The sequence below is a fragment of the Streptomyces roseolilacinus genome, from assembly GCF_014649335.1.
Taxonomy (GTDB): Bacteria; Actinomycetota; Actinomycetes; order Streptomycetales; family Streptomycetaceae; genus Streptomyces; species Streptomyces roseolilacinus.
Genome location: NZ_BMSV01000010.1, coordinates 1 through 111533, shown reverse-complemented (window position 1 = coordinate 111533; position 111533 = coordinate 1). Strand labels below are relative to the sequence as shown.

At 75.1% G+C, this 111533-nt stretch carries 105 protein-coding genes, 1 rRNA gene and 2 pseudogenes (1 of these 108 running past the window's edge); 44 read left to right on the top strand and 64 right to left on the bottom strand.

The features are described 5' to 3' along the window. Positions 1-676: the 5' portion of a FadR/GntR family transcriptional regulator gene (locus IE106_RS23185; protein ID WP_229840719.1), read on the bottom strand. 89 nt of this gene lie to the left of the window's left edge; the window shows 676 of its 765 coding nt (coding positions 1-676); the start codon lies at positions 674-676; its stop codon lies beyond the left edge, outside the window. Between the two features lie 151 nt (positions 677-827). On the opposite strand from IE106_RS23185, the gene IE106_RS23180 reads away from it, so the two are divergent. The 4 genes and pseudogenes from IE106_RS23180 (at position 828) to IE106_RS30480 (ending at position 3691) form a co-directional block, all read left to right on the top strand. Further along, complete coding sequence (locus IE106_RS23180) at positions 828-1379, top strand: gluconokinase (protein WP_189537117.1); 552 nt, start codon at positions 828-830, stop codon at positions 1377-1379. Positions 1380-1408: 29 nt separating this feature from the next. Beyond that, the gene (locus IE106_RS23175) at positions 1409-2812 is read left to right on the top strand and encodes a GntP family permease (protein WP_189537116.1); all 1404 of its coding nucleotides are present in this window, start codon (positions 1409-1411) and stop codon (positions 2810-2812) included. A gap of 84 nt (positions 2813-2896) precedes the next feature. Further along, positions 2897-3316 (top strand): annotated as a pseudogene (locus IE106_RS30485) (ASCH domain-containing protein); the annotation flags it as partial. Beyond that, a complete protein-coding gene (locus IE106_RS30480) occupies positions 3302-3691 on the top strand; it encodes a nuclear transport factor 2 family protein (RefSeq protein WP_229840730.1) in 390 nt (129 codons plus the stop codon). The pseudogene IE106_RS30485 and the gene IE106_RS30480, both read left to right, overlap by 15 nt. A gap of 86 nt (positions 3692-3777) precedes the next feature. On the opposite strand, the gene IE106_RS23165 is transcribed toward IE106_RS30480, so the two are convergent. Further along, entirely contained in the window at positions 3778-5433 is a 1656-nt protein-coding gene (locus IE106_RS23165; protein ID WP_189537114.1) for an FAD-binding dehydrogenase, read from the bottom strand. Between the two features lie 111 nt (positions 5434-5544). Between IE106_RS23165 and IE106_RS23160 the strand changes: the two genes are divergently transcribed. From IE106_RS23160 to IE106_RS23150, 3 genes are read left to right on the top strand one after another with little or no spacing between them, the layout of a single operon-like run. After that, entirely contained in the window at positions 5545-6066 is a 522-nt protein-coding gene (locus IE106_RS23160; protein ID WP_189537113.1) for an NUDIX domain-containing protein, read from the top strand. Between the two features lie 9 nt (positions 6067-6075). Then, a complete protein-coding gene (locus IE106_RS23155; protein ID WP_189537112.1) occupies positions 6076-6468 on the top strand; it encodes a YidH family protein in 393 nt (130 codons plus the stop codon). Then, entirely contained in the window at positions 6465-6779 is a 315-nt protein-coding gene (locus IE106_RS23150; RefSeq protein ID WP_189537259.1) for a DUF202 domain-containing protein, read from the top strand. Before IE106_RS23155 ends, IE106_RS23150 begins: the two co-directional genes overlap by 4 nt. A 134-nt stretch (positions 6780-6913) precedes the next feature. Here IE106_RS23150 and IE106_RS23145 read toward each other — a convergent pair whose 3' ends face one another. Next, the gene (locus tag IE106_RS23145) at positions 6914-7846 is read right to left on the bottom strand and encodes an NADP-dependent oxidoreductase (protein ID WP_189537111.1); all 933 of its coding nucleotides are present in this window, start codon (positions 7844-7846) and stop codon (positions 6914-6916) included. An 84-nt stretch (positions 7847-7930) separates the two neighbouring features. On the opposite strand from IE106_RS23145, the gene IE106_RS23140 reads away from it, so the two are divergent. The 4 genes from IE106_RS23140 to IE106_RS23125 all read left to right on the top strand — a co-directional run bounded on the left by IE106_RS23140 (position 7931) and on the right by IE106_RS23125 (position 11629). Continuing rightward, positions 7931-8227 carry a hypothetical protein gene (locus IE106_RS23140; protein WP_189537110.1) on the top strand — a complete coding sequence of 99 codons (297 nt, stop codon included), beginning with the start codon at positions 7931-7933 and terminating at the stop codon, positions 8225-8227. Positions 8228-8325: 98 nt separating this feature from the next. Beyond that, a complete protein-coding gene (locus IE106_RS23135; RefSeq protein WP_189537109.1) occupies positions 8326-9237 on the top strand; it encodes an MBL fold metallo-hydrolase in 912 nt (303 codons plus the stop codon). Between the two features lie 151 nt (positions 9238-9388). Continuing rightward, a complete protein-coding gene (locus IE106_RS23130; protein WP_189537108.1) occupies positions 9389-10411 on the top strand; it encodes a phosphotransferase family protein in 1023 nt (340 codons plus the stop codon). 3 nt (positions 10412-10414) lie between these two features. After that, complete coding sequence (locus IE106_RS23125) at positions 10415-11629, top strand: acyl-CoA dehydrogenase family protein (RefSeq protein WP_189537107.1); 1215 nt, start codon at positions 10415-10417, stop codon at positions 11627-11629. A gap of 90 nt (positions 11630-11719) precedes the next feature. Here the strand turns inward: IE106_RS23125 and IE106_RS23120 are convergent, their stop codons facing one another. Next, a complete protein-coding gene (locus tag IE106_RS23120) occupies positions 11720-12316 on the bottom strand; it encodes a TetR/AcrR family transcriptional regulator (RefSeq protein WP_189537106.1) in 597 nt (198 codons plus the stop codon). A 74-nt stretch (positions 12317-12390) separates the two neighbouring features. Then, positions 12391-13155, bottom strand: coding sequence for an SDR family oxidoreductase (locus tag IE106_RS23115; protein WP_189537105.1), 765 nt, complete (start codon positions 13153-13155; stop codon positions 12391-12393). A 164-nt stretch (positions 13156-13319) separates the two neighbouring features. Between IE106_RS23115 and IE106_RS23110 the strand changes: the two genes are divergently transcribed. The 3 genes from IE106_RS23110 to IE106_RS23100 all read left to right on the top strand — a co-directional run bounded on the left by IE106_RS23110 (position 13320) and on the right by IE106_RS23100 (position 16699). Then, positions 13320-14639, top strand: a complete 1320-nt coding sequence (locus tag IE106_RS23110) for an exo-beta-N-acetylmuramidase NamZ family protein (RefSeq protein WP_189537104.1) — start codon at positions 13320-13322, stop codon at positions 14637-14639. Between the two features lie 203 nt (positions 14640-14842). Beyond that, positions 14843-15466 carry a hypothetical protein gene (locus IE106_RS23105; protein ID WP_189537103.1) on the top strand — a complete coding sequence of 208 codons (624 nt, stop codon included), beginning with the start codon at positions 14843-14845 and terminating at the stop codon, positions 15464-15466. 162 nt (positions 15467-15628) lie between these two features. Then, positions 15629-16699 (top strand): RNA ligase (ATP), encoded by a 1071-nt coding sequence (locus IE106_RS23100; RefSeq protein ID WP_189537102.1) that lies wholly within the window; start codon positions 15629-15631, stop codon positions 16697-16699. 273 nt (positions 16700-16972) lie between these two features. On the opposite strand, the gene soxR is transcribed toward IE106_RS23100, so the two are convergent. Further along, positions 16973-17491 carry a redox-sensitive transcriptional activator SoxR gene (soxR, locus tag IE106_RS23095; RefSeq protein WP_189537101.1) on the bottom strand — a complete coding sequence of 173 codons (519 nt, stop codon included), beginning with the start codon at positions 17489-17491 and terminating at the stop codon, positions 16973-16975. Between the two features lie 99 nt (positions 17492-17590). On the opposite strand from soxR, the gene IE106_RS23090 reads away from it, so the two are divergent. Then, entirely contained in the window at positions 17591-18052 is a 462-nt protein-coding gene (locus IE106_RS23090) for a MaoC family dehydratase (RefSeq protein ID WP_189537100.1), read from the top strand. A 1-nt stretch (position 18053) separates the two neighbouring features. Here the strand turns inward: IE106_RS23090 and IE106_RS23085 are convergent, their stop codons facing one another. From IE106_RS23085 to IE106_RS23075, 3 genes are all read right to left on the bottom strand, one after another. Continuing rightward, positions 18054-18701 (bottom strand): TetR/AcrR family transcriptional regulator, encoded by a 648-nt coding sequence (locus IE106_RS23085; protein ID WP_189537099.1) that lies wholly within the window; start codon positions 18699-18701, stop codon positions 18054-18056. A gap of 72 nt (positions 18702-18773) precedes the next feature. Beyond that, on the bottom strand, positions 18774-19061 hold the full coding sequence (locus IE106_RS23080; RefSeq protein ID WP_189537098.1) for a YiaA/YiaB family inner membrane protein: 288 nt from the start codon (positions 19059-19061) through the stop codon (positions 18774-18776). A 62-nt stretch (positions 19062-19123) separates the two neighbouring features. Then, positions 19124-20278, bottom strand: coding sequence for an acyl-CoA dehydrogenase family protein (locus IE106_RS23075; RefSeq protein WP_189537097.1), 1155 nt, complete (start codon positions 20276-20278; stop codon positions 19124-19126). Positions 20279-20337: 59 nt separating this feature from the next. Between IE106_RS23075 and IE106_RS23070 the strand changes: the two genes are divergently transcribed. The 3 genes from IE106_RS23070 to IE106_RS23060 all read left to right on the top strand — a co-directional run bounded on the left by IE106_RS23070 (position 20338) and on the right by IE106_RS23060 (position 22956). Then, positions 20338-21009 (top strand): TetR/AcrR family transcriptional regulator, encoded by a 672-nt coding sequence (locus IE106_RS23070; RefSeq protein ID WP_189537096.1) that lies wholly within the window; start codon positions 20338-20340, stop codon positions 21007-21009. Positions 21010-21027: 18 nt separating this feature from the next. Beyond that, positions 21028-21741, top strand: coding sequence for an ArsR/SmtB family transcription factor (locus IE106_RS23065; RefSeq protein ID WP_189537095.1), 714 nt, complete (start codon positions 21028-21030; stop codon positions 21739-21741). A gap of 201 nt (positions 21742-21942) precedes the next feature. After that, positions 21943-22956, top strand: coding sequence for a DMT family transporter (locus IE106_RS23060; protein WP_189537094.1), 1014 nt, complete (start codon positions 21943-21945; stop codon positions 22954-22956). Here IE106_RS23060 and IE106_RS23055 read toward each other — a convergent pair. From IE106_RS23055 to IE106_RS23025, 7 genes are all read right to left on the bottom strand, one after another. Continuing rightward, the gene (locus IE106_RS23055; protein ID WP_189537093.1) at positions 22913-24241 is read right to left on the bottom strand and encodes an MFS transporter; all 1329 of its coding nucleotides are present in this window, start codon (positions 24239-24241) and stop codon (positions 22913-22915) included. The genes IE106_RS23060 and IE106_RS23055 overlap by 44 nt on opposite strands. A 215-nt stretch (positions 24242-24456) precedes the next feature. Continuing rightward, a complete protein-coding gene (locus tag IE106_RS23050) occupies positions 24457-25539 on the bottom strand; it encodes a zinc-binding dehydrogenase (RefSeq protein WP_189537092.1) in 1083 nt (360 codons plus the stop codon). 62 nt (positions 25540-25601) lie between these two features. Then, positions 25602-26993 carry an aldehyde dehydrogenase family protein gene (locus tag IE106_RS23045; protein WP_189537091.1) on the bottom strand — a complete coding sequence of 464 codons (1392 nt, stop codon included), beginning with the start codon at positions 26991-26993 and terminating at the stop codon, positions 25602-25604. Between the two features lie 128 nt (positions 26994-27121). Further along, the gene (locus IE106_RS23040; protein ID WP_189537090.1) at positions 27122-27598 is read right to left on the bottom strand and encodes a DUF3574 domain-containing protein; all 477 of its coding nucleotides are present in this window, start codon (positions 27596-27598) and stop codon (positions 27122-27124) included. Between the two features lie 104 nt (positions 27599-27702). Beyond that, a complete protein-coding gene (locus IE106_RS23035) occupies positions 27703-28575 on the bottom strand; it encodes a class F sortase (RefSeq protein WP_189537089.1) in 873 nt (290 codons plus the stop codon). Continuing rightward, the gene (locus tag IE106_RS23030) at positions 28562-29236 is read right to left on the bottom strand and encodes a hypothetical protein (protein WP_189537088.1); all 675 of its coding nucleotides are present in this window, start codon (positions 29234-29236) and stop codon (positions 28562-28564) included. Before IE106_RS23030 ends, IE106_RS23035 begins: the two co-directional genes overlap by 14 nt. A gap of 110 nt (positions 29237-29346) precedes the next feature. Beyond that, entirely contained in the window at positions 29347-31551 is a 2205-nt protein-coding gene (locus tag IE106_RS23025) for a molybdopterin oxidoreductase family protein (RefSeq protein ID WP_189537087.1), read from the bottom strand. 382 nt (positions 31552-31933) lie between these two features. Here IE106_RS23025 and hmgA point away from each other — a divergent pair, with 382 nt between their 5' ends. The 7 genes from hmgA (at position 31934) to IE106_RS22990 (ending at position 43035) form a co-directional block, all read left to right on the top strand. Continuing rightward, positions 31934-33268, top strand: coding sequence for a homogentisate 1,2-dioxygenase (hmgA, locus tag IE106_RS23020; protein ID WP_189537086.1), 1335 nt, complete (start codon positions 31934-31936; stop codon positions 33266-33268). A 48-nt stretch (positions 33269-33316) separates the two neighbouring features. Continuing rightward, on the top strand, positions 33317-34066 hold the full coding sequence (locus tag IE106_RS23015) for a GntR family transcriptional regulator (protein ID WP_189537085.1): 750 nt from the start codon (positions 33317-33319) through the stop codon (positions 34064-34066). Positions 34067-34098: 32 nt separating this feature from the next. Beyond that, positions 34099-35328: a type ISP restriction/modification enzyme gene (locus IE106_RS23010; RefSeq protein WP_189537084.1), complete on the top strand. Its 1230-nt coding sequence runs from the start codon at positions 34099-34101 to the stop codon at positions 35326-35328. Positions 35329-35665: 337 nt separating this feature from the next. After that, complete coding sequence (locus IE106_RS23005) at positions 35666-37507, top strand: vWA domain-containing protein (protein WP_189537083.1); 1842 nt, start codon at positions 35666-35668, stop codon at positions 37505-37507. Positions 37508-37755: 248 nt separating this feature from the next. Beyond that, complete coding sequence (locus IE106_RS23000) at positions 37756-39651, top strand: CASTOR/POLLUX-related putative ion channel (protein WP_189537082.1); 1896 nt, start codon at positions 37756-37758, stop codon at positions 39649-39651. Positions 39652-39775: 124 nt separating this feature from the next. Beyond that, positions 39776-41725: an L-glutamate oxidase LgoX gene (gene lgoX, locus IE106_RS22995; RefSeq protein WP_373295975.1), complete on the top strand. Its 1950-nt coding sequence runs from the start codon at positions 39776-39778 to the stop codon at positions 41723-41725. 95 nt (positions 41726-41820) lie between these two features. Further along, entirely contained in the window at positions 41821-43035 is a 1215-nt protein-coding gene (locus IE106_RS22990; RefSeq protein WP_189537080.1) for a CaiB/BaiF CoA transferase family protein, read from the top strand. A gap of 146 nt (positions 43036-43181) precedes the next feature. Here the strand turns inward: IE106_RS22990 and IE106_RS22985 are convergent, their stop codons facing one another. Both IE106_RS22985 and IE106_RS22980 read right to left on the bottom strand, forming a co-directional pair. After that, on the bottom strand, positions 43182-43445 hold the full coding sequence (locus IE106_RS22985; RefSeq protein WP_189537079.1) for a hypothetical protein: 264 nt from the start codon (positions 43443-43445) through the stop codon (positions 43182-43184). Between the two features lie 432 nt (positions 43446-43877). After that, on the bottom strand, positions 43878-44687 hold the full coding sequence (locus tag IE106_RS22980) for an SGNH/GDSL hydrolase family protein (RefSeq protein ID WP_189537078.1): 810 nt from the start codon (positions 44685-44687) through the stop codon (positions 43878-43880). Between the two features lie 359 nt (positions 44688-45046). Between IE106_RS22980 and IE106_RS22975 the strand changes: the two genes are divergently transcribed. Continuing rightward, positions 45047-46147, top strand: coding sequence for a DUF5925 domain-containing protein (locus tag IE106_RS22975; RefSeq protein ID WP_229840718.1), 1101 nt, complete (start codon positions 45047-45049; stop codon positions 46145-46147). Positions 46148-46183: 36 nt separating this feature from the next. Here IE106_RS22975 and IE106_RS22970 read toward each other — a convergent pair whose 3' ends face one another. Then, on the bottom strand, positions 46184-46558 hold the full coding sequence (locus IE106_RS22970; protein WP_189537076.1) for a GntR family transcriptional regulator: 375 nt from the start codon (positions 46556-46558) through the stop codon (positions 46184-46186). 72 nt (positions 46559-46630) lie between these two features. On the opposite strand from IE106_RS22970, the gene IE106_RS22965 reads away from it, so the two are divergent. Continuing rightward, on the top strand, positions 46631-47554 hold the full coding sequence (locus IE106_RS22965) for a GNAT family N-acetyltransferase (protein ID WP_189537075.1): 924 nt from the start codon (positions 46631-46633) through the stop codon (positions 47552-47554). Next, positions 47535-48017: a ribonuclease FAU-1 family protein gene (locus tag IE106_RS22960; RefSeq protein ID WP_189537074.1), complete on the top strand. Its 483-nt coding sequence runs from the start codon at positions 47535-47537 to the stop codon at positions 48015-48017. The genes IE106_RS22965 and IE106_RS22960 overlap by 20 nt, the downstream gene beginning before the upstream one ends. Here IE106_RS22960 and IE106_RS22955 read toward each other — a convergent pair. The 4 genes from IE106_RS22955 to IE106_RS22940 are packed head-to-tail and all read right to left on the bottom strand — an operon-like array spanning position 47996 to position 51442. Beyond that, a complete protein-coding gene (locus tag IE106_RS22955; protein ID WP_189537073.1) occupies positions 47996-48451 on the bottom strand; it encodes a GNAT family N-acetyltransferase in 456 nt (151 codons plus the stop codon). The two genes, IE106_RS22960 and IE106_RS22955, sit on opposite strands and share 22 nt — an antisense overlap. Then, entirely contained in the window at positions 48448-49944 is a 1497-nt protein-coding gene (locus tag IE106_RS22950; RefSeq protein WP_189537072.1) for a tripartite tricarboxylate transporter permease, read from the bottom strand. The genes IE106_RS22955 and IE106_RS22950 overlap by 4 nt, the downstream gene beginning before the upstream one ends. After that, positions 49944-50462, bottom strand: a complete 519-nt coding sequence (locus IE106_RS22945; protein WP_189537071.1) for a tripartite tricarboxylate transporter TctB family protein — start codon at positions 50460-50462, stop codon at positions 49944-49946. Before IE106_RS22945 ends, IE106_RS22950 begins: the two co-directional genes overlap by 1 nt. Then, positions 50459-51442, bottom strand: coding sequence for a Bug family tripartite tricarboxylate transporter substrate binding protein (locus IE106_RS22940; RefSeq protein ID WP_189537070.1), 984 nt, complete (start codon positions 51440-51442; stop codon positions 50459-50461). The genes IE106_RS22945 and IE106_RS22940 overlap by 4 nt, the downstream gene beginning before the upstream one ends. Before the next feature lie 125 nt (positions 51443-51567). Between IE106_RS22940 and IE106_RS22935 the strand changes: the two genes are divergently transcribed. Then, the gene (locus tag IE106_RS22935; protein WP_189537069.1) at positions 51568-52257 is read left to right on the top strand and encodes a response regulator; all 690 of its coding nucleotides are present in this window, start codon (positions 51568-51570) and stop codon (positions 52255-52257) included. Positions 52258-52289: 32 nt separating this feature from the next. Here the strand turns inward: IE106_RS22935 and IE106_RS22930 are convergent, their stop codons facing one another. After that, positions 52290-53186: an esterase/lipase family protein gene (locus tag IE106_RS22930; RefSeq protein WP_189537068.1), complete on the bottom strand. Its 897-nt coding sequence runs from the start codon at positions 53184-53186 to the stop codon at positions 52290-52292. A 274-nt stretch (positions 53187-53460) separates the two neighbouring features. Between IE106_RS22930 and IE106_RS22925 the strand changes: the two genes are divergently transcribed. Then, positions 53461-54495, top strand: coding sequence for a YhgE/Pip domain-containing protein (locus tag IE106_RS22925; RefSeq protein WP_189537067.1), 1035 nt, complete (start codon positions 53461-53463; stop codon positions 54493-54495). Between the two features lie 58 nt (positions 54496-54553). Here IE106_RS22925 and IE106_RS22920 read toward each other — a convergent pair whose 3' ends face one another. Then, complete coding sequence (locus IE106_RS22920; protein WP_189537258.1) at positions 54554-55642, bottom strand: S1 family peptidase; 1089 nt, start codon at positions 55640-55642, stop codon at positions 54554-54556. Between the two features lie 405 nt (positions 55643-56047). Further along, on the bottom strand, positions 56048-57292 hold the full coding sequence (locus IE106_RS22915) for a DUF5685 family protein (protein WP_189537066.1): 1245 nt from the start codon (positions 57290-57292) through the stop codon (positions 56048-56050). Between the two features lie 273 nt (positions 57293-57565). On the opposite strand from IE106_RS22915, the gene IE106_RS22910 reads away from it, so the two are divergent. Then, positions 57566-58000, top strand: coding sequence for a cell division protein SepF (locus IE106_RS22910; protein WP_189537065.1), 435 nt, complete (start codon positions 57566-57568; stop codon positions 57998-58000). Positions 58001-58011: 11 nt separating this feature from the next. On the opposite strand, the gene IE106_RS22905 is transcribed toward IE106_RS22910, so the two are convergent. Together IE106_RS22905 and IE106_RS22900 are read right to left on the bottom strand one after the other, a co-directional pair. Continuing rightward, on the bottom strand, positions 58012-59202 hold the full coding sequence (locus IE106_RS22905; protein WP_189537064.1) for an acyl-CoA dehydrogenase family protein: 1191 nt from the start codon (positions 59200-59202) through the stop codon (positions 58012-58014). Between the two features lie 81 nt (positions 59203-59283). Next, complete coding sequence (locus IE106_RS22900) at positions 59284-60960, bottom strand: MFS transporter (RefSeq protein ID WP_189537063.1); 1677 nt, start codon at positions 60958-60960, stop codon at positions 59284-59286. Positions 60961-61430: 470 nt separating this feature from the next. Here IE106_RS22900 and IE106_RS22895 point away from each other — a divergent pair, with 470 nt between their 5' ends. After that, complete coding sequence (locus IE106_RS22895) at positions 61431-62450, top strand: phosphatase PAP2 family protein (protein ID WP_189537062.1); 1020 nt, start codon at positions 61431-61433, stop codon at positions 62448-62450. 139 nt (positions 62451-62589) lie between these two features. Here the strand turns inward: IE106_RS22895 and IE106_RS22890 are convergent, their stop codons facing one another. Continuing rightward, positions 62590-62805, bottom strand: a complete 216-nt coding sequence (locus IE106_RS22890; protein WP_189537061.1) for an I78 family peptidase inhibitor — start codon at positions 62803-62805, stop codon at positions 62590-62592. A gap of 347 nt (positions 62806-63152) precedes the next feature. Here IE106_RS22890 and ctaD point away from each other — a divergent pair, with 347 nt between their 5' ends. Beyond that, a complete protein-coding gene (gene ctaD, locus IE106_RS22885; protein ID WP_189537060.1) occupies positions 63153-64880 on the top strand; it encodes an aa3-type cytochrome oxidase subunit I in 1728 nt (575 codons plus the stop codon). A 154-nt stretch (positions 64881-65034) separates the two neighbouring features. Here the strand turns inward: ctaD and IE106_RS22880 are convergent, their stop codons facing one another. From IE106_RS22880 to IE106_RS22865, 4 genes are read right to left on the bottom strand one after another with little or no spacing between them, the layout of a single operon-like run. Then, entirely contained in the window at positions 65035-65847 is an 813-nt protein-coding gene (locus tag IE106_RS22880; protein ID WP_189537059.1) for a hypothetical protein, read from the bottom strand. Next, positions 65844-67127, bottom strand: coding sequence for a glycosyltransferase family 4 protein (locus tag IE106_RS22875; protein WP_189537257.1), 1284 nt, complete (start codon positions 67125-67127; stop codon positions 65844-65846). The genes IE106_RS22880 and IE106_RS22875 overlap by 4 nt, the downstream gene beginning before the upstream one ends. Positions 67128-67183: 56 nt before the next feature. Next, entirely contained in the window at positions 67184-68494 is a 1311-nt protein-coding gene (locus IE106_RS22870) for an ABC transporter substrate-binding protein (protein WP_189537058.1), read from the bottom strand. Continuing rightward, positions 68472-69050 (bottom strand): MTB12 C-terminal domain-containing protein, encoded by a 579-nt coding sequence (locus IE106_RS22865; protein WP_189537057.1) that lies wholly within the window; start codon positions 69048-69050, stop codon positions 68472-68474. Before IE106_RS22865 ends, IE106_RS22870 begins: the two co-directional genes overlap by 23 nt. 104 nt (positions 69051-69154) lie before the next feature. Here IE106_RS22865 and IE106_RS22860 point away from each other — a divergent pair, with 104 nt between their 5' ends. The 3 genes from IE106_RS22860 to IE106_RS22850 are packed head-to-tail and all read left to right on the top strand — an operon-like array spanning position 69155 to position 72902. Next, positions 69155-69604, top strand: coding sequence for a hypothetical protein (locus IE106_RS22860; protein WP_189537056.1), 450 nt, complete (start codon positions 69155-69157; stop codon positions 69602-69604). Then, positions 69592-72210, top strand: coding sequence for an ABC transporter permease subunit (locus IE106_RS22855; RefSeq protein WP_189537055.1), 2619 nt, complete (start codon positions 69592-69594; stop codon positions 72208-72210). The genes IE106_RS22860 and IE106_RS22855 overlap by 13 nt, the downstream gene beginning before the upstream one ends. After that, a complete protein-coding gene (locus IE106_RS22850; protein ID WP_189537054.1) occupies positions 72207-72902 on the top strand; it encodes an ATP-binding cassette domain-containing protein in 696 nt (231 codons plus the stop codon). Before IE106_RS22855 ends, IE106_RS22850 begins: the two co-directional genes overlap by 4 nt. Here the strand turns inward: IE106_RS22850 and IE106_RS22845 are convergent. Continuing rightward, positions 72871-73545: a LysM peptidoglycan-binding domain-containing protein gene (locus IE106_RS22845; RefSeq protein WP_373295974.1), complete on the bottom strand. Its 675-nt coding sequence runs from the start codon at positions 73543-73545 to the stop codon at positions 72871-72873. The genes IE106_RS22850 and IE106_RS22845 overlap by 32 nt on opposite strands. 242 nt (positions 73546-73787) lie before the next feature. Here IE106_RS22845 and IE106_RS22840 point away from each other — a divergent pair, with 242 nt between their 5' ends. Both IE106_RS22840 and IE106_RS22835 read left to right on the top strand, forming a co-directional pair. Then, positions 73788-74582, top strand: a complete 795-nt coding sequence (locus IE106_RS22840; protein WP_189537053.1) for a DUF8842 C-terminal domain-containing protein — start codon at positions 73788-73790, stop codon at positions 74580-74582. An 83-nt stretch (positions 74583-74665) separates the two neighbouring features. Continuing rightward, the gene (locus IE106_RS22835) at positions 74666-75043 is read left to right on the top strand and encodes a hypothetical protein (RefSeq protein ID WP_373295973.1); all 378 of its coding nucleotides are present in this window, start codon (positions 74666-74668) and stop codon (positions 75041-75043) included. Between the two features lie 69 nt (positions 75044-75112). Here IE106_RS22835 and der read toward each other — a convergent pair whose 3' ends face one another. From der to IE106_RS22810, 5 genes are all read right to left on the bottom strand, one after another. Further along, on the bottom strand, positions 75113-76561 hold the full coding sequence (gene der / locus IE106_RS22830) for a ribosome biogenesis GTPase Der (RefSeq protein WP_189537052.1): 1449 nt from the start codon (positions 76559-76561) through the stop codon (positions 75113-75115). A 73-nt stretch (positions 76562-76634) separates the two neighbouring features. After that, positions 76635-77222 (bottom strand): lysophospholipid acyltransferase family protein, encoded by a 588-nt coding sequence (locus tag IE106_RS22825; RefSeq protein ID WP_189537254.1) that lies wholly within the window; start codon positions 77220-77222, stop codon positions 76635-76637. Positions 77223-77272: 50 nt separating this feature from the next. Continuing rightward, on the bottom strand, positions 77273-77959 hold the full coding sequence (gene cmk, locus IE106_RS22820; protein WP_189537051.1) for a (d)CMP kinase: 687 nt from the start codon (positions 77957-77959) through the stop codon (positions 77273-77275). Positions 77960-78073: 114 nt separating this feature from the next. Then, positions 78074-79159: a prephenate dehydrogenase gene (locus IE106_RS22815; RefSeq protein ID WP_189537050.1), complete on the bottom strand. Its 1086-nt coding sequence runs from the start codon at positions 79157-79159 to the stop codon at positions 78074-78076. After that, on the bottom strand, positions 79156-79362 hold the full coding sequence (locus IE106_RS22810; protein ID WP_189537049.1) for a hypothetical protein: 207 nt from the start codon (positions 79360-79362) through the stop codon (positions 79156-79158). The genes IE106_RS22815 and IE106_RS22810 overlap by 4 nt, the downstream gene beginning before the upstream one ends. Before the next feature lie 106 nt (positions 79363-79468). Between IE106_RS22810 and IE106_RS22805 the strand changes: the two genes are divergently transcribed. The 3 genes from IE106_RS22805 to IE106_RS22795 are packed head-to-tail and all read left to right on the top strand — an operon-like array spanning position 79469 to position 81075. Further along, positions 79469-79810, top strand: coding sequence for a DUF952 domain-containing protein (locus IE106_RS22805; RefSeq protein WP_229840717.1), 342 nt, complete (start codon positions 79469-79471; stop codon positions 79808-79810). A 51-nt stretch (positions 79811-79861) separates the two neighbouring features. Beyond that, on the top strand, positions 79862-80284 hold the full coding sequence (locus IE106_RS22800) for a Rieske (2Fe-2S) protein (RefSeq protein WP_189537048.1): 423 nt from the start codon (positions 79862-79864) through the stop codon (positions 80282-80284). 23 nt (positions 80285-80307) lie between these two features. After that, positions 80308-81075: a nucleotidyltransferase domain-containing protein gene (locus tag IE106_RS22795; RefSeq protein ID WP_189537047.1), complete on the top strand. Its 768-nt coding sequence runs from the start codon at positions 80308-80310 to the stop codon at positions 81073-81075. Here IE106_RS22795 and IE106_RS22790 read toward each other — a convergent pair. The 12 genes from IE106_RS22790 to pyrG form a co-directional block, all read right to left on the bottom strand. Beyond that, positions 80992-81756, bottom strand: coding sequence for a nucleotidyltransferase domain-containing protein (locus tag IE106_RS22790; RefSeq protein WP_189537046.1), 765 nt, complete (start codon positions 81754-81756; stop codon positions 80992-80994). The genes IE106_RS22795 and IE106_RS22790 overlap by 84 nt on opposite strands. Positions 81757-81759: 3 nt before the next feature. Then, on the bottom strand, positions 81760-82812 hold the full coding sequence (locus IE106_RS22785; RefSeq protein ID WP_189537045.1) for an ADP-ribosylglycohydrolase family protein: 1053 nt from the start codon (positions 82810-82812) through the stop codon (positions 81760-81762). After that, on the bottom strand, positions 82809-83549 hold the full coding sequence (locus IE106_RS22780; RefSeq protein ID WP_189537044.1) for an NUDIX hydrolase: 741 nt from the start codon (positions 83547-83549) through the stop codon (positions 82809-82811). The genes IE106_RS22785 and IE106_RS22780 overlap by 4 nt, the downstream gene beginning before the upstream one ends. Before the next feature lie 125 nt (positions 83550-83674). Further along, the gene (locus IE106_RS22775; protein WP_189537043.1) at positions 83675-84790 is read right to left on the bottom strand and encodes a pseudouridine synthase; all 1116 of its coding nucleotides are present in this window, start codon (positions 84788-84790) and stop codon (positions 83675-83677) included. Beyond that, complete coding sequence (scpB, locus tag IE106_RS22770; RefSeq protein ID WP_229840727.1) at positions 84790-85359, bottom strand: SMC-Scp complex subunit ScpB; 570 nt, start codon at positions 85357-85359, stop codon at positions 84790-84792. Before scpB ends, IE106_RS22775 begins: the two co-directional genes overlap by 1 nt. 41 nt (positions 85360-85400) lie before the next feature. Further along, the gene (locus tag IE106_RS22765) at positions 85401-86519 is read right to left on the bottom strand and encodes a segregation and condensation protein A (protein ID WP_189537042.1); all 1119 of its coding nucleotides are present in this window, start codon (positions 86517-86519) and stop codon (positions 85401-85403) included. Positions 86520-86634: 115 nt separating this feature from the next. Beyond that, a complete protein-coding gene (locus IE106_RS22760; protein WP_189537251.1) occupies positions 86635-87156 on the bottom strand; it encodes a hypothetical protein in 522 nt (173 codons plus the stop codon). Continuing rightward, positions 87153-88196 carry a ParA family protein gene (locus IE106_RS22755; protein WP_229840716.1) on the bottom strand — a complete coding sequence of 348 codons (1044 nt, stop codon included), beginning with the start codon at positions 88194-88196 and terminating at the stop codon, positions 87153-87155. Before IE106_RS22755 ends, IE106_RS22760 begins: the two co-directional genes overlap by 4 nt. 511 nt (positions 88197-88707) lie before the next feature. Further along, positions 88708-89823 carry an alanine dehydrogenase gene (gene ald, locus IE106_RS22750; protein WP_189537041.1) on the bottom strand — a complete coding sequence of 372 codons (1116 nt, stop codon included), beginning with the start codon at positions 89821-89823 and terminating at the stop codon, positions 88708-88710. A 154-nt stretch (positions 89824-89977) separates the two neighbouring features. After that, complete coding sequence (locus tag IE106_RS22745; protein ID WP_189537250.1) at positions 89978-91981, bottom strand: tetratricopeptide repeat protein; 2004 nt, start codon at positions 91979-91981, stop codon at positions 89978-89980. Positions 91982-92600: 619 nt separating this feature from the next. Further along, the gene (locus IE106_RS22740) at positions 92601-93227 is read right to left on the bottom strand and encodes an NUDIX domain-containing protein (protein ID WP_189537040.1); all 627 of its coding nucleotides are present in this window, start codon (positions 93225-93227) and stop codon (positions 92601-92603) included. A gap of 88 nt (positions 93228-93315) precedes the next feature. After that, positions 93316-94995, bottom strand: a complete 1680-nt coding sequence (pyrG, locus tag IE106_RS22735; protein WP_189537039.1) for a CTP synthase — start codon at positions 94993-94995, stop codon at positions 93316-93318. A gap of 523 nt (positions 94996-95518) precedes the next feature. Here pyrG and IE106_RS22730 point away from each other — a divergent pair. Both IE106_RS22730 and IE106_RS31030 read left to right on the top strand, forming a co-directional pair. Beyond that, positions 95519-97321: a glycoside hydrolase family 15 protein gene (locus IE106_RS22730; RefSeq protein ID WP_189537038.1), complete on the top strand. Its 1803-nt coding sequence runs from the start codon at positions 95519-95521 to the stop codon at positions 97319-97321. A 163-nt stretch (positions 97322-97484) separates the two neighbouring features. After that, positions 97485-97741: pseudogene (locus IE106_RS31030) on the top strand (helix-turn-helix domain-containing protein); the annotation flags it as partial. Here IE106_RS31030 and IE106_RS22725 read toward each other — a convergent pair. The 10 genes from IE106_RS22725 to IE106_RS22680 all read right to left on the bottom strand — a co-directional run bounded on the left by IE106_RS22725 (position 97738) and on the right by IE106_RS22680 (position 107972). Further along, a complete protein-coding gene (locus IE106_RS22725) occupies positions 97738-98871 on the bottom strand; it encodes a glycosyltransferase family 4 protein (protein ID WP_189537037.1) in 1134 nt (377 codons plus the stop codon). The pseudogene IE106_RS31030 and the gene IE106_RS22725 sit on opposite strands and share 4 nt — an antisense overlap. Before the next feature lie 110 nt (positions 98872-98981). Continuing rightward, positions 98982-99734, bottom strand: coding sequence for a hypothetical protein (locus tag IE106_RS22720; protein WP_189537036.1), 753 nt, complete (start codon positions 99732-99734; stop codon positions 98982-98984). 55 nt (positions 99735-99789) lie between these two features. Beyond that, on the bottom strand, positions 99790-101532 hold the full coding sequence (recN, locus tag IE106_RS22715; protein WP_189537035.1) for a DNA repair protein RecN: 1743 nt from the start codon (positions 101530-101532) through the stop codon (positions 99790-99792). A gap of 184 nt (positions 101533-101716) precedes the next feature. Then, complete coding sequence (locus IE106_RS22710) at positions 101717-102643, bottom strand: NAD kinase (RefSeq protein ID WP_189537034.1); 927 nt, start codon at positions 102641-102643, stop codon at positions 101717-101719. Then, the gene (locus IE106_RS22705) at positions 102640-103455 is read right to left on the bottom strand and encodes a TlyA family RNA methyltransferase (RefSeq protein WP_189537033.1); all 816 of its coding nucleotides are present in this window, start codon (positions 103453-103455) and stop codon (positions 102640-102642) included. Before IE106_RS22705 ends, IE106_RS22710 begins: the two co-directional genes overlap by 4 nt. A gap of 7 nt (positions 103456-103462) precedes the next feature. Beyond that, the gene (locus tag IE106_RS22700; protein WP_189537032.1) at positions 103463-103819 is read right to left on the bottom strand and encodes a hypothetical protein; all 357 of its coding nucleotides are present in this window, start codon (positions 103817-103819) and stop codon (positions 103463-103465) included. Positions 103820-103887: 68 nt separating this feature from the next. Beyond that, the gene (locus tag IE106_RS22695; protein ID WP_229840715.1) at positions 103888-104712 is read right to left on the bottom strand and encodes an ABC transporter ATP-binding protein; all 825 of its coding nucleotides are present in this window, start codon (positions 104710-104712) and stop codon (positions 103888-103890) included. 35 nt (positions 104713-104747) lie between these two features. After that, a complete protein-coding gene (locus IE106_RS22690; RefSeq protein ID WP_189537030.1) occupies positions 104748-105848 on the bottom strand; it encodes a FecCD family ABC transporter permease in 1101 nt (366 codons plus the stop codon). Then, positions 105845-106804: an iron chelate uptake ABC transporter family permease subunit gene (locus IE106_RS22685; protein ID WP_229840722.1), complete on the bottom strand. Its 960-nt coding sequence runs from the start codon at positions 106802-106804 to the stop codon at positions 105845-105847. The genes IE106_RS22690 and IE106_RS22685 overlap by 4 nt, the downstream gene beginning before the upstream one ends. A 136-nt stretch (positions 106805-106940) precedes the next feature. Next, positions 106941-107972, bottom strand: a complete 1032-nt coding sequence (locus IE106_RS22680; RefSeq protein WP_189537029.1) for an HAD-IIA family hydrolase — start codon at positions 107970-107972, stop codon at positions 106941-106943. 77 nt (positions 107973-108049) lie between these two features. On the opposite strand from IE106_RS22680, the gene IE106_RS22675 reads away from it, so the two are divergent. Continuing rightward, positions 108050-109333, top strand: coding sequence for a DUF1015 domain-containing protein (locus IE106_RS22675; protein WP_189537027.1), 1284 nt, complete (start codon positions 108050-108052; stop codon positions 109331-109333). 63 nt (positions 109334-109396) lie between these two features. Here IE106_RS22675 and IE106_RS22670 read toward each other — a convergent pair whose 3' ends face one another. From IE106_RS22670 to rrf, 3 genes are all read right to left on the bottom strand, one after another. Continuing rightward, positions 109397-110161, bottom strand: a complete 765-nt coding sequence (locus IE106_RS22670) for a tetratricopeptide repeat protein (RefSeq protein WP_229840713.1) — start codon at positions 110159-110161, stop codon at positions 109397-109399. Then, a complete protein-coding gene (locus IE106_RS22665) occupies positions 110146-111246 on the bottom strand; it encodes a hypothetical protein (RefSeq protein WP_189537025.1) in 1101 nt (366 codons plus the stop codon). The genes IE106_RS22670 and IE106_RS22665 overlap by 16 nt, the downstream gene beginning before the upstream one ends. A 26-nt stretch (positions 111247-111272) precedes the next feature. Beyond that, positions 111273-111389, bottom strand: a 5S ribosomal RNA gene (gene rrf, locus IE106_RS22660). Positions 111390-111533: the final 144 nt, after the last annotated feature.

Genomic DNA, 111533 nt, shown 5'->3' with positions numbered 1-111533 from the left:
GGAGGGCGCCGAGGGCGATCTGCCGGGTCAGCTCCTCCGCGCGGACCGCGTCCCGCCCCCGTACGGCCTCGGCGACCTGGACGTGGAGGGTGACGGCGGCCGGGTCGGGGTCGTCGAACATGACGTGGTGGTGCGTGCGGCCGGTGAGGACCTCCGCGACGACGTCGCCGAGGCGGGCGAACATCTCGTTGCCGGACGCGTCGAGGACGATCCGGTGGAAGGCGATGTCGTGCACCAGGTACGCCTCCAACCGCCGGCCCCGGGAGGTGGCGACCATGCCGAGGGCCTCCTCGGTGAGGGCGCGGCACTGCTCGGGCGTGGCGTTCAGCGCGGCGAGGCCGGCGGCGACCGGTTCGACCGCGGAGCGCAGCACGGTGAGCGAGCGGAGCTGGCGGGGGCGGTCGGCGCCCGCGAGCCGCCAGCGGATGACCTGGGGGTCGTACACGTTCCACTGCTCGGTGGGGCGCACGGTCACGCCGACGCGCCGGCGCGAGGCGACCAGGTGCATGGACTCCAGGACGCGGACCACCTCGCGGACGACCGTGCGGGAGACCTCGAAGCGCTGGGCGAGGTCGTCGGTGCGCAGGACGCTGCCGGGCGGGTACTCCCCGGCGGTGATCGCCAGGCCCAGGGCTTCCAGCACACGCGTATGGAGCCCCCGGGCCTGAGTCGTCATGGGGCAAGCCTATGCGCCGGTGAAGACCACGAACAAAAAGTATGACTTTTACATCACAGGGACTTGAATACGTCGTACCCCATGGGTTTCAGTGTCCCGACGCCGCACGCGGCGTCATGGAGCGCAGACCTGGACAGCGAGGCACTCAGTCATGGAGAAACCCCTGGTCGTCGTGGTGATGGGGGTCGCCGGGACCGGCAAGACCACCCTCGGGCCGCTGGTCGCCGAACGGCTCGGCGCGCCCTACGCGGAGGGCGACGACTTCCACCCCGCGGCGAACATCGCCAAGATGTCGGCCGGCGTCCCGCTGGACGACGCGGACCGGTGGCCGTGGCTCGACGCGATCGGGCGGTGGGCCGGGGAGCACGCGGGGCGCGGCGGGGTGGTGAGCTGCTCGGCGCTGAAGCGGTCCTACCGGGACCGGCTGCGGGCGGCCGCGCCCGGCGCGGTGTTCCTGCACCTGGCCGGGGACCGGGCGCTGATCGAGGGGCGGATGGCCGCGCGCCGCGGCCACTTCATGCCCACGGCGCTGCTCGACTCGCAGTTCGCGACGCTCCAGCCGCTCGGCGACGACGAGGCGGGGGTCGCCGTCGACGTCTCCGGTACGCCGGAGGAGATCACCGACCGGGCCGTGGCCGCGCTGCGGCGGCTCGGCGGGGAGGCGACGGCTCCCCCGCCGCCTGCCCGCCCCCTCCTTCCCTGACCCCCGATCCCCCTCCCCAAGGAATCACCGTGACCAGACTCAGCGTCGAGATGCTGGCAGCGGACGCCGCCGAACCGATCACCTCGGCGGGCGACGCGCAGCTGGGCGTGGCCGTGCTCGCCGGCATCGCCCTCATCGTCGTCCTCATCACCCGGTTCAGACTGCACGCCTTCCTCGCCCTGACCATCGGGTCGCTGGCGCTGGGCGTCCTCGCGGGCGCGCCGCTGGACAAGACCCTCGCCTCGTTCACCGGCGGCCTCGGGTCGACGGTCGCCGGGGTGGGCGTGCTCGTCGCGCTGGGCGCGATCCTCGGCAAGCTCCTCGCGGACTCGGGCGGCGCCGACCGGATCGTCGACACGATCCTGGCGCGGGCCGGCGGGCGGTCCATGCCGTGGGCGATGGTGCTGATCGCCTCGGTGATCGGGCTGCCGCTGTTCTTCGAGGTCGGCATCGTGCTGCTGATCCCCGTCGTGCTGATGGTCGCCCGGCGCGGCGGCTACTCGCTGATGCGCATCGGCGTCCCGGCGCTGGCCGGCCTGTCCGTGATGCACGGGCTGATCCCGCCGCACCCCGGCCCGCTGGTCGCGATCGACGCGCTCGGCGCGGACCTGGGCATCACGCTCGCGCTGGGCCTGGTCGTCGCCATACCCACCGTGATCGTCGCCGGGCCGCTGTTCTCCCGGTACGCCGCCCGCTGGGTCGACATCCCCGCGCCCGACGGCATGCTGCCGCAGCGGGCCGCGGAGGACGGCGGGCCCGAGAAGCGGCCCGGCTTCGGGGTCACCGTCGCCACGGTGCTGCTGCCCGTGGTCCTGATGATGGTGAAGGCGCTGGTCGACATCGTCGTGGACGACCCCGCCGACGGCCTCCAGCGGGTCACGGACATCATCGGCTCGCCGCTGATCGCGCTGCTCGCGGCCGTGCTCGTGGGGCTGTTCACGCTGGGCCGGGCGGCCGGGTTCACCAAGGAGCGGATCTCCACGACCGTGGAGAGGTCGCTGGCGCCGATCGCGGGCGTGCTGCTGATCGTCGGCGCGGGCGGCGGCTTCAAGACGACGCTCATCGACATCGGCGTGGGCCGGATGATCCTCGACCTGTCGAAGGACTGGGCGATCCCGGGCCTGCTGCTCGGCTGGCTGATCGCGGTGGCGATCCGCCTCGCGACGGGCTCCGCGACCGTGGCGACGATCTCGGCGGCCGGCCTGGTCGCGCCGCTGGCCGCCGACATGTCGGCCTCCCACGCGGCGCTGCTGGTGCTGGCGATCGGCGCCGGGTCGCTGTTCTTCAGCCACGTCAACGACGCCGGGTTCTGGCTGGTGAAGGAGTACTTCGGCATGGACGTCGGCCAGACGGTCAAGACCTGGTCGGTGATGGAGACGATCATCTCGGTCGTCGGCATCGTGTGCGTGCTGCTGCTGTCCCTGGTGCTGTAGCCGGCCGGCGGCCGGTGGTGGTGCGGGCCGGGGCGCCCCCCAATTCGGGGGCGTCCCGGCCCGCCCGCGTGTGACGCTACGGGCATGAGCGACCACGACGCCCTCCCCCCGTACCTACTCGCCTTCCCCGGCCCGCTGCGCGACCGGCTCGTCGCCGCCGTCCTGACCGGGGCGAAGACGGCGACGACCGGGCTGCTCGCGGAGTACGAGGCGGAGGGGGAGCCCCTGCCCGCGCCCGGTGCCCGGTCGGCGCTGGTCGACTCGGCGGACCGGCCGGTCGCGGTGGTGGAGGTGGTGGAGGCGCGGGTGCTGCCGCTCGGCGAGGTCGACCTCCGGCACGCCGTCGACGAGGGCGAGGGCCACCGGTCGGTGGCGGAGTGGCGGGCCGCGCACGAGCGGTTCTGGCACGGCGACGCCCTGCGGTCCGCGCTCGGCGACCCGCACTTCACGGTGGACGACACGACCCGGGTGGTGGCGGAACGGTTCCGCGTGGTGGAGGTGCTCGACCCGGTCGCCGCGGCGGTCGCGGGCGAACTGCGGCTGCTGGACCCGGCCGTACGGGCGTCGCGGGCCGAGGCGTCGCGGCTGCTGGACCCGGAGTTCACCGAGGTCGGCGCGTCGGGGCGGCGCTGGACGCGGGAGGAGATGCTCGCCGAGCTGCCCGGGATGGAGGGGAGCGCGGCACGGGGGCCCCGCCACGAGGTCTCCCGCATGGCGGGCGTGGCGCTCGCGCCGGGCCTGGTGCACCTGACGTACGAGACGGTCGCCGGCGGCCGGCGGGTGCGCCGCTCCTCGCTCTGGCGGCACGCGGCGGACGGCACGGGGGCGCCGTGGCGGCTGTACCACCACCAGGGGACACCGGTCCCGGACGGGGCGTAGGCCCGGACGGGGTGCCGGGCAGGGCCCGGGCGTCGGCAGCGGAGCCGGGACCGGCGGCGGGAGCCGGGACCGGCGGCGGGAGGGCGTCAGGCCACGGCGCGCGCCGCCGCCCGGCCCGCCGCGCGGCCGGAGAAGAGGCAGCCGCCGAGGAACGTGCCCTCCAGGGCGCGGTAGCCGTGGACGCCGCCCCCGCCGAAGCCGGCCGCCTCGCCCGCCGCGTAGACGCCCGGCAGCGGCTCCCCCGCCGCGGTGAGGACCCGCGACGACAGGTCCGTCTCCAGGCCGCCCAGCGACTTGCGGGTGAGGATGTTCAGCCGCACCGCGATCAGCGGCCCGGCCTTCGGGTCGAGGATGCGGTGCGGGGCCGCCGTGCGGATCAGCCGGTCGCCGAGGTACCTGCGGGCACCGCGGATGGCGGTGACCTGGAGGTCCTTGGTGAAGGGATTGGCCATCTCCCGGTCGCGGGCGACGATCTCGCGGCGCAGCGCGGCCTCGTCGACCAGCGGCTCGCCGGTGAGCGCGTTCATGCCGCGGACCAGGGCGGACAGGTCGCGCTCCACGACGAAGTCGGCGCCCTTGTCCATGAACGCCCGGACCGGCGCGGGCACGTCGGCGCGGGCGCGGTTGACGACGTCGCGGACGGACCTGCCGGTGAGGTCGGGGTTCTGCTCGCTGCCGGAGAGCGCGAACTCCTTGCCGATGATCCGCTGGTCGAGGACGAACCACGTGTGCTCGTGGCCGGTCCCCATGATGTGCTCCAGCGTGCCGAGCGTGTCGAAGCCGGGGAAGAGGGGGACGGGCAGGCGGCGGCCGAGTGCGTCCAGCCACAGGGAGGACGGGCCGGGGAGGATGCGGATGCCGTGACGGGCCCAGATCGGGTCCCAGTTCTCGATGCCCTCGGTGTAGTGCCACATGCGGTCGCGGTTGACGTGGTGGGCGCCGGCCGCCTCCGCGATGCCGAGCATCAGCCCGTCGACGTGCGCGGGGACGCCGGACAGCATCCGCTTGGGCGGGGTGCCGAGCCGCTCGGGCCACTGGGCGCGGACCAGGTCGTGGTTGCCGCCGATGCCGCCGGAGGCGATGACGACCGCCTGGGCGCGGTACTCGAAGGCGCCGGCGACCTCGCGGCTGCTGGCCGTGCCCCGGGGGGCGTCGGACGGCTCCAGGACCTCACCGCTGACGGTGTCCACGGCGCCGCCGGTGCGGCCGAGGCCGGCGACGCGGTGGCGGAAGCCCGTCCGGACGAGGCCCCGGGCGATGCCCGCGCGGACGCGGCGCTCGAACGGGGCGACGAGGCCGGGCCCCGTGCCCCAGGTGATGTGGAAGCGCGGGACGGAGTTGCCGTGCCCGGTGGCGCCGTAGCCGCCGCGCTCGGCCCAGCCCACGACGGGGAAGAAACGGACCCCCTGGCGGTGCAGCCAGGCGCGCTTCTCGCCGGCCGCGAAGTCCACGTACGCCTCCGCCCAGCGGCGCGGCCAGCGGTCCTCGGCGCGGTCGAAGCCGGCCGTGCCGAGCCAGTCCTGGAGGGCCAGGTCGCGGCTGTCGCGGACGCGCATGCGGCGCTGCTCGGGCGAGTCGACGAGGAACAGCCCGCCGAAGGACCAGTGGGCCTGCCCGCCGAAGGACTGCTCCGGCTCCTGGTCGAGGAGGATGACGCTGCGCCCGGCGTCGACGAGCTCGGCGGTGGCCACCAGGCCGGCGAGGCCCGCGCCGATCACGATCACGTCAGCGTCGTAGGCCATGGGCTTCCGTCCTTCCGGGGATGATCGGGGCGTCCGATCTTCCGTACTCTGCGGTAACCGCGTCAACCCCCGTGGACCGCGGAGCATCCGAACGACCGATGAGGACGGAACGTGAACGCATCCCCCGCCGAGGAGCTCCTGGACGTCGTCGACGAACGGGACGAGGTGATCGGAACGCTCCCGCGCGGCGAGGTGTACGCCCGCGGGCTGCGCCACCGCTGCGCGTTCGTCCTGGTGCGGGACGCCTCCGACCGGGTGTTCGTGCACCGCCGCACCGCGTCGAAGCTGCTCTTCCCCTCCCTGTACGACATGTTCGTCGGCGGTGTCGTCGGCGCGGGCGAGTCGTACGACGCGGCGGCGCTCCGGGAGGCCGAGGAGGAGCTGGGCGTGCGCGGCCTGCCCCGGCCGGTGCCGGTCCTGTCGTTCCTGTACGACGACGGGCCGGGCGGGCGCGGCTCGTGGTGGTCGCGGGTGTACGAGGTGCGGTGCGACCTCCCGGTGTCGCCGCAGGTGGAGGAGGTCGCCTGGCACGCGTTCCTGACGGAGGAGGAGCTGGAGCGGCGGCTGGGCGAGTGGACGTGGGTGCCGGACGGCCTCGTGGCGTGGGAGCGGCTGCGCTCGGCGCGCGGTTAGGGTGCGGCGGTGGGTGATTTCGGACGAGATGTCCGGCTGTGGTTCTCGCCGCAGCGGGTGCGGGAGGAGGGCGAGACGCCGGACTACCGGTTCTCGCTCGCCAACGAGCGGACGTTCCTCGCGTGGCTGCGGACCGGTCTCGCCCTGGTGGGCGGGGGGTTCGCCGTGGACCAGTTCCTGCCCGACCTGCGGTGGGGGGTGCGGGTCGGGATGGCGCTGGTGCTGCTGGGCGCCGGGGCGCTGTGCGCGCTGCGGGCGGTCAACCACTGGGTGCGGTGCGAGCGGGCGATGCGGCGCGGGGAGGACCTGCCGGTCAGCCGGTTCCCGGCGCTGCTGAGCCTGGCGGTGGGGCTGGTGGCCCTCGCGATGGTGCTGGCGGTGGTGTCGGGGTGGACGGGGTGACGGGGGAGGTGCGCGATCCCGGTCTGCAGCCGGAGCGGACGCGGCTGGCGTGGCGGCGTACGACGCTGTCGTGCACCGTCGCCGCCGTGCTGGCCGCGCGGCAGGCCGTGCACGGCGGTGACGTGTCGGCGGCCGGCGTGCTGGGGGCGGGGCTGTCGCTGCTGGTGTGGGTGGCGTTCCTGGTGGTGGCGCACCGGCGGATCGCCGCGCTGGGGCGGGGGCGGCCGCGTGCGCTGAGGGGGCCCGCCGCCGTGGCGGCGGCGGGCTGCACGGTCGCGCTGGCCGGGTTCGCGGTGGCGGTGGTGCTCTGAGCGGGTGCCGGGGCTCTGGGCGGGTCCGGGGCTCTGAGGCGGGCACCGGGGCTCTGGGCGGGTCCGGGGCTCTGAGGCGGGCGCCGGGGCAGGGAGCGCCGGGGCGGAGGGCGGAGAGCGGGGGCGGGGGCCGGTCAGTCCTCGCCGACCGTGACGACGACCTTGCCGCCGAGGCCGCCCGCCATCGCCGCGCGCTGCGCCCGGGCCGCCTCCTCCAGCGGGTAGGTCCGGGCCACCCGCACCGTCAGCACGCCCCCCTCGGCCAGGTCGGCGAGCGCCGTCAGGTCGTCGGCGTCCGGACGCACCCAGAAGTACAGGCCGCCCAGGCCCACCACCTCGCCGTCCGCGACGGAGGCGAGGCGCCCCTCGGGGGTCAGCACCTCCGGGGAGGTCATCAGCGGCTCGCCGCCCACCGTGTCCAGGACCGCGTCCACGCCGTGCGGGGCGAGGTCGCGCACCCGGCGCGCGAACCCGTCGCCGTATAGGACCGGTTCGCCGCCCAGCTCCCGCACCCGGTCGGCGCCGGACTCCCGGACCGCGCCCAGCACGCGGGCGCCGAGGTGGCGGGCGATCTGCACCGCGAACGAGCCGACGCCGCCGGCCGCCGCGTGGACCAGCACGGTCTCCCCGTTCCGCACCCGCAGCGCCCGGTGGAGCGCCTGGTACGCGGTGAGGCCGGCCAGGGGCAGCGCGGCCGCCTCCGCGAAGCCCAGGGTGCGGGGCTTGCGGGCGAGGGTGCGGACGGGCGCGGCGACGTACTCGGCGAAGGTGCCGTGGCACAGGACGTCCTCCCGGACGTACCCCATCACCTCGTCGCCGACGCCGAACTCGGGGACGGAGACGCCGGGCTGGACGACCACGCCGGACACGTCCCAGCCGGGGACGACCGGGAAGAAGGCGTCCAGGATCGTGTCGAGGTAGCCGGCCTGGCACTTCCAGTCGACCGGGTTGACGGCCGCCGCCCGCACCTTGACCAGGACCTTGTCGGGGCCCACCTTCGGGGTGGGGCGGTCGCCGTACTCCAGGACCTCCGGTCCGCCGTAGCGGCGGTAGCTGATCGCCTTCATGGGACGACCCTCCACCAAGGTGATCAATCAGGCAAACAGGGATAACCTGGGAGTGTCAGCAACCCTCCGTACAGAGGCCCCGCCATGACGGTCCTGCATCAGGAACACCAGGCGCACTCCCACGTACACGGCCCCACCTGCGGCCACCAGTCCGTGGTCCACGGCGACCACGTCGACTACGCCCACGACGGGCACCTGCACCGCGAGCACTCCGGGCACTGGGACGAGTGCGAGCCGGGCGAGCACGTCGCCCACAGCGGCCACGCCCACGAGCACGGCGACACCTGCGGCCACCCGGCGGTCGCGCACGGGGACCACATGGACTACGTCCACGACGGGCACCGGCACGCCGCCCACGACGGGCACTGGGACGACCACTGACCGGGCCCCGGCCCCGCGGATGACCCCGCCCTGTCCCCCGCCGTCCCGGACTGGCAGGCTCTGCATGTCCAGTTCGGCCACGACCCGGGGGGACACCGGTGCCCGCAATCGACCCGTACACCGTCCAGCTCGCACCCGACGTGCACGCCTACGTCCAGCCGGACGGCGGGTGGTGCCTGAACAACGCCGGGTGGATCGGTGACGGCGCCCGGACCGTCCTGGTCGACACCGCGGCGACCGAACGCCGGGCGCTGGCCCTGCGCGACGCGCTCCTCGCCCACGGCGCCGCCCCGCCGGACACGGTCGTCAACACCCACCACCACGGGGACCACACGTACGGCAACTGCGTCTTCCTGCCCGGGGCGACCGTCGTCGGGCACGAGGCGTGCCGCCGCGAGGTGCTGGCGGCGGGGCGGCAGCTGCACCTGATCTGGCCGCGGACCGACTTCGGCGACATCCGCGTCAGCCCGCCCTCGGTGACGTACGCCGACCGGATGACCCTGCACGCGGCGGGCACCGAGGTGCGGCTGATCCACCCGGGCGTGGCCCACACCGCGGGCGACACGATCGTGCACCTGCCGGAGCGGGGCGTCGTCTTCACCGGGGACCTGGTCTTCCACAGCGGGACGCCGTTCCTGGCGACCGGTTCGCTGCGCGGGTCGCTGCGGGCCCTGGAACTGCTGCGGTCGCTGGGGGCGGAGACGGTCGTGCCGGGGCACGGGCCGCTCGCGGACCCGTCCGTGTACGACGAGACGGAGGCGTACCTGCGGTTCGTGGCCGGGCTGGCGGAGGAGGGGCACGCCGAGGGGCTGACGCCGCTGGAGGTGGCGCGCCGGGCGGACCTGGGCGTGTTCGGGGAGCTGCGCGAGCCGGAGCGGCTGGTGGCCAACCTCCACCGCGCGTACGCGGAACTGGAGGGGCTGCCGGAGGGGTCGCCGCTGGACGTGGCGGCGGTGTTCGGGGACATGGCCGTGATGAACGGCGGCCGGGCGGTGGCCTGCCACGCCTGACGGCGCCCGCCCGCACGTCGGGCCCCGCCGGCCCCGGGCCGATGTGCGGGCGGGCGCGGCGGCCCGTGCGCGCCCGCGGGGGTGGACGACATACCGACTGGTCGGTCATGATGCCCGGGTGACCCGGCCCCGTCCCCGAAAGGTGCGCCCCATGAGCTCTGCCCCGCCGCCAGGCCTCGACCCCGAGCGGTTGCGCGGGCTGCTGGACCGCGAGCTGCCCGGGCTGGTGGCCGGGCCCCTCGACGCCCGGCTGATCGAGGGAGGCCGCTCCAACCTGACGTACGCCATCACGGACGGCACCCGCCGCTGGGTCGTCCGCCGCCCGCCGCTGGGCCACGTCCTGGCCACCGCGCACGACATGAGGCGCGAGCACCGCGTCCTGAGCGCCCTGCACCCGACCGCCGTGCCGGTGCCCCGGCCGCTGCTGCTGTGCGAGGACGAGTCGGTGCTCGGGGCGCCGTTCTACGTGATGGACTTCGTGCCGGGCACCCCGTACCGGACCGCCGGGCAGCTGGCCCCGCTGGGCCCCGAGCGCACCCGGGCCGCCGTGCTGGGCCTGGTCGACACGCTGGTCGAGCTGCACGCGGTGGACCCGCAGGAGGTGGGCCTCGGGGACTTCGGGCGGCCGGAGGGCTTCCTGGACCGGCAGCTGCGCCGCTGGGGCAAGCAGCTCGCCGCCTCGCGCGGCCGCGAGCTGGCGGGGATCGACGAACTGCACGCCGCCCTCGGGCGCGACCTGCCCGCCTCCCCCGCCGCCACCGTCGTCCACGGCGACTTCCGCCTCGACAACGTCCTCATCGACGACGGGGACCGGATCGCCGCCGTCCTCGACTGGGAGATGTCGACCCTCGGCGACCCGCTCACCGACCTCGGGCTGCTCGTCATGTACAGCACCCCGCTGGACGTGCCGGGGGCCGTCATCAGCACCACCGCGACGGCCGCCGGGCACCCCGCCGCGCGCGAGCTGGTCGAGCGGTACGCCGCCCGGTCGGGGCGGGACGTGTCGCGGCTCGCCTGGTACACGGCGTTCGCCTGGTTCAAGCTCGCCGTCATCCTCGAGGGCATCCACTACCGGTACACGCTCGGCCAGACGGTGGGCGCGGGCTTCGACCGGATCGGGGAGCTGGTCCCCCTCTTCATCGAGCACGGCCTCACCACCCTTCAGGAGGGCTGACCCATGGACTTCGCGATGGACGCGCGCACCGAGGAACTCCGGGAGCGGCTGCTGGACTTCATGTCCGCGCACGTGTACCCGGCCGAGGCGGTCGCCGAGGAGCAGCGGGCGGAGCTGGCCTCGCCGTGGGACACCCCGCCCGTGGTGGAGGAGCTGAAGGCGGAGGCGCGGCGGCGGGGCCTGTGGAACCTGTTCCTGCCGGACGGGAAGTACGGCGCGGGGCTGACCAACCTCCAGTACGCGCCGCTCGCGGAGATCACCGGCCGCTCCCCGCACCTGGCGCCGACCGCGCTGAACTGCGCGGCGCCCGACACCGGGAACATGGAGGTCCTCGCCCAGTTCGGCACCCCCGAGCAGCGCGAGCGGTGGCTGGAGCCGCTGCTGGCCGGGGAGATCCGCTCCGCGTTCGCGATGACGGAGCCGGAGGTCGCCTCGTCGGACGCGACGAACATCGAGACGCGGATCGAGCGGGACGGCGACGCGTACGTCGTCACGGGCCGCAAGTGGTACATCTCCGGGGCGATGAACCCGGACTGCCGGATCTTCATCGTGATGGGCAAGACCGACCCGGACGGCGCCGACGTCCGCCGCCAGCAGTCCATGGTGCTGGTCCCCCGCGACACCCCGGGCGTCGAGGTGCGGCGCGCGATGCGGGTGTACGGGTACGAGGACCACTCCCACGGCGGGCACGCCGAGGTGGTGTTCGACCGCGTCCGCGTGCCGGTCTCGAACCTCGTCGGCGAGGAGGGCGGCGGGTTCGCCATCGCCCAGGCGCGGCTCGGCCCGGGGCGGATCCACCACTGCATGCGGCTGATCGGCATGGCGGAGCGGGCGATCGAGCTGATGTGCCGGCGGGCCGTGTCCCGGACGGCGTTCGGGAAGCCGCTGGCCGCGCAGGGGCAGGTGCACGCGTGGATCGCGGACGCCCGGGTCGCCGTGGAGCAGCTGCGGCTGCTGGTGCTGAAGACGGCGTGGCTGATGGACACGGTCGGCAACCGGGGCGCCCACACGGAGATCCAGGCCATCAAGATCGCCACCCCGCGCACGGTCGTGGACGTCATCGACCGGGCCGTGCAGCTGCACGGGGCGGGCGGCGTGAGCCAGGACTTCCCGCTGGCGGAGCTGTGGGCGGCGGCGCGGACGCTGCGGCTGGCGGACGGGCCCGACGAGGTGCACCAGCGGTCGCTCGCCCGGCGCGAGCTGAAGCGGTACGCCTGAGGCCCCGCGGACCCCGCGGTCCGCGGGCCCCGCGGCCCGCGGGCGCGAGGGCCGCGGGCGCGAGGGCCGCGGGCGCGAGGGCCGCGGGGCCTACGGGCGCAGGGCCCGCAGCAGGAGGTCGGCGAGGTGGTCGGCGACCTCCTGCGGGCCGAGCGGGCCGTTCGGGCGGTACCAGGTCGACAGGTGGTGCACCGAGCCGAAGTGGTAGTCGACGACCAGGTCGGCCGGGGTGGCGGTGGAGAACACGCCGGCGCGCTGGCCCTCCTCGACCAGGGCGCGGAAGCGCTCGTGGTAGCGGCGCCGCTCGGCGCGCACCTGCTTGTTCTTCTCCGGGCTCAGGTGGTGCATGGAGCGGAAGAAGATCGACGCGTCGTCGAGGTTCTCGATGGTGGTGACGACGACGTCGGCGGCGGCGTCCCGCAGCCGCCGCTCGACCGGGGCGTCGGCGTCCGCGAAGGCGTCCAGCCGTTCCTGCTGGAGGCGCAGCACGCGCGCGTACACCTCGTGCAGCAGGTCCTCCTTGGACCCGAAGTAGTGGTAGAGGGCGCCCTTGGTGACCCCGGCCGCCTCGACGATCTCCTGGACGGAGGTCCGGTCGTAGCCCCGCTCGGCGAAGAGGCGGGTGGCGGCGGCCAGCAGCCTGCGGGGGACGGGGGTGGCACCGTTCCCGTCCGTCGTCCTGGCCATGTGCCGACACCTCTCCCTCGTCGCCGTTCCGTCACCCGGTGGTCGACCGATCTTCCCACTAGTCGCGGCGGGGATCACCGCCCGGTCGCCTCCCAGGCGCGCTGGATGCGGTTCATGCCGCCCAGCCAGCGCTCCGGCCCGGCGGCGCGGGCCTGGTAGAAGTCCGCGACCTCGGGGTGCGGGAGGATCAGGAACCGGTCCTGCGCCATCCCCGCGAACAGCGCGTCCGCGACGTCCTCCGGTTCGATGGCGGTGGGGGCGAGGACCAGTTCGCCGGCCGACCCGGCGGCGGTGAGCATGTCCGTGCGGACGCCCTGCGGGCAGATGGCGTGGACCTTGATCCCGCGGTGCCGGTAGGTGAGGGACAGCCACTCCGCGAAGGCGTACGCGCCGTGCTTGGTCACGCTGTACGGGGCGGCGCCGACCATGGTGAGCAGGCCGGCCGCCGAGACGGTGGAGACGAACCGGCCGGCGCCGCGCTCCAGCCAGCCGGGCAGCAGGACGCGGGCGGCGCGGACGTGGGCCATGACGTTGACGTCCCAGGCGGCGGCCCACACCTCCTCGTCGGCGAAGGCGTCGCCGGGCGAGGCGAGGCCGGCGTTGGCGCAGTAGACGTCGACGGTGCCGTCGAGGGCGTCGCGGGCCTCCTCCACGACGGCGGAGGCGTCGCCGGGGACGGGGACGGCGCCGATCTCCTCGGCGACGGCCCTCGCGCGGACCGGGTCGAGGTCGTTGACGACGACGCGGGCGCCCTCGGCGGCGAACCTGCGCGCGAGGGCGGCGCCGATGCCGCCGCCCGCTCCCGTGACGACCACGTGCGCGCCCTGGACCGTGCTCATCGTGAAACCCCTCTCCGCCGCGCTTCCACCGGGACGGGCGGCACCGTGAAGACCGGCCGCCGCCCAGCAGACTAACCGGTCGGTATGTCCACCGGGAAGGGGCGTCGCGCTAGCCTGCGAGGTCTCATGCCGGAGCGTGACGGAACGATCACGGAGGTGGTCCCATGGGCGTGTCCAGACGGGGTCTGCTGGCGGTGGCGGGTGGTGCGGTGGGGGCGGCCGGTGCCACGGGGGCGACCGGGGCGGTGGGTCTCGCGGCGGCCCCGGCGGCTCCGGCGGCTCCGGCGGCTCCGCGGGAGGAGGCTCCGGCCGGGGCCGCGCAGGGCGCCCCGCGGCGGCGGGTGCGGACCGGCTTCGACCGGCTGGCCGCGGACGGGTACGCGGTGCTCGCCGGGCAGCGGGTCGGCGTGGTGACCAACCCGACGGGGGTCACCGCCGACGTGCGGCACGTGGTGGACGTGATGCACGCCGACGACCGGGTGCGGCTGGTGGCGGTGTTCGGGCCCGAGCACGGCTTCCGGGGCACCGCGCAGGCGGGCGGCTCGGAGGGGCGGTACGACGACCCGGCCACCGGGCTGCCGGTGTACGACACGTACGGCAGGAGCGGGCAGGCCCTCGCGGACGTGTTCACCGCGTCCGGGGTGGACACGGTGGTGTTCGACATCCAGGACGCGGGGGCGCGCTTCTACACGTACATCTGGACCATGTACGACTGCATGGTCGCCGCCGAGTTGGCGGGGAAACGATTCGTCGTCCTCGACCGGCCGAACCCGGTCGGCGGGCGGGCGGCGCTGGGCCCGGTGCTGGACCGGGCGTACGCCACCTTCGTGGGGCGCGAGCCGATCGCGCAGGTGCACGGGATGACCGTGGCGGAGCTGGCGGGCCTGTTCAACGGGGAGTTCCTGGCCCGCCCGGTGCGCCTGGGGACGGTGCGGATGTCGGGGTGGCGGCGGCGGGACCTCTTCGACGCGACGGGGCTGCCGTGGGTGCCGCCGAGCCCGAACATGCCGACCCCGGACACGGCCCTGGTGTACGGCGGGACCTGCCTGTTCGAGGGCACCAACCTGTCGGAGGGGCGCGGCACGACCCGGCCGTTCGAACTGCTGGGCGCCGAGGGCGTGGACCGGCGGTGGGCGCAGGCGGCGAACGCGCTGGGGCTGCCCGGGGTGGTGTTCCGGGAGGCGTACTTCGCGCCGGTGTTCTCCAAGTTCCAGGGGAAGACGGTCGGCGGGGTGCAGCTGCACGTCCACGACCGGGAGGCGTTCGACCCCGTGCGGACCGGGATCGGGCTGCTGGTGACGGCGAAGCGGACGTGGAGCGGGTTCGCCTGGCGCCCCGACCGCTGGATCGACAAGCTGACGGGCTCGGCGACCGTGCGGACCCTGATCGACGCGGGCGCCGGCCCGGACGAGGTGGCCGCCGCGTGGCAGCGCGACCTCGCGGCGTTCCGGGCGGTGCGCGCGAAGTACCTGCTGTACCGCTGAAACGGGGGCGCGGGCGCCCGGCCGGCGGGGTGAGGGGCCGTCACGTCCCGGCCGCCGCCGCGCCGGGCGCCGCCGCGCGCCCTTCCGTACGGATGGGGAGAGGTGGTGGTGATGGAGTCCATTCGATTTTCGATGGAGCCGGAACGGGCACCCGTACGTCTCTTCAACGACGCCGAAGTACCAGCGACGGAGGTGGCGGAGCGATGGCCGGTTTCCGAAGTCTCGCCAGACAGGTTCGTGATCCGGGGTGCGACGTGGCGCTGCGGCGCTACTCGCTGCGCAAGTGCCTGGAGCGGTTCGCCCCGTACGGGCACCGCGCGACCTGGGACCACCTGTGCCGGCGGCACGGGTTCGGGCACGAGGACAGGGACCTCGATCCGGCGCGGCTGGTGGCCGCGCTCGACGAGGTGGAGGAGGCGCGGGCCGTGTGGCTCGCCTACGAGCGGCGGTTCGCGGAGCGGCGCCGCAGGGAGAAGCGCCTGGGGCTGCGCACCCCGGGGCCGATCGACGACTGGCACCGGCTCACCTGGGGCGGCAACGGCGTGGCGCGCTGCGTCGACCCGGCGGTGCACCCCGACCTGCCCCTGGGCGAGGCGCTGCGCCGGCTGATCGCGGCCCTGGAGGCGGGGACGGGCGGCTGCTGCCCGGTGTGCGGCGGGGACCGGTTCGTGTGGCGGTGGGACGGCCTGGACGAGGCGTGCGGGCCGGTGTGCGGGAACTGCGGGGTGCTCGTGCCCGCGCCGGTGCTGTCGGACGAGACCCTGGCGTCGGCCCGCCGCCGGGCGGCGCGGGCCGACGCGGTGCGGGAGCTGGCCGCCGTGGGGTGACCCGGGGCGGGGCGCGGGGTCACGCGGGCGCGGACGGGCCGCCGGAGCGGCCCGGCGCACCCGCGGCGGAGCGAAGGTAGCAGCCGGAAATCCCGGTGAGCCACCGGATTCGGTGCGGCGACAGTGGCGGTGACCGACCCACCGACCGTGAGGAGCCGCGCCATGTCCACGCTGCGCGTCACCGCCGAAGTGCTGACCGTCCACGAGCATCCGAACGCCGACGCCCTCGAACTGGCCCAGGTGGGCCTCTACCGCGCGGTCGTCGCCAAGGGCGCCTACCGGACGGGCGACGCCGCCGTGTACATCCCCGAGCAGGCGGTCCTCCCGGCGCCCCTCATCGAGGAGCTGGGGCTGACCGGGCGGCTGGCCGGGGGTTCGGCGGACCGGGTGAAGGCGGTGCGGCTGCGCGGCGAGCTGTCGCAGGGCATCGTGTGCCGCCCGCGCGCGCTGGCCGGCGTCGACCTGGTGCGGGCGGCGCGGGACCGCACGGACTTCGCCGGGCTGCTGGGCGTCACCAAGTGGGTGCCGCCGGTCCCCGTGCACATGAGCGGCGACGTGGAGTCCGCGCCCGACCTGCTGCCGTGGGGCGACGTGGAGAACATCCGGCGCTACCCGGACCTCTTCGTCCCCGGCGAACCCGTCGTGCTGACCGAGAAGGTGCACGGCACGGCCTGCCTGATGACGTATCACGCCGCCGACGGGCGGGTGCAGGTCTCCTCCAAGGGCTTCGGCGCCCGGAACCTGGCGCTGCGCGAGGACCCGCGCAACGTGTACTGGCGCGCGGTGCGCGGCCACGGCGTGCCGGAGGCGGCCGCCCGGCTGGCCGAGCGCCTCGGCGCCACCCGGGTCGGCGTGTTCGGCGAGGTGTACGGGCCCGGGGTGCAGGACCTGACGTACGGCGCCGGCGGCGAACGCCCCGGGTACGCCGTGTTCGACCTCTCCGTCGAGGTCGCCGGGCGGGTGCGCCGGGTGGACGCGGCGGAGCTGCACGAGGTGCTGGACGGCGAACTGCCGCTCGTCCCGCGGCTGTACACCGGCCCGTACGACATCGCGGCGGTGCTGGAGCTGGCCACCGGCCGGGAGACCGTCTCGGGGCGGGGCCTGCACCTGCGGGAGGGCGTGGTGGTCCGCCCGGCCACCGAGCGGCACAGCCCGGTGGTGGGCGGACGGGCCATCGCCAAGGCGGTGAGCCCCGCGTACCTGACCCGCAAGGGCGGCACGGAGTACGAGTAGGACCGGGCCCCGGGTCCGGGCCGGGGGTGCCGGGCCGGGGGTGCTCCCCCTCCGCGCCCGCTCCTACGGAGTGTCTTCAAAGTGGCGTCGTTCGCCCGCAGGGCGGGCCGGGCGGCGTCTGGTGCGTGCGATCGCAAGGCGGAGGAGGGAGCCACTGCGGAGCATGGGCGACCGACGACAACGCGGCTGGGGCCCCCCTGCTCGAGCGCAGCCGAGAGCTCGGGGGAGTGCGTGCCAGGCGTCGGCAGGCAGACGGGACTTTGAAGACACGACCTAGTCCGCGCACCCCTGCCGGGGGCGCTCCTTCGGTGCGCGGGCGCCCTCCTCGCGCGTGCGGGGGCGTCCGGGCAGGAGCCGGGAGCCGGTCATGCGCTCGCCGAACGCGTCGTCCGGGTTGGACAGGACGCAGGTGTCGAGGGACAGGCACCCGCAGCCGATGCAGTCGGTGAGGTGGTCGCGGAGCCGGGCGAGCTGCTGGATGCGCACGTCCAGCTCCGCGCGCCAGGTCTGGGAGAGCCGCGCCCAGTCCTCGCGGGTGGGCGTGCGCTCCTCGGGCAGTTCGGCGAGGGCCTGCCGGATGGTGGCGAGGGGGATGCCGACGCGCTGGGCCGCGCGCACGAAGGCGACGCGGCGCAGCGCGTCCCTGCTGTAGCGGCGCTGGTTGCCGCTGGTGCGGCGGCTGCTGATCAGGCCCTTGGACTCGTAGAAGTGCAGAGCGGAGACGGCCGCGCCGCTGCGCGCGGAGAGCTGGCCGACGGTGAGTTCGTGGATCTTCTCTGGAATCTGCGGCACCCCCCGAACCCTACTGGTCCGTTGACAAGGGCAACCGCCCCCAGCATGCTAAGCAAGCGCTTGGACATGACCGTGATCCGCCTGGGACAGGGAGCAGGGATGGCAGAGCCGAGGATCTTCACCTCCGTCGACGGGTTGCGGGCGGCGGTGGGCGAGCAACTGGGCCACAGCGACTGGCTGGAGGTGGACCAGAAGCGGATCGACCTGTTCGCCGAGGCCACCGGGGACCACCAGTGGATCCACGTCGACCGGGAGCGGGCGGCGTCGGGCCCGTTCGGGACGACCATCGCGCACGGCTACCTCACGCTGTCCCTGCTGCCCGTCCTCGTCCCGCAGGTGATGCGGGTGGAGGGCGTCCGGATGGGCGTCAACTACGGCACCGGCAAGGTCCGTTTCCCCGCGCCGGTGCCGGCCGGGTCGCGGGTGCGGGCGACCGCGGCCGTGAAGGCGGTCGAGGACGTGACCGACGGGGTGCAGGTGACCGTCGTGGTGACGGTGGAGCGCGAGGGCGGCGACAAGCCGGTGTGCGTCGCCGAGTCGATCTCCCGCTTCTACTTCTGACCTACCCCCGGGCCCGGAGCGCCGGGTCCCCGGCGCCCACCATGCGCAGGACGAGGTCGGCGTAGAGGGCGCCGACCTCGTCGGGCGTGCGGCTGCCCTGGGTGTTGAACCAGCGCGCCACGTCGATGCAGAGGGAGAGCACCGCGAGGGTGGTGCCCGGCACGTCCGGCACGTCGAACTCGCCCGCCGCCACGCCCTCGCCGATGATGCGGCGCACCGCGGCGTCGGTCCTGCGGCGCAGGGCGACGATCTCCGCGCGGTGCTCGGGGCCGAGCGCGTCCAGCTCGTACTGGACGACGCGCGCGGTGGTGTGGCGCTCGGCGTGCCAGCGGACGAAGGAGCGCACGGCGTCGGCGAGCCGCTCGGCGGCCGTCCCGGGGCCGTCCGCCGCCTCCTCCAGGATCTCCAGGGCCTTGTCGTGGCCGATGCGGCTGATCCGGTGGAGGAGCTCCTCCTTGGTCTTGTAGTGGATGTAGAGCGCGGCCGGGCTCATCCCGGCGCGGCCCGCGATGTCGCGGGTGGTCGTGGCGTGGTAGCCGCGTTCGGCGAAGGCGTCGACGGCGGCCACCAGCAGCCGCCGGGCCGCGTCCGGGGTGACCTCGCCCCACGGCACGTTCTCGCCGCCGGCCGTCTCCTCCGCCGTACCCATCGTTCGCCCCTTTCCGACCGCACAAGGACGAACACCATACCGCGAGGGTGAGCAAGCGCTTAGGGGCCGGGGTCAGAGCTTCTGGAACGGGTCGTGCTCGGCGAGCAGCCTCTCCAGCCGCGCCTGGTCGACGCGGCTGGCGATCCGCCCCTCCTCCTGGCGGTCGCGGACGACCTTGGCGAGGGTGAAGGCGGAGGTCGTCAGGTAGAGGACGGCGACGCCGAGGAAGGCGCGCACCCAGACGTCCGCCTCCAGGTTGCCGATGCCGAGGGCGACGGCCGCGAGGGCGACGGCGAAGGAGGCGACCGCCTGGGCGTGGTAGGCCGCGGTGCCCTGCTGCTTGACCGGTGTCTCACTCATGCGGACGAGGATGGCGGCGCCGCGGCGCGCGGCACATCCGCGCCGCTACTCAGGCCCGGTACTCAGAACGCCGAGATCCCGGTGAGGGCGCGGCCGATGATCAGCTTCTGGATCTGGCTGGTGCCCTCGTACAGGGTCATCACGCGCGCGTCGCGCAGCAGCTTGCCGACCGGGTACTCGTCGATGTAGCCGTAGCCGCCGAAGACCTGCAGGGCGTTGCCGGCGCAGCGGACGGCGGCCTCCGAGGCGAACAGCTTCGCCTGGGAGGCGGCGGTGGCGAAGTCCCGGCCGCGGTCGACGAGGTCGGCGACGCGCCAGGTGAGCATCCGGGCGGCCGCCACGTCGACGGCGATGTCGCTGATCAGCTCCTGCACCAGCTGGTGCGAGGCGATGGGCTTGCCGAACTGCTCGCGCTCCCCCGCGTAGCCGACCGCCGCGTCGAGCGCCGCCTGGGCGATGCCCACGCAGCCGGCGGCGACGGACATGCGGCCCTTGGCGAGGGCCGACATGGCGACGGAGAAGCCCTTGCCCTCGGGGCCGAGCATCGCGTCGGCGGGGACGCGCACGTCCTGGAGGACCAGTTCGGCGGTGGGCTGGCCCCGCAGGCCGAGCTTGCCGTGGACGGGGCGGCGGGTGAGCCCCGGCGTGTCGGTCGGGACGAGGAAGGCGGAGACGCCGCGGTGGCCGGGGGCGTCGGAGGTGCGGGCGAAGAGGAGGACGACGTCGGCCCAGGTGCCGTTGGTGATGAACATCTTGGAGCCGTTGACCACCCAGTCGCCGCCGGGGCCGCGGACCGCGCGGGTGGCGAGGTTCGCGGCGTCGGAGCCGGTGCCGGGCTCGGTGAGGCCGAAGCAGCCGAGCAGCTCGCCCGAGGTGAGGCCGGGCAGCCAGGCGCGCTTGTGGTGCTCGTCGCCCCAGGCGGCGACGGTCTTGGCGACCAGGCCGAGGGAGACCGAGACGATGCCCCGCACGGAGGAGTCGCCGCGTCCGAGCTCCTCGGTGACCAGGCAGTACGCGAGGTGGTCGCCACCCGAGCCGCCGTACTCCTCGGGGACGGTCAGGCCGAGGAAGCCGAGCGCGCCGAGTTTCTTCACGACGCCCCGGTCCACGCCCTCCTGCCGGTCCCAGGCGGCGGCGTGCGGGGTGACCTCGCGCCGGACGAACTCCTCGGCGAGCCGGCGGACGGCCTCCTGCTCCTCGCTCAGCTCCAGGTTCACGCGGACTCCCCTTAAATTACCAGCGCTAGTTTTTTGTGGGCAGCCCTACTATGTGCCGCATGGCCAGACCGCGCAAGCCCCTCCTCAGCAGAGCCCGCATCGTCGCCGCGGCGGCCGCCCTGGTCGACGCGGAGGGGCTGGAAGCGGTCTCGACCCGCCGCCTCGCCGCCGGGCTCGGCGTGAGCGGGCCGTCCCTGTACAACCACTTCCGCACCAAGGACGAGATCCTGGAAGCGGTCGCGGACGCGGTCAGCGCGCAGGTCGACCTGTCGATGTTCGACGAGTCCGACGCCCGCGACTGGCGGACGGCGCTGCACGACTGGGCCCTCTCCTACCGGGCCGCCCTCACCGACCACCCCAACATCGTCCCGGTGCTCGCCCGCGGCCCGGGCCGCCGCCCGGCCGGACTGCGGGTCGCGGATGCGGTGTTCGGCGCGATGGTCCGGGCCGGCTGGCCGCCCGCGCAGGCCACGTACATCGGCGCGCTCATGCGGTACTTCATCACCGGCTCGGCGCTCGGCTCCTTCGCGCGCGGTTTCGTCGACGACGAGACCGCGTACGACCCGGCCGACTACCCGCACCTCGGCCAGGCGCACCTGCTGGCCGAGCGGCGGGAGAAGGTCGACGAGGGCGCCTTCGAGACGGGCCTGCGGGCGCTGCTCGACGGGCTCGCCCTGCAGTACGCGGCGGTGGTGCCGGACGCGCACGCTGCGGCCGGCACCGAACGGTAGCCGCGCCATCCTGGACGCATGACGACCCGCTCCCCCGTCGCACGGGACCTCGCCGCGTTCGCCGCGCTGCTGGCCGACGAGACGCGCGCCGCGTTCTGCCTCGCCCTGCTGGACGGGCGCGCCTGGACGGCCGGTGAACTCGCCCGCCACGCGCGCGTGGCGCCGTCCACGGCCAGCGAGCACCTGGGCCGGCTGGTCGCGGGCGGCCTGCTCGCCGAGGAACGGCAGGGGCGCCACCGGTACGTGCGGCTCGCCGGCGCGCGGGCGGCGCAGCTGGTGGAGGACCTCGTCGCGTACACCGTGCCGGGCGCCGGCGTCCCGCCGCCGCGCTCGCTGCGGGAGGCGGGCGCACGGGACGCCATGGCGCGGGGGCGCACCTGCTACGACCATCTGGCCGGACGGCTCGGGACGGCCGTCACGGACGCGATGACGGCGCGCGGGCTGCTCGGCCAGGACGCCGGGTTCGCGCTGAGCGACCGCGGCCTGCGCTGGTTTCGGGACCTGGGCGTCGGCCTGGAGGCGAAGGGGCGGCGGCCGCTGGCGCGTGGCTGCCTCGACTGGACCGAGCGCAGGCCGCACCTGGCCGGGGTGGCGGGCGCCGCGCTGTGCCGGCACGCGCTGGACGCCGGGTGGTGCGTACGCATCGGGACGGAGCGCGCGGTGAGGGTGACGGCCGACGGGGAGCGGGCGCTGGCCGACCTGCTCGGGATCGGCGCCGAGGCGCTGCGCTGACGCCCCGCCGGGGGGCGGGGCGGGCGGCTCGGCGGGGGATGCGGGGGGCTTCTCCGCGGATGACGGCGCGGCGGGCGGGCTTCTGTGCGGGTGACGGCGCGGCGGGCCGGCGGTCCACCCGGTGTCCCGGCGGGCGTTCGCACGGGCGGGGGCGGTGACACTTCGGTGAGCGGCGAACCGTTCCGGCCGTACGGTCGCCCCATGGAACCGGTCTCCTCCTCCCGCACGCGCCGGACCGCCCTCGCGGCCGCCGCCGTCAGCGTCGTCCTGTGGGCGTCGGCGTTCGTGTCGATCCGCAGCGCCGGCACGGCCTACTCCCCCGGCGCCCTGGCGCTCGGACGGCTGCTCGCCGGCTCGCTCGTGCTGGGCTGCCTGCTGCTGGCCCGGCGCGAGGGGCTGCCGCCGCGTGCCGCCTGGCCGGGGATCGCCGTGTCGGGGCTGCTGTGGTTCGGGGTGTACATGGTGGTGCTGAACCAGGGCGAGCGGGAGGTCGACGCGGGGACGGCCGCGATGGTCGTGAACACCGGGCCGGTCCTCATCGTGCTGCTGGGCGTCCGGTTCCTGGGGGAGACGGCACCGCCCCGGCTGCTGTCCGGCATGGCGCTGTCGCTCGCGGGGACCGTCGCCGTCGGGCTGTCCCTGTCGGGCGGGGGGCGGGCGCCGGTGCTCGGCGTGGGCCTGTGCCTCCTCGCGGCGGCCGGGTACGCGGGCGGGGTCGTCGCGCAGAAGCCGGCGCTGCGCCACGCCGGCGCCCTGCAGGTGACCACGTTCGGCTGCCTGGTCGGGACGGTGGCGTGCCTGCCGTTCGCCCCCGCGCTGGTCGAGGAGGCCTCCCGGGCGCCGCTGTCCGCGACGCTCGACATGGTGTACCTGGGGGTGTTCCCGACCGCGCTGGCGTTCACCACGTGGGCGTACGCGCTGGCCCGTACGCCGGCCGGGCGGATGGGGGCGACGACGTACGCGGTGCCCGCGCTGGTGGTGCCGATGTCGTGGCTGGCGCTGGGCGAGGTGCCCGGGGCGCTGACGCTGGCCGGCGGGGCGCTGTGCCTGGCGGGGGTGGCGGTCTCGCGCTCCCGGCCCCGGACCCGCGGGACCGCCCGGGGCGGGGCCGGGGCGCGGACCGGGGCCGGGGCCGGGAGCGCGGAGGGCGCGGAGGGCGCGGAGGGCGCGGTCAGCTCCCGCCGGCCGAGGTCGCCCGGGCGGCGAGGATCCTGATGGAGACGAGCGCGACCACGGCGAGGACCATGATGTAGCCGGCCACGGACATCGACGTGCCGGTCGCCTCCAGCAGCAGCACCATGACGAAGGGCGCGAGGCCGCCGCCGATGACGGCGGAGATCTGGTAGCCGAGCGAGGCGCCGGTGTACCTCATCTCCGCCGTGAACAGCTCCGCGAACAGCGCCGCCTGCGGCCCGTACATGATGCTGAGGAAGCAGCTGGCGACGAAGGTGCCGACGGCCAGCCACAGCAGCGACGCGGTGTCGATGAGCAGGAACATCGGCACCGCCCACACGAGCAGGCCGAGCGCGCCGAACGCGTAGACGCGCAGGCGTCCCACGCGGTCGGAGAGCGAGGCCGCCCAGGGGATCAGCACCAGCTGCGTGAGGCTGACGCAGAGGGAGACCGTCAGCACGGCGCTGCGCTCCATGGCCAGTTCGCGGGTCGCGTAGTCGAGGACGCCGGTGATGACGATGTAGAAGGTCGCGGTGTTGACGGCGAAGGAGCCGCCGGCCAGCAGCACCGTGCCGAGGTGGTGGCGCAGGATCGTGCCCAGCGGGGAGCCGGACTCGCCCTTCTCCCGCTCCGCGAGGGCCCGTTCGGCGGCCTTGAAGTCGGGGGTCTCCTCCACCCGCGCGTGGATGTACCAGGCGAGGCCGAGGACGAGGAAGCCGACGAGGAACGGCACCCGCCAGCCCCAGGAGGCGAACGTCGCGTCGCTGGTGACGGCACCGGCGACGAGGAAGACGGTGTTGGCCGTCACCACGCCGATGGGGACGCCGAGTTGGACGAGGCTGCCGTACAGGCCGCGTCTGCCCTCGGGGGCGTACTCGGTGGCCATGAGCATCGCGCCGCCCCACTGGGCGCCGACCGCGACGCCCTGCAGGACGCGCAGGAGGACCAGCAGCACGGGGGCGGCGACGCCGATCGTCTCGTACGTGGGGAGCAGGCCGATGCCGACGGTGGCGAGGCCCATCAGGGTGAGCGCGAGGACCAGCATCGGCTTGCGGCCGCGCTTGTCGCCGAGCTGGCCGGCGACGATGCCGCCGACGGGGCGGGCGAGGAAGCCCACGGCGAAGGTGGCGAAGGCGGCGAGGACCCCGGCCGACGGGCTGTCCGCCGGGAAGTAGAGGTCGCCGAGCACGAGGGCGGCGGCGATGCCGAAGACGAAGTAGTCGTACCACTCCACGGCCGAGGCGAGCGCGGCGGCGGTGGCCACCCTGCGCCGGCGGCGGTCGGCGGGGGCGGTCGCGGGGGGAGCGGAGGAGGGGGCCGTGTCCATGGGTGCACACTCCGAACGGGTGCGGGCGGGGACGGGGAAAGGGGGGCGGCGCCTGGTTGCCGGGAACGTACCGACCGGCTGGTATGGCGTCAACGGCCTGGACCGCAACGGTTTCGCCGCCCCGCGGCCCGGCCTCCCGGCCCCATCGGAAGGCGTCCGGGCAGGACGGGGACCCCGGCCGCCGGGTGCGCGGCCGGGGTCTCCCACCTGCGGTTCTAGAAGACGACCAGGGCGCGCCCGCCCTTGCCGGCGAGCATGTTGCCGAACGCCTCCGGGATGCCGTCCAGACCGATCCGGTGGGTCACCAGGCCGCTCAGGTCCAGGCGCCCCGCGCGGACGTGCTCGGCGAGCACGGGCAGGTCGCGGGCCGGGTCGGAGTTGCCGTAGACGCAGCCGGACAGGGTGCGGCCCCAGTGGAAGATCTCCAGGGCGTGGAACGTCACCCGCTGGTCCTTGCCGCCGATGCCGACGACCGTGGTGCGCCCGCCGCGCCGGGTGGAGTCCCAGGCGGCGCGGATGGTGGCGGCCCGGCCGACGCACTCCACGGCCGCGTCGGCGCCCCGCCCCCCGGTCAGCGCGCGGACCTCGCGCGCGGTCGTGTCGGAGGCGACGAGGAAGTCGGTGGCCCCGGCGGCCTTCGCCAGGGCCTCCTTCTCCGGCGTCACGTCGACGGCGACGATCGGTCCGGCGCCGGCGATCCGGGCGGCCTGGAGGGCGGCCAGGCCGACCCCGCCGACGCCGAACACGACGACCGACTCGCCCTCGCGCACGCGGGCGGAGTGGTGCACGGCGCCGTAGCCGGTGAGCACGGCGCAGCCGAGGAGGGCGGCGTCGGCGAGCGGCACGCCGTCCGGGACGGGCAGGACGCAGGAGACGGGGACCACCGTCTCCTCCGCGAACGCGGCGACGCTCAGCCCCGGGTGGAGGTCCCTGCCGTCCTCGGAGACGGCGTGCACGCGGTGCATGCCGGACAGGGCGTCGACGCACAGCCACACCTCGCCGATCCCGCAGTGGTGGCAGGACCCGCAGGCGGGCGCCCAGTTGAGGACGACGCCGTCGCCGGGGGCGAGGTCGGTGACGCCCTCCCCCACGGAGACCACGGTGCCGGCGCCCTCGTGGCCGAGGACGGCGGGGACGGGCACGCGCATGGTGCCGTCGGACAGGGACAGGTCGGAGTGGCAGACCCCGGCGGCGACGAGGCGGACCCGGACCTCGCCGGGGCCGGGCTCGGGCAGTTCGATGCCGGTGATCTCCAGCGGAGACCCGACGGCGGGCAGGACGGCGGCGCGGACGACCACGATCGGTTTCTCCCGACTGGTAAGGCTCGGAGCGTTCGGGGCGCCCGGGGTTCCCCGGGCTGTCAGAACTGGAGGGACTTGGTGTGCAGGTACTCGGTGAGGCCGTGGACGCCCAGCTCCCGGCCGATGCCGGACTGCTTGTACCCGCCGAACGGGGCCAGCGGGTTGAAGCGGCCGCCGTTGACGTCGACCTGCCCGGCCTCCATCCGGCGGGCGAAGGCGACGGCCGCGTCGGGCTCGCCCCACACGGCGCCCGCGAGACCGTACACCGTGCCGTTGGCGATGCGCAGGGCGTCCTCCTCGTCCTCGTACCGCAGGAACGCCACGACCGGGCCGAAGATCTCCTCCTGGGCGATCGTCATGTCCGGCGTCACGTCGGCGAAGACGGTCGGCGCGACGTAGTAGCCGCGCGCCAGCGGCGGCTGGGGGCCGCCCGCGACGAGCCGGGCGCCCTCGGCGACGCCCTTCTCGATGTAGGAGACCACGCGGTCGCGCTGGGCGGCGCTGACGAGCGGGCCGATCCGGTCGCCGGCCGGGTACTTCGCGGCGGCCTGGGCGGCGAGGGCCACGGCCTCCTCGTACTGGTCGGCGCGGACCAGGACGCGGGTGAGGGCGTTGCAGCGCTGGCCGGAGTTGAACATGACGCTCGCGACGCTGCCGGCGACCGCCTGGGCGAGGTCGGCGCCGGGCAGGACGACACCGGCCGACTTGCCGCCCAGCTCCAGGGCGACCCGCTTGACCGCGCCGCCGGCCGCCGCGCCGATGCGCCGGCCGACGGCGGTGGAGCCGGTGAAGGAGATCATGTCGACGCCCTCGTGGTCGACGAGGGCCTGGCCCGCGACGTGCCCGAGGCCGGTGACCACGTTGACGACGCCGGCGGGGAGGCCCGCCTCCTGGACGCACCGCGCGAACAGCCGCGCGGTGAGCGGGGTCTCCTCGGCGGGCTTGACCACGACCGTGCAGCCCGCCGCGAGGGCCGGGGCGACCTTGGCGACGACCTGGTGCAGCGGGTAGTTCCACGGCGTGATCGCGCCGACGACGCCCACCGGCTCCAGCAGCACGGTGGAGTTGCCGACCTTCTCCTCGAACGGGTACGTCGCGAGGAGGTCGGCGTACGAGCCGGCCACGGTGACCGGCAGCCCGGCGTGCACCGCGTGGGAGATCTTGGGCGGGGCGCCCAGCTCGGCGGTGACGGTGGCGGCGACCTCGTCCTGGTGGGCGGCGAGGGCGTCGCGCAGGGCGGCGAGGCGGGCGGCGCGCTCGGCGGGCGGGGTGGCGGACCAGCCGGGGAACGCGGCGCGGGCGGCGCGTACGGCGGCGTCGACGTCCTCCGCCCCGCCGGCCGGCACCGAGGCGAAGACCTCCTCGGTCGCCGGGTTCACCACGGCGATGGTGCCGGTGCCGGCGGCGGGCCGCCACGCACCGTCGATGTACATCCCGTCGTGGACCTTCATCGCTGTCTCCTTCGGCCTGGCTCGCTGGGGCTGTCGCGCGTGCGTCGCCCACCAAACTAGCGGCGGTAGTTTTCCACCGCCAGAGGCCGGCGCCCCCGGGTCGGCACGATCCTGCCACCACGGTCCGCTCAGAAGTCGGCCAGGACCCGCTCGTCGACCCGCCCCACGGACTCCTGCCCGAAGGCGCGCACGTATGCCGCGCGGATCCGCTCGACCTCCCGGCCGCCTGCCGCCGCGTCGGCGGCCGGGTAGAGCAGGACCAGTTCGTACGAGCGCTCCCGCACGATCCGGCCCGAGGCGTCCCGCCACTGGCCGCGCCCCTCCCGGACGGTCAGCCCGGCGGGGAAGCGGGGGGTGACCTCGCGGTCGACGAACGCCGTGAACTGGGCGTCCGTCACGTCCGGTCCGCCGTCGGGCCGTTGGGTGCCGAAGAGGAGGCGGGTCTCGACGTGGGACCGCGCCCCGGGCACGGCGGCGGTGGCGGCCGCGGGGGCCGGGGCGTCGCCGAACGCGGCGTACGCGGTGGGGGCGCCGGCCGCCAGGAGGCAGGCGGCGGCGAACACCGCGGTGCGGGCGCGGGGGCGGGGGCGCGCGGGGAGGGGCATGCGGGTCTCCTCTGCGGGGCGGGGCGGGCGCCCGGTCACCGGGGCGGGTCCGGCGGACGGGAACGCCGCGGCGGGCCCGCGCCGTGGGGCGCGGGCCCGCCGCGTCACGCCCCGCGGGGGGCGTCCGCCGGGACGGTGTCGGTGAGGTGGGCGAAGACGACGACGTTGGCCGCATACCCCTGACGGGGGTCGAAGGCACCCCCGCAGGTGAGCAGGCGCAGCTCGGGCCGTCCCGCCGGCCCGTACACCTCCCGGTCGGGGAAGTTCGCCTTGTCGTAGGTGCGCACGCGGTCGACCGTGAACACCGCGGTGATCCCGTCCTCGCGGGTGACCCGGACGGTGTTGCCGGGCTTGAGCGCGTTGAGGTTCAGGAAGATGGCCGGCCCGGTGCGGGTGTCGCGGTGGCCGACCACGATCGCGGTGCCCTTCTCGCCGGGCGTGGCGCCGCCCTCGTACCAGCCGACCAGCCGGGGCCGGTCGACGGGCGGGGAGAGCAGCTGCCCCGACCGGTCGAGGCCCAGGCGCATGACCGGCGCCTCGATGGTGATGGCCGGGACGGCGATCCGCTTGGCGGGCGAGGGCGGGAGGGGGGCGGGGGGCGGTTTCGCCGACGGCCGCGGCGCCGCGGGCCACGTCGGGCCCCCCGCCGGCCGTCCGGCGTCCCGCCGTGCCTGCGGGCCGGCCGGCTGCCGGGTCCGCGGGGCGGCCGGCCACCCCGTCCGCGGGTCGCCCTGCTGCCGCGCCCGCGGGGCGGCCGGCTGCCCGGCCTTCGCCTCGGCGGTGGGCGGCGGGGTGGTCACGGGCCCCGGCTGCGGCGCCGCCACCACTGCCGGGGCGGGCCCGGACGGCTCGCCGTCCTGGGCCCACCAGGCCCCGCCGGAGACCAGCACCACCGTCGCCGCCACCGTCCTGGTGAGGCGGAGGAGGCGCCGCTGCCGACGGGTGAACCGTGAGTACCGGGGCCTACGCGGCGCCATCGGCGCGACGGCGACGGCGGACGAGGATCAGCCCGGCGGTTCCCGCCAGGCCGGCCGCGAGCGCCGCTCCGACACCGAGCACCGGCGTGTCGCCGGCCGTGCCCGCCATGCCGCCGCCGCCCGCGCCCACACCGCCGCGCGGCTCCTTGTGGGCCTGGTCGCCGCCGCCGTCGCCGCCGTTGCCCTGGCCGGCGTCCTTGGTGTCCTTGGTGTCCTTGTGGTCCTTGCCGTGGTCGCCGTCCTTGTGCCGCTCGCCGTTGGGGCAGTCGACGCGGAAGGTCTTCAGCTTGATCCCGGTGGCGCCGGGGAAGGTCCAGGTGAGCCTGTACTGGCCGTCCGGCAGCGTCAGTTCGGTGGTCTGCCCGGTCCCGGTCGCGGTGAGCGTGATCGCCCCCTGGACGGTGGGGTCGCCGGCCTCCAGCGGCTCCGGGGTGAGGGTGTAGGTGAGCTGCTGCAGCCCCTCGAAGTTGAAGGCGGCGAGGTAGAAGCGACACACCTTGGACTCGCTGCGCTGGTCGAGCGGCGGCGTGTCGGTGTCGTGGATCTTGATGTCGCCGTTCTCACCGGGCTGGGCGACGGCGGCGGGCGCGCCGGCGAAGGCGAGGCCGCCGAGGACGAGTCCGGCGACGGCGGTGCGCAGGAGTGGTCGGGCTGCGGTCATGACGGGTTCCTCCGTGAGGATGTCGTACGGATCAACCGATAATCCGACTATCAGTCACATCCCGGATATGAGCCGCACGGTGCACGGCGCGCCGCCGCCGGTTCGCCCGGTCAGCCCACCGGCGTCACCTCCACCGGGAAGCCGTTGAGCACGGCCGTTCCGGAGAGGGGGTCCAGGCGGGTGCCGTCGAGGAGCTGGTTGACGTTGACCCCGGGGCGGGTCGCGGCGAACGAGAGGCGGGTGCCGGGCCGGTCGTGGCCCCAGCCGTGCGGGAGGCTCACCACTCCCCTGCGGACCGCGTCCGTCACCTCGACCGGGGCCTCCACCTCGCCGCCCTCGCCCTTCACCCGGGCCGGCGCGCCGTCGCGCAGGCCGAGGCGGGCCGCGTCGTCCGGGTGGACCTGCAGGGTGCAGGTGTTGGTACCGCCGTTGAGGGCGGGGACGTTGTGCAGCCAGCTGTTGTTGGAGCGCAGGTGGCGGCGGCCCACCAGGACGAGCGGCGGCGCGGGGTCGGCGAGGGCCGCGCGCAGCCGGGGCAGGTCGGCGGCGATCGGCTCGGGGAACAGCTCGACGCGGCCGCTGCGGGTCTTCAGCACCTGCGGGAGGCGCGGCCGGAGCGGGCCGAGGTCGATGCCGTGCGGGTGGGCGAGGAGGTCCTCCAGCGTCAGCCCGTACGGGCCGAGGCGCAGCATCAGGTCGAGCCGCCGCTCGGCGGGGGTGCGGCCGGTCAGCCGGGTGGCGAACGCGGCGGGGTCCATGCCGTGCGCGGGCGAGTGCGGCTGGGCCGCGGCCTTGGCGAGGGCGCGGTCGATCGCCAGGGCGTCCACGGCGTCCGGCGGCGTGCCCTGCGCGCCGGTGGCGGCGAGGACCAGCCGGGCGTGGATCTCGCACTCGTCCATCCGGCCCTCCTCCAGCGGGACGGCGGCCGGGGTGTAGCGGACCTGGTTGCGGACGGCGAAGTGGTTGAACGCGAAGTCGAAGTGGGCGGTCTGGGAGGGCGGCGGCGGGGGCAGGACCACGTCGGCGTGGCGCGTGGTCTCGTTGAGGTACGGGTCGACGGCGACCATGAAGTCCAGGTCGCGGTCGAGCGCGCGGTCGAGGCGGTCGCCGTCCGGGGCGGAGAGGACCGGGTTCGCGGCGATCGTCACGAGGGCGCGGACGCGGCCGTCGCCGGGGGTGTCGATCTCCTCGGCGAGCGCGGCGAGCGGGAGTTCGCTCTTGGCCTCCGGGTGGCCCGAGACGCGGCTGGACCAGCGGCCGAGGGCGAAGCCCCTGCCGGGTCCGGCGGGGCGGGGCGCGGGCGCGGTGGCGGCGAGCGGGAACATGGCGCCGCCGGGGCGGTCGAGGTTGCCCGTGAGGACGTTCAGGACGTCCACGAGCCAGTTGGTCAGGGTGCCGTACGCGACGGTGCTGCCGCCCACCCGCCCGTAGACCGCGGCACAGGGCGCCGCCGCCAGTTCGCGGGCCATGGCGCGGATCGTGCCGGGCTCCACGTCGCACGCCGCGGCGACCGCCTCGGGGGTGAAGTCCCGTACCGCCGCGGCGACCCGGTCGACGCCCTCTAGGTGGCCGGCGAGGGCGCCCGGGTCGGCGAGGTCCTCCGCGAACAGCACCTGGGCCAGCGCGGCGAGGAGCAGCGCGTCCGTGCCGGGGCGGATCGGCACGTACCGGTCGGCGAGGCGGGCCGTGCGGGTGCGGCGCGGGTCGACGACGGTGAGGGTGCCCCCGCGGGAGCGCAGGGCCTTGAGGCGGCCGGGGAAGTCGGGCGCGGTGCACAGGCTGCCGTTGGAGTCCAGCGGGTTGGCGCCGACGATCAGCAGGTGGGCGGTGCGGTCCAGGTCCGGGACGGGGATGGCCTGGGCGTCGCCGAACAGCAGGCCGCAGGAGACGTGCTTGGGCATCTGGTCGACGGTGGAGGCGCTGAAGACGTTGCGGGTGCGCAGCGCGCCCAGCAGCAGCGGCGGGTAGAGGGCGCCGGCCATGGTGTGGACGTTGGGGTTGCCCAGCACGACGGCGACGGCGTTCGGGCCGTGGGCGGCGACGAGCGGCGGGAGCCTGCGCGCGACCAGGTCGAACGCCTCGTCCCAGGTCGCCTCGCGCAGGGCGCCGTCCACCCGGACGAGCGGGGAGCGCAGCCGGTCCGGGTCGGCGTCCAGCTCTCCGAAGGAGGCGCCCTTGGGGCAGACGAACCCGCGGCTGAAGATGTCGTCGCGGTCCCCGCGGGCCCCGGTGACGCGGGTGCCGTCGAGGGTGAGGGTGAGCCCGCAGGTGGCCTCGCAGAGCGGGCAGATGCGCGGCGCGGTGGTGGTGGGCATGGGTCTCCCCCGGTTCTACGGCGGACACGGAAGCGGACCCGGCCGAGCATACCGACCGGTACGCACGCTGGCGACGGTCGGAGCGGGACCGGAGCGGACGGGACCGGAGCAGCGGGCGGGCCCGGAGCGGGCGGGCCCGGAGCGGGCGGGGCTTCGCGACCGGTCCCCGGCCGGCCCGGCACCGGGGCCCTGCACGGGGGCGGGCGAACCACCCGGCCCCGCCCCGGAACCCCCCGGGCGGCGGATCCGTCCCACTCCCGCTCCGGCACGCGGCGCACGGCCGGCGACCGGGGCCGCGGACTCCGGCGGCCCGCCCCGTTGACGTGGACCGCCTGGAATCCTACGGTCTCCCATAGGATTCCATGAGCAGCAGGAGCGTGCGATGAGCATGGGCGGCGCCGCAGAGGCGAACGAGCAGACGAGGAAGACCGCCGAGAGCCTGGAGTACCTCTCCGGCTTCGGCAACGAGCACCATTCGGAGGCCGTGCCCGGCGCCCTCCCGCTGGGGCGGAACTCCCCGCAGCGGGCACCGCTCGGGCTGTACGCGGAGCAGCTGAGCGGCAGCGCCTTCACCGAGCCGCGGGCCCACAACCGCCGGTCGTGGCTGTACCGCATCAGGCCCTCGGCCGCGCACCCGCCGTTCACCCGCGCCGACAACGGCGCGCTGCGCTCGGCGCCCTTCACCGAGACCGTCCCGGACCCCAACCGGCTGCGCTGGAACCCCCTCCCGGAGCCCGCGCCCGGTACGGACTGGCTGGCCGGCCTGTGGACGCTGGGCGGCAACGGCGACGTGGCGCAGCGCGCCGGCATGGCCGTGCACCTGTACCACGCGAACGCCCCCATGGAGCGGGTGTTCAGCGACGCGGACGGCGAGCTGCTGATCGTCCCGGAGCGCGGCGGGCTGCTGCTCCGCACCGAGCTGGGCCTGCTCGCCGTGCGCCCCGGCGAGGTGGCGCTGGTGCCGCGCGGCGTCCGCTTCCGCGTGGAGCTGGTGGACGGGACCGCCCGCGGGTACGTGTGCGAGAACTACGGGCAGCCGTTCCGGCTGCCCGACCTCGGCCCGATCGGCGCCAACGGCCTGGCGAACCCGCGCGACTTCCGGGCCCCGGTCGCCGCGTACGAGGACGTGGAGGGCCCGGTCGAGGTCGTCAACAAGTACTGCGGCAACCTCTGGCGGGCCACCTACGGCCACTCCCCGCTGGACGTCGTCGCCTGGCACGGCAACCACGTCCCGTACGTCTACGACCTGCGCTCCTTCAACGTCATCGGGACGATCAGCTACGACCACCCCGACCCGTCGATCTTCACGGTGCTCACCGCGCCGACCGACACGCCCGGCCTCGCGGGCGTCGACTTCGTGGTGTTCGCGCCGCGCTGGCTGGTCGGCGAGGACACCTTCCGCCCGCCGTACTTCCACCGCAACGTGATGAGCGAGTACATGGGCCTCATCGAGGGGGCGTACGACGCGAAGGCGGAGGGATTCGTCCCCGGCGGCGGGTCGCTGCACAACATGATGTCCGCGCACGGCCCCGACCGGGAGACCTTCGACAAGGCGAGCGCCGCCGAGCTGAGGCCGCAGAAGGTCGACGACGGCCTGGCCTTCATGTTCGAGACCCGCTGGCCCGTGACGGCCACCGCCCAGGCGGCCGGAGCGGACCACCTGCAGCGGGGCTACGACGACGTGTGGCAGGGTCTGGAGCGCCACTTCCGCTCGTAAGTACGCCGCCCCAGGGTCGTACGCCGCACGCAGCAGTACGGAGATGCCGTGTCCGCCTTCGCCCCCGACTCCCTGGTCCTGAACCGGAAGCTTCCGCTCTGGTACCAGGTGTCCCAGTCCCTGCGCGCCTCGATACTGGGGCGCTCCCCGGACGCGTCGCTGCGGCTGCCCACCGAGGAGCAGCTGGCGGCGCACTACGGGGTGAGCGTGCTGACCATGCGCCAGGCGCTCAAGGAGCTGGAGCAGGAGGGGCTGATCAGCAGGCACCGGCGGCGCGGCACCTTCATCGAGCCGGGCGCCCGGCGCAGCGCCCCGCGCCGGCTGCTCGGCTCGATCGACGCGATCGTGGCGCAGCAGTCCGGCGAGCGGACCACGGTGCTCGGGCACGGCGCGGCGAAGGTGCCCGGGGAGCTGGCGGAGTACTTCCCGGGGGTGGCGGAGGTCGTCACCTACCGGCGGCTGCGCCGGGACGTGGAGACGGGCGAGCCGACCAACTGGGCGGAGAACGCCGTCCTGCCGGAGCTGGCCGACCGGATCGACGTGGCGGACCTGGAGCGCTGGCCGATGACGAAGGTGCTGCGGGACGGGGTCGGGGTGCGCATCAGCCGGATCACCGACACGGTCGAGGCCCGGCTCGCCGACCCGGTGACGGCGGACCTGCTGGAGGTGCCGCTGCTGTCGCCGATCCTCCACTACACGGGCGTGGCGTACGACGAGGACGGCCGCGTGGTGGACGTGGCCCGCATCCGCTACCGCGGCGACCGGTTCTCCTTCACGGTCACCGTCGAGGCCGACTGAGGCCGCCACGGCCCGGTCGGGGCGGCGCTAGCATGCAGCGCGTGAACGCGGACGTGCCTCCCGACGACGTGCCTCTGCTCGACGACCTCATGCCGTGGTCCGTGCCGGCGCTGCGGCTGGGCCGGGAGTGGGTGACCGCCCCGGACACCGGGACGCTGCGGGCCCGTTGGGACGCGCTGGTCGCGGCCGGCGGCACGGAGCGCGAGGCGCTGTTCCGGCCGAGCCGGGCGCGCACCCCGCGCAGCGCGGTGGCCGCGCTGCCGGGGCAGCGGACCGGGACCGCGCGCTTCGCCCGTGAGGACGGGCCGTGCCCGCGGCCGGTGCGGATCGCGTACGGGCCGTTCGACGAGCGGTGGCTGCTGCCGGACCACCGACTGATCGACGCGGCGCGGCCGGAGCTGTGGCGGGTCGCGGACGAGCACCAGGTCTTCGCGGTGGAGCAGGGGTACGTGCCGGGGGCGGCGGGCCCCGCGCTGCTGGTGACGGCCCCGCTCCCGGACGGCCGCTCCCCCACCGGGCGCCCCGGCCGCGTCCGCCCCCTGTACCGGCGCCCCGGCGGCCGCGAGCCGAACGTCGCGCCGGGCCTGCCGGCGCTGCTGCGGGAGCGGTACGGGCGGGAGCCGGCCGCCCCCGACCTGCTCGCGTGGGCGGTCGCGGCGGCGGTGCCGTCGCCCGCCGGGTGCCGGGTGCCGCTGCCCGGCGACCCGGACGTCTGGGCGGCGGGCGTCGCCCTGGGCCACCGGATGGCGTCGGTCCAACTGCGCGGCGCCCGGGGCGGGGAGCGGCCGCGCCTGCCGGGCGGGCGGCGGCCCTACGTGCGGGCCGCGCCGCCGCCGCACCCCGGGACGCTGGAGTACGACGCCGACGAGGAGGTCCTGCACGTGGGGACCGGGCGCGTCGCGCCGGTGCCGGCGGAGGCGTGGGAGTACCACGTGGGCGGGGTGCGGGTGCTGCCGCTCTGGTTCGAACGGCGGACCGCGGCCGCGGAGCCGGGCACCCTGGAGGCGATCCGCCCGCCGGCCTGGCCGCGCGAGTGGACGTCCGAACTGCTGGAGCTGATCACCGTCCTGGCGCTGCTGGGCGCCCTGGACGCGGAGCGCGCGGCCCTCGCGGACCGGCTCCGGTCCTCCGGCGCGCCGCCCCTCACCCGCGCCGGCCTGCGGGCCGCCGGGGTGCTCCCCCACCCGGCGGCCGTCCGGCGCCCGGCCTCCGTGCTGGACCACCCCGAGGAGGGCCCGGAGGGGCAGTTCGCGCTGCTCTAGCGGCGCCGGCACTCCGGGCCGGCCGAGCCGGTTCCGTATGGATTATCGATTTCACCAGGTGATTGACGGGCTACCCACGGTGAGCGATATTCCGTTCCGGTACGCGGGGACCGGTCGCGTCAGGCGCCGGTACCGCGACGATTCCGAGGGGGGAATCATGCGACCATCCACTGCGCGTGGGCGCGGATCCATGCCTTTCCGCCGTCTCCTGGCCACCACCGCGGCACTGGCGGCAGCGGTTGCCGGTGCGCTGACCTGGGCGCCTGAGGCGTCCGCGGCGCCATTGCCCGGAGCGTCCGCCAGTCCGACGACCGTTCCGCGGTACGGCACCTCCACGGTGACTCTGACGCTCGACGGCGAGAGCAGCACCCAGTCGACGCCGACCGACCTGGTGCTGGTGCTGGACGAGTCCGGCAGTGTCAACGACACGGAGTTCGACCAGTTGACGGACTTCGCCGACGGCGTGGTCGCGGCGGTCGCCGACGACGGCCTGTTCGCGAACGGCGGAAGGGTCGGTGTCGTCGGGTTCTCCCACGTCGCGGAGGACGTCATCCCGCTCAGCGGCGACGAAGGGGCCGTCCGCAGCGCCATCGCGAACAACCCCCAGCTGCGCAACAACACCTGCATCTCCTGCGGTCTCGACCGGGCGGGCGTCCAGTTGGGACCCGACGACCCGCAGCGGAACCAGGCGGTCATCGTCATCACCGACGGCAACGCCAACCCCGGCGACCCGACGGCCTCGGCCGCCGCCGCGCTCCAGGGCAAGGCCACCGTCTTCGCGGTCGGTGTCGGCGACGGGGTCAGCCAGGCCACTCTGGAGACGGTCGCGAGCGGTCCCGGGGCCGACAACACCTTCACCGCGGGCAGCTTCGACGACCTCGCCGCCCTGCTCGAAAAGCTCGTCGCGGCCGTGTCGGTCCCCGGCGCGACCCACCCCTCCATCGCCGTCACGCTGACACCGCCGTGGCGGCTGGTGCCGGGCTCGGTGAGCGCCGACCTGGCCGGGTCGTCGATCGGCGGGGTGACCCCGGACGGGTTCACATGGTCGCGGGCCGACCTCGGCGACGAGGACCTGGTGATCACCTACCGGGTCGAGCACGTCGGCGCCCCCTGCGGCCCGCTGGACGTCAACTCGTCGGTGACGTACCACGACGACGAGAACGCCGCGGTGGTGTTCCCGCCCGTCGTCGTCACCGTCACCTGTGTGCCTCCGGTCGCCGACGCCGGACCGGACAAGACCGTCGCCGAAGGATCGTCCGTCGCCCTCGACGGTTCCGGCAGCCACGACACGGACGGGGTCCTCACCTCGTACGCGTGGAACGGCGCCGACGCCGGGGTCGGGGCGCTGTCGGGCACGAGCGACCCGGTGGCCTCCTACAACGGCCTCGACGACGGGGCCGACGCCGTGACCCTCACCGTGACGGACGACAACGGGCTCGTCGACGACGACAGCACCACCGTGACGGTGCAGAACGTGGCGCCGAGCCTGACCCTCACGTCCTGCCCGGTGGACCCGAGCGCCGTCGGTGATGACGTGTCGTTCACCGGCACCTTCACCGACCCGGGCACACTCGACACCCACGAGATGACCGTCGACTGGGGAGACGGGACCACGACCGCGCCGGTCACCTCCCCGGTGGGTGCCACCCACCAGTACGCCGCGGCGGGCATCCACGACATCACCGTCACCATCACCGACGACGACGGCGGGTCCGACACGAAGACCTGCGGTTTCGTCGTCGTGTACGACCCCGATGGCGGGTTCGTCACCGGCGGCGGCTGGATCGAGTCACCCGCCGGTGCCTATCCGGCGGATCCGGGAGCGACCGGCCGGGCCAACTTCGGGTTCGTGTCCAAGTACAAGAACGGTGCGACCGTCCCCAGCGGCAACACGGAGTTCCAGTTCAAGGCCGGCGCCGTGAACTTCCACTCCGGCGAGCACCAGTGGCTGGTCGTGGCGGGCGACAAGGCGATCTTCAAAGGCACCGGTACGGTCAACGGCTCGGACGGCTACAGCTTCATGCTCACCGCCACCGACGCGAACCCCGACCGGCTCCGGATGAGGATCTGGAAGACGGCGGACTCGACCCTCGTCTACGACAACCAGATGGGGGCCGACGACACCGCCGCCCCGACGACCGCCCTCTCCGGTGGTTCCATCGTGATCCACAAGAACTGAGCGGGCAGTACGCGGCGCTCCGGTCGGCCCGGGATTCCTCCGGCCGGCCGGGGCCCGGCTCCCCTGGGGACCGGACGGCGCGGGCCGCCGTCGCCGCGCACGGATTGCGAGATGTGGACGAGCGCTCATACCTCGGAGTGGAGAAGGGGATCTCCGGGACGTCGGCCCCCCACGGCTCGCTAGCGTGGGACCCCCCGCGACCTCCCGTCGCGGTCCTGCTACGTCGCCTCCCGCACGAGGGGCCCTGCATGACACAGCACACGCCCCACCTGTGGTCGCGTCTCCGCTACCGGTTCGACATCCTGATGGCCCACGGCACCCCCGTGCTCATCGGCTGGCTCACGGCCGTCTGCCTCGCGATCGTGGTCCCGGCCAGTGTGGTGCTGGTGGGGGCCTCCCGCGACGTCCCGACCACCGCCGCGGGGTGGGGTGCGGCCGTCTGGAGGAGCGTCGGGCAGACCCTCAGGCTGGGCGGCGAGGTCGGGTCACCCGTGTACGTGATGATGTCCGTCCTCCTGGCGCTCGTGGCCCTGCTGTTCGTGTCGGCGCTCGTCAGCCTGATCACCACCGGGCTCCACCACCGGTTGCTGGCCCTGCGCTCGGGCAGGTCCCCGGTCCTGGAGGAACGGCACACGGTGCTCCTCGGGTGGACCGACCAGGTCTTCCCCGTCATCACGGAACTGGTGGCGGCCAACGCCGACCGGCGCAGGGCGACCGTCGCCGTCTTCGCCGACAGGGACAAGGTCGGGATGGAGACCGAGATCACCAGCCGCGTCGGCGGCACCGGTGCCACGCGGGTCGTCTGCCGGAGCGGCTCCACCACCGACCCCACGCTCCTCTCCGTGGTGAGCCCCCACACCGCCAAGGCCGTGCTGGTGCTCCCGCCGGAGGATCCGGGAGGCGACGCCCACGTGGTGAAGACGCTCCTCGCCCTCCGCGCGACCGGCCCCGAGACCCGCGACTGCGTGGTGGTCGCGGCGGTGCGGGACGCCCGGAACCATCCGGCCGCCGCCCTGGCCGCCGGTCCCCACGGGCACGTCCTGAGCGTCGACGACGTCGTGGCCCGGCTCCTCGTCCAGACGTCGCGCCAGCCGGGCCTCTCGCTCGTCCACCAGGAGCTGCTGGACTTCGCGGGGGACGAGTTCTACGTCGTCCCCGTGCCCGCGCTGACCGGCCGCACCTTCGGCGAGGCGCTCGGGGCCTTCGCCACCTCCTCGGTGGTCGGCCTCCGGCGGGACGGCGGCGGCATGGTCCTCAACCCGCCGTCCGACACCCGCGTCGGCCCGGCCGACCGGTTCGTCGTCATCACCGAGGACGACGGCACGGCGGTGCTCGCCGACACGCCGCCGGCCGTCGACGAGGACGCGATCGTCACCGCCCGCCCCCGCACGCAGGCCGCCGAGCGCCTGCTGCTCCTCGGCTGGAACCGACGCGCCCCGTTGATCGTCGAGCAGCTCGCCTCGTACGTGCCGTCCGGCTCCACGCTCGACGTCGTCACACTCGCCGACGCCGCGGCCGTCCGCGGTGCGTGCCGCCCCGGCCGCCTGGACGTCAGGTTCCTCCGCGGCGACACCACCGACCGGGGGCGGCTCGCCGAGCTCGACGTGCCGTCGTACGACAGGGTGCTGGTCATCGGGGACCGGGGGCACGCCGTGGGACCGGACGCGGAGCCGGAGAGGGCGGCGGACGACCGCACGCTGGTGACGCTGCTCCACCTGCGGGACATCGAGCAGTCGGCCGGCCGGGAACTGTTCGTCATCACGGAGATGACCGACGACCGCAACCGGCTGCTCGCCCCGGTGCGGGAGGGCGCCGACTTCATCGTCAGCGACCGGCTGGTCAGCCTGCTGATGACGCAGATCTCGGAGAACCGGCACCTGGCGGCCCTCTACGACGAGCTGTTCGCCGCGGAGGGGAGCGAGGTCCACCTCAAGCCGGCCGCGGACTACGTCGTGACGGACCGCCCGGTCTCCTTCGCCACCGTCGTCGAGTCGGCGCGCCGCCGGCACGAGTGCGCCATCGGCTACCGGCTGCACGCCGGGGCCGCGACCGGCCCCGCCCACGGCGTACGGATCAATCCGGACAAGCGCGAACCGGTGCGGTTCGGGGACCGGGACACGGTGATCGTGATCGCGGAGGACTGACGCCTCCGCGCGGATCCCGCGAAGGGTAGCGGACGGAGGCGGGCGGGCGGTGAGGGAGCCGCACTTTCGGGTGAACGACCAGGTGGACCGGTGACAGGACGGCCGGTTCCCCGTTCTTATGATCATGAAGAACTTAGAGCTGACGCGCCGCCAGGTCGCGGCGCTGTCAGGGTCCGCAGCCGCCGCCACCGCCCTGTCGGGTCCGGCCGCCGCCGTCGCGTCGCCGGCCACCGCGGCGCCCCCCTCCGCGGCACCGCGTTCCACCGCCGACTGGGAGACCTGCCTCGCCGTCGCCCGGGCGCTGCTCGTCCTCGACGAGGACGGCCGGCCGCTGGTCCCCCGGTACGAGAAGATCCTCCTGGGCGGCGGGCTGCCCCGGGGCCGCGGCGCCGCCAAGGACGTGCTGGTCCTCGGCGCCGGCCCGGCGGGCATGGTCGCCGCCTGGCTGCTCAAACGGGCCGGTCACCGCGTCACCGTCATCGAGGCCAACGGCAACCGGGCGGGCGGCCGCATCAAGACCTTCCGCACCGGCGGCCACGAGAACGCGCGCCGGGCGTTCGCCGACCCCAAGCAGTACGCCGAGGCGGGCGCCATGCGCATCCCCGGCAGCCACCCCCTGGTCATCGGGCTGATCGACGCCCTGGGCATCGAACGGCGCCCCTTCCACTACGTCGACGTCGGCCCGGACGGCAGGCCCGCCCACCGCACGTGGATCCGCGTCAACGGCATCAGCGTCCGCCGCGCCGACTACGCGAAGGACCCCCGCGCCGTCAACCGCTCCTTCGGTGTCCCGGCGGCGTACGAGGACGTCCCGGCGGGGGAGATCGTCCGGCGGGCCCTGGACCCGGTCCGCGACGAGTTCAGCGTCCGCCGCCCCGACGGGACACGGGTCGACAAGCCCATGCCGGAGCGCCTCGAAGGCTGGGCGCGCGTGGTGCAGCGCTTCGGCGACTGGTCGATGTACCGCTTCCTCACGGAGCACGCCCGGCTGGACACCCGCACGATCGACCTGATCGGCACCCTGGAGAACATGACCTCCCGGCTGCCGCTGTCCTTCATGCACAGCTTCATGGGCGCCTCCCTCATCAACCCCGGCACCGCCTTCTACGAGCTGGTCGGCGGCACCGCCGTGCTCGCGGACGCGCTCCTGGAGCAGGTGCGCGGCGAGGTCCGCTTCGACCGGCGCGTGACCCGCATCGAGACCGGCGGCGGCCGGCGCCCCGGCGTCAGCGTCGACACCGTCTCCGAGGGCCGGGACGGCAAGGTCGTCCGGGAGCGGTTCACCGGCGACACGGCCGTCGTCACCATCCCGTTCTCCGGCCTGCGGCACGTCCAGATCACCCCCTCCCTCTCGTACGGGAAGCGCAGGGCGGTCACCGAGGTCCACTACGACAGCGCCACCAAGGTGCTCCTGGAGTTCAGCCGCCGCTGGTGGGAGTACGGCGAGGACGACTGGCGGCGCGAGCTGGACGCCGTCAGGCCGGGCCTGTACGACGCCTACCGCAGGGGCAGGGTGCCGGACGACGGCCGGCTGCTCGGAGCGCACCCCTCGGTGCCGCGCGGGTACCTGTCCGAGAGCCAGCGCGCCCACTACGCGGCACACGTCTGGGTCTCCCGCGACCAGCCGGAGGCGGCGCGGGTCGTGGGCGGCGGGTCGGTGACCGACAACCCGAACCGCTTCATGTTCAACCCCTCCCACCCCGTGCCGGGCAGCGACGGCGGCGTCGTCCTCGCCTCGTACAGCTGGGCGGACGACGCCCGGCGCTGGGACTCCTTCGACGACGAGGCGCGGTACGCCCTCGCCCTGCGCGGCATGCAGGAGGTCTACGGGCAGCGGCTCGAGGTGTTCTTCACCGGGGTGGGCCGCACCCAGAGCTGGCAGCGCGACCCGTACGCGTACGGCGAGGCGTCCGTCCTCCTGCCGGGACAGCACACCGAGCTCTTCCCCGGCATGGGGACGCCCGAGGGCCCGCTGCACTTCGCCGGCTGCCACACGTCCCTCAAGCCGGCCTGGATCGAGGGAGCGCTGGAGTCGGCGGTCCGCGCCGCCTGGGAGGTCCACGGCGGCGCCTGACCCGGCCGCCCCCGCGCCCCCGCGCCGCCGCACGGCCGGCGGCGCGGGGGCGGAGGGGTGACAAGGACGGCCGGTCCGCGGTAGGTACGGCTGTCATGAGCACCCATCCGCGGCCCCGGCCGCTTCCCCTGCCGCTCGACGGGGTCACCGTCGTCGCCGTCGAGCAGGCCGTCTCGGCTCCGTTCGCCACCCGTCAGCTCGCCGACCTGGGGGCGCGGGTGATCAAGGTGGAACGGCCGGACGGAGGGGACTTCGCGCGCGGCTACGACACGGCCGCGCGCGGGCTCGCCTCCCACTTCGTGTGGTGCAACCGGGGCAAGGAGTCCCTGGCCGTGGACCTGAAGGACCCGCGCGGCATCGCGCTGGTGCGCCGGCTCGTCGCGCGCGCGGACGTGTTCGTGCAGAACCTGGCCCAGGGCGCGGCCGCCCGGCTGGGGCTGGACGCGGCGACGCTGTGCGCGGCGCACCCCCGCCTGGTGGCGGTGGACGTCTCCGGGTACGGGGCGGGCGGCCCGTACGCGCACAAGCGGGCGTACGACATGCTCGTCCAGTGCGAGGCGGGGCTCGTGTCGGTGACGGGCACGCCGGAGCAGCCGGTGAAGGCGGGCGTTCCCGCGGCGGACATCGCGGCGGCGATGTACGCGTTCTCCGGAGTGCTGGCGGCGCTGCTGCGGCGGGCGACGACGGGGGTCGGCGGGCCGGTGGAGGTGTCGATGCTGGAGTCGCTGGCCGAGTGGATGGGCCATCCGCTGCACCACGGGATGCACGGGGGCGAGGCCCCGGCGCGTACGGGGGTCGCCCACGCGGTGATCGCCCCGTACGACGCCTACCCGACGGCGGACGGCGGGCAGGTGCTGCTGTCGGTGCAGAACGACCGGGAGTGGCGGCGGCTGGCGGAGCAGGTCCTGAAGCGGCCGGAGCTGGGCGAGGACCCGGCGTTCGCGACCAACGCGGCGCGGGTGGCGAACCGGGAGCGGACCGACGCCGCGGTCGGTGGGGCGCTGGGCGTGCTGGGCACGGCGGAGGCGGTCGAGCGGCTGGAGGCGGCGGGCATCGCGTGCGCGCGGCTGAACACGGTCGCGGACCTGGCCGCGCACCCGCAGCTGGCGGCGCGGGACCGGTGGCGCGAGGTCGGCTCGCCGGTGGGGCCCCTGCGGGCGCTGCTCCCGCCGATCACCCTGCCGGGCGGGCCGGAAGCGCTGATGGGAGCCGTTCCGGGGCTGGGTGAGCACACGGACGCGGTGCTGCGGGAACTCGGCGTGGACGCGCGGGAGTGCGCGCTTCTGCGCCGGGACGGTGTGGTCGGGTGAGGCGGGTGGTGGCCGGCGGGCGGCCGGGAGGGGTCAGGACCGGTGGGCGGGGTGCGGTCCTGCCGAGGAACGGCCGGGTGGGAGCCGTCTCGCGCGGGCGCTGACGGGTGAACGGCCGGCCGGACCTCGTCGGCTGCGGGGCCGCCTCAGCCGTGGTTGCCGAAGAGCGAGCGGCGCAGTCGGCGCAGCGGCGCGAAGAGCGAGACGCGCGCGCTCTTGCTGCGGTGCCGGTGCGCGACGTCGCGTGACGTCAGCTCCAGCATCAGGGACGTCGCCTCGGCGGTCTCGCGCTGCGGGACGGCGGGGCCGCCGAGCACCGCGAGGTGGCGGTCGAGACGTGAACTGGTCGCGCTGCTCCCGCAGGTGATGGCGGGCACACGTGCCCTGCTGCGCATCGTTATCTGTTCCATGACACTCCCCACCCGTACAAGGGCACCCGGCCCGGGCCAACGTTAACCCTATCGTCCCCGCCTCGCAGCCGTGTATCCCGGTATCGGGATTCACCTCCCGGATACGCGGGTTGACGGTGACTCTTCGAATATGTCTGGTTCCAGGGCGAGTTGGCCGGGCTCCCGCGGGCCGTCGCCGAGGCGGGGAAGGGGCCGTCACGCGTCAAGGGGCGGGCGGGAAAAGGCTGGTGGCGAGGTGTTACCGGTTGGTCGGTGCGCCGGGCGCGGGACGCGCGGGCACGGTGTGGCGGGCCCGGGACGGGGTACGGGGGCGGGAGGTCGCGGCGCGGGCGGTGGTGCCGGCGCCGGTGGCGGGCGCGGTGGTGCACGCGGTCGTGCCCTGGCGGCGGGGCGGGGTGGCCCCGCCGCCGGGGCCGGGCGGCGCGTCCGCGCCTACGCGGCGTTCCTGAGGACCGGGAGGTAGCCGCCCGACTGGCCCGCGGCCGTGGGGTGGTACGACTCGCCGATGTTGAGCCAGTTGACGCTGTGCAGCCATGCCGAGCCGGAGCAGATCTCGTGGCCGGCGAAGGTCGGGGTGACGTCGCCGAAGGTGAAGCCGTGGTCGGCGGCGCGCTTGGCGGTGGCGGCGTTGAGGTGGTCGGCGGCGCCGTTGATGGCGCTCCGCTCGTTCTCCGTGAGGCCGGCGACGCAGGAGCCGCTCAGCTTGTAGAACCGGGGGTAGCCGAGGACGACGACCCGGGCGGACGGGGCCTTGCCGCGGACGGCGCGGTACACGGTGTCGAGGCGGCCGGGCAGCGTCGTGTCGACGAAACTCCTGGCCTCGTTGATGCGCTGGAGGCAGGTGGCCTCGGACTGCAGGACGCAGGTCGTCATGACGTCGGCGAAGCCCGCGTCGTTGCCGCCGACGGTCAGGGAGACGAGGTCCGTCCCGCTGTTGAGCGGTCCGAGCTGGTTGGCCGTCACGTCGCCCGTGCGCGCGCCCGAGCAGGCGGTGAACGCGAACGACGAGGGAGCGTTGGCGGCCGCCCAGAGGGCGGGGTAGGCGCGGGGCGTGCGCTTGCAGGAGCCGCTGGCGGTGTCGTACGCGCCGGCTCCGACGCCGGAGGAGTAGGAGTCGCCGAGGGCCACGTAGTCGACGGCGGCGGTCGAGGAGTCGGCCTGGGCGGCCCCCGCACCGGTGAGGGTGAGGGCGGCGCCGAGAAGGAGCGAGGACGCGAGCGCGCCGACGCGGGACGTTTTCATGGAACCCCCTGTCGCAGGATCACTGCCTGCCCCTTGGTAGCAGTGGGGACGTGTCCATGCCAATAGTGGTGACGGCGTTCGTCCGCGCTTTCCCCCGTTCGGAGGGGGCGCGTCACGCGGCACCCGCGTGCGCCGCCCAACTCCCCCGCGCGCCCGCGGAGTCGGCCTGACCAGCGCACCCCCCGCCCGCGCCGGTCCGCCCTCCCCCGGTACGGGGCGCCGCGGCGCCCGCCCCGCGCCCCTGCGGCGCACCGGCCGTTCACCCGGGCGCCGGGCAACCTTCCCGGCCCGTACGGCGGCGGGCGGCGGGCGGCGCGGCGGGGCGAAAAGCGGTGCGGGGGCGGCGGGTGTGCCGGATCATGGGGCGCATGTCAGCCAACCCGCAGGACGCACTGCCGATCCGCCTCACCGTCGACGACAGCGACTCCCCCTCCGACGTGATCGACGCGCTGTTCCTCGGCCGTTTCGCGACCGGTGAGCAACCGCACTCGCGCAGCCGCAGCCTCGACCGGGTCAGGCCGGGTGCGACGCTGCTCCCGCCGGGTGCGACGGTGCTGCGGTCCGCCCGCGCGGACGACCGCGGCGCCGTCCTCGCGGAGGGCGAGGGGTGGACGCTGCTCGTGTCCCGCTGGAACCGGGGCGCGGACGTCACGGTCACCGCCGTCGACGACGACCTGGCCGAAAGGGTCCTGGCCGAGGCGACGGACGGCGCCCAGGACGAGGCCGAACCGCGCCCCGACGACGTCACCATGGGCTTTTGGTACCTGTCCCCGCGGCGCGGCGCGCACCGCACGACCCGCCAGATCTCCGCCGGCTCCTGGGACGAGGTGCGGCCCAACTACACGGCGCCCGTCGCGGACGCGCTGGACCGGCTGATGAAGGTCACGCCCGACGACGTCGCGGGCCGGCTGCTGCTCCTGCACGGCCCGCCCGGCACGGGCAAGACCTCCGCGCTGCGCACCCTCGCCCGCTCGTGGCGGGACTGGTGCCAGGTGGACTGCGTCCTCGACCCGGAGCGGCTGTTCGGGGACGTCGGCTACCTGATGGACATCGCGATCGGCGAGGACGACGGCACGGCGAAGGGCCGCTGGCGGCTGCTGCTCCTGGAGGACTGCGACGAGCTGATCCGCGGCGAGGCCAAGCACACGGCGGGACAGGCCCTGTCACGGCTGCTGAACCTGACGGACGGGCTGCTGGGGCAGGGCCGCAACGTCCTCGTCGGCGTCACCACCAACGAGGACCTGGAGCGGCTGCACCCGGCGGTCGTCCGGCCCGGCCGGTGCCTGGCCCGCGTCGAGGTCGGGCCGCTGACCCGCGCCGAGGCGGTCACCTGGCTGGGCGGCGAGGAGGGCGTCGGCCGGGACGGCGCCACCCTCGCGGAGCTGTACGCCCTGCGGCGCGGCACCAGCCCCACGTCCCTGCCGGAGCCGCGGAGCGCGGGCGCGGGACTGTACCTGTAGGGCTCCCCCCGGGACACGCGGGGCTCCCCGGAGGGCTCACGCCCCGTACACCGCGCGCAGGGCGTCGGCCACCGCCGCCTGGGCCTCGGCCCGGGTCAGCCCCAGGCGGTGGGCCTCCCGGGCGTAGGCGGCGGCCGCCGCGGCCGCGTGGCGTTCGGCGGCGTCGCCGGCCGCCGCGACGAACGTGCCGGCGCGGCCCCGGGTCTCGATCACGCCGTCCGCCTCCAGCGCCCGGTACGCCTTGGCGACCGTGTTGGCGGCGAGGCCCAGCTCCTCCGCGAGGCCCCGCACGGTCGGCAGCTTGCGGCCGACGGGCAGCCGGCCGGAGCGGGCCTGGTCCGCGATCTGGGAGCGGAGTTGCTCGTACGGGGGGACGTTCGCGTCCGGGTCGAGGGCGATCTGCAGCGTCACGGGGCCGATTCTCCCCCACCGGGCGGAAATCGGGAGGCGGCGGGGAGGGGTGCGCGCATAGCGTCGGCGTCCATGACTGTCATCGTCCGTGAGTTCCTGTCCGAGGACGCGGCGGCCGTCGTCCGGGTGCGGCGCGCCGCGGCGCCGTACCTCGTGACGACGCCCGCGTCCCTGGTGAACGAGTACCGCGCCGCGCCGCCCGCCCGCCGCTACCTGATGCTGGTCGCCGAGCTGGACGGTGAGGTCGCCGGCTACGCCAACGCGGGCGTGGTGTACGAGTCCCCGGAACCGGGCCAGGCGTTCACCACCCCCGTCGTGCACCCGGCCCACCGGGGCCGCGGGGTGGGCGGGGCGCTGCTGCGCACCGCCGAGGAGTACCTGGCGGGCCTCGGCGCGCGCGAGGTGTACACCTGGGCCCTGGACGCGCCGGAGTGCCGGGCGTTCGCCGAGGCGCGCGGCTACCGGCCCGCGCGCACCCTCCGCTACCAGCGGCTGGACCTGGCGTCGGCGAGGCTGCCGGAGCGGCCCGCCGTGCTGCCGCCCGGTGTGGAGCTGCGCACGGCGGCGGACTTCGCCGCCGACCCGCGGCCGATGTACGCGGCGGACACGGAGGTCACGGCGGACGAGCCGACCGACATCCCCTTCGGCCTGGGCGACTACGAGGAGTGGCTCGCCGACACCTGGAACGACCCGCTGCTCGACCGGGAGTTGACGGCGGTGGTGCTGGTGGACGGGGCCGTCGCCGCGTTCAGCGCCGCACACACGGACGGCGAGGGGCGGTACGTGTCGGCGATGACGGGCACGCTGCGCGCCCACCGGGGGCGGGGGCTGGCCACGCTCGCCAAGGCCGAGTCGCTGCGCCGGGCCCGCGCGGCCGGCTGCGTGGAGGCGTACACGAGCAATGACTCCGAGAACGGGCCGATGCTCGCGATCAACCGGCGCTTCGGGTACGAGCCGTGCGCGACGGAGGTGCGCCATGTCGGCACGCTCGGGTGACGTCGTGGACGTCGTCCTCGTCAAGGCGGGCCGGGTGAAGATCCGCTACCCGGCGGAGGTGGTCACCGACGACGGCACGGTGCTCACCGTCCGCGCCGCGTGGGCGGGCGAGGGGGTGCGGGACTTCGGCTTCGTGCGGTTCGAGCCCGGGGACGTGTTCACCGAGCACTACCGGCGGGACCGGTGGTACTCGGTGAAGGAGGTGCGGGCCGCCGACGGGACGCTGAAGGGCTGGTACTGCGACGTCACCCGGCCCGCCGAGGTGCGGGCCGGGGAGGTGGTCGTGGAGGACCTGGACCTGGACCTGTGGGTGTCGGCGGACCGGCGGCTGGTGCTGCGGCTGGACGAGGACGAGTTCGCGGCGAGCGGCCTCGCGGAGCGGGACCCGGACGCGGCCGCCCGCGCGGTGGAGGCGCTGGACGCGCTGGAGGCCCTGGCCCGTCAGGGCAGCGGCTTGCGGTAGTGGACGCGGTCGTAGGGGCCGTCCTTGCGGCGCTCGACGACCTCGTAGCCGTAGCGCTCGTACATCCTCTGGTTCTCCCACATCATCGCGTTCGTCAGCAGCCGCACCTCGGGCAGGCCCAGGGCGCGGACGCGGTCCTCGACGAAGGCGAGGAGGCGGCGGCCGAGGCCGGTGCCCCGGGCGTCCGGGTGGACGGCGACGCTGTCGAGGTACAGGTGGCCCGGCTCGGTGCGGACCACGACCAGGCCCCGCACCGGGTCCCCCGCGACGAACACCCGCCCCGCCGCCACGTCGGCGGCGTGGTCCGCCTCCATCGGGGCCGGTACGAGGCCGATCCGCGCGATGTAGGGGTGGTAGGCCGCGTCGGTGACGGCCCGCACGGCGGGCACGTCGGCGGGGCCGGCGGGGCGGATGTCGTCGGGGGCGTGTGTCATGCCGTCAGGTTACGGCGGCGGGTGATCGCCTTCCGGATCAGCGGCCAGGCCAGCAGCAGCGCGACGACCGCGTACACGGTGACGGAGAACGGCGTGTTCACCAGGCCGGTGAGGCTGCCGTCGCTGATCTGGAGGGCGCGGCGCAGCTGCTGCTCGGCGGCCGGGCCGAGGATGACGCCGATCACGGCGGGCAGCACCGGCAGGCCGTAGCGCCGCATGCCGAATCCGAGGAGGCCGACGGCCAGCAGGACCACCAGGTCCAGCGCCTCGCCGCCGACCGCGTACGCGCCGACCGCGGCGAAGAACAGGATGCCCGCGTACAGGTAGGGGCGGGGCACCCGCAGCAGCTTCGCCCACACCGGGGCGAGCGGCAGGTTCAGCGCCAGCAGGAGCACCATCCCGACGAACAGGGAGGCGATCAGGCCCCACACGAGCTGCGGTTCGCGTTCGAACAGCAGGGGGCCCGGCTGGATGCCGTACTGCTGGAACGCGGCGAGCATGACGGCGGCGACGGCCGTCGTGGGCAGGCCCAGGGTGAGCATCGAGACGAGGGTGCCGGCGGCGGAGGCGGACGCGGCGGACTCCGGCCCGGCCACCCCCTCGATGGCGCCGTGCCCGAACTCGTCCTTGTGCCGGGAGAGCCGCTTCTCGGTGACGTACGACAGGAACGTCGGGATCTCCGCGCCACCGGCCGGGATCGCGCCGAACGGGAAGCCGATGAGCGGGCCGCGCAGCCACGGCTTCCAGGTGCGCCTCAGGTCGGACCGGGCCAGCCAGGGCCGGCCGACCGGGATGGCGGTGGCGCCGTGGCGGCGCAGGTGCGCGGCGACCCACAGGGCCTCGCCGATGGCGAAGAGGCCGACCGCGACGATGACCACGTCGATGCCGTCGGCGAGCTGGAGCGAGCCGAGGGTGAGCCGGGGCTGACCGGTCATCCGGTCGAGGCCGATGAGGCCGAGGGTGAGGCCGATCAGCAGGGACGCCAGGCCGCGGACGCGGGACGAGCCGAGGACGGAGGTGACGGCGATGAAGGCCAGCACCATGATCGCGAAGTAGTCGGGGGCGCCGATGTCGACGGCGAGCGCGGCGACGACGGGGGCGAGCGCGACCAGCAGGACCGTGCCGATCAGGCCGCCGGCGAAGTGGCCGCCGGCCGCGGCGGCGAGCGCCTGGGCGCCGCGGCCGGCCTTCGCCATGGGGTTGCCCTCGATCGCGGCGACGACGGCGGCGCTCTCGCCGGGCGTGTTCAGCAGGATCGAGGTGGTGGAGCCGCCGAACATGGCCCCGTAGTAGATGCCGGCGAACATGATGAACGCGCCGGTCGGCTCCAGCCCGTACGTGACCGGCAGGAGCAGCGCGACGGCCATGGCGGGGCCGATGCCGGGCAGGACGCCGATGGCGGTGCCGAGGAGGACGCCGATCGCCGCCCACAGCAGGTTGACGGGGGTGAGGGCGGTGCCGAAGCCCTCCATGAGGGAGTTCAGGGAATCCATCAGATCACTCCCATGAGCGGCCCGCCGGGCAGCGGGACGCCGAGCAGGTGGTGGAAGACGAGGTACGTGACGAAGGAGAGGACCGCCGCGATGAGCGGGTCGCGGTCGGTGCGGCGGCTGCCCAGGGCGTACGCGCAGCCCCAGAAGAGGAGCGCGCCGGAGACGGGGAAGCCGAGCGGTTCGATGAGGACGGCGTTGCCGAGGAACACCCCGACGAGGAGCAGCACGGTCCGCCAGTCGGCGGGCTCGGACAGGTCGACGTCCTCGCCCCCCTCGGCCTCGCCGCGCCCCCCGCGCAGCACGTCGACGGTGAGGAGGACGGCGACGAGGAGCAGCCCGGCCCCGACGACGAGGGGCACGGTGCGGGGGCCGACGGGGCCGCGCTGGGTGAGGTCGACGCTCATGGTGACGGCGTCGGTGAGGACGAGGACGCCGAGGAGGAAGAGGAGGGCGCCGACACCGAGTTCGGAGTGGTCGCGGAGCCAGGCGCGGCGGTCGCGGGGCGCGGGGGTGGTCACAGTCCCAGCTCCTTCAGGACGTCGGCGACGCGCTGGTCCTGCGCGTCGAGGAAGGCGCCGAACTCCTCGCCGGCGAGGAACGCGTCGGTCCAGCCGTTCTTCTCCAGGGACGCGCGCCACTGCGGGGAGGCGTGCAGCTCGGTGACGAGGGTGACGAGCTTGTCGCGCTCGGTGTCGGTCAGGCCGGGCGGGGCGACGATGCCGCGCCAGTTGGTGAACTCGGTGTCGAGGCCGGACTCGCGGAGCGTGGGGGCGTCGAGGCCGGGGACGCGCTCGGCGCCGGTGACGGCGAGGACCCGCAGCTCGCCCGCCTTGATCTGGTCGAGGTACTCGCCGACGCCGGAGACGCCGAAGGCGACCTTGTCACCGAGGATCGAGGCGAGGAGTTCGCCGCCGCCGTCGAAGGGGACGTAGTTGACCGACTTCGGCGGGATGCCGGCCGCCTGCGCCATCAGCATCGGCGCGAGGTGGTCGGGGCCGCCCGGGGAGGAGCCGCCGCCGACGGGCAGCTTGCCGGGGGCGGCCCTCCAGGCGGAGAGCAGCTGCGGCAGGGTCCGGTACGGGGAGTCCTCGGACACCACCACGATGTCCTGCTCCTCGGTGAGCCGGGCGATGGGCGTGGTGTCGGCGAGGGTCCTGGACGCCTTGTTGGTGTGGACGGCCCCGACGACCCCGAGGCCCATGGACATGGCGAGCCTGCCGTTGCCGTGTTCGCCGACGAGCGAGGTCAGGCCGACGGTGCCGCCCGCGCCGGGCAGGTTGAAGACCTCGATGTCACGCGTCAGGCCGGCGTCCTCGGCGTTCTTCGCCGCGGTGCGGGCGGTGATGTCGTACCCGCCCCCGGGCGTGTTGGGGACCATGAGGCGCAGGCCGGGGATGTGGGTGCCGGTGTCGGAGCCGCTGCCGGGCTGGAGCAGCGGCGGCCCCACGAGCACCAGCAGCGCCGCCCCGAGCAGGGCGAGGGGAGTGCGCAGTCGCACGGGTGCCGCCTTTCGGTTCTGGGTTCCGGGAGTGGCCCACATGTTGCCCGCGCGTTAAGAACATGTCTCCGTTCCGCAACCAACGGACGTTGTGGTCCTTGTGGTCGCGGCCTAGCGTTCGGGGCATGACGAGGGTGCTGGTGGTGGACGACGACTTCATGGTCGCCAAGCTGCACGGCCGCTGCGTGTCCGCGGTGGAGGGCTTCACGGTCGCCGGGGTCGCGCACAGCGGCGCCGACGCGCTGCGCGCCGCCCGTGAGCTGCGCCCCGACCTGCTGCTGCTCGACGTGTACCTGCCCGACATGGACGGCATCGAGGTGCTGCGGGCGGTCCGGGCCGAGGAGGAGCGCGCCGGGCGGGGCGGGGCGCACGCGGACGCCCTGTTCATCACGGCCGCGCGGGACGCGGCCACGGTCCGCTCGGCGCTGCGGGCGGGCGCGCTGCACTACCTGATCAAGCCGTTCAGCCAGGCGGCGCTGCGGGAGCAGCTGCTGCACGCGGCGTCCGTGCGTACGCGTCTCGCCGCGCTGGACGAGGCCCGCCAGGAGGACGTCGACCGGATCTTCGGCACCCGGCCCCGCGCTTCGCGGGAGCTGCCGAAGGGGCTGGCCGCGCACACGGCGGACCTGGTGGAGCGCATCCTGCGCGAGCACCCCGGGGGGCTGTCCGCGTCGGAGTGCGCGGAGGCGGGCTCCCTGTCCCGGGTGAGCGCCCGCCGGTACCTGGAGTACTTCACGGAGACGGGCCGCGCCGAGGTCACCCTGCGCTACGGCGGGACGGGCCGCCCGGAGCGCCGCTACCGGTACGTGGGCTAGGGCGCCCGCGGGCGCCCTAGCCCACGTATCGGTCAGTCGAGGACCGACGCGCAGGTGGTGGGGGTCGCGTGCGCCGGGTCGAGCGCGTTGGCGACCTCGTGGAAGGCGATCCGGTCGAACAGCCCTATGGCCAGGTGCTCGGAGAGGTCCAGGGGGCACAGGTCCTGGAGGAGCACGTTGCGGACCCCGGGGCCGTCGAGGAACTGGGAGCGGTAGGGGGTGACGACCTCGTCGTACCGGGTGGCGATGACGGTGTAGCGGACGCCGGGGACGGTGTCGCCGCCCTCGTCGAGCTTCCGGAGGAAGGGGGAGCCGGCCACCTGGTCGGCGAGGGCCGGGGTCCTCTCGTTCAGCAGGTCGGCGGCGCCGGGGAAGTACGGCAGGAGCCGGGTGAGGCCGAGCAGGGTGGTGCCGTGGTTGCTGGGGGCGATGCCGACGAGGGCGTTCACCTCGGCGGCGCCGCCGAGGAACCTCAGGTAGTGGCGGGGCATCAGGCCGCCCTGGGAGTGGCCGACGAGGTCGGCCTCGGGGGCCCCGGTGGCGTCGAGGACCCGGTCGACGAAGGCGTCGAGCTGCTCGGCGGACTCCGCGACGGGGCCGAGGCCGTGGAAGAACGGCACCCCGGGCAGCTGCCCGTAGTCGAGGGAGAAGACGCAGTAGCCGCGCCGCACCAGGTAGGGGGCGAGTCCCAGCCAGTTGTCGACGGAGTTGCCGAAGGTCCCGTGGACGAGGACGACGGGGCGCGGATGGGCGGCGGGCGGCTCGCAGGAGTAGTCGTTCCAGCCGCCCCGGTCCGTTCGGCTCCCCTCGGGACCGGGCGCGGCGGTGGCCGCGTGGACCGGGGTGAGGAGGGCGGCGGTCAGGACGAGGGCGGCGGTCAGGGCTCGCAGGGCGCGCCGCGGGGCGGCGGGCGGGCGCGGGGGCAGCATCGGGTGGTCTCCTCGCGGCTCAAGGAAAAGGGCGGCGGTACGCCCCGGCGGCCCGGACCACTGACGGGGAGGGCGCGGCGTGGGGCCGCGCCCGGGTCAAGTTACGTACGGGCAGCGCGAAGAGGGAAGTTACGCGTCAGTAAAAAAAGTCCGGGCGCCGGCCCGGAGGGGCCGGCCGGCGGGTGCCGCGGGCCCCGGGCGGCGGCGCCCGCCCCTCAGCCATTCGGCCCCGCCCCGCCTGCGGGGGCACCCGCCTGGCCGGAGCGTGGGGGGCATGACGCTCGCCTCCGAGGTGCGCAGCGCCGTCACCCCCAGGGCCGCCCTGCTGGTCGTCGGCGTGCTGGCGCTCCAACTGCTGTTCATCGCGTCCTACGTGGGCGCCCTGCACGACCCGAGGCCCACGGACGTGCCCTTCGGCGTGGTCGCGCCGGGCGCCGCCGCCGAGCGGACGGCCGACCGCCTCGCCGCGTTGCCCGGCGACCCGCTCGACCCCCGGGTGCTGTCCGACGAGGCCGAGGCGCGGCGGCGGATCGTGAACCGGGAGATCGACGGCGCCCTGGTCCTCGACCCGGCGGGCGGCACCGACACCCTGCTGGTCGCCTCCGGCGGCGGTACGGTCCTGGCGACCGCCCTGGAGCGGATCGCCACCGAGGTCGAACGGCCCCGGCAGCGCGCGGTCCGGACGGTGGACGTGGCCCCCGCCTCCGCCCGGGACTTCGACGGGCTGTCCGCCTTCTACCTGGTCGTCGGGTGGTGCGTGGGCGGCTACCTGCTCGCGTCGATCCTGGCGATCAGCGCGGGCTCCCGGCCCGCCAACACCCGGCGCGCGATCATCCGGCTCGCCGTCCTGGCGCTCTCCGCCCTCCTCGGCGGGCTGGGCGGCGCGATCATCGTCGGCCCGGTCCTGGGCGCGCTGCCGGGGAGCATCGCCGCCCTGTGGGGGCTGGGCGCGCTGGTGGTCTTCTCGGTCGGCGCGATCACCCTGGCCCTGCAGGCCCTCACCGGCGTGGTCGGCATCGGGCTGGCCGTGCTGCTGATCGTGATCGCCGGCAACCCGAGCGCGGGCGGCGCGTTCCCCGGCCCCATGCTGCCCGACTTCTGGCGGGCGATCGGCCCCGGCCTGCCGCCGGGCGCGGGCACCTGGGCGGCGCGTTCCCTCGCGTACTTCCGGGGCAACGCCGTCTCCGGTCCGCTCCAGGTGCTGTCCGTCTGGGCGGTCGCCGGGACGGTGGTCACCCTGGTCGTGTCGTCGCTGCGCCGCGACGGCGGCCCCGGGGGCGCGGCCGGCGCGGACACCGCCCGCGCGTGAGCCCCCCGGCCCCGGGGAGACCGGGACCGGGGGGCTCTCGTGCCTGTCGTGCCCGACGTCAGCCGATCTGCGCGCCGTACTCGGCGAGCGCCTCCGTGACGGGCTGGAAGAAGGTCACGCCGCCGGACGTGCAGTCGCCGCTGCCGCCGGAGGTCAGGCCGACGGCCGCGTCACCGGAGAAGAGGGAGCCGCCGCTGTCGCCGGGCTCGGCGCACACGGTGGTCTGGATGAGCCCCTCGACGACCTGGCCGTTGCCGTAGTTGACGGTCGCGTCGAGGCCGGTGACCTCGCCGTCGTGCACCTGCGTCGTGGAACCGCTGCGGGTCACCTTCATGCCCACGGTGGCGTCGGCGGCGCGGGTGATCTGCTGGGTGCCGCCGCCGTACAGGTTGACCGCGCTCGGGTGCTCGACCTCGCGGTCGTACTTGACCAGCGCGAAGTCGTTGCCGGGGAACTGCGAGTCGGCCATCGTGCCGACCGGTTCGCCGCCCTGCGTGTCGGACCACGTGGAGCCGGTGTCGCCGCAGTGGCCGGCGGTGAGGAAGTGCGGCCGGCCGTCCTTGACGACGTTGAAGCCGAGGGAGCAGCGGCCGCCGCCGGTGTGGATGGCGTCGCCGCCCGCGACGAACGGCGTGAACGTGCCGGCGGCCCGCTTCAGCTCCGCCTTGCCGCCGAGGCCCTTGACGACCTGGGTGAGCTTCTCCCAGGAGGCGCCCTTGACGGTGCGGTCGGCGGTGACGACGACCTTGTTGGTGACCGGGTCGACGGCCCACGAGGTGCCGGGGATGGTCGCCCGGTCCTTCAGCGTCTCCCGGGCGGACTTCAGCTCGACGAGGGAGTGCTCGACGATCCGCGCCTCGCCGCCGGCGCGGCGGACGGTGTCGGCCGCGGCCTCGTCGACGACGTTCACCACGAGCGTGCGGGACTCGGCGTCGTAGTACGCCCCGGCGGTGTCGCCGTCACCGAGCCGTGCGTCGAGCGAAGAGGCGAGGTTTCCGGCCGCGACGGCGGACAGGACCTTGGCCTCGGGCCGCGGTACGTCGTCGCTGGCGTTCGCAGTCTGGAAGGTGACCGCTGCTCCCAGCAGAGCCACCACGGCTCCGCCGGCGAGGGCCGCACGCCTCTTGGGTATGCGTCGGTGCTTCAACATCGACCTCCTGTGGGGGCCGTGCCCGGCGCGTGGGGTGCCTGGCACGGAGGATGGGCCGCCCACTATTCCGATACCAACGGGTAGCACACAAGGTCGACTTCAGGACGCGCACATGATCGTCACACCCTGCCCCCGGCCCTGCGGGCCACCGTGGATCATCACTGGTCGGTTCCGACTGCGAACACCCACTGCAACGGTCCGGTGGACGTGACGTGAGGACTAGTCCTGTCCTGTTCGCGCGGGTGTCAACCCGTCGCCGGGCGCCCGGACTTGCCGCGCCGGGCGCTCCCCGGATGCGCGGCGCCCCCGCCCGGCCGGACCGGGCGGGGGCGGGTGAGGGGGGCGGATCCGAGGTCGCCGGGGCGCCCGGTGCGCGTACGGGGGCGCCGGCCGCGTACCGCGTCAGCAGCCGTCGCAGGGGCAGCAGCAGTCGCAGCCGCAGTTGCCGTCGCAGTCGCGGCAGCAGCCCTCGCGCTTCTTGCGGGACCAGGGGCCCTCGTACTCCTTCGCGCAGCAGATCCGGCAGGTGCAGAAGAGGCCGACGAAGACGGCGCAGCCGGCGAGGAGCCCGCGCGGCGGCTTCCGCCCCGGCCCCTCGCCCCCGAAGCCGCGCCCGGACCCGCCGAAGCCGGACCCGCCGGACCCGCCGCCGTGCCCGCCGTGTCCCCCGTGGCCGCCCCCGTACGGGTTGACGGAGTCGTACGGGCCGGGGGCCCGGCCCCCGCCCTGGTGGGGGTGGCCGTGCGGGGGCCGGGGCGCGCCGGGGGCGCCGTACCCCTGGTGCGCGCAGGTCGTCGTGGCGAACGCGCGGTCCACCGAGCGCCGCAGCTCGTGCGCGAGGAGCTGGTGCAGCAGCCGGTCGTCGACGAACTCGGCGTCCCGCAGCGCGAGGCGTACGCCGTGCACGGCGTCGTCGGCGAGGCGCCGCGCCTCGGCCGGGGACGTGCCGGTCGCGGTGAGCGGGTTCCAGGCGCCCGAGGCCGTGTCGGCCTCCAGGTCCTCGACGGCGTCCAGCAGGTGGGCGAGGCGCCCGAACAGCCGGCCGGCCTCCGCGAGGGGCGCGGCGTTCCCGGGCCTGCCGGCGAGGACCGCGGTGTGCGCGAAGGCGGCGGCGGTGGCCGTCTCGGTCGGCTCGGTCACCGTCAGCAGGGGCGTGCCGGGCCGGGCCAGCGCCTCGACGCCGGCCTGCCGGTCGACCGCGTCGAGCAGGACCGCCGTGTCGAAGCCGAGTTCCCGCCCGGTCCGGGCGCCCGCGGCGTCCCAGCGGTGCGCGACCCGGCGGGCGGCCGCGGCGACCGGCCGGCGGGCCAGCAGCCCGTCGCGGTCGGTGACGTGGTCGCGCACCTTCGCCGAGGCGAGCACCAGGGAGACGGCGGCGGCCAGCCGCGCGCCCTCGCCGCGCGCGACGGGCGCGGTGCGCATCGCGCGCAGCGGGCAGGGTCCGGCGGTGCGCCGGGCGTCGGCGGTGCGCGGGACCTGCGCCTCCGTCAGGACCGAGACGATGAGGCCGTCGTAGTTGGTGGCGACGCGGGCGAACTGCCCGTGGTCGGCGCGCAGGGCGAGGCAGAGCCCGCACAGGTGCGCCATCCACTCCGTCCGGAGCCCTTCCGTGAGCCGGTGCGAACAGGGCCTGACGATTCCGAACATGCGCTCCCCCGTGACTGAATCCTTACGCGCTGGGCATCGTAGCCGGGAGCCCGTTCACCCGTACGCACGTGGACTCGCCCGTCCGGTGTGAATTTCGTATTTGGGGTACAAGAAGCCCGTTACGCAGCAAGAACCCTGACGTATCGCCATATCTTCTGCACCAGTACCGTCACGAAACGCTCGCTCGGCGGCTATCCACTTGGCGCGCGATCCGCATCATGGTCGACCATAGGGATGCGGAACCACACGTGACCACGTTGAAAGGAGGCGTCCATGGGATCGGTGCGCAAGGCGAGTGCCTGGCTGGGACTCGTCGAGGACAACGACGAGCGCTACTACGACGACGAGTACGCCGAGACGGCCGACAGCGGCGACGCCTGGGTGACCGACCCCCGGGTGCGGGTCGCCTCCGAGAGCGCCCGGGAGGAAGGCCGCCGGATCGCCACGGTGTCACCGGACGGCTTCCGCGACGCCCGGACGATCGGCGAGCTGTTCCGGGACGGCGTCCCGGTCATCATGAACCTCACCGCCATGGAGCCCGACGACGCCAAGCGCGTCGTGGACTTCGCGGCCGGCCTCACCTTCGGTCTGCGTGGTTCCATCGAGCGGGTCGCCACCCGGGTCTTCCTGCTGACCCCCGCGGACACGCAGATCGTGACCGGGGAGTCCGGCGGCCGCCACCAGGGCGGCTTCTTCAACCAGAGCTGAGGCGAGGCCGCTCACCGGAAGGCGTCGAGACCGGTGAGCGCCTTGCCCAGCACCAGCTGGTGCATCTCGACGGTGCCCTCGTAGGTGAGCACCGACTCCAGGTTCGTCGCGTGCCGCATGACCGGGTACTCCAGGGAGATCCCGTTGGCGCCCAGGATCGTCCGGGCCGTACGGCAGATCTCGATCGCCTCCCGCACGTTGTTCAGCTTGCCGAAGCTGATCTGCTCGGGCCGCAGCCGCCCCGCGTCCATCCGCCGCCCCAGATGGTGGGCGAGCAGGATCCCCTTGTGCAGTTCCACCGCCATGTCGGCGAGCTTGGCCTGGGTGAGCTGGAAGCCGCCGATGGGCCGCCCGAACTGCTCCCGCGTCCGCGCGTAGTCGAGCGCCGCCTCGAACGAGGCCCGCGCCGCGCCCATGGCGCCCCACACGATCCCGTACCGGGCGTGCGACAGGCAGCCGAGCGGGCCCTTCAGCCCCGTCACCCCGGGCAGGACCGCGTCGGCGGGCAGCCGCACGCCGTCCAGCACCAGCTCGCTGGTGACGCTGGCCCGCAGCGACCACTTGTGCCTGATCTCCGGCGCGGAGAAGCCGGGGGTGTCGGTCGGGACGGCGAAGCCGCGCATCCCCCCGTCGGTCTGCGCCCAGACGACGGCGACCCCGGCGACCGAGCCGTTGGTGATCCACATCTTGCGGCCGTCGAGGACCCAGTCCGTGCCGTCCCTCCTGGCGTACGTGCGCAGGGCGGCCGGGTCGGAGCCGTGGTCCGGTTCGGTGAGGCCGAAGCAGCCGATCGTCTCGCCCGCCGCCATGGACGGCAGCCAGCGCTGCTTCTGCTCCTCGGAGCCGTACTTCCAGATCGCGTACATGGCGAGGGAGCCCTGCACGGAGACCAGGGAGCGGATGCCGGAGTCCGCGGCCTCCAGCTCCAGGCAGGCCAGGCCGTACTGGACGGCGCTGGCACCGGCGCAGCCGTACCCCTCCAGGGACATGCCGAGCGCGCCGAGCGCGCCCAGTTCACGGGCGAGTTCGCGGATGACGGGCAGCTCGCCCCTCTCGTACCACTCGGCGACGTGCGGCAGCACCCGCTCGGCGGCCCAGGCGCGCACCGTGTCGCGGACGGCGAGGTCCTCCGGGTCGAGCAGGTCGTCGACGCCGAGCGGGTCGCCCGGGTCGAACGGCGGGAGCTTCGAGGGTGCGGGCATACGGACCTCCGGCGGCTGGCTCACCAGGGAGACGACGGGAAAACTACCGTGGGTAGTCGAGCTGGGCGCTGACCTTACGGCTCAGTGCGCCGCGCGTCCAGAGCGGGCCGGCTCCACCGGGGCGCGGCCGGCGGGCACCCGCGGCGCGTCGTGGCCCTCGGACCGCCCGGGGGCCCCGGGGGCGGCGCGGTCCGCCGGGCCGGTGCCGTCGTCGCCGTCGGCCTGGACGTCCATCACGCGCGGCAGGCGCAGCGCCATGACCGCCCCGGCGAGCAGCAGCCCGGCGCTGACCACCAGCGTGACGTGCAGTCCGTGGACGAAGGCGTGGCGCGCGGCGCTGTGCAGCGCCTCGCCGGCGGCGCCGCCGAGCCGGGCCGCCACCTGGTAGGCCTCGCCCAGCGAGTTGGCCGCGGCGGCGCCCGCGCCGGCGGGGACACCGGGCACGCCGGCGAGGCCGGGGGCGTACGCGGCGTTCATGACGCTGCCGAGCAGGGCGATGCCCATGCCCGCGCCGAGCTGGTAGGACGTCTCGCCGATGGCCGCCGCGCCGCCCGCGCTGTGGGCGGGCGCCTCGCTGAGCATCGACTCGTACGCCGCGAACAGCGTGGTCTGCAGGCCGAAGCCGAGCAGGACGAAGCCGACGGTCAGCAGCAGCGGCCGGTCGTGCTGCCCCATGAGGACCAGGAGCAGCACGGCCCCGGCGGTGAGCACGAAGCCGCCGGCGACCATCCGGCGCGGGCCGAGGCGGGCGAGGGTGTACGAGCCGGTGGCGCCGGCGGCCATCGCCGCGAACGTCAGCGGCAGCAGCCGCAGCCCGGTCTCCAGGGGGCTCAGGCCCAGGATCAGCTGGAGGTACTGGACGGCGATCAGCTCCAGGCCGACCAGCGCCAGCATGGCGAGCACGATGCAGCCGACGGAGGTGGTGAACGCGGCGCGGGAGAACATCCGCATGTCGACGAGCGGATGGGCGCGGCTCCGCTGCCGGCGGACGAACAGGACGAGCAGCGCGGCGCCGACGAGCAGCGGGCCGAGCGTGGCGGCGCTCAGGACGGGGTCGCCCGCGCCGGTCCGCTTGACGCCGAGGACGACGCCGAGGACACCGGCGGCGGCCATCAGCGCGCCCAGCACGTCCCACGGGCCGTTGCCGCTCCCCCGCGACTCGGGCAGCAGCCAGCGGCCGGCGGGGAGGATCAGGGCCATCAGGGGGATGTTGATCAGGAAGACCGAGCCCCACCAGAAGTGCTCGACCAGGAAGCCGCCGAGCACGGGGCCGGTGGCGGCGCCGATCGCGGCGACGGCCGTCCAGATGCCGATGGCCGTGGCCCGTTCGCGCCGGTCGGGGAAGACGGCGCGCAGGACGGAGAGCGTGGCCGGCATGATCATCGCGCCGCCGACGCCGAGCAGCACGCGGGCGGCGATGAGCACGGCCGGCGTGTCGGCCAGCGCCGCGACGGCGGACGCCACGCCGAAGAGGGCGTAGCCGCCGAGCAGGACGCGCCGCCGCCCGACCCGGTCGCCCAGCGTGCCGAAGAGGATCAGGAGTGAGGCGCAGACGAGGGGGTAGGCGTCGACGATCCAGAGCAGGGCGGTGGAGCTGGGCCGGAGGTCCTCGGTGACCGCGGGGACGGCGACGTGGAGGACGGTGGCGTCCAGCGCGACCAGCAGCAGGCTCACGCAGAGGACGAACAGGACGACCCAGCGGTTGGCACCGCCGCCGGCTGCGCGCAGACGCGCTGTGGCCGTGGCCGTTCCCGACATGTAGGTACCTCCCGCGTGGAACTCTCGCGCTCGGCGGGCGCCGGCCGGGGAAGGGGACGTCCCGCGGGGCGGCCCGGCATCTGGGGGTCCCCCTGGCCGGGCGTGTCCGGATCCTCGGGGGCGGGCGAGCGAGACGTCAGCCTACGTGACGTGGGGCGGGTGGCGCGTGGCCCAGCTCTCACCGGGACGCGCGCGGGAGTGTGGCGTGCGCCACGCGGAGACCCCCCGCGACACGCCGACGGCCACCCGAACGGCGTACCAATTACCCACGGGTTCGGGCGCGGCGCGTTTTCCCCCGACCCGCAAACACACTTACGGAAGAACCCTTGCGGGCATTAGGGCAGATCACCCCGCCGCTTTATGGATAAGTATCGGATAAACAGCCGCCGAGACCCACTCCACATCACATCGTCATCACAAAGAGACCGGATCGGCCTGGCCCGACGCTCACTCCCTGTAACGTCGATTGCGTGCGTACCGACATCTTTGCCCGACTGGACCGGGAGCCGGAACCGCCGAAGATAGAGATCCCGCGGATGAGCCGCACGCGTCTTGCCCTCTTCGGCGGGACGTCCGTGTTCTATCTGGCCATCGTCGTGGCCGTGCTCGCCTCGACGTGGCTGGTGCTCATCGACTGGAAGGTCATGCTGTTCCGGCCCTACCAGCAGTGGCCGGAGCTGCACGCGCCGCTCGACTACTTCGTGGTGCTCGGCCAGCGCGGCCCGACCGCGGTGATGGTGGCCGCCTGGCTCGGCTGGCGGTCGTGGCGGCAGCACACCCTGCGCCCGCTGCTCGTGCTGGGCACGGCGCTGCTGCTGCTGAACGTCACCGTGGGTGCCGTGAAGATCGGCCTGGGCCGGCTCGGCCCGCATTACGCGACGCAGATCGGCTCGGCCGAACTGTTCGCGGGCGGCGATATATTCCCTTCCGGACACACCGCCAACGCCGTGGTGACCTGGGGCATCCTCTCCTACCTGGCCACCACGCCGCGGGCGCGCCGCTACCTGTCGGCCCTTTCCGCGGTGGTCGCCCTGGGCGTCGGCCTGACCACGGTCTACCTCGGTACGCACTGGCTGAGCGACGTGCTGCTGGGCTGGGCCGCCGGCCTGCTGATCCTGCTGGGCCTGCCGTGGTGCGAGCCGCTGATCGGGCGCGCGGAGGCGCTGCTCCTCGGCGTCCGGGACCGGCTGCGCGACCGGCTGCGGGAGCACCGCCACGCGCCCGTTCCGGTCCTGCCCGTGGCGCCGGTGGCGGCCGTCGGGCCGCTGCCGGACGTACGGCCGCGGCGGCAGCCCGCCGTGGGCCTGGAGGAGCCGGTGTGCGAACCGGTGGCGGGGGCCGGGGCGGTGGGCGCCGGGGCCCACGCCGGGAGCATCCGTACGACGCTGTCCCAGCCCCGTACGCACGCGGTGCTGCGGTCCGAGCGGATGCCGGTCACGCCGGCGGGCAGCCGCAGACCGCCGCGCTCCCGCCCGGCGACGGGCGGCTGAACCGCCGGCGGCGGTCCGTATGCGAGAGGGGAGGGCCCCGGCCGACAGGCCGGGGCCCTCTTCGGTGCCGCTCGCCGGTCGGCGCCGCCGCGCCGGAGGGTGAGCGGGTGGGCGGATCAGGCCGGGGCCGGGTCGGGGCTCAGCCCGTCCAGCAGCGGGTGACCGTGTGGTCGCGCACCTCGAAGTTGATCCGCCCCTCCACGTACTCGAGCGTGACGATGGAACCGGGCGGCAGCGCCCGTACGGTCGTCCAGCCCCGGGAGCGGGCCCGGCGCTCGGCCTCGCGGTCGTCGAGGCCGACGTACGCGCCGGGTTCGTCGGGCCGGGCGGGGGGTGAGGTGGGTATCGGTGCCATGGCTTCACCGTAGGCGCCCCTACACGGGTGCCGCCATCCTCCTGTACGCGGTCTGTCACATGTATGTCACAAGGGTCCGGTCGACGGTTATCGGACGGTTTTCCGCGAGGAGGGGGCGGGCGGGAGGCGTTCCGCGGTAATTCCCCGCGGGTGGGACGGCCGGTATTCGACGGCTTCGGAATTCCCCCGGACGGCTCCCCCCGAACACGATCGGGCACGTCTGGTTCACGGGCTCTCCACAGAATTCCCGCATTCCCGGACGGCGTGAACGCAGGTGATCCGGGAAGGGGGCCGCGAGCATCGTGGGGCGAGACCGGGCCGACCAGGAGCCATGCGGAGGGGTGCTGATGGGGACCGATACCATCCGGGCGGCCGCCGGGCCGCCACCGGTCCGGCGGCGCGGCCGGGTGGTGGTGGACTGGTTGACGACCACCGACCACAAGAAGATCGGTCACCTTTATCTGATCACGTCGTTCGGCTTCTTCCTGATCGCCGGGGTGATGGCGCTGCTGATGCGCGCGGAACTGGCCCGCCCCGGTTTGCAGCTGATCAACAACGACCAGTTCAACCAGGCGTTCACGATGCACGGCACGATCATGCTGCTGCTGTTCGCGACGCCGACCTTCGCGGGGTTCGCCAACGAGATCGTGCCGCTGCAGATCGGCGCGCCCGACGTGGCCTTCCCGCGGCTGAACATGCTCGCCTACTGGCTGTTCCTCTTCGGCGGGCTGATCGTGCTCGGATCGCTGCTGGTGCCGACCGGGGCGGCGAGCTTCGGCTGGTTCGCGTACGCCCCGCTGAACTCCGAGGTCCACACCCCCGGTGTCGGCGCCGACCTGTGGATCATGGGCCTGGCGCTGTCCGGGTTCGGCACGATCCTCGGCTCGGTGAACTTCCTGACGACGATCATCGGGATGCGGGCGCCGGGGATGACGATGTTCCGGATGCCGCTCTTCACCTGGAACGTCCTGTTCACCTCGGTGCTGGTGCTGGTCGCCTTCCCCGTGCTCGCGGCGGCGCTGCTGGTGCTGGAGTCGGACCGGCAGCTGGGGTCCGTGGTGTTCGCGCCGCAGTGGGGCGGGGCGCTGCTGTGGCAGCACCTGTTCTGGTTCTTCGGCCATCCCGAGGTGTACATCATCGCGCTGCCGTTCTTCGGCATCATCACCGAGATCGTCCCGGTCTTCGCCCGGAAGCCGATCTTCGGCTACCTGACGCTGGTCGCCGCGACGACGGCCATCACCGGCCTGTCGGTGGTCGTGTGGGCGCACCACATGTTCGCCACCGGGGCGGTGCTGCTGCCGTTCTTCTCGTTCCTCTCCTTCCTCATCGCCGTGCCGACCGGGGTGAAGTTCTTCAACTGGACCGGGACCATGCTGAAGGGCTCGCTCAGCTTCGAGACGCCGATGCTGTGGGCGGTCGGCTTCCTCGTGTCGTTCCTCTTCGGCGGGCTGACGGGCGTCCTGCTGGCCTCTCCCCCGCTGGACTTCCACGTCACCGACACGTACTTCGTCGTCGGCCACTTCCACTACGTGGTCTTCGGCACGGTGGTCTTCGCGATGTTCGCCGGCTTCCACTTCTGGTGGCCGAAGTTCACCGGGCGGATGCTGGACGAACGGCTGGGGAAGATCCACTTCTGGACGCTGTTCACCGGCTTCCACCTGACCTTCCTGGTGCACCACTGGCTCGGCGCGCAGGGCATGCCCCGCCGGTACGCCGACTACCTCGCCGCCGACGGCTTCACCGCGCTCAACACGGCCTCCACCATCGGCGCGTTCCTGCTGGGCGCCTCCACACTGCCGTTCCTGTACAACGTCTGGCGGACCGCCAGGTACGGCGCGAAGGTCGAGGTCGACGACCCGTGGGGGTTCGGGCGGTCGCTGGAGTGGGCGACGTCCTGCCCGCCGCCGCGGCACAACTTCAGGTCCGTGCCGCTCATCCGGTCGGAGTCCCCGGCGTTCGACCTGCACCACCCGGACCACGCGACGTACCAGCGTCCGGAGCGGGACGCGCCGGCCGACCCGTCCGAGCGGCCGAGCGGCCCGGGGCGCGGGTCGGGCGGTGTCGAGCCGAACTGACGCGGCCGGCCGGCCCACCCGGCTCCACCGCCTCGGACTCCGGGCCGCCTCGGACTTCGGGCCCGTCGGCCCCGGGCGCCCCACGAGCACGCCGGGGCCGCCCGCGGCCGTGTGCGGCGGGCACCGGGCGGCCCGGCTCCCGCGGCCGGGGGGACTACGGGAGCGGGGTGACGCGGACGCAGAGCTCGTTGTCGGCGCTGTAGCAGGGCGCCGCGCGGAACCCCTCGCCCTCGGACTCCGGGTACACGAAGACGTTCCTGCGGTCCCACACGTCGTCGAGGATCCGGGCGACCCGCACCGGCTCGGCGCCGGCGGAGGGCCGCAGCCACAGCTGCCAGACCCGCTGCCGGTCCAGCGACGGCCGCGCGAGCCGGTCGTAGGGCAGCGTGAAGGCGAACGCGTGCCCCTCGCCGCTCGCCGGCACCTCCCGCACCTCGTCGCCCAGACGCGCCTCGGCCACCGCGCCGGCGCCGAGCGGGGCGCCGTACAGCCGGCCCTCGACCGTGCAGGCGCCCTCCCCGAACGTCAGGTCGCCGGCCTCGGCGTGCCGGGCGCGCAGCCAGCTGCGCACGGCGAGCCGCCCGTCCGCCGTGGGGTACGGGACGCGCGCGGCGACCGGCCCGGACGGCCCGGGGACGCGGTCGACGAGGGCGCGCACGTCGCGGATGCCCGGCTCCACCGGGCGGTCCCCGACGGACACGTCCCAGTGGCCCTCCGCCAGCTCGACCGTACTGGGCAGGACGGCGCGCGACCGGTCCCCGCCGGCCGGGGTGAGGGGCAGCCGCGTCTCCTCGGCGGGGGCGGCGCCCCGGCGGCGCAGCACCAGGGCCGGTTCCCCGCCCCGTTCGGGCAGGGGGGCCTCCCCGGCGCCGTGGCCCGCCATGTCGAACGTGATGCCGCCCGCCGAGTCCGCGACGCAGTCGGCGCGCGGGCCCTTGGGCCGGGAGGCGTCCGTGGTCCCGGTCATGCGCGCTTCCCCTTCCTGAGGACGTCGGCGGCCCGGTAGCGGGCGGTGTACGCGGCGTCGAGGACGGCGCCCCGCGCGCGGTGGAGCGCGTCGCGGCCGCGGCCGCGGGAGGCGGCGCCGGACCCGCGGGCGACCAGTTCCGCGAACAGCGCCTCGTGCCGCTCCGCGATCCGTACGGGGTCGAAGCGGCGGGACGCGGCGAGCGCGGCCTGCCCGGCGCGGCGGCGCAGCTCGTCGTCCTGGATGAGGCCGAGCAGCGCCTCGGCGACGGCGTCCGCGTCGCCGACCGGGACGAGCCGGCCGTCGACGCCGTCCTCGATGATCTCGCGGGGGCCGTGCGGGCAGTCGGTGGAGACGACCGGCAGGCCGCAGCGCATCGCCTCGACGATGGTCATGCCGAAGGACTCCAGGCGGGAGGTGACGGCGGCGACGGACCCCTTGACCCACTCCGGTTCGAGGGGGTTGGCCGGGCCCATCAGGTGGACGTGGTTGTGCAGTCCGCGCTGCTCGATCAGGGCGCGCAGGGCGTCCCTCTCGTTGCCGGTGGCGTCGCCGGAGCCGTAGATCCGCAGCCGCCAGTCGGGGCGGGCGGCGACGACCTTCGCGAACGCCTCGACCAGCAGGTCGTACCGCTTGACCTTGGTGAGCCGGCCGGCCGCCACGACCCACTTGGCGGTGGAGTCGGCGGGTGCGACGGTGGGCGCGGGGACGCTGTTGGGGACGGCGTCGATGCGGACGCCGGGCAGCTTGAGCCTGGTGCGGTACGAGCGGGCGTCGGCCTCGGTGACGGTGGTGACGGCGTCGAGCAGCGGGTAGCGGAAGCCGATCTCGCGGCGCAACCGGTAGCCGTGGCTGTCCAGGGTGAGGTGCTCCTGGCCGACGCGGACGGGGCCGCGGCGGGTCTGCCGGGCGATGTGCACGTTGAGTCCGGGCCGGGTGCCGACGACGACGTCCGCCTCCACCGTCCGCAGGTGCGCGGCGATCCTCGTGTCGGTGAGGCGGCTGTACTGCTTCCAGCGGCCGTCGCCGCGCGGGAAGACCCTGGCGGGCGCCTGGTAGTCGGGGTGGTCGCCGTCGTACCCGGGGCTGTGCCTGCGCAGGTCGACGAGGTGCTTCAGGGTCACGCCGGCGGGGGCGCCGAGGGTCGGCTCGTCGCGGTGGCGGAAGACGGAGACGATCTCCACGTCGTGGCGGGCGGCGAGCGCCTCGGCGAGGTTGAAGGTCGTGCGGATGGTGCCGCCGATCCCGTACGCGTTGTGGAGCAGGAAGGAGATGTGCATCGCGTGGCCGGGTCCCCCAGGTCGATAGGTCGTCAAGGGTGGACTGTACTTGGCCGTCACGGGCGGTATCCGAGCTGGGGGACGGTGGCGCAGTTCCGGTTCATGTCGCCCTGGGTGACCCAGCCGCGGCCGTCCCGCCAGCGGGCGACGGACAGGCAGGCGCGGCGGGTCCGCGGCGGCCGGTCGAGGTGTTCGAAGCGCACGGGCAGGAGCAGTCCGCGCGCGGTGTAGGGCTCGCGGCGGGTGAGGAACCGCTCGACGCAGGCGCGGGTGAGGCCGCCGGGGCCGGCGAGGCAGGAGCGGGCCGCGTCGGTGAACCACATGGCCGCGGCCCAGCCCTCCACCTGCCACTGGGAGCGGGTCGTCACGCCCCGGGCGTGGGTGTCCATGGCCGCGCGGAACGCGCGGACGGCCGGGTGGGAGGCGTCGTCGTGGTTGCGGCTGGAGCCGGTCGCCCAGAGGGCGTTGCGGCAGCGCGGGGACTTCCGGTACTGGTCGGGGACCGTCGAGTCCCAGTTCTGGACGTGGGTGACCTTGGCGGTGGGGACGGCGCCGACCGCGTCCATCGCCTCGCACAGCCGGGCGTTGCCGTGGCCGTCGAGGGCGTCGAGGACGAGGTCGGGGCGCTGGACGCGCAGGTCGGCGGCGACGGCCCGGAAGTTGGGCAGGGCGAAGTCGACCTGTTCGGTGACGACCCGGTACCCCTCCGCCCGCAGGCCCCGGGTGACGAGGCGGGCGTAGGCGGCGGAGGAGGGCTGGTTGTAGGAGACGACGGCGGCGGTGCGGGCGCCGTGGGTCCGCCTGAAGTAGCGGTAGACCTCGGTGCCGCCGTACAGGACGCCGTTCCAGCCGGGCCGGCCGCCGGTGCGGGGCGCGGAGCTGCCGTGGATCCCGTACAGGTGCGGGTGGGTGTCGTAGGCGGGGCCGATGGGCTGGCCGCCGACGTCGGGGACGCCGGCGCGGGAGACGCGCGGGGCGGCGGCGTAGTCGAGGGCGGTGGTGGCGACGAGGGCGAACACCCGGCGCTGCTCGACCAGCTCGGTGACGCAGGTGTGGTTGCCGGCGCCGCTGCCGCCGTCGTCGCAGGTGAGCGGTTCGACGCGGCGGCCGTCGAGGCCGCCGCTCGCGTTGAGGGCGGCGAAGTACGCCAGTGCGCCGTCGCGCGGCCCGGTGAACGCCTCGCCCCCGACGGGGCTGGTGGCGCTGGTGATGACGCCGACGCGGATCGGCGGCGCGCCGGGCGTGGCGGCGGGCGGGGGGGACGTGAAGTCGCCTTCCGGCAGCCGGCTGCCGCAGGCGGCGCTCAGCGCGACGAGGACCGCGAGCGCCGCCGGGAGGAGGGGCTCAGCACCCCGGAACGGCCGCATTGCCGCTGAGCTTCACCAGCGCGCAGAGGGTGTTGCGGGAGACCTTCCAGGTGTCCTGCTGGAGGACGGCGGTGCCCTTGGAGCCGGGCAGGGCGGGGCGGCCGCCGACGAGCACGTCGTAGGTGACGTCCGCCCCGGTGGCCGAGGTGAAGGAGACGGACTTCACCCGGGCGGAGGTCTTCGCGGCGTTCGGGTCGTTGCCGAAGGCCTCGATGACGGGGCGCAGCCGGTCGCCGTTCTCCAGCAGCCGGACCCTCTCGTCGGTGGAGGTCTTGGGGTCGAAGAACTCCGTCCAGTTCTCGCGGATCTCCTCCTCGGCGTCCTGCGGGTCGGCGGGCGCGCTGCCGGTGGCGGTGGGCGAGCCGGTGGCGGTGGCCGTGGGGGACGCGGGAGGGCTCGCGGCCTCGGAGGTCGTCTGGAGGTCGGGGGACTGCGGGCCGACGCTGGCGTCGTCCCCTTCGCCGCACGACGCGGTCAGCGGTACGAGGGCGAGGACGGCGGCCGTCGCCAGCGCTGCGGTGCGCGTGCGGGCCCTGCGGGGGGTCGCGTGGACCATCTGGGTCACCACCGGGGTCTCTCACTGCACGGAAAAAGGACATTCACCGGCATAGTGCAAGGAATCACCATGTGTCGCCAGTGGAGTAGCGCGAAGGGGTCCCGATGCCGCGACTGCTGTGGTGGGGCGGCCTGACCGCCCTCGCCGGGGGCGCCGTGCTGTGCGTGCTCGGCTGGTACGGCGTGTCCGGCGAGCGGTTCGCGGAGCGGCAGCTCCCCCACCTGGCGTCCGCCACGGTGCCGGGGGCCGCCCTGGTCGTGGCGGGCGCGGTGTGGGTGGCCGCGTCCGCCGCGGGCCGGGCGGCGCCGGGCGCGGACGGGGACGCGCGGCCCCCGGAGGAACCCGCCGGGGGCGCCTTCCGCCCCTCGTCGGACGAACCACCCGTACGGGTGCCGGGCGGCACCCTGGCGCACCGCCCCGACTGCCCGCTGGTGGCCGGCAGGCCGGGGGTGCTCCCGGCGGGCGGCGCCGCGCTCGACCCGTGCCCGGTCTGCGAGCCGGGGAAGGGGGGCGGTCCCGCGGCGGCCGCCGGGGCCGGGCCGTGGGCGCGCTGACGTACGAGCTGTTCCTCGCCGGGCTGGCGGTCGGCGGCGCGGCCGCGCTCACCGGGATCGGGCTGATCGTCACCTACCGGGCGACGGGCGTGCTGAACCTGGCGCACGGCGCGGTCGCCATGGTGTGCGCGTACGTGCTGCGCCACCTGGTGGTCGAGTGGGGCTGGCCGCTCGCGCCCGCGGCCTGCGCGACGCTGCTGCTGGTCGCGCCGGGGATCGGCCTGGTGCTGTACCGGGTGGTGTTCCGGCCGGCGGTGCTGCCGGGCGCCGACCCGGCGCTGACGCTGGTGGCGTCGATCGGCGTGTTCGTGCTGCTCGTGGGGGGCGCCGCGCTCGTGTGGGGCGGCGGGGCGCGGGCGGACGCGCCGGTGCTGCCGGGCGACGCCCCGTGGGCGCAGGTGGCCGTCGCCGTGGCGGTGGCGTGCGCGGTCGGCGCGGTGACCCGGTGGACGCGGCTGGGGCGGGAGCTGCGGGCCGTGGTGGACGACCGGGAGCTGGCGGTGCTGGGCGGGATCGCCGCCGACCGGGTGGCGGCGGCGGGGTGGGCGTTCGGGTCGTTCACGGCGGGGCTGACGGGTGTGCTGCTGGCGCCGCACGTGCGGCTGGACCCGTACGGGCTGCCGCTGCTCGTCGTGGAGGTCATCGCCGTGGCCGTGGCGGCGCGGATGCGGAGCCTGCCCGTCGCGGTGGGGGCGGCGCTGGCGATCGGCGTGGCCCAGGCGCAGCTGACCCGGTTCCACCCGGGCGGCTGGGCGGGGCCGCTGGTGCAGTCGGTCGGCGCGAACCTGTTCGCGGTGGCGCTGCTGGTGGCGGCCCTGGCGTGGCCCGCCGTGGGCGCCGGCGGGCGGGACGTGCTGCCGCGCGGGACGACGGCGGGCGCGCGGGTGCCGCCCGGGCTGTGGCTGTGCGTGGCGCTCCCGCTGGTCCTGCCGCTGGGGTTCGCGGGCGCGGACCTGCGCACCTCGGTGCAGGTGCCCGCCCTGGCGGTGGTCCTGCTGTCGCTGGTGGTGGTGACGGGCCGGGGCGGGCAGATCTCCCTGGGGCAGGCGGCGTACGCGGGCCTGGGCGCCCTGTTCACGGCGCTCCTGGCGGCCGGGCGGATGCCGGGCCTGCCGCGGCTGCCGGAGCTCGCGGCGCTGGGCGCGGCGGTGGTGCTGGTGGCGCCGCTCGGGCTGCTGACCGGCTGGCCCGCGATCCGGCGGCGCGGGCTGGCGCTGGCGCTGGTGACGCTGGCGGTGGGCGTCGCGGTGAGCCGGTTCGTCCTGGCGCAGCCGTACGCGACGGCGGGCCTGGTGGTGGAGCGCCCGGCGGGCTTCCTGACCGACCGCCGCTTCTACGTGCTGGAGCTGGTCGTCCTGGCGGGCGCGCTGGCCGGCGTCGCGGCGCTGCGCCGGGGCCGTACGGGCAGGGCCCTGGCCGCCCTGCGCGACCACGAGGCGGGCGCGGCGGCGGCGGGCGTGCCGGTGCCCGCGCTGAAGGTGCTGGTGTTCGTGGCGGGCGCGGCGCTGGCGGCGCTGGGCGGCGGGCTGCTGGGCATGGGCGTCCGCGCGTTCGACGCGGCGGCGTTCGACCCGGTACGGGCGCTGCTGTGGTTCGCGGCGGTCCTGGTCCTCGGCGCGGACAGCCTGCTGTCCCCGCTGCTGGCGGCGGCGCTCCTGGTCGGCCTGGACGCGGGCGCCCGGGGCGGCGCGGCGGCGGCGGCCGTCGGCCTCCTGGCCGCCCTGACCGCCCGGCTCCCCCCGCTGACGTCCCTGCTCCCGCAGCGCCGCCGCGCGCCGGGGCGCCCCGGCCCCGGGAGGGCCGCGCCGGACGCGGCGCGCGCCCCGGCGGCCCCGGCGACCCCGGCACCGGCACCGACACCGGACACGGGCGGCACGGCGGTCGCGGACGGCACGGCGGTCGCGGGCCGCACGGACGGCACGGCGGACGGCGCCACCGGTCCGGGCGGCCCGCCCGCGCCCCGGGTGCGGGCGCGGGGGCTCAGCGTGCGGTACGGCGGGGTCACCGCGCTCGACCGGGTCGACCTCTCGCTCGTACCCGGCCGGGTCACCGCGCTCGTGGGGGCCAACGGGGCGGGCAAGAGCACCCTGTTCCACTGCCTCGCCGGCACCGTGCGGCCCGCCGCCGGCCGGGTCACGCTCGACGGGGCCGACATCACGCGCCGGCCCGCGCACGCCCGTACCCGGCTGGGGATCGCGCGGACGTTCCAGGAGCCGGCCGTCTTCCCGTCCCTGACGGTCGAGGAGAACGTCCGTCTCGGCGCCGAGCGGGGCCGGGGCCGCGGCGAGGCGGACACCGCCACCGAGCAGGCGCTGCGGCTGACGGGCCTCGACGGGCCCGTGCGGCACCGGCCCGCCGCCGGGCTGCCGACGGGCGTCCTGCGCCGGACCGAGCTGGGCCGGGCCCTGGCGGGGCGGCCGCACACGCTGCTGCTCGACGAGCCCGCCGCCGGCCTGGACGCCGCCGAGACCGCCGCGCTCGCCCGGGTCCTCGCCGCCCTGGCCGCCGACGGCACGGCCGTCCTGGTCGTCGAGCACGACCCGGACCTGGTGGCCGGCGTCGCGCACACCGTCCACGTGATGGAGGCCGGGAGGATCGTGGCGTGAGCGTGGAGATGGAGCTGCGCGCCGTGCGCGTCCGGTACGGGCCGCTGGAGGCGCTGCACGGCGTGGACCTGCCCGTCCCGGCCGGCACGGCCACCGTGCTGCTCGGCCGCAACGGCTCCGGCCGCACGACCGTGCTGCGCGCCCTCGCGGGGACGGTGCGCCCGGCGGCGGGGCGGGTGCTGTGGCGCGGCGACGACGTGACGCGGCTGCCGGCGCACCTGCGGGCACGCCGGGGGCTGTGCTTCGTGCCCGACCTGCGCGCCGTGTACGCCACGCTCACGGTCGCGGAGAACCTGCGGCTCGCCGGGGACCCCTCGGCCGCCCTCGACGCGTACCCGGAGCTGCGCCCCCTGCTCCCCCGCCGGGCCGGCACGCTGTCGGGCGGCGAGCGGCGGATGCTGGCCGTGTCGCGGGCGCTGGCGGGGCCCGCGCGCGTCGTGCTCGTCGACGAGCCGACGCTCGGCATGTCGCCGGCGGTGGCGGCGCGTACGTACGCCCTGCTGGGCGGCGTGTGCGCGCGGGGGGCGGCGGTCGTCACCACCGGCCGGCGCCTCCCGGAGGGCCTGCCGCGCGGCGCCCTCGTCCACGAACTGCGCCGCGGGACGGTCGCGTTCAGCGGCGAGGCCGCGGAGGCCGCCGCGCGGCGGCGCTTCGGGGGGCCTACGGGAGGAGCAGCATCCAGCCGGGCCTGAGGACGTTCGGGTCGCCGCCCACGAGGTCCCGGTTCGCGGCGTACAGCGCCTGCCAGCCGCCGGCGACGCCGAAGCGCCGGGCCACCCCGCTCAGCGTGTCGCCCGGCTGGACCGTGTGGTACCGGCCGGACAGCCCGTACCGGCGGGAGCAGGTGGGCCACGCGTTCCACCCCTGCCAGCGCAGCACCTCCTGCGCGACGGTGATCTGCTGCGCGCGGGTCGCCAGGTCGGCGCGCCGCGCGTACGCCAGGCCGCCGAACTCCTCCCACGTGGACTGCTTGAACTGCAGCCCGCCGTAGAAGCCGTTGCCGGTGTCGGCGTCCCAGCGGCCGCCGCTCTCACAGAGGGCGACGCAGCCCCAGGGCCAGTCGCCGGGGCAGTCGGCGGACGTGTCCGCGCCGGGCGCCCGGCGGCCCGGCGGCGCGGGCACGGAGGCGGGCACGGAGGCGGATGCGGTGGTGGCGGGCACGGCGGCGGCGGGCGCGGAGGGCGGCGGGGAGGCCCAGGCGGCCGCGCCCCGCGGCAGGGCCGGTACCAGGGCGAAGGCGAGGGCCAGTACGGGCACGAACAGCGCGGCGGACGCCGGCGCCACGGCGCCGCCCCGCACGCGCGCGGTGCATGAAGGTTTCGGCTGCTTCGGCATCGGGCCACGCTAGGCACCGCCCCGTGCCCCGCCCCCGTACCGCACCGGCGTGCCGCCCCGCCGCGCCGCAAACCCACCCGGTCGGCAGACCCGGCCGCCCGGACGGCACCGGGCCGGATCCGGCCGCCGATTCGGTCGCCCCGCACGCGTGACCCCGGTCGGCACTCACCCGTTGAACCCTTCATGAGATGTGCCGGGACCCGCCCGGCACCGCACGCACCAACGAGTCCGAGGAGCCACCCGTGCCGCGCATGCTCGACGTCAGCGAGGACGTACGCGCCGAGATCGGCGACGACGAAGCCGACCGGCTGCTCGCCGGCGAGAACGCCCCGGGCAGCTACGACTGCACCTCCTGCCGCACCCCGGGCGACCCCGAGCAGGAGCGCACCAGCACCGTGCTGTTCGTCGGCGACGAGACCGCCGTCCTCGCCTTCGCCCACGCCACCTGCATCCCCTCCCAGGTCGTCAGGGTCTCGGAGGAGCAGCTGCAGGGCGCCGTCCGGTCGATCACCGGGCAGGAACCGCAGCGGCCCGCGCCCGCGCAGGTGCCGCAGGACACCCAGCAGGCCGTCCTGGGCGTGACGAGCGGGCTGGTCCTCATCGACGGGGACCTGCACCCGGCGCTCGTCGTCGAGCCGACCGCGCCGATCACCCGCCCCGGTTCGTACGGCACGGAGGACGAGTTCCTGCCGCTCCTCGTCGAGCAGGGCTTCCTCCCGGTCTCCAGCCTCACGCTGAAGCCGTCGGTGCTCACGGGCTGGTCCGTGCTGCTCGCCATGGGGCAGCTCCACGCGATCCTCCAGCCGAGCGCGGTCGGCACCCAGCCGGTCGCCTGGTGGCAGGCGCACCAACCGCTCCAGGTCACCGAGGGCTGGCGGACGGCGGCGAACAAGTCGCGAACGGTGCTGGTGTTCGCCGCGCCCGTCGGCTCCATCGGCCAGCAGCCCCGCGAGGACCTGCTGCGCGACGCGCTGGAGAAGGCCGCCGCGAACGGCCGCCTGGTCGCCGCCGCCATGCCGCTGGCCGGCACGTCCTGATGGGCACCCCGCTCCCCGCCCGGTGGAAGGCGATTTCCCGGGACGGCCCGCATCCCCCGGGCGGCGGGGTCGTTGGCACCTACGTGCAGCACTCATACGAGCCGTCCCGCCAGTCGTATCAGTACATCCCCGCCATGCGCCCGGCGGAGGACGGGCTGTCCTACTCGGCCACGCCGATCTACGACGCGCTGTACTCCGAGTACCGCCGGTCCTTCCGGGCGCTGCCCGGGGACCGCAGCGGCGAGGAGGACCTCAGGTTCCGGGCCTTCGGGGCCCTGCCGCCGGCCCACCACGCCGACGGCGGGCAGGGCCCCGTCGGTCACACCACGGGCCACACCACCGGCACGCACGGGTACGGGCAGGGGTGGCAGGCGCAGCAGTACGGCGGCTACGCGGCGGCCCGGCCGCACGGCGGGCCGGCGCAGGTGGCGCTGCCACCGGCGCCGCGCCGCGGCATGTGAACGGCGGCGGGGCCGGGGAGACGCGATCGTCTCCCCGGCCCCGCCGCCGTGCGCCGTGCCGGCGCGCGGTCACTTCTTCCGGCCCCGCTTCTCCCTCACCCGCACCGACAGGTGGATCGGGGTGCCCTCGAAGCCGAACTCCTCGCGCAGGCGCCGCTCCACGAACCGGCGGTAGCCGTGCTCCAGGAAGCCGGACGCGAACAGCACGAACCGGGGCGGCTTGGTGCCCGCCTGCGTACCGAACAGGATGCGGGGCTGCTTGCCGCCGCGGATCGGGTGCGGGTGGGCGGCGACGAGCTCGCCGAGGAAGGCGTTGAGGCGGCCGGTCGGGACGCGGGTCTCCCAGCCGGCGAGCGCGGTCTCGATCGCCGGGACGAGCTTTTCCATGTGGCGGCCGGTGCGGGCGGAGACGTTCACCCGGGGCGCCCACGAGACCTGCTGCATCTCGGTCTCGATCTCGCGCTCCAGGTAGTAGCGGCGCTCCTCGTCGAGCTCGTCCCACTTGTTGTACGCGATGACGAGCGCCCGGCCCGCCTCGACGGCCATCGTGATGATCCGCTGGTCCTGGACGGAGATGGACTCGGTGGTGTCGATCAGGACGACGGCCACCTCGGCCTTCTCGACGGCGGCGGCGGTGCGCAGGGAGGCGTAGTAGTCCGCGCCCTCCTGGAGGTGGACCTTCTTGCGGATGCCGGCGGTGTCGACGAACTTCCAGGTCGTGCCGCCCAGTTCGATGAGCTCGTCGACCGGGTCGCGGGTGGTGCCGGCGAGCTCGTTGACGACGACCCGCTCCTCGCCCGCGACCTTGTTGAGGAGGGACGACTTGCCGACGTTCGGGCGGCCGATGAGGGCGATGCGGCGCGGGCCGCCGACGGCGGCGCCGAACGTCTGCGCGGGCGCGTCGGGCAGGGCCTTGAGGACCTCGTCGAGGAGGTCGCCGGTGCCGCGGCCGTGCAGCGCGGAGACGGGGAACGGCTCGCCCAGGCCCAGGGACCACAGCATCGCGGCGTCGGCCTCGGCGGACGGGCCGTCGACCTTGTTCGCGGCGAGGACGACGGGCTTGCCGGCGCGGCGCAGCAGCTTGACGACGGCCTCGTCGGTGTCGGTGGCGCCCACGGTCGCGTCGACGACGAAGACGACGGCGTCGGCCGCCTCGATCGCGAACTCGGCCTGCGCGGCGACGGACGCGTCGATGCCGAACACGTCCTGCTCCCAGCCGCCCGTGTCGACGACCTTGAAGCGGCGGCCGGCCCACTCCGCCTCGTAGGTGACGCGGTCGCGGGTGACGCCGGGGCGGTCCTCGACGACGGCCTCGCGGCGGCCGATGATCCGGTTCACCAGGGTCGACTTGCCGACGTTCGGGCGGCCGACGACGGCGAGGACGGGCAGCGGGCCGTGCCCGGCCTCCTCGATCGCGCCTTCGACCTCGTCGACGTCGAAGCCCTCTTCGGCGGCGAGCTCCATGAACTCCGCGTACTCGGCGTCGCCAAGTGCCCCGTGGTCGTGCTGGTCGTTCATGAAGTCCGTTCCTCGTGCGTTCGTGGTGGTCGGTGGGTGCCGGCCGGGGCCGGGCCCACTACTCGAGTGTCGCTCAGCGCCCGGTGAGGCGCCTGGCGTTTTCCAGGTGGCCGGTGAGCCGCTCCTGGATGCGTACGGTGGCGTCGTCCAGCGCCTTGCGCGTGCGGCGCCCGCTGCCGTCGCCCGCGTCGAAGGCGTCGCCGAAGACGACGTCGACGCGGCTGCGCAGCGGGGGCAGCCCCTTCAGCAACCGCCCGCGGCGCTCGCTGCTTCCCAGGACGGCGACCGGGACGACGGGCGCCCCGGACCGCACGGCGAAGTAGGCGAGCCCCGCGCGCAGCGACGCGAAGTCGCCCTCGCCGCGGGTGCCCTCGGGGAAGATCCCGAGGACACCGCCGGCGGCCAGGACGTCCAGGGCGCCGGTGATCGCGGTGCGGTCGGCGGTCGCGCGGTCGACCTTGAGCTGCCCGATGCCCTCCAGGAACGGGCCGAGCGGCCCGACGAAGGCTTCCTTCTTGATCAGGAAGTGCACGGGCCGGGGCGCGGTGCCCATGAGCATGGGGCCGTCGAGGTTGTGGGCGTGGTTGACGGCGAGGATGACGGGGCCGGAGGCCGGTACGCGCCAGGCTCCCAGCACGCGCGGCTTCCACAGCCCGTACATCAGGCCGATGCCGATGCCCCGCCCGACGGCGGCGCCCTTGGCCGAGGGGGTCACTGGGCGGCCGCCCTCCGCTCCTCCACGAGGGTGACCACGCACTCGACGACCTGCTGGAGCGTCAGCTCCGTGGTGTCCACCTCGACGGCGTCGTCGGCCTTGGCGAGGGGGGAGGTCTTCCGGGTGGAGTCGGCGGCGTCCCGCCTGACCAGGGCCTCCCTGGTGGCGGAGACGTCGGCGCCCTTCAGCTCGCCGGCGCGGCGGGCGGCGCGGGCCTCCGGGGAGGCGGTGAGGAAGATCTTGAGGTCGGCGTCGGGGAGGACCGTGGTGCCGATGTCGCGGCCCTCGACGACGATGCCGTGCGGGGCGGCGGCGGCGATGGAGCGCTGGAGCCCGGTGATCCGGGTGCGCACCTCGGGGACGGCGCTGACGGCGCTGACCTTGGAGGTGACCTCCTGCGTGCGGATCGGGCCGGAGGCGTCCACCCCGTCGACGGTGATCGTCGGGTGGGACGGGTCGGTGCCGGAGACGATCACGGGCTTGCCGGAGGCGTCGGCCACGGCGGCGGCGTCGTCCACGTCGATCCCGTTGGTGATCATCCACCACGTGATCGCCCGGTACTGGGCGCCGGTGTCCAGGTAGCTGAGGCCGAGCTTGGCGGCGACGGCCTTGGAGGTGCTCGACTTGCCCGTACCGGAGGGGCCGTCGATGGCGACGATCACGGAATCCACGGTGTCGGACACCTTCCTGCCTACGTGGGAGAGGGGCCGGCCGGTTGCCGAGGGCCCGGCACAAGGTTACCGACTGTCCCCGCCACTCCTCGCACCCCTGTGGACCGGCCCCCGGCCGGCCCCGCGCTACTGGCGCAGGGCCCAGCCGCGCTCCCGCAGGGAGGCCGCGAGGAGCGGTGCGGCGGACGGGGCGACCATCAGCTGCACCACACCCGCCTGCTGCCCCGTCGCGTGCTCGATGCGGACGTCCTCGACGTTGACGCCCGCCCGGCCGGCGTCCGCGAAGATCCGCGCCAGCTCGCCGGGCTGGTCGCTGATGAGCACGGCGACCGTCTCGTACGCGGCCGGGGCCGTGCCGTGCTTGCCGGGGACGCGGGCGCGGCCGGTGTTGCCGCGGCGCAGGACGTCCTCGACGCCGGTCACGCCCTCGCGGCGCTTGCCGTCGTCGGCGGACTGCAGGGCGCGCAGCGAGCTGACCGTCTCGTCGAGGTCGGCGGCGAGCGCGGCGAGGACGTCGGCGACGGGTCCGGGGTTGGCGGAGAGGATGTCGACCCACATGCGGGGGTCGGACGCCGCGATGCGCGTGACGTCGCGGATTCCCTGCCCGCACAGGCGCACGGCGGTCTCCTCGGCCTCCTCCAGCCGCGCGGCGACCATGGAGGACACGAGCTGCGGGGTGTGCGACACGAGGGCGACGGCCCGGTCGTGGGCGTCGGCGTCCATGACGACCGGGACGGCGCGGCACAGGGCGACCAGTTCCAGGGCGAGGTTCAGCACCTCCGTGTGCGTGTCCCGCGTGGGCGTGAGGACCCAGGGGCGCCCCTCGAAGAGGTCGCCGCTGCCGGCGAGCGGGCCGGACTGCTCCTTGCCGGACATCGGGTGCGTGCCGATGTACGCGGACAGGTCGGCGCCCAGGGCCTGGAGCTCCCGCAGGGGGCCGCCCTTGACGCTGGCCACGTCGAGGTAGCCGCGGGCGGTGCCGGCGCGCATGGCGTCGGCGAGGGTGGCGGCGACGTGGGCGGGCGGCACGGCGACCACGCACAGGTCGACGGGGCCCTCCGGCGGGGCGTCCGTGCCGGCGCCGCGCGCGGCGGCGGTGCGGGCCCTGTCGGGGTCGTGGTCGGCGAGGTGGACGGTGACGCCCCGGTCGGTGAGGGCGAGGGCGACGGACGTGCCGATCAGCCCGGTTCCGATGACGACGGCGGTTCTCACTGGGCGGTGTCCTTGCGGAGGGCCGCCGCGGCGCCGGGGCGGACGCGGGCGGCGGCGGTCGTGGGCGGGCCGGGGTCCCGGGGGGCGACGTCCCGGACGGCGCGGGGCGGGGCGCCGGCGGACGGGGCGCCGGACCGCCCGCCGGCGGCCCCGGTGCGGGCGCGCCCCGGCTGGACGGCCCTGGGGACCGCTCGTACCGCCACGTCTGCTCCTCGCGCCCGGGACCCGGCTGTGTGGGCTGTGCTGTGCTGCGCGTTCAGCGTAGTCAACGCCGCGCGGTCGCGCGGCGGCCTCCTGACAGGTGAGACCGTGCGCGTGGTCCGCCCCGTCGTACCGCTGCGCGAGCGGGCCGCGCGGCCCGCTCTCCCGTACCGCCCGGCGTCGCCGGCCGAGGAGGGGTTCGTGCACTGCCCGGCGGACGCCGAGGTGGCGCCGGCCGTCGCGGACGCGCGCCGCCGGGCGGTGCCGGGGAGGCTGCCGGTGCCGGTGGCCGACGAGGAGCGGCGGTCGGCGGAGGTCCGCTGGGAGGAGTCGGCGGCGGGGGTGTTCCCGCACGTGTACGGCCCGGTGGAGCGGGACGCCGCCACGGTCGTCCCGGAGGTGCCCCGCGGCGGGGGCGGAAGGGCCCCGGCGCTCGTCCCCCGGGTGTGACACCGGCGGGTTTCCTTCCCCGCGGGGGGCCGCACGCCCCAGGATGAGGTCATGTCCTCCTCTCCCCACGGGCCGTCCGGGCCCGCGCCCCGCCGCCGCACCGTCCTCGCCGGCTCCCTGACCGCGGCCGCGGCGGCCGCCCTGGCCTCCGCGTGCGGCGGTGGCGCCGAGGAGTCCCCGCCCGGCGGGAAGGTGATCGCCTCGACGTCCGACATCCCGGTCGGCGAGGGCCGGGTCTTCGCCGAGGAGAAGGTCGTGGTGACCCAGCCGGTCGCGGGCGACTTCAAGGCGTTCTCGGCCGTCTGCACCCACCGGGGGTGCACCGTCGGCTCGGTGGCGGACGGGCTGATCGACTGCCCGTGCCACGCCAGCCGGTTCCGGATCGCCGACGCGTCGGTCGCCGCGGGCCCGGCGACGCGGCCGCTGCCGCCGCGGGAGATCACCGTGTCGGGCGGCGACATCCGGCTCTCCTGAACCGGGCCGCTAGGGTCGTGCCCATGTCTGGGAACGCCCTCACTCCGGAAGCCCTCGTACGCGACCACACGGTCTACTCCTGCGTCATGGGGTCCCGGGCCTTCGGGCTGGCGACGGACGGCAGCGACACCGACCGCCGCGGGGTGTTCCTCGCCCCGACGCCGTCGCAGTGGCGCTTCGCCAAGCCGCCGACGCACGTAGAGGGCCCGGCCCCCGAGCAGTTCAGCTGGGAGCTGGAGCGCTTCTGCGAGCTGGCCCTGCGGGGCAACCCGAACATCCTGGAGTGCCTGCACTCGCCGCTCGTCGACCACGTCGACGACACCGGCCGGGAACTGCTGGCGCTGCGCGGCGCGTTCCTGTCCCGGCGGGTGCACGAGACGTTCACCCGGTACGCGCTGTCGCAGCGCCGCAAGCTGGAGGCGGACGTGCGGCAGCACGGCGCGCCCCGCTGGAAGCACGCCATGCACCTGCTGCGGCTCCTCGGGAGCTGCCGCGACCTGGTGCGCACCGGCGAGCTCACCGTGGACGTGGGCGAGGACCGGGAGCGGCTGCTCGCGGTGAGGCGCGGCGAGGTCCCGTGGGCCGAGGTCGAGGCGTGGATGGTCCGCCTGGCGGACGGGACCGACGCGGCGCTCCCGTCCTCCCCGCTGCCGGCGGAGCCCGACCGGGACCGGGTGGAGGACTTCCTCTTCCGGACCCGGCTGCGCTCAGCCCTCGACGCGCTGCCCCAGCCGGGCGCGTACGACGAGGTCGTGCAGCGCGTCGTGCGCCCCCGTCACGGCATCGGGTAGCCGGGAGGCCGCCTGCGCCGCGTCGAGCGCCTCGTGCAGCGCCTCCACGTCGGCGTGCAGCCGCTCCGGCTCGGCGCCGTCCGCCGGTCCGTGCTCGGCCTCGGCCTTGGCCGCGATCAGCTCCCCGAGGTACGCCGGGGCCTGGGCCACCGTCTCGCACAGGGTCGGCAGGTGCGCGACGACCTCGCCGGACCGCATGAGGTGGATGCCGCTCAGCAGGGCGCGGAAGGTGTACAGCAGCGACTTCAGCTCGCCGTTCTTCTCGAACAGCCGCCACTGGGTGCAGGCGAAGCCCCGGTAGTGGTGGGCGTGGTGGGTGGTGAGCACGTCGGGCGCGAGGGCGATCAGCTCGGCGTGCAGGTCGCCGGTGTGGACGACGAGCGGCGACAGCAGCTGCTCCAGGACGTACCCGTTGCGCCGGAGCATCAGCCGGACGAACTTCCGCAGGTCGTGCGTGACCAGGTCCATCTCGACGCCGTCGCGCTCCCACGTCCGGGAGCGGGTCTCCTCCGCCTCCCGCAGACCGATCAGCGCGTCCACCGGCAGCAGGTGCACCCCGCGCAGGTCCACGTCCGAGTCGCGGGACGGGAACCCGTACAGGTGCGCGCCGGAGACGGTGGCGAACAGCAGACGGTCGGGCTGTTCGGCGACGACAGAGGAGAGGTCCAGGTGTTCGATCACCGGTCAAGCATCCCAGAGAGCGCCGAGCCTGAGGAGGTCTCCGCGGTATTCGACGCGTTCGGTCCACTCCTCGGGCCAGGCGTCCGCGCCGAGGTGGGCCCCGGCGAAGGCACCCGTGAGGCAGGCGATCGAGTCGGAGTCGCCGCTGGTGCAGGCGGCCCGGCGCAGGGCGGTGAGCGGCTCCTCGGGGAAGGTGAGGAAGCACAGCAGCGCGGTGGCGAGCGCCTCCTCCGCGATCCAGCCCTCGCCGGTGAGCAGGCACGGGTCGGTCTCCGGGTTGACGGTGCGCGCGACCGCGGCGACGCGCTCCAGCACGGCGAGGCACTCGTCCCAGCCGCGCTCGACGAAATGCCGGGGCGAGGGGTCCTGGGAGCGGGTCCACAGGTCGCCGAGCCACGCCTCGTGGTACCGGGAGCGGTGGTCGTACGCGTACGAGCGCAGCAGCCCGACCAGGCCGAGCGGCTCGACGCCCTGGGCCAGCAGGTACACGGCGCGGGCGGTCAGGTCGGACGCGGCGAGCGCGGTGGGGTGCCCGTGCGTCAGCGCGGCCTGCAACTGGGCGGCGCCGGCGCGCTGTTCCTCGTCGAGTCCGGGTACGAGGCCGAGCGGCGCGACCCGCATGTTGGCGCCGCAGCCCTTGGAGCCCGGCTGGCTGGCGTCCTGCCAGGGCCCGTCGGCCGCCAGCAGGCCGCAGGCCACCAGGCAGGTGCGGCCGGGGGCCCGGTCGTTCTCGGGCGACCCGGCCCAGTCGACGAACTCCTCGCGCAGCGGGCGGGCGAACCGCCCCGGCGCGAGGGCGCCCCGGCCCGTGGCGGTCCGCAGGGCCCGGCCGACGGCGAGGGTCATCTGGGTGTCGTCGGTGACGCGGGCGGGCTCGGGCAGCGGCAGCTCGCGCCAGGGCCCGTACCACTCGGTGATCTTCGATACGCCGATGAACTCGGTGGGCAGGCCCAGCGCGTCGCCGAGCGCGAGCCCGAACAGCGCGCCGGTGGCGGCCCGCTTGGTGGCGGCCCGCTTGGTGGCGGCCCGCTTGGTGGCGGCCTCGGTGGCGGTCATGTGGTCGTCTCCCGTCGTTCCGGTCGCAGCAGGGGCGGGTGCAGGGCGGTCGCGCCGCCCGCCCGGTAGAGGGCGGCCGGTTTCCCCCGGCCGCCGGTGAGGCGCGGCGGCCCCTGCGCGGGGCGGACGAAGCCCTGCGCGGAGAGGACCTTGCGCCGGAAGTTGGGGCGGTCGAGCGCGACGCCCCACACCGCCTCGTACACCCGCCGCAGCTCGCCGAGGGTGAACTCGGGCGGGCAGAAGGCGGTGGCCAGGCAGGTGTACTCGAGCTTGGCGCCGACGCGGTCGTGGGCGTCGGCGAGGATCGCGTCGTGGTCGAAGGCCAGGGCCCCCTGGGTGCCGTACGGGAGCCACCGGGCGTCCGCGGCGTCGCCGCCGCCGCGCGGCTCGGGCAGGTCGGGGCCCAGCGCGGCGTACGCGACGGACACGACGCGCATGCGCGGGTCGCGGTCGGGTTCGCTGTAGGTGCGCAGCTGCTCCAGGTGGAGGTGGGCGGCGGTGCCGGCGGACAGGCCGGTCTCCTCGGCGAGCTCGCGGCGGGCGGCGGTGTCGGCGGACTCGCGGGGCAGGACGAAGCCGCCGGGGAGGGCCCAGCGGCCGCGGTGGGGCTCCTCGCCGCGCCGGACGAGCAGCACGTGCAGCCGGTCGTCGCGGAGGGTGAAGACGGCGAGGTCGACGGTGACGGCGAACGGTTCGAAGGCGCGCGGGTCGTAGCCGTCGGGCACCTGGGCGTGCATCGCTGCTCCGGAGGACGTTCTTAAGAGTCACCCTGACTATAAACAGGGGGAGGAACGGACCGCAAGCACGCGGAAGCCCGCGGCCCTGGGGCCGCGGGCTTCCGCGTGACGGGGGCGGGGACGGCTCAGAGGCCGACCTCCTTCATCAGCATGCCCACCTCGGTGTTGGTCAGCCGGCGCAGCCAGCCCGACTTCTGGTCGCCCAGCTGGATCGGGCCGAAGGCGGTCCGGACGAGCTTGTCGACGGGGAAGCCCGCCTCGGCGAGCATGCGGCGCACGATGTGCTTGCGGCCCTCGTGGAGCTGCACCTCGACCAGGTAGTTCTTGCCCGTCTGCTCGACCACCCGGAAGTGGTCGGCGCGCGCGTAGCCGTCCTCCAGCTGGATGCCCTCCTTGAGCCGCTTGCCCACCTCGCGCGGGAGCGGGCCCGTGACGGCCGCCAGGTAGGTCTTCTTCACGCCGTACTTCGGGTGCGTGAGGCGGTGGGCCAGCTCACCGTGGTTGGTGAGCAGGATGATGCCCTCGGTCTCCGTGTCGAGCCGTCCGACGTGGAAGAGCCGGGTCTCGCGGTTGGTGACGTAGTCGCCCAGGCACTGGCGGCCGTCGGGGTCCTCCATGGTGGAGACGACGCCGGCGGGCTTGTTCAGCGCGAAGAAGAGGTACGACTGGGTGGCCACGGTCAGGCCGTCGACCTTGATCTCGTCCTTCTCCGGGTCGACCCGCGTCCCCTGCTCGAGGACGATCTCGCCGTTGACCTCGACGCGGCCCGCGTCGATCAGCTCCTCGCAGGCGCGCCGCGAGCCCACGCCGGCGCGGGCGAGCACCTTCTGGAGCCGCTCGCCCTCCTGGTCCCCGGACGGGCGGGCGGACCCGGTCTGCGGCCGGTTCGCGTACCGCTCGCGGTTGCGCTCCTCGATCCGGGCGTCCAGCTCGCGCGGACGCGCCGGGGTCGTGCGCCCGCCACCGCGCTGGGGGGACTGCCGGGGGCCGCCCTTGGCTCCCCCGCGGGCCGCCGCGCCGCGTCCGCGCCGGGGCCCCTCGGAGGGCCCGCCGCCCACGTCGTAGCTGCGCTCCTCGGGGCGGGGGCGGCGCGGGTTGCTCCCGCCCTGCCGGCGGTCGTCGCGGCCGCCACCGGCACCCCGGTGATCGCCGCGGCCGCCGCTGCTGCCGCGGCCGCCGCTGTTGCCACCACGGCTCCCGCCGTTGTTTCCGCTGCTGTTCCTGCCGCTGCTGCTTCGCATCAAAGTTCCGTCTTGTCGTCTGCGTCCTCGGAATCCGGTGCATCCGGATCGAACGACGGGGCCCCTTCCCCCGTCTCGGCCTCGATCGCGTCCGCCTCGGGGAGGAAGGGCGCGAGCTCGGGGAGTTCGTCCAGGCCGCGCAGGCCCATCCGCTCCAGGAAGTGGTTCGTCGTCCTGTACAGGATCGCACCTGTTTCGGGTTCCGTGCCCGCCTCCGCCACCAGACCGCGCTGCAGGAGGGTGCGCATGACCCCGTCGCAGTTCACTCCGCGGACCGCGGAGACCCGTGAGCGGCTGACCGGCTGCCGGTACGCGACGACCGCCAGGGTCTCCAGGGCGGCCTGGGTGAGGCGGGCCTGCCGGCCGTCGAGGACGAAGTCCTCCACGGCGGCGGCGTACGCGGGCCGCGTGTAGTACCGCCAGCCGCCCGCGACGGGGCGCAGCTCGAAGCCGCGGCCCTGGGCGTCGTACTCGCCGGCCAGCTCGCGCAGCGCGTCGGCGACCTCGCGGCGGGGGCGCCCGAGCACCCGGGCGAGGTGCTCCTCGGTCGCCGGCTCGTCGACGACCATGAGGACCGCCTCCAGGGCGGGCTTCAGTTCCAGGGCGTCCGTCACGTCTCCTCCTCCTGTTCCGGCTCCACGACCCGGTCGAACTCGTCGGTGACCGCCGCCTCGGCGTCGCCGCCGGTCCAGCGGACGGTGAGCTCGCCCAGCGGGTCGTCCTGGTCGAGGGCGACGGCCTTGTCCCGGTACAGCTCCAGGAGGGCGAGGAAGCGGGCGACGACGGTGAGGGTGTCGGCCGCGTCCTCGGCGAGTTCGCGAAACCGGAGCTCGCCGCGCTCCCGCAGCCGCGCCACGACGATCCCGGCCTGCTCGCGGACGCTGACCAGCGGGGCGTGGACGTGGTCCACGTACACCTGCGGCCTCGGCTTGGGCCGCATGGCCTTCACGGCCAGCCTGGCGAGGCCCTCGGGCCCGATGCCGAGGACCACCTCGGGCAGCAGCCGCGCGTGGTGCGGCTCCAGGCCGACGGTGCGGGGGTGGCGGCGGCCCTCGTGGTCGAGGCGGTCGCCGAGGACGGCGGCGACCCGCTTGTACGCGCGGTACTGGAGGAGCCGGGCGAACAGCAGGTCCCGGGCCTCCAGCAGCGCGAGGTCGGCCTCGTCCTCCACCTCGGCCGCGGGCAGCAGCCGGGCGGCCTTCAGGTCGAGCAGGGTGGCGGCGACGACGAGGAACTCGGTCGTCTGGTCGAGGTTCCCCTCGGGGCCCATGGCGCGCAGGTGCGCCATGAACTCGTCGGTGACCTTCGAGAGGGCGACCTCGGTGATGTCCAGCCGGTGCCTGGCGATCAGCTGGAGCAGGAGGTCGAAGGGCCCCTCGAAGTTGGCCAGCCGCACGGTGAAGCGGCCCTCCCCGCGGGAGCCGCCGGCGTCCCCGCCGGCGCCCTCCCCCGTCGCGGCGCCCGCGGCGCCGGCGGCGCGGCGGTCCGGCCCGCCGTCCGGTTCGCCGGCCGCCGTGTCCGGGCGGGGCGGCTCGTCGTGAGGAGGCTCGCCGGGGGGCGGCTCATCGTGAAGAGGATCGCCACGGGGTGGCTCCTCGCGGGGCGGTCCCCCGCCGGCGGGTGGGGCGGCGGGGCCGCCGGGGGCCTGCGCGGTGGGACGGGGCCCGGGGCCCGCGGGCACGGCCGGGCCCCGGCCGAGCGGGCGGCGGCGTGGGGCGGTGGGGGGCATCGTGGTCCAGGAGCGCGGAGGGGCGGCGGCCCGTAGGCTACCGGTCGCGTACGCCCTCCCGGCGGCGCGCCACGCGCGGGAGGGTCCGCTCGGCGGCCGCTCGGCCGCCGTGCGCTCAGCGGCCCCTCAGCCGCCGTACGAGGATGCTCGCGTCCCCCCGGGACTCCAGGTCGGCCAGGACCACCGCGACGGCCTCGCGGACGATGCGCCCGCGGTCCACGGCCAGCCCGTGCTCCCCGCGCAGGACCAGGCGCGCGTGCTCCAGGTCCATCAGCTCCTCGGCGGAGACGTAGACGGTGATCTTCTCGTCGTGGCGCTCCCGCCCGCTGGGCCGGCGGTTCGGGGACCTGCGCCCCCGCCGGGCGGCCGGCGCGCCCGCCGCCGCCCCGGAGGCCGCGGCCGCGGTCCTGGCGGCCGTACCGGACTCCGGCTCGTCGGCCGACGCCCGTGCCCGGGGCTGCCGCGCGGTCTCGGCGTCCCCCGCCGCCGCCGAGTGCTCCTCGGACGGCGGGTCCTGCTCGCCGCCCTGCCCGGGTACCCGGGCGGCCTCCTCCGCGGGCTGGCGTCGGGGCGTGGACGCCTGCAGCGCCATGCCCCCGGTGGTGCGGAACAGCTCGTCGGCTCCGGGCAGACTCACTCGGCGTGACACCGGGCGAGCACCTCCCTGGCGAGCTGGCGGTAGGCGGCCGCGCCGACCGAGTTCGAGGCGTACGTGGTGATGGGCTCGCCCGCGACCGTGGTCTCCGGGAAGCGGACGGTGCGGCCGATGACCGTGTGGTAGACGTGGTCGTCGAAGGCCTCGACCACGCGGGCGAGGACCTCGCGGCTGTGGACGGTCCGCGAGTCGTACATCGTGGCGAGGATGCCGTCGAGCTCGAGTTCGGGGTTGAGGCGCTCCTGGACCTTCTCGATGGTCTCCGTGAGCAGCGCGACCCCCCGGAGCGCGAAGAACTCGCACTCGAGCGGCACTATCACCTTGTGGGCGGCCGTCAGCGCGTTGACGGTCAGCAGGCCGAGGGACGGCTGGCAGTCGATCACGATGTAGTCGTAGTCCTGCAGCAGCGGCTTCAGGGCGCGCTGCAGCGTCGACTCGCGGGCGACCTCGCTGACGAGCTGCACCTCGGCGGCCGACAGGTCGATGTTGCTCGGCAGGAGGTCCATGTTGGGCACGGCGGTCTTCAGGAGGACCTCGTCGGCCGACATGCCCCGCTCCATGAGCAGGTTGTAGACGGTGAGGTCGAGCTCCATCGGGTTGACGCCGAGGCCGACCGAGAGGGCGCCCTGCGGGTCGAAGTCGACGAGCAGCACCCGCCGCCCGTACTCCGCGAGCGCGGCGCCCAGGTTGATGGTCGACGTGGTCTTGCCGACGCCGCCCTTCTGGTTGCACATCGCGATGATCTTCGCGGGGCCGTGCTCGGTGAGCGGACCCGGGATCGGGAAGTACGGCAGGGGCCGTCCGGTCGGGCCGATCCGCTCGCGGCGCTGCCGGGCGGCGTCGGGCGCGAGGGTGGCCGCGTACTCGGGGTCGGGCTCGTACTCGGCGTCGGGGTCGTAGAAGTGCCCCTCGGGCAGCTCGTCGTAGGCGGCGAAGTGGGTGGACTCTCGGCCACTCTCGTTGCCGGCCATGGCGTTCACGTGTGGGCCGTCCATCGTCTTCATCGTGTGGGGTGCCGTCATGTGCTGGTGCGTCGCGGACGTCCGGGCCGCGGCGGATCCGGCGGCCTCGGGTCCGGAGGACGGACCACCGCGGCCCGCCGCCGGCGTTCCTGGTCGGGCGACCTCGGGAGTAAATGTCGACTCATTCACAAGTCGTCTTACCTCCTTGGACGGGACCAGGAAACTTATCGATAGGTCAGCGTGGCACTATGCCGACGGTTGGCGACTCTATGGCGTGTCACCGCTCCGCAGCAACACAATCGGCCGGACGCGGCGGGATGTGTCGGGGCCCGAACGCCTTCCTGTCAAGGGTGTGGGGCCGTCCATCCTCGTGTTTCGCGGGTGTGCGAAACGGTTGAAGGGTTACGTTCGAGGCGACTTGAACCGACACCCGCGTACGAGCGGACACGCGTCCGGCCGGACCTCGTCCCACGAGGTCCGGCCGGGTGCATGAGGTTGACGGTGCGCGTTGACCCGGCGTCAACCGGCCGCCGCGGGCGGGCGGGTGGGCGACGGGGAGCGCGGACGGGCGTCAGCCGATGAGGGAGGCGATCCCCACGTGGTCGAGGCCGTGCGCCTCGGCGACCTCCTTGTACACGACCTTGCCGTCGTGGGTGTTGAGGCCCTTGGCCAGCGCCGGGTCGCGGCGCAGCGCCTCGGCCCAGCCGTTGTTGGCCAGCGACACGATGTAGGGGAGCGTGGCGTTGGTCAGGGCGTAGGTGGAGGTGTTCGGGACGGCGCCCGGCATGTTGGCCACGCAGTAGAAGATCGAGTCGTGGACCCGGAAGGTCGGCTCGGCGTGCGTGGTGGGGCGGGAGTCCTCGAAGCAGCCGCCCTGGTCGATCGCGATGTCGACAAGGACACTTCCGGGCTTCATGCGGGAGACGAGCTCGTTGGTGACCAGCTTCGGGGCCTTGGCGCCCGGGATGAGGACGGCGCCGATGACGAGGTCGGCCTCCAGGACGGCCTTCTCCAGCTCGAAGGAGTTGGACATGACGGCCTTGACCTTCGTGCCGAAGATCCTGTCGGCCTCGCGGAGCTTGTTGATGTCGCGGTCGAGCAGGGTGACCTCGAAGCCCATGCCGACGGCGATCTGCGTGGCGTTCCAGCCGGAGACGCCGCCGCCGATGACCACGGCCTTGGCCGGGATCACGCCCGGGACGCCGCCGGGCAGGACGCCGCGGCCGCCGGCCGCGCGCATCAGGTGGTACGCGCCGACCTGCGGGGCCAGCCGGCCCGCGACCTCGGACATCGGGGCGAGCAGCGGCAGCGCGCGGTTCGCGGTCTCGACGGTCTCGTAGGCGATGGCGGTGGTGCCGGACTCCAGCAGCGCGTCCGTGCACTCGCGGGAGGCGGCGAGGTGCAGGTACGTGAAGAGGGTCTGGTCCTTGCGGAGGCGGTGGTACTCCTCGGCGATGGGCTCCTTGACCTTCAGCAGCAGGTCGGCGGTGGCCCAGACCTCGTCGGCGGTGGGGAGGATCCGCGCACCGGCGGCCACGTACTCGTCGTCCGTGATCGAGGAGCCGACACCGGCGTTCCGCTCGACGAAGACCTCATGGCCGTTGCGGACGAGCTCGTGCACACCGGCCGGGGTGATGGCGACGCGGAACTCGTTGTTCTTGACCTCGCGGGGGATGCCGACCTTCATCGTCGATCACGGTCCTTGAATCAGGGGTAAGGGGGGCAAAGCGCTGTACAGCGATACATACCCGTGTGTTGCAGGACACACCGGGATACACCGCGGGTAAACGCGGCGGACCCAGTCTAATGAAGGACTTCCCCGTGTCTAGCCTTACAAAGCATTAATTTTTTTGAGAACCACTGCGGATTTCGTAGGCAGACGGGGCGGGATGGTCGAAGGGCCCCTGACCTGCGGGCCCGGGCTGCCCGGTGAGCCCGCCGGAGCCGAGGAGTCCCTCGGCGGCCGCACGGTGCATCCGGGCCGCGGCGGGGTCCCCGAGGCGGTCGAGGGTGTCCGCCAGACGGAGCCGCAACGCGGCGTGGAGCCGCGCGTCACCGGCGCGGCGCGCCCACTCCACGGCCTCCTCGCAGGTGCGCAACGAGTCCTCGGGACGGCCCGCGTACTCCTGCACCCGGGCCGCCTCGCTCAACGCCCGCGCGTGGCCCGGCAGATCCGCCAGGCGCCGGTAACCGGCCGCCGCCGCGCGCCAGTTGCGCAGCGCCTCGCCGTAGCGGCCGGCGTAGGTGTGGACGGCGCCGAGCCGGCCGTAGAGCCGCGCCTGGTCGGCCCGCTCGTCCCGCGCGAGCCGCTGCGCGAGGGCCCGGCCGTACCAGTCGGCGGCCCGCTGCCAGTCCCCCAGCTCCTGGTAGGCCCCTCCGACGGATTCCATCGCGCGCCCGGTCGCGTACGGGTCGTTCGCCAGCCGGCCGGCGTCCAGGGCGGCCCGGTAGCGGGCCAGGGCGTCGCGGGTGCGGCCGGTGCCGGCGTCCAGGTCGGCGAGGTTCAGCAGGGCGGCGGCACGCTCCCGGTGCAGGCCGCGGCGCTCGGCGACGCCGAGGACCAGCTGGTGGAGGCCGTACAGCTCGGGCGCGGCCGCCTCGGTGCCGCGGTGCGCGGCGAGGGCCCGGACGAGGGCGGCGATCAGGCGGCGGGCGAGCGTGTCCAGCTCCCCGTCCGCGACCGCGAGGCGCGCGCAGGCCAGCAGGGCGGGCTGCCGCTGCTCCAGCCACTCGGCGGCGGCCCGCCGGCTGGAGAAGCGCAGGGCGCGCGGCAGCCCGGCGAGGCGGCGGCGCGCGGGGGCGCCCTCGGACTCGGTGACCGCCTTGCAGGACTGCAGGAGCCGCACGGTCCGCTCCAGCATCCGCGCCCGCGCCAGCTGCGTCTCGGCGGGCCGGTCCTCGGCGGCGAGCCGCTCCCTCAGGAACGGCATCAGGCACCCGGGCACCTCGTACTGGCCGTGCGGGGCCTTCCGTACGAACCCGAGCGCGACGAAGCCGTCGAGCAGCGACGCGGCGGTCGACACCGAGCAGCCGGCCAGCCCGGACAGGGTCTGCGGGTCCACCGTGCCCAGCGGGGCGAGGGAGAGCAGGCGCAGGGCGCGCGCGCCGGGTGCGGGCAGCGTCTCGTACGCGAGGCGGAAGGCGCGGGCGAGCGGCCGGAGCGCGGCGGGGCGGCCGTCGTCGTCCGGCACCGCGCGCAGCCGCTTGGCCAGGTCGGCGACGGACGCGGTGGGATGGGCCGCGAGCCACCCGCCGGCCAGGACGAGCGCGGCGGGCTGGCCGGCGCACAGCTCGGCGAGCGTCTCGGCGGCCTGCGGGTCGACGGTGATGCGGACGGAGCCGGCGTAGGTGTCGAGGAGCTCGACGGCGGCCTTGACGTCGAGGCCGCCGACCGTGCAGGGCCGGACGTCGGGGATGCCGGTGAGGGGGCCGTGCGCGACGGCCACGACCAGGCAGTCGGGGTTCTCCGGGAGCAGGGCGTCCACCTGCCCGGCGTCGGCGGCGTCGTCGAGCAGGAGCAGGGCGCGGCGGTCCAGCAGGGCGGCCCGCAGCAGCTCGCTGACGTCGTCCTCGTCGGCTCCGGCGGGCGCGGCGACGCCGAGGTCGTCCAGGAGCGCGCGGGCCACCCGCTCGACCGGTACGGCCTCGCCGCCCGGCTCGGTGAGGCGGGCCCGCAGCACCCCGTCGCGGTAGCCGCGCTCCAGGTCCCGGACCAGTTCCTCGGCGAGCGCGGTCCGTCCGGACCCGGGCCGCCCGGCGATGAGCAGCACGCGCGCGCGGGGCGCCTTGCGCCCGGCGAGGGTGTCGAGCCCGGCCCGCGAGATGTCGACCCGCAGCGCCTTGATCTCCCGCGTCCGCCCGAAGAACGGCCGCTCGCGGTCCTCCGGCGCGCCGGCCCGGCCGCCGCCGTCCCCCTGGCCGCGGCCCCGTCCGGGACCCCCGGCGCCCTGCCGGTCGTGCGCGCCGGCGTCGCGCGCCGCGCGCCCGGGACGCTCGCCGCGGGTGCCGTCCGGCGCCGGCCGGCCGGCGCCCGCGGGACCCCCGCCCCGCCGGGGGGCGGGGGCGTCCCCTCCGGTCCGCCCGGGTCCTCCGGCGGTGTCCGGGCCCCCGGCGGCCGGTGCGGGGGCGGGGCGCGGCCGGTCGGCGCCGGCGGGCGGCGCCGGTGGCGCGTCCGTGTCCCGGTGGTCGTCCCGGGCGGGGCGGGAGGCGTCGGTGCCCGGTCGTCCCGTGCCGCCCGCGCCGGCTGTGGGGCGCTCGGGGTCGCCGATGTTCACCGCCTGGTCCGTCACGGGTCACGCTCCCGTCCGCCTGCGCTACGTGCTGGTTCCGCCGGGTCTCCGGCGGGTGCTCCGAGCGTAGTTCAGCGCCGGGGGCGTTCCGTGCGGAGCGCGGCCCGCACATCGCCCGATCGGATCAGCTGATCGTCACACCGGCTGGCGCCGGGTGGCCCCGCGCCGGTCCCGCTCACGCCGTGAAGGGCCTCGCCGGCCAGGGCGCCTGCGCCGGGCGCAGCGCGTCGAGGCCGTCGCCCGCCCGCGCGGCGAGCACCGACAGGACACCCACCACCAGGCAGTTGTTGTGCAGGTCCCCCGCCAGGACGCCCCGCGCCAGCTCGGTCAGCGGGACGCGGGCGATCTCCATGTCGGCCTCCTCCTCGGCGACCTCGAAGCGCTCCCCGTCCGCCTCCGACAGGCCGCGCGCGAGGAAGATTCGCACGGCCTCGTCGCAGCCGCCCGGTGTCGTGTACACATCGGTCAGGACGTGCCACTGCTCGGCCTTGACGTGGGCCTCCTCGTACAGTTCCCGCTGGGCCGCGCGCAGCGGGTTCTCGCCGGGCACGTCGAGCAGGCCGGCCGGGATCTCCCACAGCTTCTGCCGCACCGGGTGCCGGTACTGGCACAGCACGAGGACGCGGTCGTCGTCGTCGAGCGCGAGCACGGCGACCGAGCCGGGGTGGACCTGGTAGTCGCGGCGCACGACCGCCCCGTCCGGCATGACCACCTCGTCCGTGCGGACACTCGTCTTGTTGCCCCGGAACGGGGTCTCCGTCGCGGTCACCCGCCACTGGGCCGGCGTGTCCTTGATGGTCATGCGGTCGTCCTCCCTCGGCACACGGAACCGGGGTGCGGGTCCGCGTGGACCCGCACCCCGGTCAACCGTATCGCCTGCGGTGACGCCGTCAGCTGCCGGACTCGGCGGCCTGCCGGCGCTCCACCGCCGCCTTCACCAGGCCGGCGAACAGCGGGTGCGGCCGGGTCGGCCGGGACCGCAGCTCGGGGTGGGCCTGGGTGGCGACCAGGTAGGGGTGGACGTCGCGCGGGTACTCGACGTACTCGACGAGCTTGTTGTCCGGGGACGTGCCGGAGAAGAGGATGCCGGCCTTCTTCTCCAGCTCCGCGCGGTAGGCGTTGTTCACCTCGTAGCGGTGGCGGTGCCGCTCGTCGACGTACGGCTGGTCGCCGTAGACCTCGCGGACGATCGAGCCCTCCGCGAGCTTCGCCGGGTACAGGCCGAGCCGCATGGTGCCGCCCAGGTCGCCCGCGCCCTCGACGTACGCCAGCTGCTCCTCCATCGTCGAGATGACGGGGTGGGAGGTGGCGGCGTCGAACTCGGTGGAGTTCGCGTCGGTGATGCCGGCGAGGTTGCGCGCGGCCTCGATGACGATGCACTGCAGGCCGAGGCAGAGGCCGAGCAGCGGGATCCGGTTCTCGCGGGCGTACCGGATGGCGCCGACCTTGCCGTTGACGCCGCGCTCGCCGAAGCCGCCCGGGATGACGATCGCGTCGACGTCGCCGAGCTGCTGGGCCGCGCCGGCCTGGGTCTTGCAGTCGTCGGACGTGACCCACTTGACCTTGACGCGGGCCTTATTGGCGAAGCCGCCGGCGCGCATGGCCTCGGTGACCGACAGGTAGGCGTCGGGCAGGTCGATGTACTTGCCGACGAGGGCGACCGTGACCTCGTGGTCCGGGTTGTGGACGCGGTCCAGCAGGTCGTCCCAGGTGGTCCAGTCGACGTCGCGGAAGGGCAGGTCGAGCTTGCGGACGACGTAGGCGTCGAGGCCCTCGGTGTGCAGCACCTTCGGGATGTCGTAGATCGACTTGGCGTCGATGGCGGCGACCACGGCCGCCTCGTCGACGTCGCACATCAGGGAGATCTTGCGCTTGATGGCGGTCGGCACGTCCCGGTCGGCGCGCAGGACGATCGCGTCCGGCTGGATGCCGATGTTGCGCAGCGCCGCGACGCTGTGCTGGGTCGGCTTGGTCTTCAGCTCGCCGGACGGGCCGATGTAGGGCAGCAGCGAGATGTGCACGACGAAGACGTTGTCGCGGCCGACCTCGTGGCGGACCTGGCGGACGGTCTCCAGGAACGGCAGCGACTCGATGTCGCCGACCGTGCCGCCGACCTCCGTGATGACGACGTCGACGTCGTCGGCGGCCATGCGGCGGATGCGGTGCTTGATCTCGTTGGTGATGTGCGGGATGACCTGCACCGTGTCGCCGAGGTACTCGCCGCGCCGCTCCTTGGCGATGACGGTGGAGTACACCTGGCCGGTGGTGACGTTGGCGGAGCCGTCGAGGTCGACGTCGAGGAAGCGCTCGTAGTGGCCGATGTCCAGGTCGGTCTCGGCGCCGTCGTTGGTGACGAACACCTCACCGTGCTGGAACGGGTTCATCGTGCCGGGGTCGACGTTCAGGTACGGGTCGAGCTTCTGCATCGTGACCCGCAGGCCCCGCGCCTTGAGGAGCGCACCCAGGCTGGAGGCCGTCAGGCCCTTGCCGAGGGAGCTGGCGACACCCCCGGTGACGAAGATGTGCTTGGTCGTCGTGGCTGTGCTGTTTCGGAAAGCAGCGGGCGGCATGGCCAAGAGGGGGCTCCCGTGGTCGCGGTCTGGAGGTGCGTACCGGCGTCCGGCCCGGAGCGGTCCGAGGGGAAAACCCGAGGTCTCCGGGGGTGCCGTCGCTGCGGTTCGGGGGCCGCCGATTGGTTCTGCGGCGCCCACCGGTCCACGGGCTACCAGGGTATCAGCGACGGAAGGGGACCGCGTTCCGGCCACACGACCGCCACGAATCGGCCATTGTGGAGTCCTGCGCGCATGCGCGCGGACCTGTGCGAAACAGATGGGCGTGCGCCGTGCTGCATGCACGCGCACATCTGGGTACGCGCTCACTCGTTCGGATCATCCGCACTACCAGCCTCTACCAGGAAGATCACACAGAGGACCCGGGCGCGTCGTATCCTGCTCGGACACCCGTTGCCGAGTCAGGCCCGCGTACGGCACCACCCCCGCCCGTCGTCCGGGACCCCTCGCGTCAACGATCCTTGACCCTGACCCCAGTAAGCGCCCCGCGGGGCGAACGTGGCCGTTCGACTGGAGATTGCACGTGGCCGGGCGCATCGAGGACTACGCACTCATCGGAGACATGCAGACCGCCGCCCTGGTCTGCCGGGACGGCACGGCGGACTGGCTGTGCCTGCCCCGCTTCGACTCGCACGCCGTCTTCGCAGGAATCCTCGGGACCGAGGAACACGGATTCTGGCGGGTCGGGCCGGCGCACGCCGAGGGCTCCCGGCCCCCGGCCGCCGACCGCCGCCGCTACCGGGGCGACTCGCTCATCCTGGAATCCGAGTGGGACACGCCGCGCGGCACGGTGCGCGTCACCGACTTCATGCCGCCCCGCGACGGCGCGCCGCAGCTGGTGCGGATCGTCGAGGGCGTCAGCGGCCGGGTGAAGATGCGCTCCGCGCTGCGGATGCGGTTCAGCTACGGCCGGGTCGTGCCGTGGGTGCACAAGGTCGACAACCGCACGGTCGCCGTCGCCGGGCCGGACTCGGTGTGGCTCGACACGGCGTGCGAGACGTACGGCGAGGACCTCACCACGTACGCCGACTTCACCGTCGCCGCCGGCGAGCGGGTCGCCTTCACCATCAGCTGGCAGCCCTCGCACCACCCGCAGCCGCCGCTCCCCGACCCCGAGGGCGCGCTGGAGGCGACCACCGAGTTCTGGCGCGAGTGGGTCGACCACTGCACCTACCGCGGCCCGTACCGGGAGCCGGTGGTCCGCTCCCTGATCACGCTGAAGGCGCTGACGTACGCGCCGACCGGCGGCATCGTCGCCGCGCCGACGACCTCCCTGCCGGAGGACATCGGCGGCGTCCGCAACTGGGACTACCGCTACACCTGGCTGCGGGACGCGGCGATCACGCTCTCCTCGCTGCTGCGCACCGGCTACCGCGAGGAGGCCCGCGCCTGGCGCGAGTGGCTGCTGCGCGCGGTCGCCGGCGACCCGGAGAACCTGCAGATCATGTACGGCATCGCGGGCGAGCGGGAGCTGGGCGAGGCGGAGCTGGACTGGCTGCCCGGCTACGAGGGCTCCGCCCCGGTCCGCGTCGGCAACGGCGCCGCCGCGCAGCTCCAGCTCGACGTGTACGGCGAGGTCACCGAGGCCCTGCACCTGGCCCACATGACGGGCCTGGCCCGCAACGACTACGCGTCGCTCCTCCAGCTGAAGCTGATCAATTACCTGGAGAAGCACTGGAACGAGCCCGACGAGGGCATCTGGGAGGTGCGCGGTCCGCGCCGCCACTTCGTCCACTCCAAGGTCATGGCGTGGGTCGCCGTCGACCGCACCATCAAGCTGATCGAGTCCGGCGACGCCGACGGCCCGCTGGAGCGGTGGCACGAGCTGCGCGAGACGATCCACCGCGACGTGTGCGAGAAGGGCTACGACCCGGAGCGCAACACCTTCACGCAGTCCTACGGCTCGCGCGAGCTGGACGCGTCGCTGCTGCTCATCCCGCAGGTGGGCTTCCTGCCGCCGGACGACAAGCGGGTCATCGGCACGATCGAGGCGATCCAGCGGGAGCTGTCCACGGAGGACGGCTTCATCCTGCGCTACCCGACGCAGGGCTCCGACGAGGGCGTGGACGGCCTGCCCGGCGACGAGGGCGCCTTCCTGGCGTGCTCGTTCTGGATGGCCGACGATCTGGCGATGATCGGCCGGGTCGACGAGGCGCGCAAGCTGTTCGAGAAGCTGCTCGCCCTGCGCAACGACCTGGGGCTGCTCGCCGAGGAGTGGGACCCGCGCCTCCAGCGGCAGGTCGGCAACTTCCCGCAGGCCTTCAGCCACGTGCCGCTGATCGACACGGCGCTGCGCCTGACCGCGAGCGGCGCCTACGGCGGCTGACCTCCCCGGGGCCGCGGCCCCGGGGATGCTCCGGGGGCGGGCGCGCCGGCGTCCCGCCCCGTGGACGAACAGGGCGGTGTCACCGCACGGCGGGCCCTGGAGCCGCCGGCGCTGGGCACCGCCGGCGCGGGTGGTCGCGGAGGAGCTGTCGCGGGTCGGCGTGCCGGTCCCGGCGGTGTTCGCGGACCGGGTGATCGGCCCGCTGCGGGAACACGACGCGGTGTCGCGCGGCCCGCTGCCGCCGACGCCGGGGACGTACCGGGCGCACGCGGGCCGCAAGGCGGAGACCGCGCGGGAGCCGCACCTGAGCCGCCGGACGCCGTACCACCGGCCGGCCCGCGTCTCCGAGCTCCCCGGCACGGACCTGGACGCCCCCGGACGGTCCCGGCCCTCTCCCCCGCCCTGCGGGCCCGCCGCTACGCGCCCTGGCCGGGCGGGGGGCCGGCGGGGCGCCGGGCCCCGGAGCCGCGCCCGCCGCGCGGGCACAGCTCGTCGTAGACGCTCAGCACCTGGGCGATGGTCTCCTCCTCCGTCGGCCACGTCGCGGCCTGCCGCGGCCCGGCCGCCGCGAGCGCCGCGTGCCGGGCCGGGTCCGACAGGAGCCGGGTCACGGCCGCCGCGAGCCGTACGGAGTCGCCGTACGGGACGAGCTCCGCCGCCTCCCCGACCAGTTCCGGCACCCCGCCCACCGCGGTGGCGACCAGCGGCACGCCCAGCCGCAGCGCCTCCTGGGCGAACGGCGCCCGCGCCTCCCAGCGGCCGGCCAGCACCGCCACGTCCGCCGCGGCCAGCAGCGCCGTCACGTCGTCGCGCCGCCCGAGCAGCCGCACCGGCAGCCCCTCGGCGTCGACGCGCCGCCGGAGCGCGGCCCACCGGGAGCCCTCGCCGGCGACGGCGACCAGCGGCACCGGGTCGTGGCCGAGCCACCGCCGGGACGCGTCCAGCAGCGTGCCGTGCCCCCGGTACGGCTCCAGCGGCCCGGCCGTCACCACCAACGGCCGGCCCACCGCGCCCAGTTCGGCGCGCGCCTTCTCCCCGGTCAGGTGGGCGAGGCCGCGCGGCGGCGGCAGGGTGACGGGCCCGAGGCGGGCGTCGCGGGCACCCCGCCGGCGGGCCCGGTCGACCAGCTCCGACGACGTGGCGAGGACGACGGCCGCCGCGCGTACGGCCCTTCGCTCCCTCAGCCGCAGCAGATGGCCGCGCGCCCCCTCGGCGTGCGGCCGGGAGTGCCAGGTGAACACGAGCGGCACCCGCTGCGCGGCGAGGGCCGCCGCGGACCGGACCGCGGCGTTCAGCCCGTGCGCGTGGACGACGTCGGCGCCCGCGCACACGGCCCGCAGCACGCCCACGGTCAGCGGGTCGCTGCGGGGCGGCACGGGCACGAAGTGCGCCCCGGCGCCCGGGAAGTCGTAGGCGTGGTCCAGCTCGGCGGGGGCGCACACGGTCACCCGCACGCCCCTCGCCACGAGCCCGGCGGCCAGTGATCTGACGTGAGCGCTGCCGCCCGCGCTGCCGCCGCCCAGCACCTGGACCGTACGCAGCTGTGTCACCCGCCAAGGATGCCAGTCCGTACGCACGTTCCGGCACCGCTCCGGGGCGCAGCCGGCCGTATCCCGCCACTTTCCGGCGCCCGGCGGCGCGACCTCGCCGCCGGGATCACTCACACGGGTGAGCGAGCGAGGCGGCTGACGCTCTCCCCGTTGACGGCGGCGGCGACGAACGCCGCGGCGTGCAGGGCGAGCCCGAGCCGCCCGTTCCCGGCGGCGACGGCCACGCCGAGCGCGGCGCCCAGGGCGTGTGCCCCCGTGTCGCCGAGCATCGTGCGCTCCCCCAGGTCGTCGCCGAGGACGGCGGCCGCCGCACCCATGGGCGCGGCGGCGAGCGGCCCGCCCCGCGCCACGCCGGGCGCCCCGAGGGCGAGGACGGCCAGCGCGGCGCGCCCGGGCCGTACGTCGACGAGGTTGACGAAGTGGGCGGCGCCCGCGACGACCACGCCGGCGAGCAGCCGGTCGAACGGCCGTTCCTTGAGCAGCGCGCCCGCCGCGAGCCCGGCGGCACCGATCCCGAACAGCTTGACGGCGCCGCTGGTGACCTCGCCGTGCCGCAGGGCGCCCAGGTGGGCGCGGAAGCCGCGCCGGTGGTCGCCGCGCACGTCGTCGTACGCCCCGCAGGCCGCCCCGGCCAGGGCGGCCAGCACGGCGGCGCCCCGCTCCCGGGGCGAGGGCGCCCCCAGGGCGGCGAGGGCGGTGCCGGCGGTGACGGCGGGCGCCGCGTACAGGTCGACGGCGCGGCCCGCGTGGTTGGTCCGCTCCCAGGCCGGCCTGCGGCGGCGCGCCAGACCCGCGCGCACGGCACGGGTCGCCGCGGCGGCCGTACCGCAGACGGCGGCGGCCCTCAGCAGGTGGTCGATCATGATCGTCACCTTGTCGGGGCCGCCCGCCCGCGCCCGGTGCCCGGCGGGCCCGGGGTCACAGATCGGCACGCGCGGTCGCCAGCAGCTCCTCGGCGTGGGCCCGGGCCGTCTCGGAGTCCTCCTGCCCGGCGAGCATCCGCGACAGCTCCCGCACCCGGTCCTCGCCCTCCAGGACGGTCACCCCGGACCGGGTGACGGAGCCGTCGTCGGTCTTCTCCACCAGCAGCTGCCGGTCGGCGAACGCCGCGACCTGCGGCAGGTGCGTCACCACGACCACCTGCGCCGTCCTGGCGAGCTTGGCGAGGCGCCGGCCGATCTCGACGGCCGCCTTGCCGCCGACGCCGGCGTCGACCTCGTCGAACAGGTACGTGGGCACCGGGTCCGTACCGGCGAAGACGACCTCCACGGCGAGCATCACCCGGGACAGCTCACCACCGGACGCGCCCTTCGCGATGGGGCGCGGCGGGGTCCCCGGGTGGGGCGCGAGCAGCAGCTCCACCTCGTCGGCGCCGGACGGCCCGTAGGCGACGCGCCGCCCGCCGACCTCGACGCCGTCGGGGTCCTCGGTCTGCCGGATGTCGAACGACACGCGCGCGTGCGGCATCGCCAGCGACGCCAACTCGGCGGTGACCGCGTCCGCGAAGCGCGCGGCCGCCTCCGTCCGGGCGTCGGTGAGGACCTGGGCGAGCTGCGACAGTTCGGCGCGCAGGGCGTCCCGTTCGGCGGTCAGCTCCTCGATCCGGTCGTCGTCGCCGTCGAGTTCGGTGAGCCGGGCGGCGCCCTCCTCCGCCCAGGCGAGGACGGCGGCGACGTCCTCGCCGTACTTGCGGGTCAGCGCGGTCAGCGCGGCGCGCCGCTCCTCGACGGCGGCCAGCCGCCGCGGGTCGGCGTCCAGGTCGTCGGCGTACCCGGCGAGTTCGCCCGCCACGTCGGCGAGGAGGATCGAGATCTCCCCGATCCGGTCGGCGAGCGCGGCCAGGGCCGCGTCGTGGGACCGCACGGACTCCAGGGCGCGTCCCGCGCCGGCGACGAGCGTCGTCGCGTCGACCGCCTCCGGGTCCTCCGGGTCCCCGGCGAGCGCGCCGTGCGCGAGCGCGGCGGCGGAGGCGAGGGCCTCGGCGTGGCCGAGCCGCTCCGCCTCGGCGGCCAGTTCCACGTCCTCGCCGGCGCGCGGCGCGACCGCCTCGATCTCCGCCAGCCCGAACCGCAGCAGGTCCGCCTCCTGCGCCCGCTCCCGCGCCCGCGTGGTCAGCTCGTCCAGCTGGGCGTCGAGCGCCCGCAGCCGCCGGTACGCCTTCCCGTACGCGGCGAGCGGCCCGGCGACGGCGTCGCCCGCGTACCGGTCGAGCGCGGCGCGCTGCCGGGCCGGCTTGAGCAGGCCCTGCTGGTCGGTCTGGCCGTGGACGGCGACGAGGTCGTCGGCCAGTTCGGCGAGCAGCCCCACGGGGACGTTGCGCCCGCCGAGGTGCGCCCGCGAGCGGCCCTCGGCCGAGACGGTGCGGCTGATGAGCAGCGCCCCGTCGTCGAGCTCGGCACCCGCCTCCTCGGCGCGGCGGGCCACGGCGTCGTCGGGGGCGACGCTGACGCGTCCCTCCACGACGGCGGACGCGGCTCCGATCCGCACCAGGGCCGGGTCGGCGCGCCCGCCGAACAGCAACCCCAGACTGGTCACGACCATGGTCTTGCCCGCGCCCGTCTCACCGGTCACCGCGGTGAACCCGGGTGACAGCTCGACCACCGCGTCGTCGATGACTCCGAGCGACCGTATCCGCATCTCCTCCAGCACGTGGAAGACCATACGAGGTCCGGCGGCCCCGACGCGACGAGCCCCGTCCTCCACGCCGGAACGACCAGGTGGCGCCACCCCCGCAATCACCCGCGGGGGTGGCGCGTCCACGGCCGTCGCGGGCCTGGCGCGGGGCCTGGGGAGTGTCTTCGAAGTGGCGTCGTTCGCCCGGCAGACGGGACTTCGAAGACACGACCTAGTGCGGGGCGCCGCGCCAGCCCGAGACGGGCAGGGCGAACTTGGCGACGAGCCGGTCCGAGAACGACGCGTGGTGCAGCCGCGCCAGCCGCACCGGCACCGATCCGCGCCGCACCTCCACCCGCGCTCCGGCGGGCAGGGTGACGGTGCGTCGCCCGTCGCACCACAGCACCCCGTCCGGGGTGTGCGGCTCGACCTCCACGGCCAGCACCGAGTCGGGCGTCGTGACCAGCGGCTTCGCGAACAGGGCGTGCGCGCCGATCGGCACCATCAGCAGCGCCTCGACCTCCGGCCAGATCACCGGCCCGCCCGCGGAGAAGGCGTACGCCGTGGACCCGGTCGGTGTCGCGCAGATCACACCGTCGCAGCCGAAGCCGGTCACCGGGCGCCCGTCGATGGCGAGGACGACCTCCAGCATGCGCTCGGGCGCGACCTTCTGCACGGCCGCCTCGTTCAGCGCCCAGTTGGTGTGCAGGACGTCGCCGTTGTCGTAGACGACGACGTCGAGGGTCATGCGCTCCTCGACCTCGTAGGCGCGGGTGACCACCCGGTCGACGACCTTGTCGAGGTCGTCCCGCTCGGCCTCCGCGAGGAACCCGACCCGCCCCAGGTTGACGCCGAGCATCGGCACGCCGGACGCCCGGGCGAACTCGGCGCCGCGCAGCAGCGTCCCGTCACCGCCGAGGACGATCAGCAGCTCACAGCCGTCGAGGACGTCGGGCGTGGCCTCCGGGACGGTCTCCACGGACGGCGGCAGCGGCAGGTCGGCGGCCTCGGCGGCCAGGACCCGTACGCCGAGGCCGCTGCGCAGCAGGCCGAGGACGACGAGCTCCGCGCTGCGCACGGCGGCGGGACGGCCGGTGTGCGCGAGGAGGAAGACGGTCCGCGGCCTCGGGCCCGGTGCCGTGTTCGGTCGTGAGGTCAACGGGGTCCCTCCGCCACGGCGCGGTCGACGTCGGCCGGATCGAGCGCGGGCGCCCCGGCCCGCAGCCACAGGAAGTACTCGACGTTGCCCGACGGTCCGGGCAGGGGGCTCGCGGTGACGCCCAGGACCCCGAGCCCGAGCCCGGCGGCCTGCCGCGCCACGTTCCGTACGGCCTCGGCGCGCAGTTCGGGGCTGCGGACGACGCCGCCGCTGCCGAGCCGCTCCTTGCCCACCTCGAACTGCGGCTTGACCATCAGCACGAGGTCGGCGCCGGGCCCGGTCACGCCGGCGAGCGCGGGCAGGACGAGGCCCAGCGGGATGAACGAGAGGTCTCCGACGACCAGGTCGACGGGCTCCCCGCCGATCGCGTCGAGCGTCAACTCGCGCACGTTGGTGCGGTCCTTGACGGTGACGCGCTCGTCGCTCTGCAGCGACCAGGCGAGCTGCCCGTAGCCGACGTCGACGGCGACGACGTGGGCGGCGCCGGAGCGCAGCAGCACGTCGGTGAAGCCGCCCGTGGACGCCCCGGCGTCGAGCGCCCGCCGCCCCTCGACCTCCAGCCCGCGCGGTACGAACGCGGCGAGCGCGCCGGCGAGCTTGTGGCCGCCGCGCGACACGTACTCGGGGTCGGAGTCGTCCGGGGAGACGACGAGGGCCGCGGCGGTCTCGACCTGGGTGGCGGGCTTGGTGGCGGTGGTGCCGCCGACCGTCACCCGCCCCGCCGCGATCAGCTGGCTCGCGTGTTCGCGCGAGCGGGCGAGCTTGCGGCGTACAAGCTCGGCGTCGAGACGGCGGCGTGCCACTCCTGCCACGTTCGGTTCAGCTCCTGTGGTCGTTCGGGGGTCCCGGCCGGGGGTGTGCGTCCAGCGCGGCCAGCGCCTCGCGCAGCCCCCGGTGTACATCCTCGTACACCTCCGGGTGTCCGTCCGCCACGAGGTGGTCGGCGTCACCCAGCCGCTCCAGCAGGGCGTCCACGAGGCCGTGCCCGGTGGCGGTCCGCTCGACGCCGAGCGGCAGGGGTCCGCCGCCGGCCCCCTCCTCGTCGGGGCCGGCGGGCGCGCCGCCGTCCGCCCCGGGCGGGGACGCGGGCGGCGCCGGGGCGCCGGCGGGGTCCGGGGCGCCGGCGGGGTCCGGGTCGGCCGGAGGGCGGAGCTGCTGCGGGGGCGTGGCGTCCATGCCCCGACGCTACCGCGAAGCCCCCGCCCGCCGGCGGTCCGGACCGGTGCCGTGCCGCCCCGCCGCGGCTACCGCTGCTTCTGCGGCGCCCGCGCCCGCCGGGCCGCCGGCACGATCAGCGGCGTGCCCGTCTCGGGGTCGTCGATGACCTGGCAGCGCAGGCCGAAGACCCGCTCGACGAGGTCGGCGGTGACGATCTCGGACGGCGGGCCCTGGGCGACGATCTCCCCGCCGCGCACGGCGATGAGGTGCGTGGCGTACCGCGCGGCGTGGTTGAGGTCGTGCAGGACGGCGACGAGGGTGCGGCCCTGCGTCTCGTGGAGCTCGGCGCACAGGTCGAGGACGTCGATCTGGTGCTGGATGTCGAGGTACGTCGTCGGCTCGTCGAGCAGCAGCAGCGGGGTCTGCTGGGCGAGCGCCATGGCGATCCAGACGCGCTGGCGCTGCCCGCCGGACAGCTCGTCGACGTACCGGTCGCCCAGCTCGCCGACGCCGGTGGCGTCCATCGACTCCCGGACGATCCGCTCGTCCTGCGGCGACCACTGCCGCAGCAGCCCCTGGTGCGGGTAGCGGCCGCGGGCGACGAGGTCGGCGACGGTGATCCCGTCGGGCGCGATCGACGACTGGGGCAGCAGCCCGAGCGTCTTCGCGACCTTCTTGGCGGGCATCGTGTGGATGCTCTGCCCGTCCAGCAGCACCCGGCCCTGCGTGGGCCTCAGCATCCGGGCGAGGGCGCGCAGCAGCGTGGACTTGCCGCAGGCGTTCGGCCCGACGATCACCGTGAAGGAGTTGTCGGGGATCGCCACGGACAGGTCGCGGGCGATGGTCCGCTGCTCGTAGGCGAGGGTGACGGACTCCGCGGCGAGGCGCTGCTGCGGGGGCTGGGGCTGCATGGACGTACTCCTGGCGTTCTGGTCGTTCACGGGGGTCATATCCGGCCTGCTCGGCGCTCGGTGACCAGGAGCCACAGCAGGTAGCAGCCGCCGACGACGCCGGTGACGACGCCGACGGGCAGCTGGCGCTCGCCGAAGGCGTTGGTGGCGGTCCAGTCGGCGACCAGCAGCACCGCCGCGCCCATCAGCGCGGACGCGCCCAGGTTCGGGCCGGGCGACCGGGTCAGCCGGCGGGCCAGCTGGGGCGCGCTGAGCGCGACGAACGTGATGGGGCCGGCCGCGGCGGTGGCGGACGCGACGAGCAGCACCGCGGAGACCAGCAGCACGATCCGCACCCGCTCCACGCGCACGCCCAGCGCGTACGCGGCGTCGTCGCCCATCTCCAGCATGCGCAGCGGCCGCCCGTACGCGAGGACCAGCGGCAGCAGGACGGCGCTGACGGCCAGCAGCGGCCAGAACTGGGTCCAGTCCCGGCCCTCCAGGGAACCGGTCATCCACACCACGGCGCGGGTCGCGTCGACCAGGTTCGCCTTGGTGATCAGGTAGTGGATGACCGCGGTGAGCATCGCGGCGAGGCCGATGCCGATGAGGACGATCCGGAAGCCGTGCACGCCCCGCTTCCACGCGAAGACGTACACGGCGGCACCGGTCAGCGTGCCGCCGACCAGTCCGCCGACCGCGACGGCGGTGGCGTCGCCGTGGAGGAGCACGATCACGCCGAGGGCGCCGACGATCGCGCCCTGGTTGATGCCGAGCATGTCGGGGCTGCCGAGCGGGTTGCGGGTGAGGGTCTGGAAGACCGCCCCGCCGACCGCCAGGCCCGCGCCGACGAGGACCGCGACGAGGACCCGCGGCAGCCGCAGGTCGAGGACGACGAACTCCTGCACGGCCGTGCCGTCGCCGAGGAGGGTGGCGACGACGTCGCCGGGCGCCATGGGGAAGTCCCCGCTGCCGATGAGGACGATCCCGGTGGCGAGGGCCAGCGCGAGCAGCAGCAGGCAGACGGCCACGGCGCGCGGTTCGACCCGGACGGACAGCCCGCCCGCCGTCCGGACGGCCCGGACGGTGTGGGTACGGGCGGCCGGGGCGCCGGACGCGGCCGGCGCGGGAGCGGTGGGTACGGGGGTCGCGGTCACAGCTGGGCCATCCTCTTGCGGCGTACGAGGTGGATGAAGACAGGCCCGCCGATCAGCGCCGTGACGATGCCGACCTGGAGCTCGGACGGGCGGGCGACGACCCGGCCGACGATGTCGGAGCCGATCAGCAGCACGGGCGAGAGGACCGCCGCGTACGGCAGGATCCACCGCACGTCGGGCCCGGTGAGGGCGCGGACCAGGTACGGCACCATCAGTCCGACGAAGACGATCGGCCCGCACGCGGCGGTCGCGCCGCCGCACAGCAGGGTCACGGCGAGCATGGCCAGCACCCGGGTGCGGGTGAGGTTCGCGCCGAGCGCGCGGGCGGTGTCGTCCCCCATCTCCATGGCGTTGAGGGGCCGGGCGACCAGCGCGGCCAACACGACGCCGGCGGCGACGAACGGCGCGACCGCGGCGACGACGTCCGCGTCGGCGCCGGCCAGCGACCCGACGGTCCAGAACCGCAGCCGGTCCAGGGCCGCCGAGTCGAGCAGCTGGACGGCGTTGACGTACCCGTACAGCGCGGCGGTCGCGGCGGTGCCGGCCAGCGCGAGCCGCACGGGCGTGGCGCTGCGCCCGCCGCCGAGCACGTACACGAGCACCGACACGATCGCGGCGCCGACGAACGCGAACCACACGTACCCCATGAAGGAGGTCGTGCCGAGGAGGCTGGTGGCGGTGACCACAGCGGCCGCCGCGCCCGCGTTGACGCCCATCAGGCCCGGTTCGGCGAGCGGGTTGCGGGTGAGGGCCTGCATGACGGCGCCGGCCAGCCCGAGGGCGACGCCGGCGAGGAGGCCGAGCAGCGTGCGCGGGACGCGGACGTCGGCGACGAGGATGTCGTTGCCGGTCCCGGAGTTCTGGAACAGGCCGTGCCAGACATCGCCGAGCGGCACCGGTTTGGCGCCGACGACGATGCTCGCGACACACACGAGCACCAGTACGCCGAGGGACAGCAACAGCCCTGCCGCGCGCACCGACCGGCGCCCGCGGGGCTGCGCGGCGGCCTGGGGCTCCGCGCTCTGTTCGGAGGAACTCTCAACCAACACGCGGTTAGGTTAGCCTACCCTCGCCGCGATGATCGCGGGGGTGTCACCACCCCAGCCTGGCCAGCGCCTTGCCCGCCTCCAGGCCGCACACGCCGTCCCCGGCGTGGCTCCAGGCGGCCGCGCACAGCGCCCGCAGCCCGTCCACGGGCCCGCCGCTCCCGTCGAGGGCGAGCGCCTCGCCGTCGACGGCCGCGACCCATCCCCCGCAGCGGAAGGCGCCCTCCGCCGTCCCGGTCACCTCGGGTTGCCCGGTCAGCAGGCCCCGCAGGTCGGCGTCGACGTACGTCGGCCGGTGCTCGGGCCGGGCCGCGAGCAGCACCGCCGGGGTGGTCACGCCGGTGAGGACGAGCAGCGAGTCGACGCCGCCGTTGTGCGCGCCCTCGATGTCGGTGTCGAGCCGGTCCCCGACGACGAGGGGCCGCCGCGCCCCGGTCCGCAGGATCGTCTCGCGGTGCATGGGCGGCAGCGGCTTGCCCGCGACCTGCGGTTCGGCGCCCGTCGCGATCCGCACGACCTCCACGGCGGCGCCGTTGCCGGGCGCGATGCCGCGCGCGCCGGGGATGGTCAGGTCGGTGTTGGACGCGTACCAGGGCACGCCGCGCGCGATCGCGTACGACGCCTCCGCGAACCGGCCCCACGGCAGTTCGGGCCCGCCGTACCCCTGGACGACGGCCGCCGGGTCGTCGTCGGCGGACTCGACGGGGACCAGGCCCCGCTCGCGCAGCGCCACCCGCAGCCCCTCGCCGCCGATGACGAGGACGCGCGACCCCTGCGGCAGCCGGTCGGCGACGAGCCGCGCCACCGCCTGCGCCGACGTGATCACGTCGGCCGGCTCGGCGGGCACGCCCAGTTCGGTGAGGTGCGCGGCGACGGCGTCGGGGGTGCGCAGCGCGTTGTTGGTGACGTACGCCAGGTGCATCCCGCCGGCCCGCGCCTCCGCCAGCGCCTCCACGGCGTGCGCGATGGCCTCGCCGCCCGCGTAGACGACGCCGTCCAGGTCCAGCAGCGCCGTGTCGTACGCCGCGCTCAACGCGGTCGCGCTGCCACCCGGCGCGCTCCGTCCGTGCTGCCCCATCGTCCTGGCTCCTCACTCGTCCGGCGGATCCCGTCCCCCGATCATCGCTCATCTGGCCCCCCACCTACGATGCAAGGATGAACACGAGAGGTCCTGCGGCCAACGACGGCCTTCACCTGAAACCTTTCCGCGGACTGCGGTACGTCCCCGAACGGGTCCGCAGCCTCGCCGCGGTGACCTCCCCGCCGTACGACGTGGTCGTCAGGCCGGACGGGCTGCACCACCTGGAGTCGTCGGACCCGCACAACATCGTGCGGCTGATCCTGCCTCAGGCGCCGACGCCCGACGCCCGTCCGCGCCGGGCGGCGGACACCCTCGCGGACTGGCTGGCGGACGGCGTGCTCGCCCCGGACGCGGAGCCCGCCCTGTACGTGTACGAGCAGCGCAAGGGCGACCTGCTGCAGCGGGGCCTGATCGGCGCGCTGGAGCTGTCGTCGCCGGCGGAGGGCGTGGTCCTGCCGCACGAGGACGTGATGCCGCACGTGGTGGCGGAGCGCGCGGACCTGATGCGGACGACGGGCGCGCACCTGGAGCCGCTGCTGCTGACGTACCGGGGCGAGGGCCGCGTGACGGGCGCGACGGCCGTGATCGAGCGGGCGACGGCGGGCACGCCGCTGCTGGCGACGACGACGGAGGACGGGTTCGGCCACCGCCTGTGGGCGGTGACCGACCCCGGGGAGCTGGCGGAGGTCGCGGAGGACCTGGCGGGCCATCAGGCGCTGATCGCGGACGGTCACCACCGCTGGGCGACGTACCTGCGGCTCCGGGAGGAGCAGTCGGGACCGGGCCCGTGGAACTACGGCCTGGTGCTCCTCGTCGACACGGCCCGCCACCCGCTGCAGGTGCGGGCGATCCACCGGCTGCTGCACCGCCTGCCGGTCGCCGCAGCGCTGACGGCCCTGGACGGCGCCTTCCGGGTGCGGACGCTGGAGGAGGTGCCGCTGGAGGCCGCCCTGGACGCGCTGGCGGAGGCGGCGGGCGACGGCAACGCGTTCCTGCTGGCGGGCGACGGCCGCTTCCACCTGGTGGACCGCGCCGACCCGGACCTGCTGGAGCGCACGGTGCGGCGGGACCGGCCGGAGGCGTGGCGGACGCTGGACGCGACGGTGCTGCACGCGGCGCTGCTGGAGCACGTGTGGCGGGTCCCGGACGCCCCGGAGCACATCGCGTACATCCACGACGCGCGGGCGGCGGTGACGCAGGCGGAGCGGAACGGGGCGACGGCGGTCCTCATGCACCCGGTGCGCGAGGAGGTCGTACGGGACCTGGCACGCCAGGGCGTGACGATGCCCCGCAAGTCGACCTCGTTCGGCCCGAAGCCGGCGACGGGCCTGGTCCTGCGCAGTCTGGCCCTGGACTGAGGGCACGAAACGAGGAAGGGCGGCACCCCCCGGGGTGCCGCCCTTCCTCGTTTCGTCCCGCGATCAGCGCTCGGTGCCGTCGACGTCCTCGTCGGTGTCCTCGTCGCTGTCCTCGTCGAGGTCCTCATCGAGGTCACCGCCGCGGGTCCGGCCGCCGTCGTCAGTCCCCTCCGTCTCCTCGGCCTCCTCCGTCTCCTCGAACGCGTCGACGAACTCGACGCCGTCGAGTTCGGCGAGCCGGTCGGAGGCGTCGGTGGTGCCGTCCTTGTCGGACTCGAGGGCCTTGGCGAACCATTCGCGCGCTTCGTCCTCCCGGCCGGCGGCGAGCAGCGCGTCGGCGTACGCGTACCGCAGGCGCGCGGTCCACGGCTGGACGGAGTTGGACGCGAGTTCGGGCGACTGGAGGGTGACGATCGCGGCGTCGACCTGGCCCATGTCGCGGCGGGCGCCGGCGGCGACGAGCCGCATCTCGACCTGGCCGGCCTTGTCCAGCTTCTGCACCTCGGGCTCGCCGGCCATGGCGAGGGTCCGCTCGGGGCGGCCGAGGCCGCGCTCGCAGTCGGCCATGACGGGCCACAGGTCGACGTTGCCGGTCATGCGCCGGGCGGCGCGGAACTCGGCGAGGGCCTCGGCGTACTTCTGCGTGGCGTACGCGGCGAAGCCGGCGGCCTCGCGGACGGCGGCGACGCGGGAGGCGAGCCGGAGGGCGATCCGCGAGTAGGCGTACGCCTTCTCGGGGTCCTCGTCGATGAGCTTGGCGACCATCACCAGGTTGCGGGCGACGTCCTCGGCGAGGGTCTTGGGCAGGCTCATCAGTTCCTGCCGCACGTCCTGGTCGATCTCGTCACCGGTGACGTCGTCGGGGATGGGCAGCCGCTTGATGGGCTCACGGTCCCGACGGTCGTCCCTGCGGTCGTCGCGCCGGTCGTCACGGCCGCGGAAGCCACCGCGCCCGCGGTCGTCGCGCCGGTCGTCACGGCCGCCGCGGAAGCCCCCGCGGAACCCGCCCCGACGGTCGTCGTCACGGCGAGGCCCGCGGTCGCGGTCCCGGTCGTCACGCCGGAAGGGAGGGCGCTCGTCGTCACGCCGGAACGGCGGACGCTCGTCGTTGCGGCGGAACCCACCACGGTCGTCGCGGCGGTCGTCCCTCCGGTCGTCACGGCGCGGGGCCCGGTCGTCACGCGAGAAGCCACCGCGGTCGTCCCGGCGGTCGTCACGCGAGAAACCGCCACGGTCGTCGCGCCGGTCGTCGCGGCGGAAGCCGCCCCGGTCATCACGGCGGTCGTCACGGCGGGGGGCGCGGTCGTCACGCGGGAAGGCCGGCCGGTCACCACCGCGCTGGAACCCACCACGATCGTCCCGGCGGAAACCACCGCGGTCGTCACGACGCTCGTCGCGCCGGTCGTCCCGACGGAACCCACCCCGATCGTCACGGCGGTCGTCCCGCCGGAACCCGCCACGGTCGTCGCGGCGCGGGGCACGGTCATCGCGCGCGGACCCACCGCGGTCGTCGCGACGGTCGTCCCGCCGGAACCCGCCACGGTCGTCACGGCGGGGGGCGCGGTCATCGCGCGCGAAGCCGCCCCGGTCGTCACGGCGCGGAGCGCGGTCATCACGCGTGAAGCCACCGCGGTCGTCGCGACGGTCATCACGACGCTCGTCACGGCGGTCGTCACGGCGGAAGCCGCCACCGCCGCGTCGGTCGTCGTCGCGGCGGGGTCCGCGGAAACCGCCCCGCTCGCCACCGTCCCTACGACGAGGCTCGCGCTCCGGACGGTCGTCGGAGGAGTTGGTGGACATGGGTGGAGCTCCTGTCTTCGGGTACCGCAAGTCATTCTCGCGCAGTGGAGGGCCCACCGCGCTTCGAGCAAATTCAAGTGACAACAAAAAGGACCCTTGGTCCCAGCATGCACGCTGGGACCAAGGGTCCTGAAAGATTGTTCGGCGGCGTCCTACTCTCCCACAGGGTCCCCCCTGCAGTACCATCGGCGCTGAAAGGCTTAGCTTCCGGGTTCGGAATGTAACCGGGCGTTTCCCTAACGCTATGACCACCGAAACCCTATTGGGTTCGAGCGAACAAGCACACTATTCACTTGAACAAGATTTTGTGCCGGTGCGACTGTTCGCAACCCGGGAACAACACAGTGGACGCGAGCAACTGAGGACAAGCCCTCGGCCTATTAGTACCGGTCAACTCCAC

What these genes read in the sequence shown, in the direction of transcription:
- IE106_RS23180 (WP_189537117.1), top strand. Translation starts at nt 828, where the DNA reads ATGGAGAAACCCCTGGTCGTCGTGGTGATGGGGGTCGCCGGGACCGGC.
- IE106_RS23165 (WP_189537114.1), bottom strand. Translation starts at nt 5,433, where the DNA reads ATGGCCTACGACGCTGACGTGATCGTGATCGGCGCGGGCCTCGCCGGC.
- IE106_RS23145 (WP_189537111.1), bottom strand. Translation starts at nt 7,846, where the DNA reads ATGAAGGCGATCAGCTACCGCCGCTACGGCGGACCGGAGGTCCTGGAG.
- IE106_RS23140 (WP_189537110.1), top strand. Translation starts at nt 7,931, where the DNA reads ATGACGGTCCTGCATCAGGAACACCAGGCGCACTCCCACGTACACGGC.
- IE106_RS23130 (WP_189537108.1), top strand. Translation starts at nt 9,389, where the DNA reads ATGAGCTCTGCCCCGCCGCCAGGCCTCGACCCCGAGCGGTTGCGCGGG.
- IE106_RS23125 (WP_189537107.1), top strand. Translation starts at nt 10,415, where the DNA reads ATGGACTTCGCGATGGACGCGCGCACCGAGGAACTCCGGGAGCGGCTG.
- IE106_RS23120 (WP_189537106.1), bottom strand. Translation starts at nt 12,316, where the DNA reads ATGGCCAGGACGACGGACGGGAACGGTGCCACCCCCGTCCCCCGCAGG.
- IE106_RS23115 (WP_189537105.1), bottom strand. Translation starts at nt 13,155, where the DNA reads ATGAGCACGGTCCAGGGCGCGCACGTGGTCGTCACGGGAGCGGGCGGC.
- IE106_RS23110 (WP_189537104.1), top strand. Translation starts at nt 13,320, where the DNA reads ATGGGCGTGTCCAGACGGGGTCTGCTGGCGGTGGCGGGTGGTGCGGTG.
- IE106_RS23105 (WP_189537103.1), top strand. Translation starts at nt 14,843, where the DNA reads ATGGCCGGTTTCCGAAGTCTCGCCAGACAGGTTCGTGATCCGGGGTGC.
- IE106_RS23100 (WP_189537102.1), top strand. Translation starts at nt 15,629, where the DNA reads ATGTCCACGCTGCGCGTCACCGCCGAAGTGCTGACCGTCCACGAGCAT.
- IE106_RS23090 (WP_189537100.1), top strand. Translation starts at nt 17,591, where the DNA reads ATGGCAGAGCCGAGGATCTTCACCTCCGTCGACGGGTTGCGGGCGGCG.
- IE106_RS23085 (WP_189537099.1), bottom strand. Translation starts at nt 18,701, where the DNA reads ATGGGTACGGCGGAGGAGACGGCCGGCGGCGAGAACGTGCCGTGGGGC.
- IE106_RS23080 (WP_189537098.1), bottom strand. Translation starts at nt 19,061, where the DNA reads ATGAGTGAGACACCGGTCAAGCAGCAGGGCACCGCGGCCTACCACGCC.
- IE106_RS23070 (WP_189537096.1), top strand. Translation starts at nt 20,338, where the DNA reads ATGGCCAGACCGCGCAAGCCCCTCCTCAGCAGAGCCCGCATCGTCGCC.
- IE106_RS23065 (WP_189537095.1), top strand. Translation starts at nt 21,028, where the DNA reads ATGACGACCCGCTCCCCCGTCGCACGGGACCTCGCCGCGTTCGCCGCG.
- IE106_RS23060 (WP_189537094.1), top strand. Translation starts at nt 21,943, where the DNA reads ATGGAACCGGTCTCCTCCTCCCGCACGCGCCGGACCGCCCTCGCGGCC.
- IE106_RS23055 (WP_189537093.1), bottom strand. Translation starts at nt 24,241, where the DNA reads ATGGACACGGCCCCCTCCTCCGCTCCCCCCGCGACCGCCCCCGCCGAC.
- IE106_RS23045 (WP_189537091.1), bottom strand. Translation starts at nt 26,993, where the DNA reads ATGAAGGTCCACGACGGGATGTACATCGACGGTGCGTGGCGGCCCGCC.
- IE106_RS23040 (WP_189537090.1), bottom strand. Translation starts at nt 27,598, where the DNA reads ATGCCCCTCCCCGCGCGCCCCCGCCCCCGCGCCCGCACCGCGGTGTTC.
- IE106_RS23035 (WP_189537089.1), bottom strand. Translation starts at nt 28,575, where the DNA reads ATGGCGCCGCGTAGGCCCCGGTACTCACGGTTCACCCGTCGGCAGCGG.
- IE106_RS23030 (WP_189537088.1), bottom strand. Translation starts at nt 29,236, where the DNA reads ATGACCGCAGCCCGACCACTCCTGCGCACCGCCGTCGCCGGACTCGTC.
- IE106_RS23025 (WP_189537087.1), bottom strand. Translation starts at nt 31,551, where the DNA reads ATGCCCACCACCACCGCGCCGCGCATCTGCCCGCTCTGCGAGGCCACC.
- hmgA (WP_189537086.1), top strand. Translation starts at nt 31,934, where the DNA reads ATGAGCATGGGCGGCGCCGCAGAGGCGAACGAGCAGACGAGGAAGACC.
- IE106_RS23010 (WP_189537084.1), top strand. Translation starts at nt 34,099, where the DNA reads ATGCAGCGCGTGAACGCGGACGTGCCTCCCGACGACGTGCCTCTGCTC.
- IE106_RS23000 (WP_189537082.1), top strand. Translation starts at nt 37,756, where the DNA reads ATGACACAGCACACGCCCCACCTGTGGTCGCGTCTCCGCTACCGGTTC.
- lgoX (WP_373295975.1), top strand. Translation starts at nt 39,776, where the DNA reads ATGAAGAACTTAGAGCTGACGCGCCGCCAGGTCGCGGCGCTGTCAGGG.
- IE106_RS22990 (WP_189537080.1), top strand. Translation starts at nt 41,821, where the DNA reads ATGAGCACCCATCCGCGGCCCCGGCCGCTTCCCCTGCCGCTCGACGGG.
- IE106_RS22985 (WP_189537079.1), bottom strand. Translation starts at nt 43,445, where the DNA reads ATGGAACAGATAACGATGCGCAGCAGGGCACGTGTGCCCGCCATCACC.
- IE106_RS22980 (WP_189537078.1), bottom strand. Translation starts at nt 44,687, where the DNA reads ATGAAAACGTCCCGCGTCGGCGCGCTCGCGTCCTCGCTCCTTCTCGGC.
- IE106_RS22975 (WP_229840718.1), top strand. Translation starts at nt 45,047, where the DNA reads ATGGGGCGCATGTCAGCCAACCCGCAGGACGCACTGCCGATCCGCCTC.
- IE106_RS22965 (WP_189537075.1), top strand. Translation starts at nt 46,631, where the DNA reads ATGACTGTCATCGTCCGTGAGTTCCTGTCCGAGGACGCGGCGGCCGTC.
- IE106_RS22960 (WP_189537074.1), top strand. Translation starts at nt 47,535, where the DNA reads ATGTCGGCACGCTCGGGTGACGTCGTGGACGTCGTCCTCGTCAAGGCG.
- IE106_RS22955 (WP_189537073.1), bottom strand. Translation starts at nt 48,451, where the DNA reads ATGACACACGCCCCCGACGACATCCGCCCCGCCGGCCCCGCCGACGTG.
- IE106_RS22950 (WP_189537072.1), bottom strand. Translation starts at nt 49,944, where the DNA reads ATGGATTCCCTGAACTCCCTCATGGAGGGCTTCGGCACCGCCCTCACC.
- IE106_RS22935 (WP_189537069.1), top strand. Translation starts at nt 51,568, where the DNA reads ATGACGAGGGTGCTGGTGGTGGACGACGACTTCATGGTCGCCAAGCTG.
- IE106_RS22930 (WP_189537068.1), bottom strand. Translation starts at nt 53,186, where the DNA reads ATGCTGCCCCCGCGCCCGCCCGCCGCCCCGCGGCGCGCCCTGCGAGCC.
- IE106_RS22925 (WP_189537067.1), top strand. Translation starts at nt 53,461, where the DNA reads ATGACGCTCGCCTCCGAGGTGCGCAGCGCCGTCACCCCCAGGGCCGCC.
- IE106_RS22915 (WP_189537066.1), bottom strand. Translation starts at nt 57,292, where the DNA reads ATGTTCGGAATCGTCAGGCCCTGTTCGCACCGGCTCACGGAAGGGCTC.
- IE106_RS22910 (WP_189537065.1), top strand. Translation starts at nt 57,566, where the DNA reads ATGGGATCGGTGCGCAAGGCGAGTGCCTGGCTGGGACTCGTCGAGGAC.
- IE106_RS22905 (WP_189537064.1), bottom strand. Translation starts at nt 59,202, where the DNA reads ATGCCCGCACCCTCGAAGCTCCCGCCGTTCGACCCGGGCGACCCGCTC.
- IE106_RS22900 (WP_189537063.1), bottom strand. Translation starts at nt 60,960, where the DNA reads ATGTCGGGAACGGCCACGGCCACAGCGCGTCTGCGCGCAGCCGGCGGC.
- IE106_RS22890 (WP_189537061.1), bottom strand. Translation starts at nt 62,805, where the DNA reads ATGGCACCGATACCCACCTCACCCCCCGCCCGGCCCGACGAACCCGGC.
- ctaD (WP_189537060.1), top strand. Translation starts at nt 63,153, where the DNA reads ATGGGGACCGATACCATCCGGGCGGCCGCCGGGCCGCCACCGGTCCGG.
- IE106_RS22880 (WP_189537059.1), bottom strand. Translation starts at nt 65,847, where the DNA reads ATGACCGGGACCACGGACGCCTCCCGGCCCAAGGGCCCGCGCGCCGAC.
- IE106_RS22875 (WP_189537257.1), bottom strand. Translation starts at nt 67,127, where the DNA reads ATGCACATCTCCTTCCTGCTCCACAACGCGTACGGGATCGGCGGCACC.
- IE106_RS22870 (WP_189537058.1), bottom strand. Translation starts at nt 68,494, where the DNA reads ATGCGGCCGTTCCGGGGTGCTGAGCCCCTCCTCCCGGCGGCGCTCGCG.
- IE106_RS22865 (WP_189537057.1), bottom strand. Translation starts at nt 69,050, where the DNA reads ATGGTCCACGCGACCCCCCGCAGGGCCCGCACGCGCACCGCAGCGCTG.
- IE106_RS22860 (WP_189537056.1), top strand. Translation starts at nt 69,155, where the DNA reads ATGCCGCGACTGCTGTGGTGGGGCGGCCTGACCGCCCTCGCCGGGGGC.
- IE106_RS22845 (WP_373295974.1), bottom strand. Translation starts at nt 73,545, where the DNA reads ATGCCGAAGCAGCCGAAACCTTCATGCACCGCGCGCGTGCGGGGCGGC.
- der (WP_189537052.1), bottom strand. Translation starts at nt 76,561, where the DNA reads ATGAACGACCAGCACGACCACGGGGCACTTGGCGACGCCGAGTACGCG.
- IE106_RS22825 (WP_189537254.1), bottom strand. Translation starts at nt 77,222, where the DNA reads ATGTACGGGCTGTGGAAGCCGCGCGTGCTGGGAGCCTGGCGCGTACCG.
- IE106_RS22800 (WP_189537048.1), top strand. Translation starts at nt 79,862, where the DNA reads ATGTCCTCCTCTCCCCACGGGCCGTCCGGGCCCGCGCCCCGCCGCCGC.
- IE106_RS22795 (WP_189537047.1), top strand. Translation starts at nt 80,308, where the DNA reads ATGTCTGGGAACGCCCTCACTCCGGAAGCCCTCGTACGCGACCACACG.
- IE106_RS22785 (WP_189537045.1), bottom strand. Translation starts at nt 82,812, where the DNA reads ATGACCGCCACCGAGGCCGCCACCAAGCGGGCCGCCACCAAGCGGGCC.
- IE106_RS22780 (WP_189537044.1), bottom strand. Translation starts at nt 83,549, where the DNA reads ATGCACGCCCAGGTGCCCGACGGCTACGACCCGCGCGCCTTCGAACCG.
- IE106_RS22775 (WP_189537043.1), bottom strand. Translation starts at nt 84,790, where the DNA reads ATGCGAAGCAGCAGCGGCAGGAACAGCAGCGGAAACAACGGCGGGAGC.
- scpB (WP_229840727.1), bottom strand. Translation starts at nt 85,359, where the DNA reads ATGGTCGTCGACGAGCCGGCGACCGAGGAGCACCTCGCCCGGGTGCTC.
- IE106_RS22765 (WP_189537042.1), bottom strand. Translation starts at nt 86,519, where the DNA reads ATGCCCCCCACCGCCCCACGCCGCCGCCCGCTCGGCCGGGGCCCGGCC.
- IE106_RS22755 (WP_229840716.1), bottom strand. Translation starts at nt 88,196, where the DNA reads ATGACGGCACCCCACACGATGAAGACGATGGACGGCCCACACGTGAAC.
- ald (WP_189537041.1), bottom strand. Translation starts at nt 89,823, where the DNA reads ATGAAGGTCGGCATCCCCCGCGAGGTCAAGAACAACGAGTTCCGCGTC.
- IE106_RS22740 (WP_189537040.1), bottom strand. Translation starts at nt 93,227, where the DNA reads ATGACCATCAAGGACACGCCGGCCCAGTGGCGGGTGACCGCGACGGAG.
- pyrG (WP_189537039.1), bottom strand. Translation starts at nt 94,995, where the DNA reads ATGCCGCCCGCTGCTTTCCGAAACAGCACAGCCACGACGACCAAGCAC.
- IE106_RS22720 (WP_189537036.1), bottom strand. Translation starts at nt 99,734, where the DNA reads ATGATCGACCACCTGCTGAGGGCCGCCGCCGTCTGCGGTACGGCCGCC.
- recN (WP_189537035.1), bottom strand. Translation starts at nt 101,532, where the DNA reads ATGGTCTTCCACGTGCTGGAGGAGATGCGGATACGGTCGCTCGGAGTC.
- IE106_RS22700 (WP_189537032.1), bottom strand. Translation starts at nt 103,819, where the DNA reads ATGGACGCCACGCCCCCGCAGCAGCTCCGCCCTCCGGCCGACCCGGAC.
- IE106_RS22695 (WP_229840715.1), bottom strand. Translation starts at nt 104,712, where the DNA reads ATGCAGCCCCAGCCCCCGCAGCAGCGCCTCGCCGCGGAGTCCGTCACC.
- IE106_RS22680 (WP_189537029.1), bottom strand. Translation starts at nt 107,972, where the DNA reads ATGGGGCAGCACGGACGGAGCGCGCCGGGTGGCAGCGCGACCGCGTTG.
- IE106_RS22675 (WP_189537027.1), top strand. Translation starts at nt 108,050, where the DNA reads ATGAACACGAGAGGTCCTGCGGCCAACGACGGCCTTCACCTGAAACCT.